The sequence below is a fragment of the Xenorhabdus szentirmaii DSM 16338 genome, from assembly GCF_002632585.1.
In the GTDB taxonomy this organism is placed as follows: Bacteria; Pseudomonadota; Gammaproteobacteria; order Enterobacterales; family Enterobacteriaceae; genus Xenorhabdus; species Xenorhabdus szentirmaii.
Window position 1 is genome coordinate 1,861,246 of sequence record NZ_NIBV01000002.1, and the last position, 115,343, is coordinate 1,976,588.

Genomic DNA, 115,343 nt, shown 5'->3' on the forward strand with positions numbered 1-115,343 from the left:
GGGTTCAAAATATACAAGAATCACATTAATACTTCAACTACACAAAAAAAACAGGAAAATTATTACTTATTCATTTAAATTCAACAAATTACAATGTAATTTATTCACTTTTAACTTAAATGGACATTACCCGCAGATAACTGATAATATAAAATAACAAAATAAAATTATTATTTTCAAGAAATTAGAATAAAGATCATCGTTTTGAAATTTAAGATACATCCTAAAAAAAAATCCAAAAAACTCCCGGAGGCAACATTTAGACAAAAATAAAAACAATGAATGCCAACATGACATATTATTATTTTAATGAATGAGATATTGGGAAATAATCCAATATAAAAATTAACTATTTATTACCCTGGTAATATATTAAATATTAATTAAAACCTTAACTAATGACTTTGCTATAAGGTCATCAGTTAAGGTTAGATACGATTCTCTATATTAATGAATAAAGTATCAATAAAGGACAACTTATTGTCATTAAATTACCCTCAGCTCTTCATAAGAAATCATGACATGCTCTTTAAACGCAGGCCTTTCAGTTAATTCGTTATAATATTTAATTAATGCTGAATGTTTCGGATGGTTAATTTTTAGATCGAAATATCGATACAGTGTATGACCAAACTGTATATCAGCTAACGTGAAGTGATCACCAGCAATAAATTGATGTTTCCTGAGCTGAGTTTCAGCAATATCTAATATATTATTTAAGTTATTTATTGCCTTTTCTATTTCAAGTTGATTTTGGTGTTGCGGCACAGTGCGCACCATTTGCCAAAATATAGGTACGGTAAAATTAAGCGCAACGTTTATTTTAGACCATTCAGCCCATTTATCTATATGCGTTCTGGTTTCTAAATCTTCCGGCCAAAAAGGCGATGATTTTGCATATCGGTTAGCAAGATAACGTAAAGTCGCCCCCGTCTCCCAAATGGGTTCACCATCGCCATCTTTGATTACGGGAACTTTCCCATTCGGGTTCATAGATAAAAATTCAGAAGTATCATTGCCTCCGTATTTATGCCCAATATCATAACGAGTAAAAGGAAGGCTTAATTCACCAATACACCACATCAAGGCTTGAACATTAGATGATGTTTTTCTTCCCCACACAGTGATCATTTAATTTCTCCTTTCTATAATGATTAAAGATAAATAATGATTAAAAATAAATTATTTCCGTAACTATGGCGAAATATCAGTTTTTTTTAATTTTCCATTTATCATTTCATCATAAATATAAAACTATAAAAAATGAAATACTGATAATAATTAATTTAATATTATTCAGGAAAATATTTTTCAACTAATGCTTGTAAAATAGAAACGGTTTCTATATCAAGAATGCCATCATAGCATTTCTGGCGAAAGTGCATTTGAAATGCTTTAACTAATAACTGGAAATTCTCCTCTTCCTCAGCGCCTGAAATATCATATCCATAACGTTTGAATTTTTCTAAAATTTTGGTACGTTCAGGTATTTGCTGATCAATATATTTTATTTTTGTTTCTTCGTCATACCATGCGCCAACACCAGCATCATAGAGCTCTTTCCATGGAAAAGCCGGACCCGGATCTGTTTTCCTTTGCCAAGCAATATCTGAATGGCCAACAACATGAGTTGGTGCAATATCGGGATAACGTTGTAATATATTGATTGCTAATGCTTTAACGGCATTAATTTGTTCAGGATGGTAAGGAGGGAAACTAAGAGTCCCCTGATTATCAGTTGCTTCATTGACAATTTCAATGCCAATGGAGCTGTCATTTAAACTATTCCTCCCCGACCAACCACTGACTCCTGCATGCCAAGCCCTTTCCAGCTCATCCACTAAATTAAATATCCGAACCTCACTAAATCCCGCATCTTGATATGTAGGATCATCTGGATTCGGAACCAAATAATGGGCACTAACATAATCACCGGTCAAAGCCTGAATGGATTTTTCAAAATTCAGGGCGGTATAATGCATAACTAAAAAACGTGAACGTCGATTAAAGCTTTTAATTGAGCGGTAAGAATTATAATCAACCTTATACATTACTTTTCTCCTTAATAAACCTTGTCATATCTCGGATAAAAAACAATCTACTGGAAAATAATGACTTTTATATTACTTTAATTTCAAGATAGTGTGTTATGGAAAGAAGATGTGAAATGATAAGTAACATATCTATTGCAGTAAGATTACAGTAAGAATAGAAATGTTGCCTGAATAGTCCAGACTAACTGCTGTCACAAACAGAAGGGACAGCAATTACTGAACGTCATGCAAGAATACTTTAACGAACAAAAAAAGTTTTAAATTTCAATTTCTATGTCCGTAAGCGGACGACAGCTGCAAGGTAAGATTTCCCCTGAATTAACAAAGGCTAACGGTTTATTCATATAACCCACTTTTCCTTTTACCAGACGGACACGACAAGAACCGCAATATCCTTGCCTGCATTGGTATTCAAGCTGAACCTTGCCATGTTCCAGAGCTTCCAGCAAGTTATTGTGAAGAGTAGATGAGTAGTAAGCGTATAAACCCTGCCTTAACGGCAGGGTAACTTTATAATCAGCCATATCAGAGTTCGAAACCGCTGAGATCCTCAGTATTGACTTCCGAATCAATCTGACCAACCAGATAAGAACTGACTTCGACTTCCTGTGGAGCCACCTGAACGTTATCAGAAACCAACCACGCATTGATCCATGGAATTGGATTAGAGCGAGTTTCAAACGGTAACTTCAAGCCAACTGCCTGCATGCGAATATTAGTAATATATTCAACATATTGACACAGAATATCTTTATTCAAACCAATCATGGAGCCGTCTTTAAATAGATAATCAGCCCACTCTTTTTCCTGCTCTGCCGCCTGAACGAACAAGTCATAACACTGCTGTTCACACTCTTTGGCAATTTCCGCCATTTCAGGATCATCCTGACCCGAACGCAACAGATTCAGCATGTGTTGAGTTCCTGTCAGATGCAGGGCTTCATCACGAGCAATCAATTTGATGATTTTAGCGTTTCCTTCCATTAGCTCACGTTCAGCAAAAGCAAATGAACATGCAAAACTAACGTAAAAACGGATCGCTTCCAGCGCGTTCACGCTCATCAAACACAGGTAAAGTTGTTTTTTCAGCCCGCGCAGGTCAACATTGACTGTTTTTCCTGCAACCTCGTGCGTCCCTTCACCCAACAGATGATAGTAGTTGGTCATTTCGATCAGATCGTCATAATACGCGGAGATATCTTTAGCGCGTTTCAGTATCTGTTCGTTCTCCACGATATCATCAAACACCACAGCAGGATCATTGACGATATTGCGGATAATATGTGTGTAAGAACGTGAGTGGATCGTTTCAGAGAACGACCACGTTTCAACCCATGTTTCCAATTCTGGAATGGAAATCAGCGGCAGTAACGCCACATTCGGGCTACGGCCTTGGATAGAATCCAACAGCGTCTGATATTTCAGGTTGCTGATGAAAATATGTTTTTCGTGATCTGGCAATGCATTGTAGTCAATGCGATCACGAGAAACGTCTACTTCTTCTGGGCGCCAGAAAAAGGAAAGTTGTTTTTCAATCAGTTTTTCAAAAATAGGGTATTTTTGCTGATCGAAACGAGCCACGTTAACAGATTGACCAAAAAACATTGGCTCTTGCAACTGATCATTTTTTACTTGCGAAAAAGTGGTATAGGACATAGTTTCCTCTAATTAAATCTTACACGCGCCGCCTTCACAATCGGAGTCAGCAGACTCAACGACTTCTTCCAAATCACCCTGAACATCTTCTGCCCCATCACGGGTGTTGTGGTAATACAGTGTCTTCACGCCATATTTGTAAGCAAGCAGTAAATCTTTCAGCAATTGGTTCATTGGAACCTTGCCATTAGGGAAACGTGCCGGATCATAATTGGTATTGGCAGAAATTGATTGATCGATGAATTTCTGCATGATCCCTACCAGCTGTAGATACCCATCATTGCTTGGCATTTGCCACAACAACTCATAAGCACCTTTCAGTAAATCATAATCAGGTACAACTTGGCGCAGGATACCGTCTTTTGATGCTTTCACACTGATATAACCACGTGGTGGCTCAATACCATTCGTCGCGTTTGAGATCTGCGAAGATGTCTCTGACGGCATCAGTGCAGACAACGTTGAGTTACGCAGGCCATATTGTTTAATGTCACGGCGCAAAGTTTCCCAATCCATATGCAGAGGTTCACTGGTCAGCGTATCCAATGTCTTTTTATAAGTGTCAATTGGCAGAAGACCTTGTGAATAAGTCGTTTCGCTAAACCACGGACAAGCTCCCTGCTCTTTCGCCAATTTATTTGAAGCTTTCAGCAGGTAATACTGGATGGCTTCGAATGTCTTGTGAGTCAGGTTATTGGCGCTTCCATCAGAATAACGCACACCATGTCTCGCCAGATAATAGGCAAAATTAATGACACCGATACCCAAAGTACGACGCCCCATTGAACCCTGTTTTGCCGCAATAATCGGGTAATCCTGGTAATCCAACAAAGAATCCAGCGCACGAACAGCCAAATCTGCCAATTCTTCTAATTCAGTCAGGTTTTCAATCGCACCTAAATTGAACGCAGACAGTGTACACAGCGCAATTTCACCATTTTCATCGTTAATATTGTTCAGTGGCTTCGTTGGCAGTGCAATTTCCAGACAAAGGTTCGATTGGCGAACAGGCGCAATAGCAGGATCAAACGGGCTATGAGTATTACAGTGGTCAACATTTTGAATGTAAATACGGCCCGTTGAAGCTCGTTCCTGCATCATCAATGAAAACAGTTCAACAGCTTTAATTCGTTCTTTACGAATATTGTTGTCATTTTCATACCGAGTGTACAAACGCTCAAATTCATCCTGATCTGCAAAGAATGCATCATACAGTCCGGGAACGTCAGATGGGCTGAAAAGAGAGATCTCTTCGCCTTTGATCAAGCGCTCATACATCAATTTGTTAATTTGTACGCCGTAATCCATGTGACGAACGCGGTTGCCTTCAACACCACGGTTATTTTTCAGTACCAACAGGCTCTCAACTTCCAAATGCCACAATGGATAGAACAATGTTGCAGCACCTCCACGAACCCCTCCCTGAGAGCAAGATTTCACCGCTGTCTGGAAATGTTTGTAGAATGGAATACAACCTGTATGGAACGCTTCCCCACCACGGATCGGGCTACCCAATGCACGGATGCGGCCTGCATTTACACCAATGCCAGCGCGTTGAGAAACATATTTCACAATGGCACTGGATGTTGCATTGATAGAATCCAGGCTATCACCACATTCAATCAGTACACAGGAACTGAATTGACGGGTTGGCGTACGCACCCCCGCCATGATTGGCGTTGGCAATGAAATTTTGAAGGTGGAAACCGCATCATAGAAACGACGGATGTAATCCAGACGTGTTGCTTTCGGATAAGTGGAAAACAAGCACGCAGCAACCAACATATAGAGAAATTGGGCACTTTCGTAAATTTTACCAGTAACACGGTTTTGTACCAAATATTTCCCTTCCAGCTGCTTAACCGCTGCATAGGAAAAATCCATATCGCGCAAGTGGTTAATAAAACTGTCCATTTGCTCGAATTCTTCTTTGGAATAGTCTTCCAGCAAATGTTTGTCGTATTTACCTAAATCGACCATCTTCGCAACATGATCATAAAGGGCAGGTGGCTCAAACTGACCATAAGCTTTTTTACGCAGGTTGAAGATCGCCAGACGTGCTGCCAGATATTGATAATCAGGCGCATCTCCGGAGATGAGATCTGCGGCGGCTTTGATCATGGTTTCATGAATATCGGATGTTTTGATGCCATCATAAAATTGAATCTGGGAACGCAGTTCTACTTGTGATACAGAGACATTTTTCAGACCTTCAGCAGCCCAAGTGACAACTCGGTGAATTTTATCAAGATCAATTTGTTCTTTATGTCCATCACGTTTGGTAACTAGCAGACTCTGGTTCATGGGGAAATACACCTTCTCTCTTTTCGTATCCCGCCTATAATATTTTTTTCTTGGCCTCTTGACAGCACAATACTCCCACCATGGCTCAAGTCCTGTTGGGAACTCCATTGCTATTCATCACTACATTTCGTTATTACGTTGTTACTACAGGATGACAAGAAACACAATATATAGGGGGTAATTAAAACGGTAATAACAAGATAATGTTAATTTCGCGTTTTATCAAGTGTACAAATCAGGGTAGTTTTGTGGATAACTTGAGGATTAATTTTGCCAAAAAGCCGATAACCTGCGTAGTTACTTGATGTTAGTTTCACGAGGCTATCGACAAAACAGGAAAATAAAATCTTAAAAATAATATCTAGTTGCCGCTTTATTAATCCTTTAGTGACGACTTTCAGGCTGAGTGAGTATGTAACATGTAGTTCACGTCTACATTGTGTCCAAGCCGGAATTTATCTGTTAACGGATTGTAATGTAACCCTATAATATGTTGCTCTTTTAACGGAGTTTGATCAATCCAGTTAATCAATTCAGAAGGACGAATAAATTTTTTCGCGTCATGTGTTCCCTTCGGCACCATCTTCAGGATGTATTCCGCACCAACCACTGCCATCAACCACGCTTTCCGGTTACGGTTAATCGTTGAAAAGAAAACATGCCCCCCGGGTTTGACTAATTTTGCACAAGCGCGCACCACCGATTCAGGGTCCGGCACATGTTCAAGCATCTCCATGCAGGTCACGACATCATAGGCGTGCGGGTTCTGCTCAGCATGGCTTTCTACCGTTTCCTGAACATAAGAAACAGAAATGCCTGACTCAAGGGCATGCAAGCGAGCAACTTGCAAAGGCTCAAAGCCCATATCCAACCCTGTCACATCTGCGCCTTCATTCGCCATACTTTCTGACAGGATGCCTCCTCCACACCCGACATCCAGCACTTTTTTGCCAAAAAGGCCATCTGCACGTTGCAGAATGTAATTCAAACGCAGCGGATTAATGCGGTGCAGTGGTTTAAATTCACCGTCCAGATCCCACCAACGGGAAGCGACGGCTTCAAATTTTTCGATTTCCTGCTGATCCACATTGGCGTGGGAAGAAATGTTTGAGTCGGGCGTTTTGACGTTCATCAGCGATATTGCTCCTAGGAACTGTTTCACAGAAAACTGCTTCAAAGAAAATGCAACAGTATTATGAGGATGTGTGATAGAAAACTATTATACATGCCTTAATCTTGAAATACCCGCATCGAGTTTTTATAAAACTGTCAATTTGTGGTATAATTCTAAGCCTTTGAATTCGGAGTATGAGGGACAGTGGCTCCATGAGCGACATTGCCAGAGAAATCACACCGGTCAATATCGAAGAAGAGCTGAAAAGCTCGTATCTGGATTATGCGATGTCCGTTATTGTTGGACGCGCACTGCCAGATGTTCGAGATGGACTGAAGCCAGTACACCGCCGAGTACTTTTCGCGATGAATGTATTGGGAAATGATTGGAATAAACCCTATAAAAAATCTGCCCGTGTTGTCGGGGATGTTATCGGTAAATACCATCCGCACGGCGACAGCGCTGTTTATGATACGATTGTTCGTCTGGCGCAGCCATTTTCCATGCGCTATATGCTGGTTGACGGTCAGGGGAACTTTGGGTCAGTAGATGGCGATTCAGCAGCTGCCATGCGTTATACCGAAGTACGCATGTCAAAGATTGCCCATGAATTGCTGGCAGACTTGGAAAAAGAAACTGTTGACTTTGTACCTAACTATGATGGTACAGAGCAAATTCCTGAGGTCATGCCGACCCGCATCCCTAATTTACTGGTGAATGGTTCATCAGGGATCGCGGTAGGTATGGCAACCAACATCCCGCCTCATAACTTGTCTGAGGTGATTGATGGTTGTCTGGCTTATATTGATGATGAAAACATCAGTATTGAAGGCTTGATGGAATATATCCCTGGCCCTGATTTTCCTACGGCTGCCATCATCAATGGTCGTCGTGGTATTCAAGAAGCTTATCGTACTGGCCGTGGTAAAATTTATATCCGGGCACGTGCGGAAGTTGAAACTGACGAAAAAAATGGCCGGGAAACCATTATCGTCAATGAAATCCCTTATCAGGTTAACAAAGCCCGCCTGATCGAAAAAATCGCTGAGCTGGTAAAAGAAAAACGCATTGAAGGGATCAGTGCATTGAGGGATGAATCCGATAAAGATGGAATGCGCATCGTTATCGAAATTAAACGTGATGCCGTCGGCGAAGTAGTCCTGAATAACTTGTATTCATTGACTCAATTACAGGTTTCATTTGGCATCAATATGGTTGCCCTCCATCAAGGACAACCTAAGTTACTTAATCTGAAAGATATTCTGTCTGCGTTTGTTTGTCATCGCCGCGAAGTTGTCACGCGCCGGACGATCTTTGAACTGCGCAAAGCCCGCGAACGTGCCCATATTCTTGAAGCACTGGCGGTTGCGTTGGCAAATATCGATCCTGTCATTGAATTGATCCGCCGCGCTTCCACGCCTGCTGAAGCTAAAGCAGGGCTGATTTCCCAGCCATGGGAACTGGGTAATGTTGCCGCCATGCTGGAACAAGCTGGTGACAATGCCGCTCGCCCTGAATGGCTTGAACCAGAATTTGGTATTCGTGACGGTAAATATTACCTGACTGAACAACAGGCACAAGCGATCCTGGATCTGCGCCTGCAAAAATTGACAGGCCTGGAACATGAAAAGCTGCTCGATGAATATCGTGAGTTGCTCAAAGTTATTGCCGAGTTACTGTTCATTCTGGAAAGCCCGGAACGTTTGATGGAAGTTATTCGAGAAGAATTGCAGGCCATCAAAGAACAATATAATGATGCGCGTCGGACTGAGCTGACCGAAAATTCAGCAGACATCAATATTGAAGATCTGATCAATCAGGAAGACGTCGTGGTGACGCTATCCCATCAGGGGTATGTCAAATACCAGCCATTGTCTGACTACGAAGCGCAGCGCCGTGGCGGCAAAGGGAAATCAGCCGCACGTACCAAGGAAGAAGACTTTATTGAGCGTCTGTTGGTAGCCAATACCCACGATACCATTCTTTGTTTCTCCAATAAGGGCAAGATGTACTGGATGAAAGTATATCAATTGCCGGAAGCAAGCCGTGGTGCCCGTGGTCGTCCAATTGTCAATTTATTGCCATTGGATCAGAGCGAACGAATTACCGCCATTCTGCCTGTACGTGAATATGAAGATGGGTTAAACATTTTCATGGCAACAGCAAGTGGTATCGTCAAGAAAACTAAACTCAGCGAGTTCAGCCGTCCACGCAGTGCCGGTATTATCGCCGTCAATCTGAATGATGGCGATGAGCTGATTGGTGTTGACCTGACTGATGGCAGCAATGAAGTCATGCTGTTTTCTGCACAGGGTAAAGTTGTTCGCTTCCTTGAAGAAGAGGAAGAAACACTGGAAGATGGTACTGTTCGTGTGAAAGGTGTTCGCGCGATGGGACGTACCGCAACAGGTGTCCGCGGTATCAAACTCAATGAAGGCGATAAAGTTGTTTCTCTGATCATTCCCCGTGGCAAAGGAGAGATTCTGACAGTCACCGAAAATGGTTATGGCAAACGTACTGCCGAAGATGAATACCCAAGAAAATCTCGTGCAACTCAAGGCGTCATCTCCATTAAAGTCAGTGAGCGTAACGGCAACGTCATTGGTGCAATTCAAGTAGAAACAACTGATCAGATCATGATGATCACTGATGCAGGAACCTTGGTAAGAACCCGAGTTTCCGAAGTCAGTGTTGTTGGTCGTAATACTCAGGGTGTCACTCTGATACGCACAGCTGAAGATGAAAAAGTTGTTGGTTTGCAGCGAGTGGCAGAACCTGATGACGACGAAGATGACAATACAGAAGTTCCTTCTGTAGAAGGAAACGATAATTCAGAAAATTAAGGGGCATTCATTTTCCTTAATGTTTTAAGATAAATGAGATTTATCCTTATTTACAACAAAGCAGGCATTAAAGTGCCTGCTTTTTTTGGACGATTTATTGACGAAGAATTTGTAATAAACAAATGCCACTTTGTATTCCTGCTACACTAGTATATGCTGTCAATAGTTATTATTAATCACGTTTTTCATCAGGCGATCTCTTGAGATATCTATCTTCTTTCCGAACGTCATTAAAGATATCCCGTTACCTTTTTCGGGTGCTTGGTTTTATGATATGGGCACTCGGCGCCTTACTAACCAGTTTTTATCTATATAATCTTTTTAATACAACCAAAGCAAATATTAGTGATGAATATAATTTAGACTATAATGTAGCAAATGATTTTATGAGAAATATGCTCGCCTCTCTCCGGGATATTAAGTATATAACAGAGAAATATTTATCGCCGGGATATGAAAAAGAGATAATAATTGCCAAAAAATACAATAACCCCCCTTTCTCATATATCCCTCTGAACTCAAATTCAAATTGTGAACTTTTGCGTGAAAACTCTCATCATAATTTAGATTCACTTGATCAATTAGTTTCGTTCTGGAAGAACAATATTGTTGCTGTAACCGAAATAAACAAAACATTCTTTGTTGATATACAAAGCATGTGCATGATGTATTTTTCCTCCAATAACACAGCAGTGGAGCCAAATGTTTTACGAAAATCGATTTACGTAAACATTCGAAAGTTGCTTAGCATGAAAGACCAGGGAGGAGCACAGACTGTATATTGGCTCTTACCCAACCTCAAAGCAAAAGCTGAATCAGGCTGGTTTTATTCCTTCATGCCCATCATCGTTAACGGAAAAATGATAGGGGCAATTGGGGTAGAAAAACCTATTCGAATGGACCTTCTACTGAAAAGAAAGAATATGCCTATGACAGTCATGTTATTAAACGAACATCAACAGATTGAACTACAATACCCAGCAATAACGGATGATAAACCTGCATTTACAAATTCCAGCTTAAAACTCATTGAGTTTGGTTATGACGAAAACTTTACCTCTATAGTAGCGGTACGACGTATGGTGCCGTCTGATGTGTACATTGCCCTCTCGGTACCACTTAGATATGTTTATGAATCAATCAGAGTTGATATTATTTACAGTGCCATATTGAATACTCTTTCTGCGATTTTTATTATCTTTTTTGTTTGGCTTTTTGAACGAAGAATGTTTTCTCCCGCAGAAGATAATGCAGTGCAATTGGAAGAGCATGAACAGTTTAATCATAAGATTGTTGCCTCTGCCCCCGTAGGGATCTGTATTCTAAGGGTCAGTGATGGTGTTAATATTCTTAGTAATGAATTAGCCCATAATTATATCCGAATGCTGTCATATGATGACCAAAAACGTATCATTGACATCATTTGTGATAAGACAAGTAGTTATATCGATGTCGTTACCAGTAATAACAACCACTTGCAAATCAGTTTTGTACACTCGCGATATCGCAATGAAGAAGTTGCAATCTGTGTATTAATTGATGTCAGCACTCGTGTAAAAATGGAAACATCGTTACAAGAAATGGCATCAGCAGCAGAACAAGCCAATCAGGCAAAATCAATGTTTCTTGCAACAGTCAGCCATGAGCTGAGAACACCACTATATGGCATTATTGGCAATCTGGAGCTAATGCAATCTCATCCATTACCACCGAACTCCATGCGATTGTTGTCAACAATGAACAATTCATCATCGCTATTGCTGAAAATCATCAGTGATATTCTCGATTTTTCTAAAATAGAATCCAATCAGTTAAAAATCGAACCCAAAGATTTTAATTGCAAGGAAGTCATTTCCCATGTTATTTCAAATTATCTTCCGCTGATGACTAAAAAAGGCCTGTATTTATACTGCTATATTGATCCCGATATTCCCGATATCATTTACAATGATCCGATCAGATTGCAGCAGATTGTCTCTAACTTACTCAACAATGCAATCAAGTTTACCTCATCAGGCTGTATCATCATTGAAATGACATTAAGACACGGCTATTTGTATACCAGCATCAAAGATACAGGCGTTGGAATTGAAGAAAAATTACAACTTCAGTTATTTGAACCATTTTTTCAAATCAGTGCTAACAAACAATTCTCTTCACAAGGCACAGGGCTAGGCCTGGCGATTTGTGAGAAACTCACCAATCTGATGGATGGTGATATTGAATTTATTTCACAAAATAATATCGGTAGTATCTTTTCTATTCGCCTGCCACTGTATGGCGTGAAATTTCATGAGGAATCTATTCCTGAACAGCGAGCTCAAAAAAAGGTTCTTCTGGCTATCCGCAATGGTTTTCTGGAAAAATATTTATATCACTTTTTGTCACAAAAACAGTTTCAGGTCGCCCTCTATAATGGAGAAGAAACAGATGATGTTGAATTATTAATCACAAATCAATCAGATGAATTGAATATTGTTGCTCATCACTGCATAGAAATATCAGAAAAACATATAGGCCCACCAATAAAAATCAAAGAAAATTATTGGTTGTATAATACCTATGAATTAAGTGAACTGTATGGTTTATTGGATAACCTGCTCACAGAGCATAATTTATTGCCAGCAGTTCCCGTTTCAAACCAAACCGCACAAGCGGATACCCGGCTGAGTGCAGTGAAAGTATTAGTCGTTGACGATCACCCCATTAATCGACACTTGCTAGTTGAACAATTAAACGCTATCGGATTCACAACATCTATGGTGAATGATGGCTTTGATGCTATAGAGCACCTGAAAAATAATTCGATTGATATTATTCTTACAGACGTCAATATGCCCAATATGGACGGTTATGAGTTAACTCAATATCTGAGAAACCAAGGTTGCACCAAACCCATTATCGGCATTACTGCCAATGCATTGGCAGAAGAAAAGCAACGTTGTACCAGTGCAGGAATGAATAGCTGTTTATCAAAACCAGTCTCACTGGCTGTATTAAAAGAAGAATTAATACAGTATATCAATGTCTGACAATGATTAAATTCAAAATAATGATAATAAAATCGGCAACTCATGCTACCGATTTTTTATTAAGCAAGATGTCCAATAGCTCTTTTCAAATTTCTTTATCAATAGTGACAGAAGATAAATAATTAAGCAGTGCAATATCGTTATCTACTCCCAGCTTTAACATGGCTGATTTTTTTTGGCTACTAATAGTCTTAATGCTGCGATTAAGTTTCTTGGCAATATCTGTCACAAGAAGACCTTCGGCGAATAAGCGTAAAACCTCACTCTCCTTCGGAGATAATCTTTTATCTCCATAACCATTGGCATTCATTTTTTCTAGTAACTTGGAAACACTTTCTGGTGTGAATTGTTTACCTTTCTGCAAAGCAGAAAGTGCTTTAGGTAAATCAGTTGGTGCTCCTTGTTTTAAAACAACTCCCTCAATATCAAGTTCAAGTATTGCGCTTAAAATAGCTGGATTATTGTTCATTGTCAGAACAATAATTGCCAATGACGGATAATGCCGCTTAATATATTTAATTAAGGTGATCCCATCTCCATATTTATCCCCCGGCATTGATAAATCCGTTATAAGAACATCTGCTTCTATATGTGGCAAACTATTAATGAGTGTAGTTGAATTCTCAAACTCACCGACTACATTCACCCACTCAATTTGTTCGAGAGATTTGCGGATGCCAAACAAAACGATGGGATGGTCATCGGCAATAATGACATTAAGGTTATTCATATTATTGGTTACCTTGCTGCAACAGCTTTGTGACAAAGGAATCAATGAGGCTGATGCTATTTTCGATTTCTACTTCATTATTGTCTGCTATGTGTTTTTCCAACGCCTCACATGATGATCTGAGAAATTTTAAATCTAACATAGCAAACGCACCCTTAAGGCGGTGTACCGTTTGCGAAAGTAATAAAAAATCATGTCGTTCCATATCAGTATACAGTTTAGTTATATCCATAGGTACTGTCTCTATGAATAATTTTCTATAATCACTGTCTACCAGCTGATTATGATAATTTTTGATAATATCGCAGATATTATTACTATCAGTATCATAAATAAGATCAGTGTCCTTTATTGACGTACTTTCTGGTTCAGATATTTCAGTAACCTCTCCGGGTTCCTCTAAACTGAAATTTTCTTCAATCAGAAGTGATATTGCATTGATAACAGCATGAACAAAGTTGTAATTACATTGAACCAAACCCGGTTTTACCTTTTTGAATCCTGGTAAATGATCCACTAATAACAGTGTTGGCTTTTCCTCTTTGCTTTGTTTATCCGTAAGGATAATATCGTATTCACCTGTAACGTTATCTTTACTTTTATCAAAACATGCCGCTCCATAATTATTGAGACAAGTATAAATGATTTTTCTGACCTCGGGATTATTGATATCCATTAAGACAGTAATCCCTTCCAGTAGCTGAGGTGTTTCATCAATGCCATCACTGACCTGCGACAAAGGCAGGTTGATGCTATAATGTGTACCTAATCCCAATTTACTTTTGATTTTAAGGCTTCCTCCCATTTTTTTACATAACTGATTACATAAATAAAATGTCATATCAGAATGGGTAGAATATTTATCTTCTACCACCTTATTCAAAAATGGGTAATTCAAACTGTTCAAATCTCTTTCGCTTAAGCCTGAACCACTATCCATCAGATCTATCTTAATCTGGCTATCATATTTACCGGAACTATTAATTATCAGCGATATTTTCCCATAACTGGTGGTTGTCATCGCATAATTAAATAGCAATTTAACTATTTTACTTAACGCGGCACCATCACCAATGAATAAAGACTCATGAGAAATATTGAAATGGTAATAAAGCCGCAATCCCTTTGCATTTAACGTTGGTAAAGAATCATTCAAAATATCTTCCAACCGTGAGGATAGTGAAAAAGCCTCATTCACAGGTTGCCAAACATCTGACTCTAATTCATTGAGCAAGGAAATATTTTTTACCCATTCAATAACAAAACCTGATTGAGACAATAATTTATCCAATAGTTTATGCTCATTTTCGTCTTGTGATATCTGCTTTAACTGAATAGCAACCTCATTTAGTCCTTCAATAGGATATTTGATTTCCTCGTTAATATTTGACAGCATTGAGCGTCTGGCTTGAATATTCTTATCATATTCCCGATGGGCAAGTTGCAGTCTCTTATTAGCCATAACCTCCTGATCTTTGTCTTGCAACAAAAATAGATAAGTTTCCGGTAAGAAACTGTTGCTATGCATTTTCACTTCATAAATCACATCATCAATAGATGTCTGAATGATCCCATGATGTTGTTTCGCCATTGCCTTGACTTTATTTAAATCCAGATAGGGTATCAACTGTTCTGCAATTTTGTTGCTCATTATCATTTGGTTTGATTCAAAATCATAGACCAGCAAACCGATAGGTATATTCGATATTATGTCACTATTCAGAGAATCCTTTATTTTCATATCATGATCCATGGATTCATTTGGTGCAATATATCGCCGGCGAATATAGAATAATCCACTTAAAGAAAACAAACAGAACAGTAATATTGACAGAAGAAGCCAGACATTTCTGAATAATAAATCAACAATAAGGGCTTTCAGAGGAACCTGATATGTCAATTTATACGGTAGGATATTAAGTGGCTGAGAGAATTCCAGCCAAAAACCATTCAATGAAACCTCAACTTTATTCGAATCATCAATATCGTATAAGCTGGCTGGATTCAGACGGAAATTTGCAGGTAACATATCAACTGATAAAAGATTATTGATAGGTAGATCAAACGCAATAATCGTGGTTACTTGCCCTGTTGCATAAAATGCGGCTTTGTAGCTATAGAAATAAATATTTTCTCCACGTAACATATGAATGCGTGAAAGGCTTTCCTTCTCCTCTAATGTAATTGATTGTTCCAACATTTCAGTACGCTTAGCCTCAGGTGTTAACGTTAGGTAACTTTCCTTGAGCCTCATTTCCGGTTTTAAAAACGGGTGAGTCGTTACCAATAATAAATTATTGTCCCGCCCATTGAGATAATATATGGATAAGTATTCACTGCTCGCTCCCCAGAGAATTTCCATATAATTGGAAAGGCTTTTAGCAAGTTGCAAACTGGTGTCGTTATACTGCCCCAAAATAATAGTATCGATAGTTTGATTGTGATTTTCCAGCCAGTAGACATCAGAGCGTATTTTCAGCAATGATGTTGTCTCCTGAGAGGAGATTGGCAAAGTATTAGATTGCTCAAAGATACGATTTGCATGATACCGATACTCATTAATCTGCAATCTCATTTTTGCTGTTACACTACTGATAGCATATTTTTTCTCCATCAGCCAAATATCAAAATAGTTATACCCGAATAAAAATAGAGACATAAAAAGCAAAGTGACAAATAACGTGTAAAAACGAGGAATGGCGGATGGCTTGATAGGTGGTTGTTTATACATTATTTGGATAGTAACCTTTAGTAGGAATATATCTTGATTAATATAACATCACTGTGTAGATAAATAAGCCAGTGTATCTGCTTAATACTAGCAGGTTAGATAATAAAAAGGCCACAATAGTTCGAAGAATGAGCAAACAGTAAAAAAACACAATTTTTTTCACTAAAGGGCTAGACACATCAAAGCGATATAGGCATAATCTCGCGCCATGGAAGGATGGCCGAGCGGTCGAAGGCAGCGGTCTTGAAAACCGCCGATGGGAAACCATCCTAGAGTTCGAATCTCTATCCTTCCGCCAAATTTCGCCGGCTTAGCTCAGTTGGTAGAGCAACTGACTTGTAATCAGTAGGTCACCAGTTCGATTCCGGTAGCCGGCACCATATAAGAACCCGTTATCTCTCAAAAAGATAACGGGTTTTTTCTTTTTGCATTTCCACGATACCAAACGGTCTGTGTGACATATTTGTGACACCATCTTAAAATGGAACATCATTTGCTGTGCATGCTCCGGCAGATTTCTCCTTTGAAACGCAGCAAACGTATCGTCAGCACTCCCCATGATGCCTTCCTTGATTTAGTTTGTTCTGGGCGTATTGATGACGCTAATTCAGTACGGTTGGCAATTGCAGACCAATATATCGTCAGTGCCAACCAGATCATCCTTCGATAAGCCTTTAAAGATGGCTTATTGGCCTGCTTATTGGCCTGCCTTTTACCTTATCAATTACATGATGCCACTGACTACCTTGTTTAAACGGTATTGAAAAAGACCGGGAAACCAAACAGCCAGCATACCTGTGCCATTAAATATTTTCGTCCGTAGATTGAAACACAGATAAATAAACAACCAAGAAAATAGTAAAGTTTGATTTACACCTGATGTATTACAGATTTGACAGCTATAAATCAATCATTTAACCTGCTGTTCATATAACTATTTTTCAACATAATTAAAAACGAGGATCGCGTGAAAAATCGCACTATTGGCAGTATTTTTATTGTCGCTGGAACGACGATCGGAGCAGGAATGCTGGCAATGCCATTGGCGTCAGTCGGAGTCGGTTTTAGCACAACCATAACTATGTTGATTTTCTTATGGGGATTGATGAGCTATACCGCCCTTTTGTTGGTAGAAGTATATCAACATAACCAAACCGATTCCGGGCTTGGAACGATTGCGAAACGTTATCTTGGTAATCCGGGGCAATGGTTAACAAGTTTTGGTATGTTATTTCTGCTGTATGCACTAACTACCGCTTATATCAGTGGATTAGGTGAATTATTATCCATAAACCTTTCTTCATGGTTTAATAGGCCGGTTTCCCTTTCTTCATCGATTATTGCTTTCACCATATTTGTCGGCGGGATTGTCTGTATCAGTACCCGTTCTGTTGATTTAATCAATCGGTTCTTATTTACCGCAAAAATTATTTTTCTGGCGATCATGCTGAACGTTATGATCCCGCATGTAGATAAAGTCAACCTGATGACAATGCCTGTGGAACAGGGGCTGATTTTATCCGCCATCCCTGTCATTTTTACTTCGTTTGGCTTCCATGGAAGTATACCCAGCATTATTCGCTACATGGGAGGAGAGACAAAAAAACTACGTAAGGTGTTTGTTATTGGGAGTGCTATCCCACTTGTTGTCTATATTTTGTGGCAAACCGCCACTCTCGGTGCGGCATCTTCCTCCAATAGTTTTATCAATATAATTTCCCAGAATCCTGGCCTTAACGGCTTATTATTGGCGATAAGGGAAGTTGTGACTGTACCCGGTGTAGAATTCACTGTTCACCTTGCGATAGCCACTTCATTTCTTGGCGTTTCTTTAGGGTTATTTGATTACCTTGCTGACCTTTTAAAACGCAGCAACAATGCCAAAGGGCGTTTACAGACAGGATTAATGACTTTCGTTCCGCCATTACTTTGCTCCCTGTATTACCCTAATTTTGTCATGGCCCTGACATTTGCCGCTGTTGCCCTTTCCATTCTGGCACTCTTGTTACCTTGTCTTCTTGTTTGGCGCTGCCGCGCAGAAAATAAGGGAGGGTATCGTGTCAAAGGAGGGAAACCTGCCTTAATCTTTGTCTTCCTATGCGGAATTGCAGTTATCGCCATTCAGATCTGCATCGTGACAGGTATCTTGCCGAAAGTAGGATAATTGATATTTGTTTAAGATTATCCGCACCAGCATGAGTGCGGATAATCTTGGTCAATCCGTTATTAAAAACTCACACCCGCACCAACATAAAAACCATCGGAAACTTTATTGCTCTGGTGATCGCCCTTCCCTTTTATATCAATGATGCGATAACCCGCGTTGATATTCAGGGGCTTGAAAAATGTATAACGAACTCCCCCTGCCGCCTCAGTATAAGAATCTACTCTTGTTGTTAACCCTGATGGAGCGCCATAAGCCTCACCATACAGGGACAGGGAGGGTGTTACCGCCCAGCTAAGACCGGCACCGGCAGCGAGTGCTGCACCATCTTTTCCCTCTTTGGGAGACAGATAAAGTGCTTTGCCACCAATCATTGCCGTTAATGGCCCGATGGGAACACCAAACGACGTACCCAGACTGCCGGTTTGACCATGATGATCACTACGGGTCCAATTCCCACTGAAGGATAACCCCGCGTCTTTATCACCAATTCCCACGGATGTGCTTGTATTGTGCTTGCCTACTTGCGCGTCGACAGAAATCGCATTTGCTGTGCCCGTTACAAAGAGCAAACTGGCTACGCTGACAGCAATAAAACCTTTCATACTCTTATCCCTTTCAAATGGGTGAATATCACTATGATCTCAAATCATGACGAACCTAAAATCATTACGGTCTGAGTTATTGTACTGCAAACCCTATGGCGACACAGGTAACAGATGCAATGAAACATCTATATTTATCAAGATATGTAAATACGTTGATTACTCACTCAATTCTGATACCCATTGCTTAACCTGCCGGCGTGAAACTTTTATCCCGCCATTTTTTAGCCGCTGAGGTAAAAGATAGCAGGCAATCGGGCGTTGAAAAGGTGCAAGTTTATCTGAAAGCCAATCAATAAGCGTTTCTAGCAATTTTGGGTTTTGTGTATCAATGACGGCAACTGGCCGATGACCGAATTCAGCATCAGGAACGGGAATAACAAAACTTTGCTCTATTAAAGGATGTTGGTTAATAACTCGCTCGATATCTTCGGGCTGAATGCCTTCTCCGCCACTGAAAAACTGGTTATCCAGTCGCCCCAGGAGCCGCAACTCTCCCAGCTCAAACACCCCTCGGTCACGCGTCGGAAACCATCCTTCTTTATTGGTCAGAGAAAGCAATTTTCCATCAAACCAATAACCGCTGGCAATACTGTCAGCACGGATCTGAATCTCTTCATCCACTAACCGAATGGATTTTCCGGGAAGTGAATTACCCACGCCAGAACGTTCATCCGCACGCTTGGCACAAACCGTTGATGCCATTTCTGTCAGGCCATAACCGCACCAACAACGAATGCCCAACCGTTCAGCTTCTTGGGTCAATGCCGTTGGTATTGTGTCCCCCCCCAGCAATACCTCTTTTAAGGTTAATGGATACTGGCGAGGCTGCCCCAGCAATCGCCAGAGCTGGGTCGGCACCAGTGACGCATGGGTACAGCCAGATAGTGCCCGATCCAATGGCTGTAAACCTCTCAACACCAATTTCGCGCCTGTTTGTAACCAGCGCCAGAGTATTCCCTGACCGGAAACATGAAATAACGGCAACGAAAGCAGCCAGCTGTCATCAGGTCCAAAATCCATGCAGGAAAGAACTCCCTGAGCACTGGCAAGATGGGCACGAACAGAGTGTACGGCAGCCTTGGGCAATCCAGATGAGCCTGACGTTAAGATCACACTGGCAGGACGATAATTATCCCATGATCCCCCTTGCTCTGGCATCACAGCTGCTTCCTGAAGCCAATCAATTTTTCTTGCCTGAATCGCAGATGACGGAGAATCAGTGAAATCAATGCCGTAATCCATATTGAGATGAGGCAACAATTCTGACAATAACGTGTCGGGTAACAGGGGATTGAGGGGCAATACTCTTGCCCCGCATTGTAAGGCGGCTAAATAGCACAATAATATTCCCGAACCATTCTTTCCCCTAAGAAGGATGCCGCATCCTTCAGCAAGCCCTTGTTGACGGAAATTAGCCGCAATCCGGTTAATTTTATTTGTTAATTGCAGCCAGGTTAATTCATCACCATATAATTGTATGGCCGGCTTCTCAGGATAAACTGCCGCCCAATGCTGCCATGGCCATTCCGTCCATTCAGTCATTGTCTGGTTTGTTACAGACATTCATCGCTCCACACGGTTTCCAGCTGCTCCTGTGTGACACACGGAATAGTGCTATTTGGCCAGCAACGAATGAGTTGTGACTGAATAAGATCCAGCGTATCCAAGCCGGGAACCGAATCCGGCGTCAGCCAGTGCGCCAAACGGGCCAATTGTGTCAAACCAAAACTCGTTTCGATACTGGAACTAATCACGGCTTCCAGCCCTGACTGATGTGCTTCAGAAATCAATTGGCGGCAACGGGCAAGACTTCCCACCAACGTCGGTTTGATAATAATGGCAGAAACCCCGTCCTGAGCTTCTACTGTAAAACCAGCTTCACGCACACTTTCGTCCCAAGCAATGGCAATACCGGTTTCACGGCCAAATGCCAACGATTCTTCACGGGTTTTGCATGGTTCCTCGAGGAAAGCGATCCTCTGCCGATAATCCGGATTAACATATTTGGCAAACCCCCCAGCTTTCAAACGTGTCCAACTACGGTTAGCATCCAATCGCAGTTGAAGATCGGGAACGGCTTCCAGCATTACATTCACAACCATGCCATCACGGACCGCTTCATATAAGCCAACCTTCATTTTTGCAATTTTATGATCGGACAGACTTCCCAAACGCAAGATCACATCATCAGGATCTCCGGTACACAGGGGGGCTTTACGATAATCAGCGCCCTCAGGCAACTCACCGTTCAGTTCAGCTAATGCACAGCTGACACCAAATGCCACAGAAGGAAGAGCGCTATCTTCCGGTTGCATCGTATCTTGCACAGGGTTATGACACCACTGCTGAAGCCATTCCAGCGTTGATTCTTTAGCCTGATCCAGCGTTTCATGGCTGAATTCAGGTAACGGGGAAATCTCCCCCCAGCCATCCCGCCCATTTTCCCGCAAATGAACTAAAAGGCCATCCCGGGTTTTCAGGCGCTGATAACGCAAGATCACGCCTGCTTCCATTGGCAAACTGAATTGATATAACGTTGCTTTGCGCATTATGGGTTACGCTTGAATTTACTGAAATCAGGGTGACGTTTTTCATTAAATGCATTGCGTCCTTCCTGCCCTTCCTCCGTCATATAGAACAGCATCGTGGCATTCCCCGCCAGCTCCTGCAAACCGGCCTGACCGTCACAATCTGCGTTTAATGCCGCTTTCAGGCAACGTAACGCCATCGGGCTGTTTTCCAGCATTTCACGACACCAGCGAACTGTTTCTCTTTCCAGTTCAACATAAGGTACGACGGTATTGATCAATCCCATATTCAACGCTTCTTCTGCATTGTATTGACGACACAAGAACCAGATTTCGCGCGCTTTCTTTTGCCCTACGATCCGCGCCATATAAGAAGCTCCCCAACCTCCGTCAAAAGAGCCGACTTTCGGGCCTGTCTGACCAAAAATAGCGTTATCTGCCGCAATCGTCAGGTCACACATTAAATGCAATACGTGCCCTCCCCCAATGGCATATCCGGCAACCATTGCAACAACAGGTTTCGGGCAAGTGCGTATCTGGCGCTGAAAATCCAATACATTCAGGTGATGTACCCCGCTGTCATCTTTATAACCGCCATAATCCCCACGGATTTTCTGATCTCCTCCGGCACAAAATGCTTTTTCACCCATTCCGGTCAGGATAATAGCGCCAACAGAATCATCATAACGAGCTTCGGCCAGTGCCTGAATCATCTCTTTGACGGTTTGAGGGCGGAACGCATTGCGTACTTGTGGACGATTGATCGTGATCTTGGCAATCCCCTCTGAAGACTTATGATAAAGAATATCTTCATACTGTTGAGAGCAATCCTGCCACTCAACAGGGGCATACAGTTTTTCTTCGCTTGGGTAATACATGACTGGGTTTCCTTAACCACAAAGTGATAAAAAATGGTTCACTGCGGCAGAAAAAGCCACAGGAGCGCCATAATGAGCATTATGTCCAACTTTCGGGATGGTTTTTAACGGTAATGCATACTGTTTCGCTATTTCCTGAAATTTAGTATCTTTTTCCCCACACAGGTAAGCGAAAGGTATCGTCAGTTGCAATAAATCAGGAACCAGCCAGGGTTGGCATCCTAACGAGGTATTTTCCAACATATCAGCAATGCAATTTCCCTTGTTCTGGCTGCGGAGGTGAACCAGTTGCTCACACTGCCTGACAGTCAAGCCATCAAATACCGGCTGCTGATACCAATCATCCAGCACGGATGCTATCTTTTCATGCCGGAAACGATGTGCCCAATGGTGATCTTTCTGCAACCTCGCCTTGCGATCACCTTGGGAGAACAGGCCGGGATTCCCGCCTTCCACCAGCAATCCCTTCAGGCCATCATGCTGACCGTAAACGGCATGGTACATGGCAATCCGCCCGCCCAATGAATATCCGATCAACCAATAATCATTGATTTGATATTCCGATAAGGCCATCCCCAGCAACTCATCCATTTCCGCAAAACCGCCGGTTATCGTTATATCGGTTGAACCACCATGTCCGGGTAAATCAATAATCAAAGACGGATATTGATCGCAGGTATGCACCAGAGGAAGCCAATCTTCGCCTGTTCCCAACAATCCATGCAGATAAACCAGCCACGGTCCCTGATGATGTGAATGGAATGTTTGACTGTGCAGTTTCACAACATTCGCTTTCACAATATCGTTACCTGTTCTAATAATTCTTTCAGGCACATTGCACCGTCACTACCAGCGACTTTTATCTCAATCAATGTTGCCTCTTTACACGTCCATGCACGTTCAGCCTGTTGCCGGAGTTCCGGCCAATTTTTTGGGGCAGCATAATTCAGGCCGAACATGGCTGAAGCGTGGGAAAAACTGACATCCTGCGGCATGCAATAAAAACGCTGCCGCACTTTCTGCGGTGTCGGTAACAGTGAAAAAATTTGTCCGCCATTATTGTTCACCACAATCAATACCAAAGGCGCAGAAAGATGGCGCAATAAAGCCAGACTGTTCAGATCATAAAGGGCAGAAATATCGCCGATAATGGCCAGTGTTGGTTTACCGGCAGCACGTTGTACACCGGCAGCAGTCGCGATTAACCCATCAATGCCACTGGCACCACGATTACTGTAAACGGGATACCCGGCAGGCAACTGCCCCAATGCATCAATTAAACGGACAATCAAGCTGTTGCCGACAAACAATTGCCCCTGTTCCGGCAACAATTGGTGCAACTGATGGGCAATGGCCGCCTCACTGAATTTTCCCGCCAATTTTGCGTCAACGCATTTAAATGCGTTATTTGACCACAGCGCTAATTCATCAGCCCAAGACAATGACTCGGGCGACGTATAGGCAGGATGCTCCCGCAACCAATCAGACACACAACAGGTAAATTTACGGCCCTGATGGTTTGCCGGATCAAGTCTTCCCGCAATTTTATCCACAATCCAGTACTGCTCAGGCCGGCATTTGGCTTGCCATTGCAACAACCTTTTTCCGGTCAGGCTGGCACCAAATTGGATAACCAGCTGCCCCTGAGCCAGAATCTCCTGAGCGCGGGGATGATTCAGCCATAAATCAGCACAGGGCAAAGGCTGGCCGGTTTGGGACAATACATCGCCAATCAATGGCCAACCCATCTCTTTGGCCCACAGTGCAACCTGTTTTCCCTCTTCTGCACTGATCCTTCCCGCCAATACAATTCCCTTTTTTTGCCGCCAGAAATCCCAGTCATCCATCTTGATGCCAGCACAGCTCTCTGATTGCACCAGCCAGGGCATGTTCCCTTGCCACCATTCTCCCAACGTTTGCTGCCAATCCTGATACTTCTCCCTCTCATTGCCATACAAGGGTTCAGCAAACGGACAATTAACATGCAGAGCGCCCTGTTTCAGATTTGACATCTCATTATCAATTGCAGAAACCAGCCAGCTGGCAGGTATTTCGATGGTCGGGCGTGGCAATGCAAGTGCTCTGGCTGGATGGGAGGCAAAAATGCCTATCTGGCGAATGGCTTGATTCGCTCCACAATCAATCAGTTCTGGCGGCCTGTCTGCGGTGAGAAAAACCAACCGTTCTCCTGTCAGCCCCGCTTCAATCAGGGAAGGATATAAATTAGCGACCGCCGTTCCCGATGTCACAATCACCGCCACAGGCTCTTTGCTTGCCTTTGCCAGCCCCAGAGCCAGATGCCCCAACCCGCGTTCATCAAAATGTGTATGGCAGATTAATTTATGATTTTCAGCAGCAGCCAATGTCAACGGTGTAGAACGGGAGCCGGGAGCAATACAGACATGGCGCAATCCATAGCGGGTCAAAGCCTCTAATAACAGTTCCGCCCAACGACGGTTTAATGCGCTGTTTGACATATGATGCCCAAGGAGTTTTTTTCAAAAGCAAAATTCAAAAAATAAAAAGATATTATATAAGGCATTCATACTCTCAATGCAGATAAAAACCATTTCTTTATCCTACTTCAAGGAATTGCCATTTAATTGCGAAAATACCCGCCATAAAATAAATTATGCCGGGTAGTAAGGTGGGAAGAGATTTAAGGATAAGCAATATTCAGGGTTGCCGTTGCCACTGCCTTGCCCGCAGTAATGTGGTCTTGGGTCTGAATATAGCGTGCAGTGAAGGGAATGGAGTAATCACCTTCCCTGCTCATGCCAAGTTTGATGGGGGATTTAAATGCAATGGGCTGCCCCTGATGCAAAATTTGGAAACCCACCCCATTGGCGGAATGGGCATTTTGATCAAGATGCAACACATCATCAGAATGATTTGTTCCCATGGAATCCAGAACGATTTCGATGGGCATTCGGGTATTGCATACCAAATTAATCTCGAAATTTTTTTCCCCTACCGTACTGTTTACCCCTGAAAAAGACGCAACGCCAACCTGACCCATTGGCACAGAAATATTTTCTTTTTTCAGCGAACAGCTAGGTGCAATAAATCTCATTTCATTGATATATAAAGCATATATCATTTTCCCTTCTAATTTAGCCGTGATGATCCCCGTCGGCATCACGCCTGAGCCTGTCAGGGGTTTCGTTTTCACAAATTCAACTTTCGTTTCCCCCGACTGAGAATTAACCCGTATCCCCACTCCCGATATACCGGAATCATGAACATCATCGCTTCTGATATCCTGGGTCAAAGGGTAACCGCTGAATTCCCACTCTATTTTATTCAGAACATCACAAGCATATTGATTCATATCAATGGTCGCTACCGGATAAGAACCAATGACCTCTCCCACGCTGGCATCCTTGTGCACAAGGAATGTTCTGGATGAGAGCGATATCTTTTGCTCAACCACTCCAGGGCCAAAACGGCAAGATCCTGCCTGACTGTAGGCGCTAATCGCCAATCCCATAACTATCCCGGTCGCAGCCGACAATAATCGGTATTTTCCATAAACGATAAACATATCCGCCTGCTCCTATTCGCAATTCAGATTCAGCGTGTAAACACCAGATTGAGGTTTTTTTGGCGGCAGAATGTAATTGACCGTGCAGGTTTTCGTCTCCGACGAACCCCATTTGGCGTTTAGCCTTCCCTTGTCCGGTAGCGCCGTGAGATAAACCTGCCCTTCATTACTGACAATCGCGTCAGCTTTTTTATCAATCCCATTCAGTTGCTCTGGTGTCACTTTCGCGCCAAACGGCACCGGCTTACCCTGATGAGTCAGATACATCAACACCCTGTTTCCTTTTCGGGCCTGAAAATCAGCCAAAACAAGCGCCCCCTTTGTTGGTATAACAGACCGTGTATTCACATCAATATCAATATCATCAGAGAATGAATGTGGCTCTAATGCCACTCGGTTTTTACGATAATGACTGACATATGGCACAACCGCATGACCACTTCCGTCAGTCGCAATAGCCGCATTATTTGCAATCTTGATCCCTTCCGCTCCTTTTGCCCGTACCAACACCGCCGTTTCCCCCAATTCCTGAGATAACGTCACGCCATAAGGGTGAATAACCGCACTTCCGCTAATACCGTAATTTAATTGCCTGCTTTGATGTTGCTTACTGTGGAATTGATCGTTATAACTGACATAAATCTGACCATACGAACCTTTATATTCTCCCCGGATATTACTGCTCATGCCTTGACCTTGGTTGCCGTATCCCTGCTGTACAAAGTAAAAGAGGTTATTGTCCTCCAATGCCGTCCCCGCAAGACTGACCTGCTGTACAACCCGATTGTTTCTATTGATATTGATGCCATAACTTGCCCAGCTTTTTTTCAGCCAGCGATCAAGTGGAATATGAACCTTGAATGCAAACATTTGTTCATGTCCGGCAGAATGGGGGCGCAAATTATAGGAATAGTCCACCCCATAATTGATACCTTGGTGGCTAATGTTATAAGTGGCATTAATTGAGCGGTTATAACCTTTCTGAATCCAGTGATTTTGCTGTGATGCGATAATAGAAAGCTGTCCGAAATCCCCCAGGGTCTGGCTGACTTGCAATTGCAATTTGCTTTTTTCATTAGAATGTTCAAAAAGCTGGCCGGTGTATCCTATGCGGTTGGCTTCAGCAAAGTCATGAAAACCTTCTGTCAGATAACGATAATTCGTCAACAAGAAATAAGTGCCTGTCAGTGAAAAATTTTTCGCATATCGTATTCGATAGGCCTGCCCTGATGATTTTTGGTTTAATGGCAGATCTGTTCTGGCATAAGTCGCATCAAAAGAAACCGAACCTAAGTTGCCCAAATCCACGCCAGAACCCAACAAAGCAGAATAATAATCATGGGATAAGATTGTGCCGCCATAGGCTGTAAGCCGATTGTGCAAACCATATATTAACGTTCCCTGTGAAAAATAGGGCTTGCGGGTATTGCGGCTGATCGAACGGTAACGCCCCAGGGCGAGTGAATATCTGAGGCTTCCCTCACGTAACATTGTCGGTTCAACAGAAAATGGCTGAGTAAATTTTCTCTCGCGCCCATCGGCTTCTTTGATAACAATCTCTAAATCACCACTGGATATGGTGGGATAAAGATCTTTAATTTCAAATGCGCCCGGAGGAACATAAGTTTGGTAAATCACATAGCCATTCTGTTTTATTGTCACTTGTGCATTACTTTGGGCAATGCCACGTACAATCGGTGCAAACCCTTTCTGACTATCCGGCAGCATATTCTCATCAGATGCCAGTTGAACTCCACGGAACTCAATGCCATCAAATAAAGTACCGGATGTAAAATTATCCCCTAAAACTAACTGCCCCTTGAGAGAATGGATATCACGCTGCAAATAGGTGCTGATACTTTTCCATTGATGGCCTTGATCAGAATAAATGGCGTTATTGCGTAAACGCCAGGCCTGCCAGTTCGCTCCAGATTTCAGATTCAAATAATTATTCCGTGTCGTTTTCTGGTTATCAGACCAATTTGTTGCACCGTTATAGATGTAATTAAGCAAAAATGCATTGACTCCGTAATCCCATAATTCAGGAGAAACATAATCTTTAGGCTGATAAGACAAATCAGCCTGCGGAATACTGATATTCAACCGTTGCTGATTAAAATCAAAATCGGTACTGGCAGACGGAATATATTGACTGATATCCGTGATCACTGTTTCTGAAGGTAACGCTGCCAATGAAGGAATAGAATCAACCCTGACGCCCATTTCGCGCCACTGCCTGATGGTTATCTCTGGTTGTAACCGGCCATTTTTTAAAATAAAAACAATATTTTTTTTGTCTGTATTCCTTGTGTTTAAATAGATATCCACCCAGTATTTTCCGGGTAACTGATGACCCTCATTAAACGCTGAGAGATCAATATCCTCAGGCAGAATACCGCCGATTTTCAACGCATGGATATTGAACTTATTTTCTGCATTTGCTGTTAAATGATAAAAAAAATGCCCCGCAACAACGAATGCAAAAAATAAGAACCGACAACATCTACCACGATATACCCATTCGATAGATTTATACCTGATATGTTTTGACATATTTAAACTTATAAAAATAGAATTAAGTAAACCTATAAAAAAGACAAATGCCCTTATTAGACGTTAGACACCAATCTGGATATTTGCAGTCTCTGCCTGTGTTGTACCACCATAATCATTGATGACTTTCCAACTCACTTTTTTGGCATTTTTCAGTGGCAAAGGCCAGCTCATTTGACCAAAAGGTTTTATCATTCCTGCCTGTTTAATATCATGATCATCAACATTGAGAGAGGAAAATGAAATAAAATAAGGTGTCGGGTTTTCTGCTATCAATAACCCATTATTTTGCTTGAACTTAAGTAGCTTATGCGCAATGTCAGCATCCTTTTTAAGTTGATCTGGACGATAGAATAATTTCAGCTTTGAATTGACGACAATATACAACTGATTGGTATTTTCATTTAAATCAAATGACCCCGGAATTGTCTTGATATTGAGCCAAAGCAATGATTCCCTGTCCAAAGGCAAGTCATTGCCCACTCTCACAATACGTAGAATATTTTCGTTGTTAGCTGACAGTTTAAATAAAGGCGGTGTAACAATAAAAGGTGTTTTTGTTTTATTATTATCATCCTGAATCCAACTCTGAATTAAATAATCCACGTCTTTTTCAGGATTGCTGATCGAAATCGACACTTCTTTTTTGTTACTCAAATAGATAACTCGGGTTCCGCCAATAACAACACCGGCAATAGAAAAATTGCAACATAAAAAATATAAAAAAACAAAAGATAATATACGGTAACGAGACACGACTGTTTCTCCGCCAAAGATCATTGGCCATATTAAGTTGAATAACCTGAGCATCCCTGCTAGGTTTTTCTGATTTAAAAAATACTGAAAGATTAGTTATAAACCACAGTAAAATTAGTTACGGCATTTGCAGAGCCCGGTCCAACTTTATCTTTTGTTGCGACATATTTGGCAACAAATCTCAACTCTTGCTCCGCTCCCAGGTGAAGTGGGCTTTTGCTTGAATCTCCCGCGACAGAAACCCGGGTCTGAGTATCTTCTTCATAAATTCCAATGGCAACTCCCGTTGCGGCATTACTTACTTTAGTTAACGCCAAAAGCTCTCTGTTATGAGAATCACTCGGACCATCAAATCTAATTGTCACATTCTTTTCTTTCATCTCTGCTGGGCAATCAACCAATTTTATTTGGAATCTTCTTGGTGATGCAGTGTCATTTACCTTTTTAAATGCTCCCACACTAACCGCTTCCATATCCACAGTTTGATCAGCAGAGTCTCCATGAACCTTACAAGCATTCTGTATTACTTCTCCTTCAAATCTAATTACTCCATCCGCCGAATTTGCAGTGGCAGCAAATAAAGACGTTACAAAAAGAGAAGAAATAAGCAGCTTAGATTTCATTAAATTAAACCCCATTAGTCAATATATATAAAACATCCCTTCGCCTAATGACAGACGATAAGGAAAGCTAGTTAATTAATCGATAGACCGTTTCAACGTCAAATATCACGCATCTACAGCAGTTGCCTTTAAATTTAAAAAAACAAGTTTACGTCCCCTACGTGGCATGTAATGGGGTCGTTCTCGTTTCTTAAATAAGGCAAGATCATAATAGCGATAATATCGTATAGATCAACATAATGGTTTGTGTATTTTTCATATTCGGAACTTTATACTATTATTTTCCTAAATGTTTACTAAATGACATTATATGATGATGTAATTGATAGATATCATGCTAAAAAATCATAAATAAAAAAATAATATATAATTAGCATGCTAATAATTAGTGTCAATCATGACTTTTACTTTTGTTTTTTTAACCCAACTAAATGATCAATATAGTTATTTCATTGTCGCCATCAAATTTTAAAAGTAATTTTTTCCACAGGAATTCAGTGAAATAAGAATGGAATAAGCACAATGTAAATCGAGGTAATTAAATTGAATCAAAAAGGAAATGAGCAGAAATAACATTAATTGAGGATTAAATAGACAATATGACTGTCTATTAAAATTAAGAATAAGATTATAGTAATTATAAAAAAATTATTTTTCACATAAATAACGTATTCATATGCAATGCACTCTTTATTCATTCAAACTTTCAGGACAAGATTTCAGGCTGCATCTTTACCAAAAAATTGCAGCCTGAAAATCACTCATTCATCAATCCTGTTCGTGAGTAATGTTCGCAAACCTGCTGCCTTATTTTCTATTTCAATCCACTCTTGTTCCGGATCAGAACCAGAAACAATCCCCGCCCCTGCATATAGTGATAACAAGTCATTATTAATATGCGCACAACGCAGTGAAACCGCGAACTCACTCTCTTCCAGACATAAATATCCTGCCGAACCCGCATACCATTCACGGTTAAAAGGTTCATGTTCTGCCAAAAATTGCCGGGCAGCATCGCGGGGCAAACCCGCAACCGCCGCGGTTGGCTGCAAGCGACGCAGGCAATCACTATCACAGGCCTGTGTCAATACCCCATGAATGGGTCTGCGCAAATGCTGAACTTTCCTCAGGCGGATCACATCAGGAGGAGAAACATCCACGCGAGACACTCCTCCCTGCAAACGCTGACAAATATCATCCACAACAATCAAATTTTCATGCTGGTTCTTTTTATCTTCCAATAACCATTTCGCCAACGCTTCTGCCTGATGATCATCTTCAGAATTGACGACAGTACCGGCCAGCGCTTCAGTATAAAACTGCAATTTTTTCCGGTGATAAAGCCGCTCTGGTGTGGAAGCAACAAAAGCATGGTAAGGGCCAAAGGCAAGCATGAAATGATAACAACGATGATTGACCTGACGGCTGGTCGCCATAAATTGTGCGGCCTGCAAGGGTGAGTTTAATCTCAGCTCACTCTTCCTTGCCATGACAACTTTCTCCATTTTGTTCTGCTCAATAGCATCCAATGCGGTTTTCAACAGAATATTCCACTGTGCAGATTCCGGTATATGAGTGGCCTTCAAGATAGCTGTCTGCAAGGGTAAAAAAGAGTCGGGGGGCAAAAGCTGGTTGAGAAATTGGCAAGCGTTTTCAATGTCTGCTTTTCCATCAATATTAATGTATAAACGATTTTCCCCCTGATGGCGACGCATTTCCAATCTTGGCAAAAACAGATAACTTTCCCCGCCAATCACGTCTCCGTGCTGCGCCATGACAACTTTGTCCCATGCATTTAACCCCCACATACGCATTTGCGGAAATTGGCCATGTTGCCGCAGAAACTGCTCTGCATCAGTAACATTGCTGAATAACCGAATTTTTCCACAAGCAACGACTTCTTCATGGCCATCTCTATGCTGCCAATAAAATTGTGGGTAGTGCTGCTGGGTCGCGAGCCATTCTAACCAATGAGCATTGTTGCCCGCCGGTAATGCAAAGGAAAATGATTGGATGCCAACTTCGCTAATATTTTCTCGATTAAGATATTCGCATACATTAGCGATGATACCGGCAATGTGGTTCACTTCTTTCCCCATTAACAACTTGATAAAAAAACAGAATTATACGAGCCATTGAGAATTATGAAAGCACTTATGCCGTTCGCCTTTCAAGTTTGCGGCATTACTGCCTGTACTCCCTACGGTCAGCGTTTTCATTAACATACGCAATCTACACTCCCAGAAATATGTTCCCTCACTGCTGCACTGCACCTTGAGATCCAATGGGTATAAGAACCGATCCCAAGAAGCGGGGATCGTGGTCTGCAACAATACCCGCAATCGTTTTTCAAAAATGCTTTATCTCCGTTTTCTTCCGGGTAGGTAAGAGAAATTCCGCCTTAAGTTGTTCTGGGGTTATCATGAGAGGCTCATCAGGAATAATGAGATGACCCATCTTGCTTTTATTTGTTTTTATTTTCTTTTATTATTATCACCCTGTATTAATGTGATTAGAATATTCCCTACCGTATTTTCTGATAAAGAGACAGATGTCATCATCTATTCTCATCACCTTTCAAGTTGCTACTTTTTGTTGGCTGCATTTTTAAATCCATAGGACATGATTGTAAATCACCTTATATAACATTTTATTCAGTAAGATATAAAGGTCATTCACAAGATGATGGTCTGATTTAGCCTTCCTGAAATTAAACCGGCTCTGGGCAATATAAACAAATTATTCCATATATATTATTATGGGCGTTATTTAGGCTTATACCTTGTCATATTGAAAAATAGCAGCCCCCCATTTTAGCCCAGTAGAAATGGTACTCATAATAATATCATCACCGAGTTGAATATCGCCCTTATCAATCAGCATTTTCAATGAAATAAGCAAATCAGGGCATCCAATATGCCCCAACTCAGGGACCAAACTCAAATTACTTCTTTCTGGTACAATACCCATTTTTCTGCAAAGACTCTTAATACTTTGTTCACCTTCCAATGTTTGTAATAAGAATGGTGAGTTCAGAGGGCGATCAACTTGGGCCATAACTCTTTTAATAATTTTGATCGTGTTATCCTCGCGTAAGGCCAGAAATGCCTTTAGATCATCAGAGGTAAACTTATAAATATCCATGACTCGTTCACGGCCTAATTTGTCATGACGAACATCATATCCTTCTGGTCGCACAGGTTGGCAACCACCACCATACTCGATTCGCATCATATCAACATAGCGGCAATCGGACATGTCATCTCCGGCAAGGTAATGCAATGTCGGTGAAGATGTTTGCCAGTCATCAGAAGCAACAACAGCAACAGCAGCACCATCACTCAAAGCCGCATTCATCATACCAAATCTGTCTTGGTGCACCTCACTAACACGCTGAGCAACAACGACTAACCCCACTTTTCCGGGAGGCAGCCTTTTGGCCTGCGATGCGGCGTGGAACCAAACGCTGATGCTGCTCCCACATCCTTCAACCAAATTCACAGTACGAATGTCAGAACATTGCAGTTCTGCACCAACCTGACAGGAGAAGTCAATACCAATGTAATCTGGCACACCAGAATGCCCTGCTATAATAAAATGAATATCTTTAGTCTGAATCCCCGTACCGGAAAGTGCCTTATGTGCAGCTGCTGACGCCATTTCCCGAATACTGCTGGGATCAATCCAAAATTGGTTATAACCCGCATACTTTATGGTTTCTATCTGTACTTTATTAGGGTGTTCAACCTCGTTAATACATGCAGGCCGGGGTAAGTGATAACCTATATTTAAAATTTTCATTTTTGTTTTCAATTTCCTTAAATTACTCGCATTAATTCAATAATCGGTCCGGAACATAGGATGGATATTTAATCACTTTTGCATTTTATTAATCCAAATCGCCTGAGCTACGCTAATTGTAAATATTGTTGTGTCATCATAGATTCGAATTCCTCTTATCTCTAATACGAGCATGTTTCCAGGAAATATAGGCTCCAGTCTCTGTTCTTGGATCTAACTGTTCCACTAAATGTAGCCTGACTGGAACATTAAAATGTTCTTCCATCTGCTTTTGAATTTGAATAACTGAACGACCCCCAATATGAGCAATCATCGATATTTCCATCTCATCAGCACCTTTACTTGTTTCCAAAACTGTAACCTGATATCCCCAAACCCTTTCAGCAGCCATTAAAATAGTAGATTCGATTGATGAAGGCAGAATCAAGCGGCCACCAAGAGCCATGACATCATTAATTCGACCAAATACTTTCAAGCAACGGGACGGGCTACCACATCCGCAAGTTTCTGGTGATTGAAGGCGAGCTAAGTCACCTGTACGAAACCGAATTAATGGCTTAGCACCAGGTACTAGCATTGTTAGGCACAATTCTCCAACATCATCATCCAATCCGGAAACTGGGAGAATTTCTGCAAGATAATTTGTCTCTGAAAGATGTAGATTACCTTTTGAACAACCTGTCGCGATTGCATGTGCTTCTTGTGAACCATACAGGCCATGGGTACAGTGTGCATTCCAGATACGGGAAATATTCAAAAGCATTTCGGGCGTGCATAATTCTCCAAGAACAAAAATCTGCTCCACTGACGTTTTTTGAGGATCAATCCCAAGGCTGATATAAAGGCGGGCTAACGCAAGTGCGATTGCCGGAGAGCATATTAGTGAACGAACCCCAAGATCAGTAATCAGTCTGGACGCTTTATCCAAGCCAACTCGTGGGCTTTCTGGCCACAATCGTACAAAAGGAATGCCCAAATTCCTGCAAATCTCACCATAGGTATCCCCAAATGCATACAACTCTGATGGCCCCATAATAGCAGTAAGAGCGTGCATCGCACCGAACGTTGATTGATATATATCTGCGGTAGCTTTTTGAACATAGGCGCCACTCGTTTCAACATCAATTGATGCTCGCGGGCACGGTGTTGGCTGCCCAGTGGTTCCTGTCGTTTCATAATACATCGCTATTTCGTTGAACGGGACGCAGCAAACGGCCGTTCCTGCAGAACGAAGGTTATCTTTAGTCGTAAAAGGAATACCGTTAAGGCTCTTGAATAAACTCAAAGAACCTTTCCCGGTATCTAGATGCTTGCGATAAAATGATGAGTGTTCCGCGACGTACCTCAGTATTTCTTGTGCTCGTACCTCATTTTGTTGATGTAGGCACTGGGGTTTTATGTGCCCATTCAGGTATGCAGTAACATATTCAAGCCATTCCCGGTGTAATTGCTTATGAGTCATGGAAGACTCCTTTCTGCAATTTGTTCTGCACATTCACGGATAGACCCAGTCAGCATAATGCGCTCGAGTGGAATTGAGAGTTCAGGCCAGCACCCTAATTCTATTTTCATATGAATCAATGAATTACCTCCATTCCCTATAAATTTCAGCAAGTTGGGCTGAGCGTAAAAGTTTGTTGCCGTTCATCATCGGACAGATGCTAACACGTTGGCAAATTGCTATCGTGTGAAGTGCTGCCCAAACGTATAAGATTCCGCAATACAGGGTTTTCAAGAAACGAGTTCATCTCTATATGGATGCCATATTTATCAGCAAGATCGCCTACCATTATCATGGCCCGCAAGGAATCCCCACCCGTGCTGAAAAAATTAGATTCAAGAGTTGCGTTATCGCATCCAGTCCAACTCAGCCAGCAGGAATACAGCGTACTTTCAATTTCCGTACTTGGAGAGAAAATGGAATGTGCCATATCTGTCTCAACCGGAGATATCTTCAACGCACGGTAATCCACTTTACCATTTCGTCCTATTGGCAACACATCAACAATGATTTGATTTGGTTGAGCGGCGGGCTTTAGCCTCTTACCAAGATGCCTACGTACTGCATTTACAACGTCCATTCTTGACGCAATATCTGAGACAGGTTCAATAAATAGTACCAGGCTTGTTCCTGTATCGTTGGTGAAGCAAGTTGCCGCAGCTTTCGCCACGCCAGCGACTTCAAGCGCAGAGATCTCTATTTCTATTAGATCTACCCTATGCCCACGAATTTTCACTAATGAATCCGACCGTCCCAATATTTCGACAGTACCCTCCAAACTCATCCGTGCTCTATCCCCTGTGATGTATTGCAATGGTGAAGTTTTATCGAGTACGTTCGGATGGAAAGATTTCCTTGTATCTTCAATATTGAGGTAGCCTATAGAGAGAGTTTCTCCGGTAATCACTAATTCACCCACACAGTTGGCCGGAAGTTCTTGGCCTGTGCTATCAACTACATACATGTTTGCTCCCGCTACGGCTTTCCCTACAGAAGGCAACAATGTATGGCGTTGAACAGATGACAAATTTTCAATTGAAACCACCGCAGCTTCCGCAGAACCATAAACATTTAGGACTTGGTAGCTTAGATTGGCAGGGGGCCATTGCTTACACCTCTCACCAGCAATCAGCATTGTGTGCAGGTTTGTTTGCCATTCCCCCCTAAAGAACGCTTCAGCAATAGATGTCATGACTAGTGTATGTGTAACATTGTTCTTTATAAGCCAAAGCGCTAGCAGCCTTATATCCTGTAAGGTTTCAGGGGGAGGGATATATACTGTTCCACCTGCATGCAGTACTGGGAGAGGGTCAACTTCAACCATTCCATACCCCGGTGATGTCAGCCATGTTCCTCGTGAACTTTCCCCCAGCCCAGCATATTTGGTTATTGCCTCAAGTGTGGCAGCCATCCCGCGATAAGATAAACAAGCCGCTTTAGGTTGACCTGTCGTCCCTGAGGTACCAGCAATGAAGCATTCCGCATTGGTTGTTTCCATCCAATGACCATATTCCCAATCAACCTGCGGTACTTGTATATCTTCTCTACCTATTTCCAATATAGGGCGGCTTGTAAGATCGCGTACCCTGTCTGTCATGCCGCCAATAGTCAGCACAGCGTCGGGGCAACATTCCTGAAGAAAGTGATAGATCAAATCATCAGGGTTGGCAGGATCGATCAGCACACAAGTTCCCCCCATCCTCTGGACAGCGACAATTGAAACCAGATGTTGCCAACCTCGCTCCAGAAAAAGCGCAAGCCGCGGATGTAAACATTGAGGAGATACCTGCTCGCGTATCTGTTGCATCAGCACACTGGAATGATCCCAAAGTCCGGCATAGCTCAAATTCTTACCATTATTATCATCGACGATTGCCAGAGCTAATGGCCTCACCTGAACATGGAGGAATATATTTTTTATTAATGAGTTACGTTCATTGAATTCACATTTCAGATGCTTAGGCAGTGTTTCAGGCATAGGAAGAGCCGTAGGGTTCAAGATCCGCGCACCTACAAAAAGTATAATTTTTCGTAAATGTTCACGGGCAGCTTGATCAATACAATCTTTCCTCACAGACAATATGCACCTATCTCTCTTTGCCACAATCCAAACCAATGATTCCAAAGGCGGAGAATTTTGACCATCAGTTACCTCAATATCAGCATGAGGCGGAACATTGGGTTGTGTTAGCCCTGCTATTTCACGCAACTGGGCAATATGGGTATGAATATCATCAACTTCACAGAGTTCTTTCGTATCAATATCAAGATAATTTACTGAAACACCAGAGTATATCCCTATCGTTATTTTTCCTTCAGTACTCAGTAAAGAACCCATCATTGCAGCAATAACGATAAGGTTATCGACAGATGCAGTGAGTCCATCAGGTAAAATAATTTCCTCTTCTATTCGTTCAACCGATGTTGGCTGCTCTGTGGAATGACATTCAAAAGCATCCCATATTGTCCGGGCAGTATATGGAAATCGCCCAAATTGATTTTTACCTAACTGTTTATTATTCCCAGGTGCAGCCAACATCGTCTGATTCTTCATATCACCCAACCTTATACTTTATTATTATCTAGCGCATATCGAGCTTTGATGGGACGTAGAATTCACCCTTCTCATCCATACGATGGCGCTCTCCAGGTTCGAGAACCTGAAGCGCTTTTTGTCCTGTCAGATGTTCGTATTCACGTATAAGACGAGTCATCGATACCATACGGTCAAGCATCCGACGTAGCATCTCCATGCCTTCTTGATCTCTAAGCACTTCCCCTTTTTTGTCACCCATCAAGATAGCGGGAAAACCATACCCAACTAAAATCATTCGATTTAAAAGCGCGCATTGGAGCATCTGGTTGTATACTTCAACATGTCCCATTCTCCGCCCTGTAACCATTACCCCCGCTACCTTGTTGGTGAGTGTTCGGTTATGCCGCAAAAAACCCGTACCAACCCGCTCCAGAAAAGCTGACATTAAAGGTGTTGCCCCAAATCCATGTACTGCACAGGCGAAAATCACGCCGTCACTGGCTTCCATGAGGTGGATTGCACGTGCTGCATCATCATTCTGGATGCATGGTTCATTACGAAAATTACAATCTCCGCACGCTCCACATGGTTCAATCTTAAATTTAGCTAAAGAGAAAATATCCAGAATAACGTCTTGCTTTTCCAGATAATACTTTGACCATTCCAAAGCGTGTGCATTGTTTCCATCTACACGCTCTGATCCATTAATAGCGACATATCTGATTTTATTTGTCATATTTTTCCCAAAATGTCTAATTAACCCAAATCAGAATCGATATAACATTTCCTCAGTCGGCATCAATTAGTCAGTTATTTAACATTCCACCCCGAAAAAATAAAGTAATGAAAGCCACCAAGATTAAGAGAACATGATTATTAAAAATGTATTGTTCAGCGATTGGCTTGCATTCTTTATTGCTATTAAAATAAAAAATAATTTCTTATATGCTGAAAGCCCGCACATAAAATCTGATGTTTATTAGAATCTTATTTTTTAAACTTTTGAAATTGTCAACATATGGGAAAATAATCACCCTTCAATATGTTAAACTACACCTGCGACACAGTACGTGATGCATAATTACCACCACACTATTGTAAATTTATTTGGTTTATCGGGAGGCATTACTCTGAAGGATATAAATATTACAACTAAAAAATTTTTACAAGTATAATTTTACAAAAGTTTGAGAACTCACTAACTCCATCAATAGTAGTCATTTTTCACATCCAGTGCTTACTTTCCCCACGAGATGCACGGGTAAGCAATATCTCCATCATTTTTAACAAGCATTTATAATCATTCAATTAAATATCTATATCAAAGTGATAATAACAATATAAAATAACCACAAAAAAGTGACACCTCCTAATTAAGTTTATTTTATAAAAATAAATGCGATTATAATTATCATGATATATACCCATCATTTTAATAACGTGAATTACAAGTAACTTACTAGTTATTATCTCATAGTTACAAACATCACCTCATTATATTATAACCCATAATATTATTTCCACTTTAAAACAGATTTTATTATTCATCAGGATATACATTTCTGCAAAATTCCAAATTAATAATTAAGGTTCATGGCTCCAACGCCCGGGAGAAAACGGGCCAGTGGCTTATTTAGGCACGAGTTTTTTAAATACCTCATCAAGTGTTCAATCGAATTTTTGACAATAACTTACGTAGCTCCGCTACACTCAGGACTACCTGCCCCTCCGGCGTACTTCGTAATGAGCTAAACCGCATTCCCCTTTCGTTTCCTCAAAACCACTTTCAATTAAAACACAGATACTTAAATTAATTAAATTAGTTCGATCACGTTAGTTTATTTTCCAGCAGAATATAAAACAGCAACAACATCTATAAACGAAAGCAACTCAGCTTCCAATTATAAGTTCGGGTAAATCAAAAGGCCCATTAATTATGGGCCATTATGGCAATGAAAAACATTTACACTCAGCTTAAATATTTTTTATTGAAAATAGTGCAGATGCAAATATCTGGTTTTTTATTTTTTCATAAAAATGGAACAAAAACATAAAACACATTGATTTATATAGACAAAATATAAAACCAGATCAAAAAAATCATCATTTGAAATTATTATAAATAATCATAATGACAATTATGAATCAAATAAAGGCAATGACTCTCAAAAAATTACCCATTGATATAAATTCACGTAATACGTATTATTCCGCCTCTTCAAAAATGAATAAATTAAAAATTTTCCTTAATTTAAATTTAAGGTAATTCCATCTGGTTTAGCTGCTTGTAAAATTAATCAGTAGTATAAAAAGGGGATGCCGTGCCATATCTTTATTTCCGGCCGATGCGCTATCATAGATATCGGTATAAATTGTTATCGTTATTTATATCATTAAGTTGTTTAGTGACCACAGAAGCCGCACAGGCAAATTATGATGAACTCATTCAACAAGCCAGAAACGGTAATGTGGTTCCCATGCTTGAATACATCCGCAAGGAAGAGAAACAGCGTCATCTTTCTTCCCCGCAAATTGCCGATTGGCTACAAGTGGCAAGCTGGGCCGGACATGATGATGAAGTGATTTCCCTCTGGCAGCGTTACCATTCAGCAGCCTTACCCGCGAGAGGAATTACGGCGGTGGCTCGCGCCTATCGTAACCAGCTTCAATGGCCTGAGGCCATTCAATTGTGGCGCACCGCCCTGGCGCTCGAAAAACAAAACGATGATATACAAGCCGGCCTCATCATGACTCTCGCGGATGCAAGGCAAGACAGGGAAGCACAGCGTCTGGCAAAGCATTTATTGGCCCAGGAACCCAATGCCGCGAATTACCGGCTGATGGCCTATGTGGATCAGGAAGCTGGGCGTACATGGGATGCGGTGCAAATTCTCTCAACCGCCCACAAGCGATTCCCCGATGACAAAAAAGTGGCGCAGGATTATTTGCTTATCCTGAGAAAAAATCGTCTCAATGGCCCGGCATGGCATTTGGCGCAACAAATCATCTTGTCGGATAAGGAGCTGTTATCCCCTGAGCAATTGCGCGCTCTGGAAGTTGATGCCGCAGCAGAATTGGTCCGCCTGTCAATGATCCCGAATCGCAGCGAAAAAGAACGGTTTGATATTGCTGACAAGGCACTGGCACGTTATGGGAACATGCTCAGTCAATGGCGTTCACGTCCCGATGCCCTGCAAGATTACCAACGAGCACGCATTGATCGCCTCGGTGCTTTACTCTCCCGCTATCACATGCAGGCAGTTATTGATGAGTATCATCTCCTGCAACATGAAGCTAACCTGAATATTCCTGCGTATGCGCAAAAGTGGGCAGCATCAGCTTACCTGTATCTGCAACAGCCCGATAAAGCACGTGATATCTTGCGCTCCCTGAATTATTCCGGCGGGTATCCCGATAAAAAAGCAGCTTCAGACCATATTCCGCCCGAAGATGATATGGTTCTTTTCTATGCTGATGTGGAGAGTGAACATCTGGACGAAGCGCTGGATTTTGCGACCCACCTCAAACAACGCCATCCCTACATGCTCAATATTTTTGGCTCCCCTGTTCCTGAGCCTAATGATAGTTGGTTGCAAGCACAGCAATTTTTAGCTGAAGCCATGCAATTGCGCGAAGATCTTCCTGAAGCCGAAAAGCATTTCACCCATATGGCCCGCACGGCTCCCGGCCATCTGAACTCACGCATTGACCTCGCCGCGCTCTGGTTAGATCGCGGCTGGTTACGCCGGTCAGAAAGCGAACTAAAACAGATAGAAAGTTTAGATCCCCGCAATATTTCATTGGAAGTTCAACAAGGTCATACCGCCCTCGCACTGCAAGAATGGCATCAAATGGATTTGCTGGCTGGTGATGTCATTACCCGAGCGCCTGAAAATAAACTCGCCGAACGCTTTAACCGTCTGCGCAATGTTCATCATATGTCCGAATTGCGTATTAAGGCTAATCAGGGCATTGATTCTGACAGCCCCCAAAGCGGTAAGCGCAGTTCAGATATTGATGTCGTGATCTATAGCCCGCCTATTGATAATAATTGGCGCTTATTTGCGGGAGGAACTTACAACCGCGGACAATTTGCAGAAGGTCAGGGACTGAACCGTGCCCTGCGCGGAGGGATAGAGTGGCGTTCACGCGATTTCTGGCTGGAAGGAGAGGTTTCAGCTCATGATTATCGTTACGGTGGAAAAGTCGGTCTGCGGGTTGCCGGATGGCATGATTTCAATGATCAATGGCGTCTGGGCGGCTCGGCAGAACGTCTCACCCGTAATACGCCCCTGCGGGCACTGACCAACAATATCCATGCCAATGGCGGACAAATTTATGCTCGCTGGCGACAGAGCGAACGCAGCCAATGGACAGCCCATTTCTCCCCCACATTTTTTTCCGATGGCAACCACCGGTTTGAGTATGGCATTGATGGGATGCAACGCCTGTATACCAGCCCGTACCTGAAACTTGATGCAACACTGGAGCTGGGCACAAGCCACAATAACAAGCAGACGAATATACCTTATTTCAATCCCGAAAAAGAGTTTACGTTTCTGCCAAAACTAGAAGCTGATCACATTATGTACCGGCATTATCAAACTGTCTGGAGCCAGCAATTTTTGGCGGGAGCCGGACAATATTGGCAGCATGGTTATGGCAGCGGTTTGATCACATTGCTGGGATATGGTCAACGCATTAAATGGAATGATGTCATTGATGCCGGCGTTCAAATTACGCTGGATAAACGTCCTTATGATGGTAAGCGGGAAAGTAATCTGCAAGCTGCCTTTGACTTAACTTATCGATTCTAAAGGTTTTTTATGACGTGCACTATTTTTCGCCATAGGTTGATGATGCCTGCATTACTGATTAATCTACTTATTCTCCAACTGGTTATTGCGGGGCTGGGTGTAACGGCACACGCAGGAAAACCTGAATTTATTCCGCCGGCACAGCGCCCTCTTGCCATGAATGAGCGCCCTTGGCCACACAATGGTTATGTGGTTCTGGCTTACCATGATGTGGAAGATGATGGGGCAGACCAACGTTTTATGTCTGTCCGCACCAGCGCATTGAACGATCAATTTGCATGGTTGCGGGAAAATGGTTATCAGCCTGTCACCGTTGATCAAATCCTCACCGCCAATCAGGGCGGGCTCCCTTTGCCCCCCAAAGCCGTGTTGCTGACTTTCGATGATGGTTATAGCAGTTTTTACCACCGTGTATTTCCCTTGCTCAAAGCCTACGACTGGCCTGCCATTCTGGCACCTGTGGGCATTTGGGTCGATGAGCCTGCCGGAAAGCCCGTCAATTTTGGTGGCTTGATGGTATCACGGGAGCGTTTCACTACTTGGGAACAGATTGCTGAAATGTCCCGCTCCGGTTTAGTGGAAATTGCCTCCCATACTTATCAGCATCATTATGGTGCCATTGGCAATCCACAGGGAAATACAGAGCCTGCCGCCGCAATTCGCATTTATGATCCGAAGACAGGTAACTATGAAAGTGATCAGGCGTTTCGTCAGCGGATGGAAAAAGACATCGCCACAATCACCCAAAGGATAGTCACTGCGACAGGCAAGCAACCACGCGTCTGGATTTGGCCTTATGGAATAGACAGTGGTGTTACGCTGGAAATAGCCAAACGTTACGGCTACAAAATGGCGCTGACACTGGATGATGGGCTGGCAAATGCCGGCAATCTGGACAATGTTCCCCGTATTCTGCTCACCAATAACCCCTCTCTGAAAAAGTTTGCCGAGCAGGTCACTCAGGTACAGAATAAAAATATTCTGCGGGTTGTGCATGTTGATCTCGACTATGTTTATGACCCCGATCCTGTCCAACAGGCCCGCAATCTCGACAAACTCGTCCAACGCATCGCCGATCTCAGGGTCAATGCTGTTTTCCTCCAGGCTTTTGCTGATCCAAAAGGTGACGGAAATATCCATGAACTTTACTTTCCCAACCGCTGGCTGCCAATGCGGGCCGATTTATTTAATCGCGTCTCTTGGCAACTGCACAGCCGATTGAATATTGATATTTATGCATGGATGCCGGTTCTGGCCTTTGAATTGGATCCGTCACACCCACGGGTGATGAGCTATGACATGGGCAGTGGTAAGCCATTTATCAACCCGACCCAATACCGCCGTCTTTCTCCTTACAACGCCGGGAACCGGCAAAAAATAAAAGAGATCTATCAAGATCTCGCTGCTCATGCCATTTTTCAGGGCATTCTGTATCACGATGATGCCGTTATGTCAGATTTTGAAGATGCCGGCCCGGATGCCATAAAAGCCTATCAGGCGGCGGGGTTATCATCTTCCATTGCGGCCATCCGTCAGGACCCGGAACAATTTGCCCGTTGGACACGTTTCAAGAGCCTGTTTTTGATAGATTTCACCCACGAATTAACTCAAGAACTCAAATCAGTACGCGGTTATCAAATCAAAACCGCACGCAATATTTTTGCCATGCCGATCCTGGAGCCATACAGCGAAGAGTGGTTTGCCCAAAATTTGGATGATTTCCTGACCCATTACGACTGGGTTGCACCCATGGCGATGCCTTTAATGGAAAATGTTCCTCTCTCAAAAAGCAATCAATGGCTGTCTCATTTAGTCAAAACCGTTGCTCAACGCCCACAGGCTTTGGAGAAAACTGTCTTTGAGCTTCAGAGTGTAGACTGGCGCAAGCCGGTTAATAAAAGAGCAATGGCAGGGAATCAGATAGCCGAATGGATGCGCCAGTTACAACTTAACGGCGCCCAAAATTTTGGTTACTACCCTGATGATTTTTTGAATAACCAACCAGAAATGAACGAAATTCGCCCTGTTCTTTCCCCAGAATGGTATCCGCTCAATGATTAATCGTATTCTCGCATTTGCTGTGCTCTGCCTTGTACTGAGTATTCCTCTCAGCATCGCTGTGATTTTTACCGGTGAGGTCATGCTGAACTTTGTTTTTTTCTGGCCTTTGTTCATGTCAGCCATCTGGATTTCAGGAGGGATTTATTTTTGGTTTTATCGGGAAAGACACTGGAAAATCAACGAGGCAGAAACGCCACAACTTGACGGCAACCCTCTGATTTCTATTTTGGTGCCCTGTTATAACGAAGGGCCAAACGTGCGTGAAACATTGCAGGCGGCATTGAGCCAACGCTACCCCAATATCGAGGTTATCGCTATCAACGATGGTTCGACGGACAGCACCGGGAATGAACTGAATGCCATGGCAACGCAGCATCAGAATTTGCGGGTCATTCATCTGAAACAAAATCAGGGTAAGGCCATGGCTCTCCAAGCGGGTGCAGCAGCGGCCAACAGTGATTATCTGGTCTGTATTGATGGTGACGCCTTACTTGATCCTGATGCTGCCGTCTGGTTGGTCAAGCCTATGCTTGATCATCCGCGAGTGGGTGCTGTGACAGGCAATCCCCGCATTCGCACGCGTTCCACTTTAATTGGTCGAATTCAGGTAGGCGAATTTTCCTCCATTATTGGTCTTATTAAACGCACTCAACGGGTTTATGGCCAGGTGTTTACTGTCTCCGGCGTGGTTGCTGCTTTCAATCGCAGAGCACTTGCCGATGTCGGATACTGGAGCAACGATATGATCACAGAAGATATCGATGTGAGTTGGAAACTCCAGTTGCATCACTGGTCTATCTTCTTCGAACCCCGTGCCGTTTGCTGGATACTCATGCCGGAAACATTGCGGGGGCTTTGGAAACAAAGGCTGCGATGGGCACAAGGCGGTGCTGAAGTTTTCCTGAAAAATCTGCGCAAGATATGGTCATGGCGATATCGCCGCATGTGGGTACTGTTTGCGGAGTTTTGCTGCTCGGTTATCTGGTCATTCACGTTTGCCCTTTCCATCATTTTATTTTTTCTGAACATGTTGATCACATTACCGGAGAGCATACGTATTTATACATTATTTCCCCCCGGATATACCGGATTGGTGTTGGCTATTACCTGCCTGCTTCAATTTACCACGAGCCTGATCATTGAACGGCGCTATGAAAAACAGGTTGCCTCATCACTTTTCTGGGTGATTTGGTATCCAATGGTGTACTGGATGCTGAATCTATTTACGACATTGGTTTCTTTTCCCAAAGTCATGCTCCGGGTACGTAAAAAACGCGCTCGCTGGGAAAGCCCGGACAGAGGAATAGAAAGAATAGAGAAGATAGAGAAAACAGAATGAACAGAGAGAATAGAATGATGAAAGAACCGTTGATTTTCACTGAGCAAAGACGTATCCCCCGCCTGATTGATATCGTACTGACCCTCCTGATCTGGAGTGGTTTTATCTATTTATTCGCGGCAGGATTGGCCAATCATCCCCATATTGGCCCTAAATTTCTACCTTCAGATTTCACAGCAGAGATGAACGCCATCACGCTTTATATTGCAATCGCAGCATTTAATGCGCTCCTATTGATTGGCTGGGCCAAATATAATCAGTACCGGTTTCAAGTTGAACGCCGTCGACACCGCCCTGCTTTAACTCATGCTGAAGTGGCTAAAAGTTTTATCCTGAAACAAGATTTATTAGATGTCTTAAGACAAAGTAAAGTTTCCAGTATCACTTATGACAATCATGGACATATAATAGATATCAATGAAAGCAAGCCTGAATATAGATAATAATCTATTTATTACCTATGATTAACATATCATAAAGAGATTACTTAATTTAAAATTATTAAATTTGTTATAATTTAATTCCATAACCTATCCTGTCATTTCCGTCATGATAAGGTAGGTTCTATACACTATTGCCTACTTTAATATGACAGGAAAATACAGGGACTCGTTATGCAAATGATTGAACGGATTCATCATATTTGTAAACGTAGTATTTATGAACACAGCGCTTATGAACACACTATTCATAAGTGCAGTATTTGTGAGCGCAATATTTGTAAACGTAAGATTTTCAGACATTGTATATCCAGATTATTTCTATGGGTATTGGTAACCTTCTGCTTGAGCATCGTGATATGCAATTCAGTCGCCATGGCGATACCTGATGCCAATAAAACACAAAAGCCCAATGAAAATGTTATACGAGTTGTATCCGGGATTATCAGCTATACACACTGGCCTGTTACACGTACTACCTTGCGTTTATGTCTGGTTCCGCCATCCGATTACATTAACGTTTTAACGCATCTAAATATGATTTCTGATCACACCGAATTACAAATAGAAACCTTGGATTTCAACATAGAGCAATTAATAGAAAAGTGTGACGTTATTTACTATGGTCAAGTTGATCCACAACTCCAACAACAGGTCATCAGCCAAAAAAATAATAAGCCACTGCTCACGATTGCGGAAAATAATCCACGTTGCGAAATAGGCAGTGCATTTTGCCTCAATATTGATAGCACTCAGGCAACATTCAGCTTAAATTTTGATATTCTGGCGCGCAGTGGTGTGCGGGTACATCCGAATGTGCTTCAACTGGCTCGAAAGGTGGAATAATCGTATGAAAAAGCGTTATTCACTGATGCCAACACGCCCTACGTTACGCCAGGCTTTTCATCGGATCCATTTGATTATCACATTCATCATATTATCTGTGGTGGGGTTATTTTTATCTCTGCTGGCCCTATTTGCCATGCAAAAATACGCTGAAAATAACCTGAAATTAATTTCTACAACCATCGCCCATACAGCGCAGGCAGCCGTTGTTTTTCAGGACAAAACAGCCACCACTGAAATATTGGAAATGATTGCCGTTCATGATGGTTTCACTGAAGCCAAAATTTTTGATGCCAAAAATCAGATCTTGGCGAGTTGGCAGGCTAGTCAAGAACCCCGGACAGGTAATTTTAAGAGATTGGTTGAGCACTGGCTTTTCCCTGAACCTCTGATCTTGCCCATTTACCATCACCAACAAAAAGTAGGCTCAGTCTGGTTAGTAGGCAACAGCGATCACATTATCAAATTTATTTATCAGGCTCTGTTGGTACTGTTCATTTGCCTATTGCTCAGTGCTGTTATTTCACTTTATCTTTCCCTTCGCATGCATGACGGGATAGTCAGGGCATTGCAAAACATAACCGTCGTTGCCCATGACGTCCGGCAGCGTCGTGCATTTTCACGTCGTGTTCCCTCCGCCCATATCTCAGAACTGCACGAATTAAGTCAGGTTTTTAATCACCTCCTCGAAGAGCTGGAAGAGTGGCAACGCCACTTGCAGACAGAAAAAGCAGTTTTAACCTGGCAGGCACAACATGATTCTCTAACGGGTTTACCCAACCGGGCAACATTTGAGCGGGTTCTTTCAACTGTCATGGGTGATAAGTTCATGCGTGAAAGTGCGGCGATATTATTTATCGACGGGAACAGACTGAAATATGTCAATGATGTGTACGGGCATGCTGCGGGCGATCACGTTCTTGTTACCATTGCCGCCACCTTAAAAAGGAGAGTCAGAAAAACTGATACTGTTGCCCGGCTTGGCGGGGATGAATTTGCCATCTTGCTGCCTTCAGCCAATCTGGAAGACGCGGAACGCGTTGCTAAAAATATTATCCATGCAATGGATACCCCTATCCTGCTTCCCAACGGCCAGCATTTGCGGATTACTCTCAGTATTGGCATTGCCCTGTCCAACGGTGATTTAACGGCGGAACAACTGTTATCTGAAGCTGACTCAGCCATGTACCACATTAAGCAACGGGGTGGAGGCTGGTACTCAGCGAATACAACAAAACTAAACTATTGATTAAGGAATTCACCATGCGTAAAAACCGTTCTTTTATATTCATTATTTGTGCGTTCATTGGCGCCCTTTTTCTCAGTGCCTGCCAGAATAAAAACAGCCTGAGCGCGGCACAAATCGCAGTTCTGAAACAACAGGGGTTCAAACAAACTGATGAAGGCTGGCTATTTGGCATGTCAGAAAAAGTCCTGTTTGGCAATAATCAATCACATTTACGCCCGGAAGGCGAAGTTAAACTGAAAGAACTGGCAAATGTACTGACCAAAGCAGGCATCCATCACGCACGCCTTGATGGTCATACTGACAACTATGGTGAAGTGGGTTACAACAATCAGCTATCTCTCAAACGCGCCAATACCGTTGCAGATGCCCTGACACAAGGTGGAATGCAGCACCGGGGCCTGACAACGCGAGGGTTGGGGCCAAGCCAGCCGATCGCCGATAACAAAAGCTCAAAAGGACGGGCAGAAAACCGTCGGGTTGCTATTGTGATAACAGCCCCCTAAAGCAATGAAGCAGCTTAAAAGCCAATAACCCAAATTGAATGTCACGTTATTCATTACACACCATTTGATAATATATTGATATAAATAGAAATAATAATTTATTCTCCTCGCCAGGGATGGCTGCCATATTTTTTTTATTTCATACCTTTCACTCATCGCAAAATTTTTGCTCAAATCTTACGATATCATCATATAGTTATTTCCTGTCTCCAATGTCTTCCTGTAATATAGCCAAGTTGCTCTATCAAAAAAGCATCATTTTTTGTAACCGAAAAGTTAATAGATATTTGCATGCTTGCGCAACAAGCGACTATTATTAAGTAAATAAGCTTTATCAAAAAGGAGAAATGATGGGGCCGGATCTAAAATTATCCCGATCCCTGTATCGGATGTTTGTGATGCTATTCCTTGCCATCACTGCGAGCGCAGCTTTTATATTCTGGAGATTATTTTCCAATTATCAGAAGAATATCCAGCTTGATGTAGAATTAGAGAGCTTATTTATTTTCCTGTCCCTGCTGGCCCTCTTATCTGTTGTGTTTTTATATGGTTATACGAAAAATATTATAATTCCGGAATACCGTTTAAAAAAAGCGATTAAAAATAAGCAATTCATTCCCTATATACAACCTATTATCAGCAGCAAAAACAATAAGATCATTGGCTGTGAAATCCTTGTCCGCTGGCAACATCCCACTCAGGGGTTACTGACACCAAATAAATTTATTGCACAAATTGAAAAATCTGACCTCATCATTCCTTTAACTCAGAATTTAATCAGCCAAGTACAAGAATACTTTTCACCACTTGCTCATCAATTACCTGAGCATTTCCATTTTAATTTTAATATCAGTGCAAGGCATTATAAAGATGCCCGTTTAGTCGACGATTGCCAAACATTCCTTCAGGCCTTTCCGGAAGATTCCATTAAATTAATTTTAGAAATTACGGAACGAGAGTTATTAGATCCGGATGAAAAAACGATTAGCTTATTCAATAAACTGGATGAATTAGGTATATTAATTGCCTTAGATGACTTTGGTACAGGTTATTCCAGCCACAACTACTTACAAAAATTTAATGTTAATTTAATAAAAATTGGACATAATTTTGTCAGTAAAATGAATACCGATATGATTTCCAAGCATATTGTCGAAAACATTATTGACCTTGCCCTGCGTTTACACTTAGAAATTGTAGCAGAAGGTATTGAAGATCAAAGGCAAGCCAATCAATTGAAAAACTATTCTGTTGACTATTTACAAGGATATTATTTTGATCGCCCTGTGGCATTAGAGGAATTTATGAAAAAATGGTTATGATTGGTTGGGGTTTTTCAAAAGGGCTGTCCTAGATAATGGTTAAAATTTACCTTTAACCATTTGTTTTAAAATAGTTAATTGCTGCTTTGTATTTGGTGTGTTAAATCTCCATTCACATTCCTTCAAATACAGCTCAAAATGCCCCTTCGGAATACCGTTAAATTTACGCATATGACGCTTTGCCTGATCCCAGAAATTCTCAATTCCATTGATGTGATTTTGGCGAGCTTTCTTATCGACAAATTGGGTGCTGTGGTTGATTCTGTAATGCTTAAAATCACTCACCTCTAACACATCATAGCTCGCAAAATTATCGGTGTAGACGATACTATCAGGGCAAATTTTTGATCCGATTATCGGCAGTAATGTACGAGATTTGGCATCAGGTATTACCTTCGTATAAACCTTACCACCACGCTTTAAAAGCCCGAAAACAGGGATCTTACCCGCAGCGCCTCGACCTCGTTAGCCTTTACGATAACCACCAAAATAACTTTCATCTATTTCTATTTCCCCCCTCAAACCAAGAATGCTTATCGATATGCTCGTCAATCAATATCCTGATACGATGAAAATAGTAGGCTGCGGTGTTCCTGTGAACACCAACTAACTCCGCTGCAATACGTGCCGTAGAGCCTGCAATAAACAGTTCAAGTAACCATTCCTGCTTGTACTGGCTAAGTCTACTTTTTCCCATGGAACTATCCTAGATGATATTAGTTATCTAGGACAGCCCCTAATAAAATAACGTTGAACTACAAAAATAGAAGCTTTTCGGTTTTAAAGGTTAAAACTCAATAAAAGCATCATCTTGAAAATAAAAAAGAAAAGCATTAAATAGTTCATTAATGGAAGGATTTCCTAATTGTATCCGGGCATTTTCTATAATTTCTTCTATTGAAGCATTATCTAATGTTTCAATCCATCCGCCTTCTTTTGCTTGAACAGGTAAAAATTCATCAGAATCATAATGAAAATCAACACTATCCAAAGAAAAAACGCCTTCTGTTTTCAAGTTCCAACGGCTATCATCAGGAGGTAAGTAAAACCATCCTTCAGGGTTATCTTCTGGAAATAACAAAACTTTACTGATGGAAACTAAATTCATGGTATTATCCTATTTATCATCTCTTGTTCTTTGTTTTTTATGCTGTTTTTTGGTTAATATAAAAGTGTTAGCATGTCATCGACGATAAGTATTATAAACTCATTGCGCTTAAGTTTTTCATAACAGCTTTATATATACCCGTTGCTTTAGGGTTCAATTCCTCTATCTTTTCAGAGAACTTTTCTGCATATTCACTCATTGAAATTAAAAATTCTTTTTTATCAACGGAAGTTTGAAACTCCACATGACAATTTATGCTTATAGTGACCCTGCCACCCTTCGACGGTATAAATTTAATTTCTATTGGTTGATCAAGAAAATAGCATTTAAATTCTTTTCCTTGATGAATTAATAATAAGCCTTCGGATATAAGGCACCAAAGGTCATCAATGTAATCATACATTAATAAATGTTATTCAGTAAATGAATCATTTTTTCACCAATGCAATACCTTCAATATTTTCCGGATGAAGGCTTCTTTCTAGCAAATAAAAAGCTTCATTAATATCATTGATGTTATATATTTTATCGAATTGGTCATAATCTATTAAGATCAATATAATCCAATTGGTTATCTTTGCTATAAACTCATTGAAAAATAAACAGATACCATGGTTTGCCAGATCCCGCTCTTCGCAAATCAATGCTTGAAACTGGTTCAATGCATTGCCTTGCAAGGTATAGCAACGAGACTCTTCGAGTATAATATCATTCCCGATGATATTATGGTAACCGGCTGTATCTTTATATTCTTCAAATATAAGAGAATCATTCCATTGGAACTTCTTTGGTTCCTGAGAATATCTTTCACCAGCCCACTCAACAAAAACTTCTTTCAAACCCAATGATTCTATATTTATTTCTTTTGGAAGAAAAAGCTCAAACAAAATATCCATGACTATTCCTTTTTTATTTTACCTCTTGGAGAGATATCCCACAAAATAGTGAATAAATGATATCATGACTCAGGGCCATTCCATTCTAGTTTTTCTCTCAGATGCTCAGGAACAATGCTGAATAATGTTTTTATATCATTTTTATGAGAGGAATAATTCCGGAATTTTATCTCATCAGCATTATCCAGATACAGTCTGGCTTGGTTATTTAAGAAAAAAATATCATGTTTCGTCATCTCTTCTTCCGTAAGCGATAAAACAATACCATGCAATAGTTCAGCTTCTAAATTACAAGATTTATCAAATCCCTTTCTAACAAAAGATAATGTTTGCACACATCTTATATGGGTTAAGGTTTTCCATAGCATATTAGAATATATTTCATGCTTTTTCACTTTTAAAACCCCAATTAATTAAACAACAAAAGCATCTTATAACGAATGTTTATCCTGAAGAGTCTACCTCAACTTATACTGTCCTCGTTGAGGCAGTTTGGGTATATGAAATTACCTACGCCAAATTGAACATAAGCTGATAAAAAAATGACATTAAAACCAGATGATTAAATTTATTTTTCAAAATATTGCTTACAAAACCAGATCATCAAAATTATTATTGACACCGACGACATCAATGATTGAATTGAACAGCGCTACCATTTTATCTGCCTCAAAATAGAGATTTTCCGTTTGAATGGTATACTCACCACTCCAATTAATAAAGCCATTGCCACTTGTATCTACGGAGTCATTTTCTATATAAGTCACACTCATTTCCGGGAGAGTGAACTCATCTAAGACATACATACCGATATTATCGGTAAGGTTCTCTTTGGTCGTATCTCGCCATAAATCGAATAATTCCAATGCACCCTCATTTTGCCCGGAAAATGCTTCATCAGCCTCAAAGATGAGCACGTTATTTTCAGCGAAATAGATAATATCATCACCAATAAAATCAAAAGGCGCTGCCGGTTTCATTTCTTTAAATGCCTGAACTTGACATTCAAAGCTTTCGATTATCAAATCGGGAGAAATCCCCATTAAATCAGGGATCGCATCTACATTATCTGAATCATCGCTTTCACGGGTAATCGCCAGAATCGAGTTAACAAATTTAATGCAGTTATTATCAATGAGATGATAATCTTTGGAAAATGAACCAAATTCACCATCAAAAAAACCATTGATAATATCAGCAAGATAATTTTCAATATTTTTAATTACCTGATCTGTATAGAGTGGATAGGTGATACTTGTCACTTTTTGTTTATCGTAAGCAACAGAGTCTTTAAAAGTGATATTATCCGCCCCACCGACCTCCTTACTTTCCCCCGTTCCCCAACCAATAGATTCCCCCTGAAATTCAACCCAAGCGTGTCCAAACCTTGAATGACTCACTTCACCAAATTCATTGCTATATAATGTCCCTGCCGGAGCAATTTTTACAGTGATGGTATCTAAGTGTGTTCCTGAAAGAGGGAAATTACTATTTTTATCAACTAATCCATAATCCTTACCGGCCATGGGCATTATTTCCTTACCTGAATTTTAAAGAGCGTCTAACCTACTTAAAACCATGAGCTTGATCAATATCATCATTAAGGCTCTATATACAAAAAATATAATACATATTATTTTATATATTAATCATAGAAAAACGAACTTCTCTATACCCTATGTATTCAATTAAGGAAATTAATTAAGAGAGTCATAATAATGCTGTCATCTTTCACAAATACATTGAAGCGTATTTTAAATCAACCTGACACGACAAACGAAGAAGCAAATCAATGGACACCTGAACAATTCCTTTCCTGGGCGCTTGAAGGATTGCTTGATGAATTCTACGGAGCCTATATAGAATGCCAACGGCATAAGCGTCCGGGTGGTATGACTGAATGTACTGTAACGCATAAATTTAAGCACAATGCTGAATCAGAATACGAAACATTTTCACCAACGGATGAACTTTACCCTGCCCAATGCATCGAAATGACTTTGAATGACGAAGATTGGCAATCAGCCCATGGAAACGCCTTACTCTTCACACTGAAGGGTAAGGAAATGATTTGGCATTTTTGATACCTATCTATACCCTTCGCCTTTATTTGTTATGAATTTATTCATCGTTTTAAAAGCGCCGGAAAAATATTTAATTAATCGATTCCATTGTAAATGATTAGATTTACACTTTACGTTTACACTTTAAGATAACTAAATAACACGGACTATTAAACAAAAAATAATATAGACTAAAATCCTAATAACACTCTATATTGCAGCCAAAATAATGGTCTACAGGAGAAAATAAGAAAAATCAACAACCAATACAGAACATTAAAAATACAATAAACGATACAGAATTGTTATCCCAAAAATGAAATGGTTTGCTCACTAAATTAAACAACCTTTAACTATTTTTATAAGGGAGAATGCTGCAAGGTTGCAAAGTTAATCCTATTAATACAACGGTAGGTTATTTTAAGTACTAAAATCAACCCGACCCAATCTGTTAAAAATTTGTGGCCTATTTGTTTGTATTATGATTCAAAAATAACTTGTGAACGGAATGCATTCATATAATGAATTATGATAAAATCTGAATACATAATAAATTCGAATTTTTATAATCTTCACCCTGCTCAAGAAGATGTATTTTATGAACAAAACCTCTATCAGGACAGCCCCCTGCATAATATAGGCTGGTATACCTTAATGGAGGAAGAAGTTGATATCGTTATTTTACAGCAGGCATGGAACTTACTATATCAGCATATTGATGCATTGAGATTGCATATTTCGATTAATTCAGATCATAAGGCTGTACAATATATTAAAAATAAAAGTGATGCCGGATTGATCACGTTTCAAGATTTTTCAATGCAATCTTCACCTGAAGAAAAAGCAATCCATTGGATACAACAACATGTAGACATTCCCATCAACCTTCACAAAGACCCTCTTTATCAGGCTTCATTGATATTAATTACCGATAAAAAATATTATTTCCTCACTAAATTCCATCATATTATTATTGATGGATTAGGTTTATTCCTCCTGCATCAATATGTTCATCAATTATACTCATGCCTTAAAACGGGGGCGTCAACAGACTGGTTATCTGAAATACCACAATATTTAGATTCTGTCACCCAGGCAAGCGCGTATTTAACTTCCTATAATTACGAGCAAGACAATAACTATTGGTGTAATTTCTTAAAAGAACATGAGCCACACCAATTAAAACCTTATTATCAGAATACCGGCACCAATAACAAAACAATAACATTGCCGCTTTCAGTCAAAGAATCTCTATACGCTTTTTGTGAGGAAAACAAAAGTAATCTGAGTTCCGTTTTTTCATGCCTTGTCGGTATTATGATGTCAGCGTTGACAGGGCAACAAGAATTAACTTTTAACACCGTCACACACGGAAGAAAGACAAAATCAGAGAAATATACCATCGGCATGCATGCAAATGTCTATCCGGTATATTGCCATATCTCAGGCACCGCCAGTGTGGCAGAACAAATTAAACAGATAGAATCAGCAATAAAACGCAGTTATCAGCATTGCTCATTCCCTCAATCTCACCTTGCCAGAATTGCCAATAGCCAAGGTTTTTTTTTACCTAATATCCTTATCGCCTATGAAAAATTCTCAGATCCCGCGGCTGAAATGTCTCATGTCCATCATTATCATATGCATCCCACAATACAGACTCACCCTGTCACTTTCCGCCTAAAAGATTATGGACGAGATCAGGAATTAAAAATCACGATCAATTACTTGCAGCAATACTTTAGTGAGTCAGATGTCGATAATATGTTGGCACGGCTTGAGAATTTATTGATGGCCCTGATTGACAGGCCGTCATCTCCCGTCAATGAACTCCCTATCTTATTAGAACAAGAACGCCAGACGCTGCTGGGCATTTGGAATCAAACCACTCCCCTTGAATATCAGGCCTCGCAGCCTAACACCCTGCAAAAACAGTTCGAAGCACAGGCGGCAATCACGCCAGATAACATCGCGTTGATATTTGAGGGAGAAACGCTGACCTATCGCCAGCTCAATGAACGGGCGAACCAGTTGGCTTGTGTTATCCGCGAGCAATGTCAGCCACAAGGCCAACCGAAAAACAATGCACCACTGCAAGCCGATACCTTGATTGCTCTCTATCTTGACCGCAGTCTGGAGATGGTTGTCAGTATCCTTGCAGTATTGAAAGCCGGGGGCGCTTATGTGCCTGTCTCACCAGAATACCCCGCCGAACGGGTGCAATTTATTCTGGAAGATACACGTTCTCCCTGTGTGATAACGCAGCAACACCATTTGCAGTCCCTGCGCGAGAGCACGAAATCACTGGCTTTCCAGCCCAAATTGATCGCTGCGGATGATCATTCATTAACGGAAAGCCAGCCAACAGACAATCTGGCACAGATAAATACGCCTTCCGATCTGGCTTATATCATCTATACCTCAGGAACAACCGGACAACCCAAAGGTGTACTGCAAACCCACCAAAATGTTTCACGGTTATTTGCGGCTACCCACAGGCAATTCCAATTTAACCAAAAAGATACTTGGGTTCTTTACCATACTTATACCTTTGATTTCAGTGTCTGGGAGCTGTGGGGAGCGCTGCTCTATGGCGGGCGCCTGATTATTCCGACGGTTGAATGTACAAAAGATTTCGTTCAATTCAGCCAGCTGTGCGCAGAGCAAAAAGTCACTGTTCTGAACCAAACGCCGGGGGCATTTTATGCCTTTATTGATGCCTCATTAAATATGGAGGCTGAGTTTCCTGAGCTTCGCTATGTGATTTTCGGCGGGGATAAACTCAATCCGATGCAATTGCAACCTTGGTGGGCGCATTATGGCGACCAGTCACCCAGTTTAATCAATATGTATGGGATAACAGAAACCACGGTTCATGTTACCCATAAGAAATTGACCCCAAACGATCCCACTGCTTCATCCGTTATTGGTCAGCCATTATGCGACCTGCATGCCTATATATTGAATAGCGCCGGTCATCTTGTCCCTATCGGCACGCCGGGTGAACTGTATATCGGTGGTGCCGGACTGGCCCGGGGTTATTTAAACCGTCCCGAACTGACAGCAGAACGTTTTGTGGAAAACCCGTTTGCGACCGCAGAAGACAAAGCCCTCGGTTACACCCGCCTGTACAAAACCGGTGATCTGGTGCGCTGGATGCCAAACGGTGAACTGGAATATCTGGGGCGCAATGACTTTCAGGTCAAGATCCGCGGTTACCGCATTGAGTTGGGGGAAATCGAAAGTGCGCTGGCCTCACATCCACAAATCAAACAAGCGGTAGTCATTGATCACGAACATAAAGGGAACAAAGTCCTGGCAGCCTATTTGGTGGCAGAAGGCACTGACGGCGAGCTATCCGATGACACATTAATCAGGCACTTATCTGACCGCCTGCCGGATTATATGATCCCGGCCAGCTTTACCCACATGGGTTCCATTCCCTTAACCCTGAACGGCAAGCTGGATCGCCGCGCTCTGCCTGAGCCTGTCTGGGGAAATCAAGACGGTTACATGGCTCCCCGCAATGAACTGGAAACCCAGCTTTGCACTATCTGGCTGGATGTCTTGGGTCTGGAGCGCATCGGCATTGACGATAATTTCTTCCGCACCGGCGGTAATTCTCTGATGGCTATCCAGCTCATTGCAGCCATTCACCGGCAATTGGCGCGGGAAGTGTCACTGGCCCAGATATTCGAGTTGAAAACTATCGCCAGACTGGCTGATCATATGGGTGTGCAGACACAGTCACTTATTCCTTATCTTGGATTGGAGCGCTATCCCCTGTCATTTGCTCAAGAGCGGATGCTGTTTATTGAGCGTTTTGAACAGGGTGCCAATATGTACCATGTTCCTTATCTGGTACAGCTCCATGACAATGCCAGCCTGCCGTTGTTGGAAAAAGCCATTAATCAGGTGATTGAACGCCATCCCGTGATGAAAACGGTATACCGCATCCACGATGATGGCCATGAATATCAACATGTATTGGAAAATAACCTTGCGTTCAGGGAACAGCCTTGCAATGACATTGATGCACTGATGGAAACCGTGCGCGCTGAACTGCTCAAGCCGTTTGATCTGGCCAATGAGCCGGGTTTTCGCCTGCATAGCTATATCACCCCGATTAACCCGGCCAATCAACACTACATTTTGTTCTTGTGGCATCACATTGCCATTGATGGCTGGTCTGTTGACATTTTTATGAATGAACTGTCGGAGACTTATCAGGCCTTACAAGAAGGTCGTGACAGCCGGCTTCCTCCTCTGGATATCACCTACGGCGACTATGCAGTATGGCAACGGAATTATTTGCAGGGGGAAGTTCGGGAGCGGCAACTGACATACTGGCAGAAGGCTTTGGCCGGTCATGAACCTCTGGCTCTGCCGACCGACCGGCCCCGGCCAAACCATGTCGATTATCAGGGCCGCGATTTCAGCTTTGCGCTGGACAGTACACTCTCCAACCAATTGAGGGCGCTGGCAAAGACACAGGAAACAACCCTGTATACTGTGCTGCTCAGTGCGTTTTATGTCACGCTGGCAAAGCTGTCCGGACAGAATGACATTGTGCTGGGCACGCCTACAGACAACCGCCATCTCGTCCAAACCCACGCCCTGATTGGGATGTTTGTCAACTCGCTGGTCTTGAGGACTCAATTGCCGCAAACCGCCAGTGTGGGAACGCTGATCAAGCAAGTTCACTCAATCATCATCGAAGCCAAGATGCATCAAGATATTCCCTTTGAGCAATTGGTGGATGCCTTAAAAATTGAGCGAGATACCTCTCGTCACCCTATTTTCCAGGTCATGTTTGGATTGCAGAACTTTGGCGAAAGTTTGCCGGACAGCCACCTGCCATTCAGCCTCGTTCAAACCGATGTTCCACTGTACAGCCCGGCCAAGTTTGACTTGAGCCTGTTTATTTCCGATGGGCAAACCAACCTGACCGGCAATCTCAATTGCGCCACCAGCCTGTTTGATCAAACCACCATCACCCGGATGGCCGATATCTATCAACATGTGCTGGCCGCTTTTGCCGCCGATCAGAAACAGGCACTTTTTGAACTCGATCCCCTATCGGCACAGGAGCGCCATACCCTGCTGCATACGTGGAACCAAACCGATGTGCCCTGCCCGCAGGATAAAACCCTGCAACAACAGCTTGAAGCTCAGGTCGAAGAGACTCCCGATAACGTGGCACTGGTATTTGAGGGAAAAACGCTCACCTATCATCAACTTAACGAACGGGCGAACCAACTGGCGTGGGCGATACGTACACACCACCAGCAACGATTTGATGCACCCATGCCAGCCGATACCCCCATCGCCCTTTATCTTGATCGCAGTCTGGAAATGGTCATCAGTATTCTGGCGGTGCTGAAAGCCGGCGGTGCCTACGTGCCCATTTTGCCGTCATATCCGCCAGAGCGGGTCAATTTTATTCTGCAAGATACCCGGACACGGTGTGTTATCTCCCAACAGCATCACCTGACAACACTGGCAGAATACACCCAATCATTTGCTGAACAACCCACGCTGATAGCCGCAGATGATCAAACCACCACGGCAAGCCAGCCTGTCGGAAATCCGCCACAAATCAATAAACCCACCGATCTGGCCTATATCATTTATACCTCCGGAACGACAGGCCAGCCAAAAGGCGTGATGACTGAGCACAGAAACGTCATTCATATGGCGGCTGCGCAGGAAAAATTCTTCAATGCGCCGGGAAGAAGCAAGGCATTGATGTTTGCCAATTACATCTTTGATGGTTCTGTTTTTGAGTTATTCCCCAGTTTATTTAATGGGCTGACGATTTACATTTGCAATGAAGAAGAGCGTCACCTTCCTGCGCTTGCGGAACTCATCCAGCAGGAAGGCATTGAAATAGCCGCATTGCCGCCGGCTCTCCTGAAATTACTGACTGATACGGAATTGCCCTCGTTGCAGCTATTGGTGACAGCGGGAGAATCCCCTTCTTTGGATTTTCTGGAACACTTTAGCCGCCACAGCCAGATACTGAATTCTTATGGCCCGACCGAAGTCACCGTTTGTGCAACTGAAAAGCGGTATCAACGCGGGGACACCACAACAAATATTGGCACAGCGATTAATAACGCCCGTCTCTACGTTTTGGACAGTTACGGCAACCTGTCCCCGATAGGCACGCCGGGAGAGCTGCATGTTGGTGGCGCGGGACTGGCACGGGGGTATTTAAACCAGCCTGAACTGACCGCGGCGCGTTTTATCGAAAATCCGTTTGCCAGTGCCGCAGATAAAGCCCTTGGTTACACCCGCCTGTACAAAACCGGTGATTTGGTGCGCTGGCTGCCGAACGGTGAACTGGAATATCTGGGGCGCAATGATTTTCAGGTCAAGATCCGCGGTTACCGCATTGAACTGGGGGAAATTGAGAACGCGCTGGCTGCCCATCCTCAAGTGGAACAAGCTGTCGTGATTGCCCATAAGCGCCAAGGCCACGATGTACTGGCTGCCTATCTGGTGGCAGACAGTGTCCTGTCCGATGAAAGCCTGATTGCGTATCTTTCCGTTCATTTGCCGGAATACATGATCCCGGCCAGCTTTACCCGCCTTGCATCCATTCCATTGACGCTGAACGGCAAGCTGGATCGCCGTGCCTTGCCGGAACCCGCGAGGGAAATCCAAAACAGCTATGTCGCCCCCCGCAATGCGCTGGAATCACAACTTTGTACTATCTGGCAGGATATTTTGGGGCTGGAGCGTGTCGGCATTGATGATAATTTCTTCCGCATTGGCGGCAACTCGTTGATGGCTATCAAGCTGACCGCCGCCATCCGCGAACATTTGTCAACGGACATCACGCTGGCCCAATTGTTCGAGCGGAAAACTGCCGCAGGCCTGGCAACGGAGATAATGCACTCCCGAGCATCGGAACAACAAACCTGTACGGTCATTCCTCGCCTGACATCAGCGCATTATCCCCTGTCATTTGCCCAAGAGCGGATGCTGTTTATTGAACAGTTTGAGCAGGGTACTGACGCTTACCATATTCCTTATCTGGTTCAGTTGGAAAACGAAACTTGCCTGCCCTTGTTAGAAACCGCCATCAATCAATTGGCTGAACGCCACCCTGTGCTGAAAATGGTGTACCTCCATCATGATGACGGGCAAATCCATCAAAAGATGCTGGACACCGATCTGTCCATCCGGTCACTTCCACCCAGTGAAGATGCTGACAAACTGTTAGATGCCGTGCGCGCAGAAATCGCCACACCGTTTGATCTGTCCACAGAACCCAGCCTGCGCCTGCTCCACTACCCGATCCATGATACAAAAACCAGCGAGAAACATTACTTGTTGATGTTGTGGCATCACATCGCTTTTGATGGCTGGTCAGTTGATATCTTCATGAATGAACTGGCAGAGATTTATCATGCCCTGTCAGCAGGCCGCAACAGCCAATTGCCCCCGCTGGATATTTCCTATGGTGATTATGCCGCCTGGCAGCGGGATTATTTGCAGGGAGATATCAGTGAACGCCAGCTGGCCTATTGGCAACAGGCACTGGCGGGTTATGAACCCTTGGCTTTACCTACAGATCATTCCCGGCCTGCCAACGTCAATTATCAAGGCCGTGACTTTAATTTCACGCTGGAGAAGGCCTTATCAAACCCGCTGAGGGCATTGGCAAAAGCGCAGGAAACTACCCTGTACACCGTGCTGCTCAGTGCGTTCTATGTCACGCTGGCAAAACTGTCCGGACAGAATGACATTGTGCTGGGCACCCCTGCAAACAGTCGCCACCATGCCCAAACCCAGCCCCTGATTGGCATGTTTGTCAATACACTGACATTAAGGGTGCAGCTGCAACAAACCGCCAGTGTGGAAACACTGATCGAACAGACCCATCGATTGGTAACGGATGCCAAATCCCATCAGGACATGCCGTTTGAACAACTGGTTGAAGCATTGGGCATCGAGCGGGACACCTCCCGCCACCCGATTTTTCAGGTTGTATTCACCCTGGATGATGTTGATGAAAATCAGCCGGACAGGCTCAATTTGCCCTTCAGCCCGGTTGAGCTGGCAGAGCCTCTGTACAGCCCGGCCAAGTTTGACCTGAGCCTGATTGTGTCCGACAGACACGCCAATATCAGCGGATGCCTGAACTATGCCGTCAGCCTGTTCAATGAGGCCACGATTGTCAGGCTGGCCGATACCTACCAGCGTGTACTGGCCGCCTTTGTGGCAGATCAAAAACAGGCGCTGTTTGAACTTGATGTTCTCTCCCCACAGGAGCGTCACACACTGCTGCACACATGGAATCCGCTTGCCATTGCGCCATATTCCCAAGACCAGACCCTGCAACAGCGGTTCGAAGCACAAGTTGCCGCCATGCCGGATAATGTGGCACTGGTATTTGAAGGAGAAACGCTGACTTACCGTGAGCTTAACGCACGGGCAAACCAGCTGGCTTGGGTGCTGCGTAAAAGTTATCAGCAGCAGCACCAAAAACCGATGCCGGTCAACACACTGATCGCCCTGTACCTTGACCGCGGTCTGGAAATGGTCATCAGTATTCTGGCGGTGCTGAAAGCCGGCGGCGCTTATGTCCCCATTTCACCGGAATACCCCTCAGATCGGGTCAGTTTTATTCTGCAAGATACCCAGACCCCATGCGTATTGACTCAGCAACAGTATTTGCCTGTTTTGGCTGAATACGCCCGATCACAGCCTGACAGCCTCGTGATGATTGCTGCGGATGATCCGGCGCTGTCCCGCTCTCCATCCGGGGAAAATCCGGTTCCCATCAGCGGCGCAGATGATCTGGCTTACGTTATCTACACTTCAGGGACAACCGGAAAACCCAAAGGCGTATTGCAGACCCACCATAATGTGGCGCGGTTATTCACCGCCACCCAAGAAAAATATCACTTCAGTCACCGTGACACTTGGGTGCTGTACCATGCTTACACCTTTGATTTCAGCGTGTGGGAACTGTGGGGTGCCTTGCTTTATGGCGGGCGCCTGATTATTCCGACGGTTGAATGCACAAAAGATTTCATTCAGTTCAGCCAGCTGTGCGCAGAGCAAAAAGTCACTGTTCTGAACCAAACGCCGGGGGCATTTTATGCCTTTGTTGATACCTCATTAAATACCGATGCGGCATATCCCCAGCTTCGTCTGGTTATTTTCGGCGGTGACAAGCTGAATCCGGTGCAATTGCACCCGTGGTGGAACAAATACGGGGAGCACTCGCCTGCGTTGGTCAACATGTACGGGATCACTGAAACCACGGTTCACGTGACCTATAAAAAGCTGACCCAAAACGACACCGTGGCCGCTTCCAATATTGGCCGGCCATTAAACGATCTCTCCGCCTATGTGCTGGATGATTCCGGCGGTCTGGTTCCGATTGGCGCTCCCGGTGAATTGTATGTCGGGGGGGCAGGATTGGCTCCGGGCTATCTGAACCGACCGGAACTGACCGCAGAACGTTTTATCGAAAATCCGTTTGCCCGTGCCGAAGAAAAAGGTCGGCTGTACAAAACCGGTGATTTGGTGCGCTGGCTGCCGAACGGTGAACTGGAATATCTGGGACGCAATGACTTTCAGGTCAAAATCCGCGGTTACCGCATTGAGCTGGGGGAAATTGAAAGCGTTCTGGCTGCCCATCCGCAGGTGAAACAAACAGCGGTGATTGCCCGCAAACACCAAAACCACGATGTGCTGGTGGCTTATCTGGTTACCGAGCCAGCAGGCGATGCCCTGTCTGTTGAGCTGTCTGATGCAAGTCTGGTTGAATACCTTTCCGCCCGTTTGCCGGAATACATGATCCCTGCCAGCTTTACCCGCCTTGCATCCATTCCGTTGACGCTGAACGGCAAGCTGGATCGCCGTGCTTTGCCGGAACCCGTATGGGAAAGCCAAGACCATTATGCCGCGCCCCGCAATACGCTGGAAACGCAGCTTTGTGCCATTTGGCAGGATGTTTTGGGATTGGAACAGGTCGGCATTCATGACAATTTCTTCCGCATTGGCGGCAACTCCCTGATGGCTATCAAGCTGACCGCCGCCATCCGTCAACGTCTGGCAACCGACGTTACACTGGCCCAATTGTTCGAGCGTAAAACTGTCGCAGGTCTGGCAACCGGCATAGAACACTCATCAGGATCAGGGCAACCAGCCTGTACGGTCATTCCTCGCCTGAACTCAACGCATTATCCCCTGTCATTTGCCCAAGAGCGGATGTTGTTTATTGAGCAGTTTGAACAAGGCACCGACGCTTACCATATTCCTTATCTGGTTCAACTGGATAACGAGGCTTGCCTGCCCTTGTTAGAAACCGCCATCAATCAATTGGCTGAACGCCATTCAGTCATCAAGATGGTGTACCTCCATCACGAGAACGGGCAAATCCACCCGCAGCAATGGGATAAGCCGCTGGTTATTCAGCCGACACAAGTTTGCGAAGATGCTGACGGGCTTCTGGATTTGGTGCGCGCGGAAATCGCCACGCCGTTCGAGCTGTCCACAGAACCCAGCCTGCGCCTGAGTCACTATCAGATCCATGGCAAGCCCATCACCGATGACCGGAGCAACGATAAACATTACTTGCTGATGTTGTGGCATCACATTGCGTTTGATGGCTGGTCAGCCGATATTTTCATGGATGAGCTGGCAGAGATTTACTCCGCCCTGTCAGCAGGCCGCGACAGCCAACTGCCTGCTCTGGATATTTCCTATGGCGACTATGCTGCATGGCAGCGGGATTATTTACAGGGAGAAGTGGGTGAACGCCAGCTGGCCTACTGGCAACAAACACTGGCGGGTTATGAACCCTTGGCTTTGCCTACAGATCATTCCCGGCCTGCCAACGTCAATTATCAAGGCCGTGACTTTAATTTCACGCTGGAGAAGTCCTTATCAAACCCGCTGAGGGCACTGGCAAAAGCGCAGGAAACCACCCTGTATACCGTGTTGCTCAGTGCGTTTTATGTCACGCTGGCAAAACTGTCCGGACAGGATGACATTGTGCTGGGCACGCCCACGGATAACCGGCACCATGCCCAAACCCAGCCCCTGATTGGCATGTTTGTCAACTCAATGGCCTTAAGGGCGCAACTGCAACAAACTGCCAGTGTGGAAACGCTGATTGGACAGATCCATCAGTTGGTTGCGGGAGCCAAAGCCCATCAGGACATGCCGTTTGAGCAACTGGTCGAAGCATTGGGCATTGAACGGGACACCTCCCGCCACCCGATTTTTCAAGTGATGTTCACCTTGCACCGTTTTGCTGAAAGTCAGCCGGACAATCTCAATCTGCCCTTCAGTCCGGTGGCATTGCCGGAAACGTTATACAGCCCGGCCAAATTTGATCTGAGCCTGTTTCTGTCCGACGGACAGAGCAATATCAGCGGGTGCCTGAACTATGCCGTCAGCCTGTTCAATGAAGCCACAATTGTCGGGCTGGCCGATACCTACCAGCGTGTATTGGCAGCTTTTGTGGCCGATCAGAAACAGCCACTATTTGGGATTGATATCCTGTCGGCACAAGAGCGACATCTGCTGGATCGCTGGAACCAGACTGAGGCCCCCTATCCCCAGGACAAAACCCTGCAACAACTGTTTGAAGCTCTGGCATCCCAACGCCCTGATGCCATTGCCATCGTATTTGAAAACCAAAAGATCTGCTATGGCGAACTCAACCAACGTGCCAACCGTCTGGCTCATCATCTGATTGCGTTGGGTGTGCAGCCGGATGACCGGGTCGCCATTTGCCTCGAACGCAGTCCGGAGATGGTGGTGGGAATTCTCGCCATCCTCAAGGCCGGTGGAGCTTACGTACCGCTTGACCCGACTTATCCGGCAGAGCGGCTGGCGTACATGCTGGAAGATTCTGCCCCTGTGGTTTTATTGACCCAAACAGCGCAGGCCGGGAAACTGAGCGGCTCCATACCATCAAGGCTGCATGATAAAAAGGTATTGCTCGATGCTCACGCGCCACGCTTTGAAACCCTGCCGGACACTAATCCGGATGCACACACATTGGGGCTGACAGCACGCCATCTGGCCTATGTCATTTACACTTCCGGCTCTACCGGGCAACCCAAAGGCGTTATGGTTGAGCACCGCAATATCTTGCGTCTGATCATCAATAATGGCTTTGCTGACATCGGCCCTGATGATTGCATTGCCCACTGTGCCAATACTTCATTCGATGCCGCCACTTGGGAAATTTGGTCGGCCCTGCTCAGTGGCGGACGGATGTATATTGTTTCATCAACGGCATTGCTCGAACCAATGCGTTTCCGTCAGGCATTAATGGACGGAAACGTCACGGCTTTATGGCTGACTGTCGGCTTGTTTAACGAATACCTTGAGACATTGCTCCCGGTCTTCGGGCAACTGCGTTATCTGCTCGTCGGCGGGGATGTCCTCAATCCGCAGAAAATCAGACAAGTACAATCAGCAGAAACCCAACCAGCCTGTCTGCTCAACGGCTATGGCCCGACAGAAACCACAACGTTTGCCGCGACTTATGCGATGACTTCCCCTGTCGATGTCAATCAGTCCATCCCGATTGGCCGCCCCATTGCCAATACCCGCATTTATTTGCTCGATCCTTATGGGCAAGCGGTTTCAATCGGTGCCATCGGCGAAATTCATATTGGCGGCGATGGTGTTGCCCGGGGTTATCTGAATCGCCCTGAGCTGACAGCGGAACGTTTCCTCCCCGATCCCTTCTCCCCAGAAACCGGGGCCCGCATGTACAAAACCGGCGATCTCGGCCGTTGGTTGCCTGACGGAAACATCGAATACCTCGGCCGCAATGACGGTCAGGTCAAGCTGCGTGGTTTCCGCATTGAGCTGGGGGAAATCGAAAATACCCTGACGTCCCACCCGCAAGTCCGGCAGGCGGTGGTCATTGACCGTCAGCATCAGGGGAACCAAGGAAATAAAGTGCTGGCAGCCTATCTGGTCACCACAGGTGGGTTGTCTGATGACACACTGATCAAATATCTCTCTTCGCGCCTGCCGGAATACATGGTGCCCGCCAGCTTTACCCGACTTGAATTCATTCCCCTGACCCGAAACGGCAAAGTGGATCGCCGCGCCCTGCCGGAACCTGCCCGGGGAAACAAGGATAACTATATTGCCCCGCGCAATGCACTGGAAACGCAGTTATGTGCCATCTGGCAGGAGGTCCTGAAGCTGGAACACATCAGCATTGACGATAACTTTTTCCGCATTGGCGGGGATTCGATTGTCAGTATCCAATTGGTTTCCAAACTGCGGCAGGCGGGCTTTTCCCTACAGGTCAAATCGATTTTTGAGGCACCAACCGTGGCACAATTGGCGCAATGGCTGTCACAATCATCCTCCGCCGAAAAAATCATGGCTGAACAAGGGGTATTGAGCGGGGAATTTGATTTATTGCCTGTCCAGCAAACCTTCTTCAACTGGAACTTAGCAGAACCACACCATTGGAATCAGGCTTTCATGATCCAGCTCCCCGGTGGTATCAGTTCCGCCCAGATTGAACAAGCCCTAATCAGCCTGACTGAACGACATGATATGCTGCATGCCCGTTTTACAGAAACGGAAAGCGGATACCGTCAATGCTATTCCGGGGCTGAAACAGTGCCGTCTTTGCATTCCCTCTTGCTGCACAGTGATATCCGGGAATTAAGTCAGGAAGCGCTGCATCAACAATTGACCCAATGGCAAAGCGGGTTCAATTACAACAATGGGCCGCTGTGGCAAGCCGGTCACTTGACCGGATGCGCCGACGGCAGCGCCCGGTTATTCTTCGCATTCCATCATCTGATCATTGATGCAGTCTCTTGGCGGATCATTGCTGAAGATATGCGTTTGCTGTTGCAGGGCATGAGTTTACCCCCAAAAACCAGCAGTTACCGGCAATGGGTGGCCGCAGTTCACCGTTATGCGCAACAACACCAAAATGAGGCCTCTTATTGGAAACAAGTTGTCGCCGGCAACAATATGACACCAACACTGAATGAGAATATTCAGCACAGGTTAAGCATTTCTGCGGAAATGACCGACATCCTGCTGCATGAAGCAAATTCAGGCTATCACACAGAAATTAACGATTTATTGCTGAGTGCCCTGACAATTGCCTTGCAAGAAACGTTCTCCCACGCCGTGAATTACATTCTTCTGGAAGGCCATGGCCGAGAACCCATTGACAACGCATTGGATCTTTCCGAAACCGTTGGCTGGTTCACCATCATGTATCCCGTTCGTCTGGAAATGCAGGCGGATATGGAAAAAACCATCATTCATACCAAAGAAATGCTGCGCGCCATACCAAACAAAGGCATCGGTTACAGTGCATTGCATCAGGCCAGATACCTGACGGGTGAACTGCCGGCCATCAGTTTCAATTATCTCGGACAGTTAGGGGGTGCCAGCCACCAGGACTGGACCATAACCAATGACAATTGTGGGAATGCTGTCGCCAAAGGAAATGGCAGCCATCTTCTGCTGGGCATCAATGGTGCAGTTCAGGCAGGAAAATTGCAATTCAGCGTGGATTCCCGCTTACCACAAACCCAAACCGACATGTTTATCAAAGCATTTGAACAATCACTCAATGACATCGTCCTGACGAGCCAAAACCAGGCGCAATCCGGAGGAATGAAAACCCCCAGTGATTATGGAATCGAAGGTATTTCGATGGAGCGACTTAATCAGCTTACGCATCGTTTTGATCATACAGAAAATAAAACTATTTTGGACGTGTAAAAAATGTTGATGCTATTTAAAGAACTTAACAAAAATCATGTATCACTCTGGGTCTGTGAAAATAAGTTAAAACTGGCATATACAGGGGATACTCCCCCTGTTCAGCTGATTGATGAAGTTAAGCAGAAAAAAGACAATATATTAGCTTTTCTAAATGAAAAACGAGTTTTTTCTGAAGAAGCATTCAAGGATTTTATTTTCCGCAAGAATATTGCCAGTGAGCATCACACTAATTCGGGGGTTTCTGCCCCCACCGCCAAAAATGCAATTGAAGCGATATTCCCGGCTACCAGCTTGCAACAGGGATTTGTTTATCACTATCTGGCTCAACCGCAGGATGATGCTTATCGTGTGCAATTGCTGCTGGATTATCATGCCAATGTTGATTCAGCCATTTATCAGCAAGCATGGTTGCTGGCTTCACTGCGATTTCCCATCCTGAGAACTGCCTTTGATTGGGAAGGGGAAATATTGCAGGTAGTCACCGCGAATCACAGTATTGATTCGAAAAACTTTACCACCAAAGATATCAGCCAGTTAGCAGAAAAAGACCGAAACGAAGCGATTGAGGCGATCCAACAACATGATCGCGCCCAGCCTTTTGATTTAAGTCGGCCCGGTTTAGTCCGTTTCACTTTTATCAAACAGGAAGAACAGCTCATCACCGTGCTGATCACACTGCATCATTGCATCATTGATGGTTGGAGTTACCCCATTTTGTTGCAGGCAGTCCATAAGTATTACAACGAACTGGCACAGGGATGTTCGCCAAATATCGTGGCAGATAAAGCCTATCTGGCAACCCAACAATATTATCTGGATCATAAAGCAGAAACCGAAGCTTACTGGCGTGAACGCAAATCACAATTCCACTCAATGCATGTCCACGGAACGAATGACTTATCACCCTTGTTAAGTCATCGCGTTGATTTAGCAAAAATAAAAACCGTTGAGAAGCCTGCCGGTCAGATCCTCACGATACAAGGAAGTCCTTACGAGCAACTCAAGGATACCTGCCGGGAACAAGGCATTACCCTGAATGTGGCACTGCAATTTGCCTGGAATAAACTCCTGCACAGTTACACCGGCGATGGGCACACCATTGTCGGCACGACCGTTTCCGGACGCGATGTGCCGGTGGAAGGCATTGAATCCAGCGTTGGCCTGTATATCAATACCTTGCCGTTGATGGTGCAATGGGAGCAAACAGACAGCATCGCGGCGGTGTTGCAAAACATCCAACAAGATATCGCCGCCCTCAACAGCCACAGCACAGTTTCGCTATCCAGCCTGCAATCCAATGGCGAACGCTTGTTCCACAGTTTGCTGGTCTTTGAAAACTACCCGCTCCCCGAAGCGAGCGAAAATAAGGAAGGCATCGGGCATACTCTGACATTCCGTCGTGCCATCGAAAAAGTGGATTATCCGGTATTGCTGATGGCTTACACGCACGATAACCGTTTGGTCATAAAATTCAGCTATGGTGAAGACTGGCTGACGGAAAAACAGGCCCAACGTTTGCTGTGCCAGCTTGAACGCATTTTGCACGCAGTGGCATACACCCCGAACCTGCAGCACTCATCAATAACCCTCCTCAGTGAAGAAGAGCGCCATGCCCTGCTGGACAACTGGAACCAGACCGCAGTGCCTTATCCGCAGGACAAGACCCTGCAACAACAGTTTGAAGCTCAGGCAGCCCAGCGCCCCGATGCCATTGCCGTTATATTTGAAGAGCAAAGGATCAGCTATGGCGAACTCAACCGGCGCGCCAACCGTCTTGCTCACCATCTGATTGCGCTGGGCGTGCGACCGGATGACCGGGTCGCCATTTGCCTCGAACGCAGCCCGGAAATGGTGGTGGGGATACTCGCCATCCTCAAGGCCGGCGGAGCTTACGTACCGCTTGATCCGACCTATCCGGCGGAGCGACTGGCCTATATGCTCGAAGATTCCGCCCCCGTGGTTTTTCTGACCCAGACAGCACAGGCCGGGAAACTGAGCAGCACCGTTCCTTCGATGCTGCATGATAAAATGGTATTGCTTGATGCTCACGCACCACGCTTTGAAACTCTGCCGGACACGAATCCGGATACACAGGCCTTGGGGCTGACGTCACGCCATCTGGCCTACGTGATTTACACTTCCGGCTCTACCGGGCAGCCCAAAGGCGTTATGGTGGAACACCGCAGTGTCCTTCGTCTCACCAGCAATAATGGCTTTGCTGACATAGGCCCCGATGATTGCATTGCCCATTGCGCCAATATTTCATTTGATGCCGCGACATGGGAAGTCTGGTCCGGATTAGTCCATGGTGCCCGTATCCTGCTGATCCCGGAAAAAACCCTGTTGCATCCCGCTGAATTTGGTCAGTGCCTGTCATCGGAAGGTGTCAGCGCGCTGTTTCTGACCACCGCCCTGTTTAACCAATATGCAGGCTTGATTGCCCCGTCGTTGTCCGGACTGCGCTATGTCCTGTTCGGCGGTGAACAGGCGGATAACCGATCCGCCATTCGCCTCAGGGCAGAACATGCACCAAAGCATCTGCTGCATGTTTACGGGCCGACAGAAACGACCACATTTGCCACCGCTTATGAGATCCCATTGATTGAAAGTGAAGACAAAAAACTTCCCATCGGGCGGCCAATCGGCAATACCCGCATCTATATTCTGGACAAACAAGGCCAACCCGTTCCTGTCGGCGCGGCCGGTGAGATCCACATTGGCGGTGCTGGCGTTGCCCGGGGTTATCTGAATCGCCCTGATCTGACCGCAGAGCGTTTTCTCCCTGATCCGTTCTCACCGCAACCGGACGCCAGAATGTACAAAACCGGCGATCTCGCCCGCTGGTTGCCTGACGGCAATATAGAATACCTGAGCCGCAATGATTTTCAGGTCAAGCTGCGCGGTTTCCGCATTGAACTGGGAGAAATCGAAAATGTGCTGACAGCTCACCCACAAGTCCGGCAGGCGGTCGTGATTGACTGTGACTATAACGGCCATAAAGGGCTGGCCGCTTATCTGATCTCAGAAGGGGCATTGTCAGATGACATGCTGATCCAGCATTTATCTGATCGGCTGCCGGAATACATGATACCCGCCAGCTTTACCCGTCTCGAAAACCTGCCCCTGACCCGAAACGGCAAAGTGGATCGCCACGCCCTGCCCAAACCCGCCCTTGGGGATCACGATAATTATGTTGCCCCGCGCAATGCACTGGAAACGCAGTTATGTGCCATCTGGCAGGAGGTCCTGAAGCTGGAACACATCAGCATTGACGATAACTTTTTCCGCATTGGCGGGGATTCGATTGTCAGTATCCAGCTGGTTTCCAAACTGCGGCAGGCGGGCTTTGCCCTTCAGGTGAAATCGATTTTTGAAGCGCCCACTGTGGCTCAATTATCACAATTGTTGCTCCAGACTTCCGCCACGGACAAAATCGTTGCAGAACAAGGCCTGTTGAATGGAGAGTTTGACCTGTTGCCTATCCAGCAGGACTTCTTCAACTGGCATTTGCCAAGCCCACACCATTGGAATCAGGCGTTCATGATCCGTCTGCCCGGCAATATCCACTATGCCGCGATTGAACAGGCGCTGACCACCCTGACCGGGCGGCATGACATGCTGCGTGTCAGCTTCAGCACGCCCAAGCCTGACACAATAAATCCTGCCGGAACAATCCAGAAGCATCGCCAATGTTATTCCGCCAACATGCCGCCTTTGCTTCCCGCGTTACTGCATTGTGATGTCAGCACATTGAATGATGTGGAGAAACAGCAGCGATTAACCCAATGGCAAAGTGGCTTTGATTATTGTACCGGGCCATTGTGGCAGGCAGGCCACCTGACCGGATATGCGGATGGCAGCGCCCGTCTCTTCTTCGCCTTCCATCATTTGATTATTGATGTCGTGTCATGGCGGATCATTGCTGAAGATATACGCAGGCTATTGCAAGGTGAAACGCTGCCGGCGAAAACCAGCAGCTACCGGCAATGGGTCAATGCCGTTCACTGCTATGCCCACAATACTTACAATGCCCATAAGGCCCACAAGGCTCATAATGCAAAAAGCCAGCAACAGGAAATCGCCTACTGGCAGCAAGTTGTTGCAGGAAACACCGCCCATCCGGTTTCAGGCAAAGCCAGCCACCACATGCTGGATATTTCCGCGGAACTGACTGACATCCTGCTGCGTGAGGCCAATTCGGGTTATCAGACTGAAATTAATGATTTGCTGCTCAGTGCGCTCACACTGGCATTGCAAGCCGTTTTCTCAAGCCCCGTCAATCACATCACACTTGAAGGCCACGGTCGGGAAGCCATTGATGACACATTGGATGTTTCAGAAACCGTGGGCTGGTTTACTACCATGTACCCTGTTCGTCTGGCTATGCAGGATGAGATTGCTGAGACGATTATTCACACCAAAGAAATGCTCCGGGCAGTGCCAAACAAAGGCATTGGCTATGGCGCATTGCGTCAGGTCGGATATTTGACCGGAAATTTACCGGCGATCAGTTTCAACTATCTCGGTCAGTTGGGCGGTGAAACCGGACAAGATTGGTTACTCACCAGCGATGAGTGCGGAATTGCAGTGGCTGACGATAATCATAGCCATTTGTTGCTGAATATTAACGGCCTGATCCAAGCAGGTACTTTGCAATTCAACGTCAGTTCCCGTTTGCCGGAAGCACAGACAACCACATTTATCACCGCATTTGAGCAGGCACTCCATTCGGTCATTACCGCGGGCCAAAAGCAGGCTCAACTGGGCGGGATAAGAACACCAAGCGACTATGGCATTGAAGGGGTTTCAACCCGGCTTTTGCGTCATCTTCAGCAGAAATACCCGATTGAAGCGCTGTATCCTGCCACCAGCTTGCAACAGGGATTTATCTATCATCATCTCACCCAGCCGCAAGATGATGCCTACCGCGTACAATTGCTGCTGGATTACCACACTGATTTGAACATTACCGCTTATCAGAAAGCATGGTCGCTGGCCTCACTGCGTTTTCCCATTCTCAGAACGGCATTTAACTGGGACGAAGAGGTGCTGCAAATTGCAACCGAAGGGGCAAGTATTCGTGCGGAAAATTTCGGGATCAACGATATCAGCCAATTGTCCGAAGAAGAACGGAACAGCGCAATTAATGCGATCCAACAACATGACCGTGCCCTGCCGTTTGATTTCAGCCAGCCCGGATTAATTCGCTTTACCGTCATCAAACAGCATGAACAGTTGGTCACTGTCCTGATCACAAAGCACCACGCGATTATCGATGGCTGGAGCAATCCGATTTTACTGCAAACCGTGCATGAGTATTACAACGAACTGGCACAAGGCCGTACTCCGCAAATTGTGGCAGATCATGCCTATCTGGCAACCCAGCATTACTACCTGCACCATAAAGCAGAAATTGAAGCCTATTGGGCTGAACGCAAGGCACAATTCCACGGCATCAATGATCTCTCGGCTTTGTTAAGCCATCATGTTGATTTGGCACAGGTAAAATCGATAGAACGCCCGATGGAACAAACTGTCACCCTGCAAGGGGATGCTTATCAACAGCTGAAAAAAATGTCCCGGGAACACGGCATTACATTAAATGCCATGTTGCAATTTGCCTGGCATAAACTGCTGCACAGCTACACCGGTGATGAACAAACCATTGTCGGCACCACAGTCTCCGGCCGCGATGTACCGGTAGCGGGGATTGAATCCAGCGTTGGCCTGTATATCAATACCTTGCCGCTGATGGTTCAGTGGGACAAAGCCAACAACATTATCAGTGTGCTGCAGGAAATACAGAAAGATATCGCTTCACTCAACAGCTACAGCGCCGTATCACTCACCAATTTACAATCTGGCGGAGAACGGCTATTCCACTCCTTACTGGTTTTTGAAAATTACCCCGCCCCTGTTATCGGGGATAATTCGGCCGATGGAAGCGATAACGGGAACAACACTCGTATTGAGAACAGATTAACGTTCCGCAATGCCATCGAAAAAACCGATTATCCCTTGTCACTGATGGCTTATGAGCCGGACAACAGCCTGAAAGTCATATTGAGTTATGGCGAAGAGTGGATAACCGATAAACAAGCGCAGCGCTTGCTTGGTCAGATTGAACGTATCCTGTGTGCCGTCGCCAGCGATCCATACCAGCCACACACATCAGTCACGTTCCTCAGCGAAGAAGAGCGCCATACCTTGCTGCATACTTGGAATCAAACTGACGCTGCTTATCCGCAGGACAAGACCCTGCAACAATTGTTTGAAGCTCAGGCAGAAAAAACACCGGATAACTTGGCACTGGAATTTGCGGGAGAAACGCTCACCTACCGTCAGCTCAATGAGCGGGCAAATCAACTTGCCCATGTCATCCGTAACCATTACCAACAACGATTTAATGCCCCCATGCAGGCAGATACCCCCATTGCCCTTTATCTTGACCGCAGTCTGGAAATGGTGGTCAGTATTCTGGCAGTGCTGAAAGCAGGCGGGACTTATGTGCCCATTTCACCGGAATATCCGGCGGAGAGAGTGCAATTTATTCTGTCTGACATTATTGCACCTTGTATCATTACCCAACAGCAATATAGGGCGACATTGGCAAACTACAGCCAAATTCTTTCAGAACACCCTATATTAATTCCTGCGGATGAGCAGACAGCCACAACCGCGCTGCCAGTGGAAAACCTGACACCGATAAATAAATCTACCGATCTGGCGTATATCATCTATACCTCAGGAACTACAGGTCAACCCAAAGGGGCCATGATTGAGCATTCCAGCGTCAGTAATCTGGCTCAATTTATTGCCCGGACACATTCACTGAATCCGCAAACCAGAACGTTGTTTTTCTCCAATTATGTCTTTGATGCTTCTGTTTTTGAGATCTTCCCTGCCCTGCTGGCAGGCAGTTCCCTGTTTATTGCCCCGATAGCGGTGACAAAAGACAGTAATCAACTACTGACATTCATCAATATGCATGAAATTACCAAAGCGTTTATTCCAACCGCTTTGATGAACCATTTTTCCGCGCCATTACTCCGGTCGACTTTGCAGACTATCCACACCGGCGGCGAAACGCTGAATGCGCTGGATCTGCATTCGGGTGTGACCGTATTCAATCAGTATGGCCCTACTGAAATTACCGTTTGCGCCACTCAATGTTTATTGCAGGGCCGGGAGCGGCCCATCGGTAAAGGCATCGACAATACCCGTTTGTATGTTCTTGATGATGAAGGCCATCCCGTTCCTATCGGTGCGGCGGGAGAACTGTATATCGGCGGAGCCGGTCTGGCCCGGGGATACTGGAATCGGCCCGAACTGACCGCTGAGTATTTTGTAGCAAACCCATTTGCGACAGCGGAAGATACAATCAAAGGCTACACCCGTCTGTATAAAACCGGAGATGTTGTACGATGGTCGCCAAATGGCAACCTTGAATATCTGGGACGCAACGATTCTCAGGTCAAAATCCGCGGTTATCGCATTGAATTGGGGGAAATTGAAACGGCTTTATCCACACATCCACAAGTCAAACAGGCCGTCGTGATTGACCATGAACATAAAGGAAACCGTATACTTGCTGCCTATCTGGTCACAGAAGTTGCAGATGGCGAATTGTCTGATGAGAGCCTGATTAAGCACCTTTCCGCCCGTTTGCCGGAATATATGGTACCCGCCAGCTTTACCTGCATTGAAGCGGTGCCATTAACACTGAATGGCAAATTGGATCGCCGTGCCCTGCCAGAACCTGTCAGGGGAAACCGGGACAGTTATGTTGCACCGCGCAATGAACTGGAAACCCAGCTTTGCGCTATTTGGCAGGATGTTGTGGGATTGGAACAGGTCGGCATTGAAGATAATTTCTTCCGCATTGGCGGTAACTCCCTGATGGCAATCAAACTGACCACAGTCATGCGCAATCAACTGGAAGTGGACATTCCCTTAAATATCCTGTTTAGCCATAAATCGATTGCCTTATTATCGGAATGGCTAGGATCGGGTCATTTAACATCCGGTTTACTGAATGAGTTAACCCCACAATCGACGGCAAAAAATAAGTTATTTATGATCCATGCCGCCAACTGCGGCAGTGAAGTCTATGAACCTCTGGCAAATGCCTTATCTGATAGCTATAACTGTATCGGCATCGATAATTATAATCTTTGTGCAGAGGATAAAATCGACTCATTGCAACAGATAGCGCAAATCTACATGAAGTTAATGTTAACCGAAACGTCCATTGATGAGCCTATCCGTATTTTAGGCTGGTCATTGGGGGGGCAGTTGGCGATGGAGATGGCTTTTCAATTTGAGCAACTCGGTGCAAAAGACATTGAGTTATTTTTATTGGACACCATCATGAACAATGATGAGATAAAAGAAATTAGAAATAATCTGGATATGTCATCTATAGACAAACAAATTACAAACATTTTGCATGAAAAAGGAGCAAGCGATACTTATATCCATAAAGTGCTGGAAACGGTTCCTATTGAAAGCAGAATGGCCAATTGTGATTTAAGCGGGAAATTGGCACACTCAAAAGTCACTTTATTTAAGGCAGGTAAAATCAACCCATCCCATCAAGAAAGCGTTGAATTATTGATATACCAATTAATAGAAAAAACTCCGGACAATAATGTTTCACAATGGGTAAATACGCCATTGGAGATGGTATTGCTGGAAGATTGCCATCATGAAAACATTATTAATGCCATTGAGTTAATCAGAAAAGAAATACTGAAAACACCGCATTAACAGATAAAATACATTAAATTTTGACTAATGAAGCCAGTAATGCTGGCTTCATATTTTCTTGCGATATAAGAACTTTTAAGCGAAAAAGAGAGCAATATATCCTCAATAGACTCATTTATTATCATTTTTTCTAGTGGCCGCATATTTTATCTCTCTATTTTTATTGGGTTTCGTCAAAATATTTACCTCCTACGAAGGCTAATATCAATCAATTTTTCCAAAAAAATGAGTTTAATCGTTTTATTTTTTGTTAGAGAAAAATCAGCTTATTGGCAATTTATTCTATCAGAATTCTGTTGATACTTTATATTCCACCAAAAATAGAGAAAAATTGGACTTAATTGGTTAATTAATTTTATAAATTGACGTGTAAAATAAATAACCTTAACTAGCCAAGTGCCCTTTTCATTCAGCATAATACCGAACTCTGGTGGATAAGATATAAGTAAAACTCAATGAAAAACAATGACAAAACGGAGATATAAAGATGGCAGGTAAAGCAGTTATTCTCTTAAACGACACCACAGATCATGGTGGTAAAGTGATAACCGCCATTGGCGGTTATACCTACCAAGGTGTACCTGTTGCAGGCGTAGGCGATATGGTTGCTTGCCCAACATGCTTGGGGACATATCCAATTGTTGAGGGAACTGAATTGTTGAAGTCTCAAGGCAAACTTATTGCGCTGGAAGGAATGAAAACAGCTTGTGGCGCTAAACTCATTGCTAGCCAAAAAGATTTTCTCGCTTAATTAAATGCATATCCGCCTTATTTTATCAGGCGGATAAACTCAAAATCAGACGAAAACCAGATTTAGTTGATTAATTAAATTGCAGACAGATCTATGAAGTTAATCAGTTAACAAAAGGAGCAGTTCCTTATGATGGCGCTGGTATAAAAGCTTTTATTAATGGCGCAGAAAAACCTAAAGAGATGAAAGAGTTTTTAAATATTATCGACTATAGACCATTCGACATGCTTCTCTCCCGAATGCCATACTCATGTCAATGAATACAGTATCATTATCATAACCGATGGAGACAATTCCCCCTTTTTGTAGCGTAATATAAAACTCGTCAAGTAATGTCACTGATAATGACGTATGTTCTCCATACTTTTTCTCTACGGCTTTACTTACTGCCTTAATATGGTCATCACCAACACTAATTTCTAACCTGCTAAACTTTCCATTAAAAAAAATGCCACTGCTCTACGCTTTGTGTTAGCAAACGAAAAGTCAGGGCATGAATAAAGTGATATTCCTTTTGATTGAGAGAAATCGACTGGTTTTCCTTCTTCAAAATGGCATAATTTTTTCGCAAAGAACTCTTTTTCTGTCATACCGAATTTTGCATCTTTGTACCCATCAACCGCCATTGCATTAAAACTAATCATTCCCAATGCAAATATCATTGCCAATTTTTCATGTTATCTCCTTTTATCTTAGGCAATGATAACGATAAAGTTTGGTATCCCCAACTTTTGGTATCCCCAACTTTTGTTATCCCCAACTTAAAGTTTTATCAATCCCTTGAACGTGAAAGAGAATGGGAATAAGTAAAAATCACCTATCTGATAATGATCATTAATCATCTTGACAGACAATTTCAACCGGTAAACACAGAAACGACTTTTCCCTTTAAATCAGAAGCGAGCCAACATTCCCAATAAAATCCCGACCACACCATAATCCGCATCACTGAATGTGGTATTGGCAATCCCCATATCGCCCAAAACAGGCAGTAAAAATGCAGGAAGAAAGGTAATCAGCATTCCCTGTGCAAACGAACCCAATATTGCCCCCCTTCTTCCTCCCGTTGCGTTGCCGAACACTCCCGCGGTTGCACCAACAAAGAAATGTGCCACCACGCTGGGAATAATGACACTCAGGTTGAATATATACTGGTCAAATATATAAAGAAGGAACATGCCAACCACGCCTGCGGCAAAACTACTCAGAAAGCCAACCAAAACAGCATTGGGGGCATAAGGAAAAACGACCGGACAATCCAGCGCAGGTTTGGCGTTTGGCACTAATTTATCGGAAATGCCTTTAAAGGCCGGAACTATCTCGGCAATCACCATCCTGACACCTTGCAGGATAATATAAACGCCCGCCGCAAAAGTGATGGATTGCATCACGGCAAACATAACGCTATTTTTTCCGCCGCTGACCTGCCTGACAAAATCATCCCCCGCAAATAGGCAGGTAATGATAAAAATAATCGCCATAGTAAAAGAAATGGCAACCGGTGTATCACGCATAAATAATAAACTTTTCGGTACGTTCATTTCCTCTGTGGAATAGGCTTTATTGCCCAATCGACTGCCGATAAATCCCGACAAGACGTAAGAAAGCGTTGAAAAATGCCCGAGCGCCACGTCATCTGAGCCTGTTATCTTTTTCATGAAGGGATGGGCGATGGCAGGGAAGAATACCATTGATCCCCCCACAACCAATGAACCAATCGTAACCAACTTGATGCCGTTAATGCCTGCCGCTGACAGGATAACCGCCACCAGCATTGACATAAATAAGGTATGGTGCCCTGTCAGGAAAATAAATTTCCATGGCGTGAAACGGGCAATCAGAATATTGATAATCATCGCAAAAAACATGATCAATGCCATCTCTTTGCCAAGACTCTTCTGTGCGATGGAAACAATGGCTTCATTGCTCGGAACAACGCCATGAACGCCAAAAGCATGTTGGAAGATAATAGAAAACCCGCTCAATGCATGGATGATGACACCTGAGCCAGCCCCCAGAATAACAAAACCCAGAATGGTTTTTATTGTCCCGGTTATGCACTCAATCACCGGTTTTTTCTGAAGAATTAATCCGAGTAAGGCAATTAAACCGACTAAAATAGCCGGCTCTGACAGAATATCGTTCATCAGGAAGTGAAAGAAATCCATATTCATCTCCGATTACAATTTAATTATTTCAAACAGTACCGCAGATAATCGGGCTTTCATCGCGGATTTATCCAACATATTTTCCAATGCAATAATTTTCCCATCGACATTTTGTGTGATGAGCTGTTCGGCAATGTCTTTTGTGCCAATAAAAATATCACTGGCAGTGCCTTTGGCTGAGCCTAAATCAATATGTTCGACATTCGCTTCCACACCTAACTCTTTCAGAATGTTCTTGATACTCATTTCCATTATCAAACTTGTACCTAAACCATTACCGCAAACAATTGTGATTACCATGATATTTTCCGCCATGTCATAAAATGTGGGTCAATAGTCCTGAATAATAGAAAAAATCTCATCCTGACTACCGGAGTACATGAGTTGACTGATTTCTTTTGAATCATCAAAGAGTTCAGCCAGCTCGGCGAGTACTTCAATGTGACTATTGCTGTCTGTTGTGGCAAATACGATCAATAACTTAATCGGGTCATTATGCCCGGAACCAAACACCACACCTTCATGGAATACCGTTAAACTCAAAGCAAGTCGATTGGCGCCTTGTTCTGGCCTGGTATGCGGGAGGGCAATACCCGGACCAATCACATAATAAGGGCCGATTTCTTCATGGGAACGATAAATGGCATCCACATAACGTGATTCAATCGAACCATTGTCAATGAGTGGCTGGCAGGCTATTGCAATCGCCTCACGCCAGTCTTTCGCAGCGGGGACCCATTGAATGACATCGTAGGTCAATAGTGTTTTCAGCATCACATTTCCCTCGGGCAGGAAGATAGAAGAATGAGTAAAAGAATAGTCACTGCAAACTCAACATATCGACGGAAAAGAATAAAAAGCACAATAATTCGGGGTCAGTCACACTATTAATCACACGTTCAATAAATACAAGATAAAAAAATCCCCGGAGGGTAAGCCCGGGGATTGATGGTTTTTGTTGATGATGGTTTATTTGTGTATTATCAACGAACTAAATGCAAAAAGTGAATATGCTTCTCGTATTGATCCAAAATATCATGGATGATTTGCTCTTGTGTCCATCCCATCAAATCGTAATCCTGCCCGCCTTCTTTCAGGTAAACTTCCGCACGGTAGTATTTTTGTTCCTCGTTTTTTTCCTCGTCTTCCAGACCAGCCAAGGCAAATGCAGGCTGAATATAGCCTCGTAGACGAACTTCATATACGAAATTGAAGTTGTCACCAAAATCCACTTCAAAATGAATGCGATCCTCAACCTCATCATTGATCACAACGATTTTGTTTTGCTTTTCCAGCTCTTCTGCCACCATTCCCATGGCCTGCTGGATTATTTCGCTCATAAAGCGTTTCACCTGCGAGCGCTTGGGGTAATAGACAATATTTCTCAACCTTCGCTGCCAGGGGATCGGGTTGCGACTGGCAGGAGGGGCAATCGTCGTCATTTGCTGACTGTCTTTTTTGTAGGCATCGACCCGCAATGCTTTAAGCAGGCCATAGATCGAAATCAGCAAGACGATTGAGAACGGCAATGCGCTGGCAATGGTGACAGTTTGCAAGGCAGACAGACCACCTGCCATTAATAATGCAATGGCGACAACCCCCATCAACCCAGCCCAGAAGATCCGCTGCCAGACCGGCGTATGCTTCACGCCGCCAGATGCCAGTGTATCTACCACCATAGCACCGGAATCCGCTGAGGTGACAAAGAACATGACAACCATCGTCATCGCAATAAACGACAGCACAGTAGGGAACGGGAAATATTCCAAAAAGTTAAACAAGGCCAGAGAGACATCTGTCTGTACAACGTGCGCTAATTCTTTTGCGCCTTTATTGGAAATCAGCTCAATCGCGCTATTACCAAAAGCCGTCATCCACATCAGGGTAAAACCACTCGGAACGAACAGGACACCTGTCACAAACTCTCTGATTGTCCGGCCGCGGGAAACCCGCGCGATAAACATACCCACGAATGGGGACCATGAAAGCCACCATCCCCAGTACAGCAATGTCCATCCTCCCAGCCAGTCACTGGATTTGGGTTCATAGGCATATAAATTAAAGGTTTTACTGACAATTTCTGAAAGGTAACCGCCGGTGTTTTCCACAAAGGATTTCAGCAACAAAACGGTCGGCCCCAACGCCATGACCAAAACCAACAATAAAACGGCCAGGCCCAAATTCAATTCGGACAGAATGCGAATGCCTTTATCCAGACCAGAAACAACGGAGAGAGTCGCTAATGCGGTGATGATGACAATCAATAAAACCTGCACAGGGCCATTGATAGGCAAACCGAATAAGTGGTTGAGGCCCGCGTTGACCTGAAGAACGCCATAACCCAACGAGGTAGCGACACCAAATACGGTACCTATAACAGCGAAAATATCCACGGCATGACCAATCGGCCCATAAATTTTATCGCCAATAATCGGATACAGCGCCGAACGCAGTGTTAAAGGCAAACCGTGTCGATAACAGAAAAATGCCAGAATCAACGCTACAATGGCATAAATTGCCCACGCATGAAGCCCCCAATGGAAGAAAGTTAGTTTCATCGCTTGCTTTGCAGCTTCGATACTTTCGGGCGTTCCCACCGGAGGAGAAAGGTAATGCATGACAGGTTCAGCCACGCCAAAAAACATAAGCCCAATTCCCATACCCGCAGAAAAGAGCATAGCAAACCAGGAAAAATAACTGAAATCTGGTTCAGCGTGGTCGGGGCCCAGTTTTATATTGCCGTACCGGGACAAGCCCAGATAGGTCACCGAAAGCAAAATCAAAGCAACAGCCAGAATATAAAACCAACTGGCATTCAGAAAAATGTCCTGCTGCAAGGCTTTGAACCAACGGTCGGCAAGTTCGGGTTTCAAACCAGCGAATGTCACCAGTGCAATGACTAAAAACGCCGAGAAGAAAAAAACTGGTGGGTTAATGGAAGTTTTAGTCTTTACCTGACCAGTATTATCTTGACTCATAATTATCCTTCAAAATTAGTGTTCGACACTATCTCCTGTTTACTCCTAATAAGCAATTTTTGCAGAGATCCCAAATAAATAAGTGCAACCATAACAATTGGTTACACACCTCGCAGACCTATTGTGAGTATAAATCACGCAATCCACATTAAAGGCAACCTTAACATAAAAGTTGACATAACTGTACTTAGATAGAGGTAATTGGGATAGAGGTAATTGGCAAATCGGGTTTTGGACGTTTTGGACTTCGTTGAGAAGGTATTCACATGACGTACAAAACGAAACCCATTGAATATATCCACCTGTCCATTCGCCTGCACGCTACGCTGTCAGTGCGGGTGGAGCAACACCATTTCAGGCCTGCTATGCCATTTCATATCTGGCACAATTAAATAAGTGCCATATTAATTTCCAATCGGAAAAATAAACGGTATTGAATCGAGTGCTGAAACTTTTGGTACTGTTTTTTAAATATACCCAACATTTTTCAATATCCCAGTTAATGGCTTGAAACCAGTCATTGGCAAAGTTGGGGTATTTCTCCAAAAGAGATCTTAGTTTCACTATGAATGCACGTATTTCAACTAACGGTTATTCTCCACAGTAATCTTAAATAAATTACATAACTGGCATAATAAAAAACAGTGTCTGACTGAAATTTTGTATATTTTACTACCCACTGTAAGCAGGCAATTAAGCGCCTAAAAGAAAAACCCCAGTCAATAATGGCTGGGGTTTTAACATGATTGAGTAATTTATTACCTTACAGCACGCTCTTCGCCTGCTGAACAATCTCAATCAGGGGTTGTGGCCAAACACCAAGGATCAATACCAACAACCCGGTGAGCAACACAACAATCCCGCCCGCAGTAAATGCCCAGTTATGTGGCGTATCACGGTTCAGTGCCTTTGGTGCCGGCAGATACAAACTCACCATGACACGCAGGTAGTAATAAAGACCGATGGCACTGCCCAGCACAACCGCGCCAGTCAGCCACCACAATTGAGCTTCAACACCCGTTGCGATAACGTAGAATTTACCGATGAAACCGAAGGTTAATGGTATTCCCGCCAGTGACAGCATCATGATGGTCATAACGGCGGACAGGATCGGTTTATGCCAGAACAGGCCGCGGTATGAGAACAGCGAATCTGCATCCGGCCCTCTGTATGGGCTGGACATCAGGCTGACGATACCAAATGCGCCGATACTGGCAAGCAGATAACCAACCAAATAAACGCCTGCGGTTTCTTCCGCCAGAGTATGATCTTTGATGGCAACTAATACCACCAGCAAATACCCAAGATGCGAAATGGATGAGTAACCCAGCAGACGCTTGATGTTGCTTTGAGTCAGGGCCAGCAGGTTGCCAAACAAGATGGAAGCGATGGCAATGACAGTCAGCACAATGCGCAAGGTTTCACTGTCGGTCACAGGTGCTGCAATGAATAAACGCATAACGACGGCAAAGATAGCCACTTTACTCGCTGTCGCCAGAAAAGTAGATACCGGTGCGGGTGCACCCTGGTAAACATCCGGTGTCCACAATTGGAAAGGCACGAGGGAAAGTTTGAAGCCCAATCCCACCAGCATCATGCCCAATCCCGCCAGAACCAACGGTTCATGCAGTTTGCTGTCGCTCAGGCTTTTACCCAGTGATGCAAAGGATAAGTCGCCGGATTCAGCATACAGCAGCGCAATACCGAATAGCAGGAATGACGATGCCGCAGCCGATAACAACATGTATTTGATACTGGCTTCCAGTGAACGTTTCTGACGATAGGCATAACCTACCAAGCCAAATAATGGCAGTGTGATCAGTTCAATCCCGATAAACAACGCTGCCATATGGTTGGCGGAAGAGAGTAAGATCCCCCCCACTGCGGCTATCAGCACCAGAAGATAAAACTCTTCTTTGTTGTCGGGATAGTTCTCCAGCCATGAATAGGCAAATGTTGTCGTTGCAAGGCTCGCAATCAGTACAAGGGCCGTATAGAACATCGCAAAGCGATCAACATGGAGCAGTGGCGTAACATCCATCGGCTCTTGTTGCCCGACAAAATAGAGAGAAAAAAGGGCCAGATTAAGCCCGATGACCGTCAGGGTGACATTGGTGAAATGATCGCGTCGCCACGCAATGGACAGCATCACAACCACCACCGTCAATCCGACGATCAATAGCGGCAACAGTGCGATCAATTGTTCAGTAGTTATTGTCATGGCGAATTACAGCCCTGTAGTTGAAAGTGAAGCTGAGTACCAATTCTGGATGTTACTCATCGCGGCGGCTGAGGTATCAAGGATTGGTTGTGGGTAAACCCCCAAAAGCACCAATAAGACGACCAGCAGCAGCAGAATTGAGATTTCTCGGGCATCCATCTGTGGCAAGGGTTTATCCGTCTTTGGTGTTCCATAGTAAGCCTTCTGCATCAGGTACAGTGCATAGACAGACGCAAAAACCAGACCAAATACGGAGACGGTGGTAATCAGGGTAAATTTACTGAAGCTGCCGAACAGGATCATGAATTCACCGACAAAGTTACCGGTTCCCGGCATCCCCAGTGTCGCGGCCGCGAAAAACAGAGAGATCGCTGGCAACAGTTGAATTCTGCTCCACAAACCACCCATCTGGCGCATATCACGAGTATGCAGGCGTTCATATAACTGACCACACAGAATGAACAGACCCGCAGCGGACAGGCCATGCGCAATCATTTGGATCACTGCGCCCTGATAAGCCAATTGGCTTCCTGTGTAAATGGCGATAAGAACGAAGCCCATGTGGGAAATACTGGTATAAGCAATCAGGCGTTTGATGTCGGTCTGGCTGAACGCCATCCACGCACCATAGAAAATGCCAATCACACCCAGCCACATAGCAATCGGCGCGAAATTCGCAGAGGCTTCCGGAAAGAGTGGCAAACTGAAACGAAGTAAACCGTATGCCGCTGTTTTCAACAAGATCCCCGCAAGGTCAACGGAACCCGCCGTTGGTGCCTGGCTATGGGCATCCGGCAGCCAGCCATGCAGGGGAACAACCGGCATTTTCACCGCGAATGCAATGAAGAAGCCCAGCATCAGCAGGTACTGAACGGTATAGGACATTGGTGTATTCAACAGATCTTGATAGTTGAATGACCATTCTCCCGTTGCATCATGGTGAACAAAAGCCAGTGCCAGAATCGCAATCAACATCACCAAACCACTGGCCTGGGTATAGATGAAGAATTTCGTTGCCGCCGTAATACGGGTTTTGCCTTCTGAACCTCTGTGACCCCACAGGGCTATCAAGAAGTACATCGGAACCAGCATCACTTCCCAGAAGAAGAAGAACAGGAACAGGTCGATAGCAAGGAAAACCCCCATCACACCGCCAAGTATCCACAGCAGGTTCAGGTGGAAAAACCCTTGGTATGGCTGGTTTTCATTCCACGAACAGAGGATAGCCATCAGACCCAGCAGCGCCGTCAGCACGACCATCAGCAAGGAAAGACCATCCAGTGCCAGATGAATGCTGATACCGAAACGAGGTATCCACGGCAAAACAAACTCCAGTTGCCATTGTGGAATACCCTCTGGGTTGGTAAGTGTATAATGACCCTGCAACCACAGATACAGAGAGAGTAACAGCGTCAGCCCCATCGCGAGAAGCGCTATCCAACGCGGCATACGGGTGCCGAAGCGCTCCGCCTGCCAGCACAGCAGGCCTCCAATGAAGGGCAGAAGAATTAGCCAAGTTAATAGCATGGCGCAATGTGTCCCTTAATTAAACCAAAAGCAGCAGAGCTAAAACCAGCACTGCACCCAACCCCATAGAGGTAGCGTACCAACGAACCTGTCCGTTTTGACTCCAACGTAACCCTTTATTGCCCCAACGTGACAATATGGCAGGTATGTTCATCAGTGAGTTCAAAGGATCATTTTGCAACAAACGGGTAATGCCTTTGAATGGTTTCACCAATACCCAATCGTACAGCGCATCAAATCCCCACGCATGGAACCACCATGTCGAGAAGAAACGACCCGGCGCACTGTTTGCAGTGGCATTAACCACACTGCGTTTACCAAGATACAACGCTGCCGCCAGCAAAATACCGACAACGGCAACCACACCAGAAATGATTTCCAGTGCCATTTTGCCATCGTGCCCTGAATGGCTTTCTGGCAGGACACCTGACAGTGGAAGCTTGATAAAGATACCGCCGATAAAGGTAGACAGCACCAGCAATACGGACAGTGGCAAAGTATGGGTAATGCCCTTGACAGGATGTGCATGGGTATTTTCTTCGCCGTGGAACACAATGAAAATCATGCGGAAGGTATACAAGGAGGTCATAAATGCCCCAACCAGCCCCGCCAGCATCAGGTTCATATGACCATTCGCCAGAGCGCCCCACAAGATTTCATCTTTACTGTAGAAACCGGCGGTCAATAATGGCAGAGCCGACAGTGCTGAACCACCCACGATGAAACAGAGGTAAACAAACGGAATGCGCTTGCGTAACCCACCCATTTTGAAGATGTTTTGTTCATGGTGACAAGCCAGGATCACTGAACCAGAAGCCAGGAATAACAGTGCCTTAAAGAATGCGTGGGTCATGAGATGGAAAATGGCCGCATCCCACGCCTGTACCCCCAATGCCAAAAACATGTAACCAATTTGGCTCATGGTTGAATAGGCCAGCACGCGTTTGATGTCGGTTTGTACCAGCGCGGCAAATCCTGCCAACAATAGGGTTACAGCACCAATGATCCCCACCAGATGCAGAATGTCTGGCGCCATCAGGAACAGTGCATGGCTGCGGGCAATCAGGTAGACACCCGCGGTTACCATGGTTGCGGCGTGGATCAAAGCAGAAACCGGTGTCGGGCCTGCCATCGCATCTGCCAACCATGTTTGCAATGGCAACTGCGCTGATTTACCCACTGCGCCACCCAGAATCATCAGGGTTGCCCAAGTGATTGCGGTTGAGCCAGCTTCAATGTGCTGCGGGGCCAATACCGCCAACTCGCGGAAACTCAGCGTGCCTAACTGGTCGTAGAGGATAAACATGCCGATGGCAAGGAACACGTCCCCCACGCGGGTAACAATGAACGCTTTCATTGCCGCCGCGCCATTGGCCGGGTTTTTGTAGTAGAAACCGATCAACAGGTAACTGCACAGGCCAACCCCTTCCCAACCGAGGTACATCAGCAGCATGTTATCTGCCAGCACCAATACCACCATGCTGGCGATAAACAGGTTGGTATAGGCGAAGAAGCGGGAATACCCCTCCTCGCCCCGCATATACCATGAAGCGTAAACGTGGATCAGGAAACCGACGCCGGTCACAACACCCAGCATGGTCATCGACAGGCCATCCAGTACCAGATTGACAGGAATGCTGAAATCTCCCGCATCCATCCAGTTCCATAATGTCTGCTCGAAAACCTGTCCCCCTGCTCCATTCTGGGTAACAAAATCAATCCCGACCCAGAGTGTGATTAATGCTGCCAGGCCAACCGAACCACTTCCAATGGTGGCTGACAAATTTTCAGACCAGCGGCCACGGGAAAATGCCAATAGCAGAAATCCCAACAGTGGCAGCAGAATAGTTAAATAGAGTAAGTTCATCCGCGCATCTCACTGACTGTATCAATATTCAGATTTTGGCGACGACGGTGCAACTGTAGTAACAGTGCCAAACCGATGCTCGCCTCGGCTGCTGCCAGCGTGATGGCCAGAATATACATCACCTGACCATCAGGTTGGACCCAGTAACTGCCGGCAACCACAAATGCCAGCGCTGAAGCATTGATCATAATTTCCAGCCCAATCAGCATGAATAACAGATTGCGGCGGATAATCAGGCAAGTGAAGCCCAATGTAAACAGAATGGCCGCCAGAATAAGGCCATGGTTTAACGCGATCATGATTGATCCTCCGCTCGGTTGCTGATGACTTCGCCCTGTCGGTTTTCACGGCCAATGTGGTAAGCCACCACCAACCCGGCCAGTAACAGCAAGGATGCCAGCTCGACGGCAAGCACATAAGGACCAAACAGGCTGATACCGACTTCTTTGGCACTCACGACGCCCCCTCTGATGACAACCGATGGCAGTGTATTGATGGCATAAACCAACACAATCAGCAGGACAACAGACAGAATGGACGGGCCAATCCAGGCCCTGGGTTGCAGCCATGAACGCTCTTGGTCAGCAACCGATTTCCCCAGATTCAGCATCATCACAACGAAGACGAACAACACCATGATCGCCCCGGCATAAACAATGATTTCCAGCGCACCGGCAAAATAGGCGCCGAGGGAGAAAAACACGATGGACAATGCCAGCAAGGACGTAATCAGGTACAAAAGCGCATGAACCGGATTCGTGTGGGTTATCACCCTAAGTGTTGCGAGGATGGCAACCAGCCCTGCGACATAAAATGTAAGCTCCATGAATATCGCTCCTTACGGCAACAGGCTTTTAACGTCGATAGGCTTGGCTTCGTTCTCGGCTTCGCCCTTATCTTTGCCGTCAATTGCCATGCCCGTCTTGCGGTAAAAGTTATAGTCAGGGTATTTTCCCGGCCCGGAAATCAGCAGATCTTCTTTTTCGTATACGAGATCTTGACGCTTGAATTCACCCAATTCGAAATCTGGCGTCAACTGAATGGCTGTCGTTGGACAGGCCTCTTCACACAAGCCGCAGAAAATGCAACGCGAGAAGTTGACGCGGAAAAATTCCGGATACCAGCGACCATCTTTATGCTCGGCTTTTTGCAGTGAGATACATCCCACCGGGCACACGGCTGCACACAGGTTACAGGCAACACAACGCTCTTCACCGTCAGGATCACGCGTCAGAACGATGCGCCCACGGTAACGGGGTGGCAGATAGACTGGTTCTTCCGGATACATTTGCGTTTCGCGTTTATGGAAGGCATGAAGCCCTATCATCCAAATACTGCGTACCTGGGTGGCGAAACCGACCACTAACTCTTTCAATGTCATGGTTCAATCACCCCTTTATTGAGCGTTGTATAAAATCACTGCGGCAGTTGCCAGCATATTGAGTAACGTTAACGGCAGGCAGACTTTCCAGCCAAACGCCATCACTTGGTCATAACGCGGGCGCGGTAATGAAGCACGGATCAAGATAAACATCATCATGAAAAATGCTGTTTTCAACGCAAACCAAATGAATGGGGGCAAGAGAGGCCCATTCCAGCCACCGAAAAATAACGTGACGATTAAAGCGGATACCGTCACGATAGCGATGTATTCCCCCACGAAGAACAAACCGAATTTCATGCCGGAATATTCGACGTGATAACCATCGGCCAATTCCTGCTCTGCTTCCGGTTGGTCAAAGGGATGACGGTGACATACTGCCACACCGGCAATCGCAAAAGTCAGGAAGCCAAAGAACTGGGGAATGATATTCCAGACATGTTGCTGTGAATTGACGATATCCACCATGTTAAAGGAGCCGGCCTGTGCCACAACCCCCATCATGGACAGGCCGAGGAAGACTTCATAACTCAGTGTCTGTGCTGATGCGCGCATCGCCCCCAACAGGGAATACTTGTTGTTACTTGCCCAGCCTGCAAACAACACGGCATAAACCGCCAGACCCGCCATCATCATGAAGAACAGGATACCGATGTTCAGGTCTGCCACCATCCATGTCGGACTCACCGGCACGATGGCAAAGGCCAGAAGCAACGAACAGAACGCAATGACCGGGGCCAGAGTAAAAATGGCCCGATCAGAAAAGCGTGGTGCCCAGTCTTCCTTGAAGAACATTTTGATCATGTCTGCAACAAGCTGCAATGAACCGCCCCAGCCCACACGGTTTGGCCCGTAACGGTTCTGGAACAACCCAAGGATACGGCGTTCAAAGAAACTCATGAATGCCCCGCAGATCACCACAACCAGAAGAATGGCCACCGCTTTCAGTACGGCAATCAGAATTTCAACCACGCCGGGAGTAAGCCAACTCATCATGCAACCTCCCGTAAGTTATTGACTGATTTGCCTGCCAGAACCGGAGGGATGCCCTGCATTCCGAGCGGCAAACCAACTTGTCCCTGAACCAGATTGCGACTCAGGCGTACAGTTAAACGCAGTTGCTGTCCTTCACATTCAAATTCCATGACAGCACCTTCTTTCACATTCAGGTTTTCCGCATCCCTATCGTTGATCATCACATAGGGTTCAGGCATGCGTTCCTGAATCACATCAGCACGCTGTGACAGTTCATCACTGCCGAACAGATGGAAATAAGGCGCGACGAACCATTGGTTATCCTGCGCGGTGAAAGCCGCCGGAATGCTGTCAAAGTAGTTCAACCCGCCATCAACCGTTTCAATCAGGCGCACTCCCGGATCACCGAAACGCAGTTTACCGCCTACTTCAGCCTGGAATTTATTCCACGCTTGTGGGGAGTTCCAACCCGGAGCCCATGCAAACGGGATTTGCTGACGCTGAGCAAATGGGCTGTTATTCCCTTCCATTGAGAAGGCAAAGGCGGTGTCGATATCTTGTGGCTGACGCTGCTCATGAACGCTGACATCTGCCAACATGGCAGTACGGCCGCTGTAACGATGAGGAGAACGCGCCAGTTTTTGCCCGCGGATGCGGAATGTGGCATCGGGTGCTGCATCAACGATGCCTTTGAACTGCGGCATGGCTTTGACACAGGCTTCGATGACATGGTCAAGTTGCGTCCAGTCAGTCTGGCATTGTGTATAGGTGGTGTAGAGAGAGTGCATCCAACGCCAACTTTCCAGCATCACGATGGATTTGTCATAGAATGACGGTTCGTAAACCTGGAAATAACGCTGGGCACGACCTTCCTGATTGACCAGTGTGCCATCACTTTCAGCAAAACTGGATGCTGAGAGAATCAAGTGCGCTTTATCCATAATGGCTGTGCGCTGATGATCAACAACAATCAGGTTTTTCAGGCTATCCAGTGCACAGTCAATTTTGTCCGCTGGCGCATGACGATAGAGATCGTTTTCCACCACAATGGCAGTATCTGAATCTCCCTTAGCAATACGCTGTAACGCCGCATCCAGTGGCTGCGCTTCCATCATCGCCAAACCAAGGCTATTGGCATACGCGGCGACATAAGTCAGGCCAACATTCGCCCCTTTGTCTTTCAGTGCCCACGCAATGTTTGCCGCAGCCTGAATCAACGTGTCGCTGCCCGGGTTGCTGCCACTGATAATCAGTGGTTTTTTCGCATCACGCAGAGCTTGTGTGATGATTTCGACTTTCGCCTTTAGTTCATCCGGCAAGTCGTTGACAGCAGGGGCAATGTTGTTCAGGGCATGGGCGATGGCAAAGCCAAAGCGCGCCTGATCATCAACTGGTGCGTGGTAACTCCATGCTGCTACATCATCCAATCGGGTATCATCGACGCTGGTCAGGAACAGCGGATATTTCGCACGCTGGCCGATGTTCATGATCGCCGCAATTTGCCAATCTGCCACTTTCTGGGCAGCAGCCATCTCACGTGCCTTGCCTTTCACCGCCTGACGCACAGACAGTGCCATGCGAGCCGCAGTCTGAGTCAGGTCTTCACCCAATACCAGTACCGCATCGTAATCTTCGATTTCACGCAGGGATGGCGTATAAACTCCGCCTTGCTGGAGAATTTCCAGCATCATATCAAGGCGGTGCTGCTCTTCCGCCGCAATGCCGCTGTAGAAGTTTTCCGCCCCGACCAATTCACGCAACGCAAAGTTGCTTTCAATGCTGGCACGCGGAGAGCCGATACCAATGGCGTTTTTTGCCTGACGCAAAATATCCGCACCACCCTGCATCACCTGATCCGCGTTCAGGGAAATCCACTGATCCCCACGCAATTGTTGTGGCTGGCGAGGACGATCATCACGATTGACATAACCGTAACCAAAGCGGCCGCGGTCACACATAAAATAATGGTTGATAGTGCCGTTGTAACGATTCTCTATCCGGCGCAATTCACCATAACGCTCTCCGGGGCTGGTATTGCAACCGATACTGCATTGCTGGCAGATACTGGGAGCAAACTGCATGTCCCACTTACGGTTATAGCGTTCTGAATGCGTTTTATCGGTGAACACCCCTGTAGGGCAAATTTCAACCAGATTACCGGAAAATTCGCTTTCCAGCGTTCCGTCCTCAGGACGGCCAAAATAGATATTGTCATGAGCCCCGTAAACGCCAAGATCGGTTCCATCCGCATAATCTTTGTAGTAACGGACACAACGGTAACAGGCGATGCAACGGTTCATTTCATGCGCAATAAATGGCCCCAGCTCCTGATTTTTATGGGTGCGCTTGGTAAAACGGTATTTGCGGAATGAATGCCCCGTCATGACGGTCATATCCTGCAAATGACAGTTTCCCCCTTCCTCACAAACAGGACAGTCATGAGGATGGTTGGTCATCAGCCATTCCACGACACTTGCGCGGAATTGCTTTGCTTCTTCGTCATCAATGGAAATATACGTGCCGTCTGCCGCAGGTGTCATACAAGACATCACCAGACGACCGCGTGTATCTTCCGCGTTCTGATATTGCTTCACCGCACACTGGCGGCAAGCGCCAACGCTTCCCAGCGCTGGATGCCAGCAAAAATAAGGTATATCAAGCCCCAATGAGAGGCAGGCTTGCAACAGGTTATCAGCCCCGTTTACATCATAATCTTTGCCGTCTACATGTATCGTAGCCATAGTCAGCATGCTTCCCAATGGCCTGCCGTGGCAGGCGTTAATCAAAATTTAACCAACTCTACCAACGCTGTTTAAGCAGATTCGGTTGAATGCCCGCGATCAGATTGGTATTGCCATAGTCTTTAGTCACAATGCCCGCTTCAAATTCTTCGCGAAAATATTTGATGGCACTCTGCAAAGGCTCTACAGCACCGGGAGCGTGGGCACAAAAAGTTTTACCCGGGCCAAGGAAACGGCAGAGTTGTTCCAGCGTTTCAATATCACCCGGCTGCCCCTTGCCACTTTCAATGGCACGAAGAATTTTGACGCTCCACGGCAAACCATCACGGCATGGCGTACACCAGCCACAAGATTCACGGGCAAAGAACTCTTCGAGATTACGGGTCAGAGAAACCATGTTGATCTCATGATCCACTGCCATCGCCAGTGCGGTCCCCAGACGGCTGCCCGCTTTGGCAATGCTTTCGAAATCCATTGGCAGATCGAGGTGTTCTTCTGTCAGAAAATCAGTACCCGCCCCACCCGGTTGCCATGCCTTGAATTTCAACCCGTCACGCATACCGCCTGCATAATCTTCGAGGATTTCACGGGCTGTCGTCCCGAAAGGCAATTCCCAAAGCCCCGGATTTTTGACCCGGCCAGAAAAACCCATCAATTTAGTGCCGGCATCTTTACTCTTGCCTTCACTCAAACCGATGTACCACTCTTTGCCATGGGCAAGAATTGCAGGAACGTTACACAACGTTTCTACGTTGTTTACACACGTTGGTTTGCCCCAAACACCGGATGTTGCAGGGAACGGAGGTTTTGAACGCGGGTTCGCGCGACGCCCTTCAAGGGAGTTAATCAGTGCAGTTTCTTCACCACAGATGTAACGTCCCGCGCCGGTATGAACGAACAGTTCAAAATCGAAACCGCTGCCCAAAATATTCTTGCCGAGCAATCCGGCAGCTTTGGCTTCTTCAATTGCCTTGCGTAAATGAACGGCAGCTTCAATATATTCGCCACGCAAAAAGATGTAGCCACGGTAAGCCTTCAGAGCAAAGGCGCTGATTAACATGCCTTCTACCAACAAATGCGGTAATTGCTCCATCAGCAACCGGTCTTTATAAGTACCCGGCTCCATTTCATCCGCGTTGCACAGCAAATAGCGGATGTTCATGCTTTCGTCTTTCGGCATCAGGCTCCATTTCAAGCCTGTGGAGAAACCCGCACCACCACGGCCTTTTAAGCCGGCATCTTTCACCAAAGCGGTAATTTCATCAGGAGCCATGCCCTTCAGTGCTTTTTCGGCCCCCCTGTAACCCTCTTTGCTCCGATATTCATCCAACCAGACAGGTTGCCGGTCATCACGCAACCGCCATGTCAGGGGATGAGTTTCCGCAGTGCGGATAATTTCTTTCACTCCTGAACGCGTTGTCATGGATACTGCTCCAGTAATCGTTCGATTTCTTCAGGTTTGACATAACTGTGGGTATCTTCGTCAACCATCATGGTCGGCCCCTTGTCACAGTTACCCAGACAGCAGGTTGGCAACAGCGTGAAACGCCCGTCTGCCGTGGTTTGCCCCGGACGAATGTTCAAGTGCGATTCTATCGCCGCCTGAACGCCCTGATAGCCCGTGATATGACATACAACGCTGTCACAATAACGAATAATGTGACGCCCTACCGGCTGGCGATAAATCTGACTATAAAACGTCGCCACACCTTCTACGTCACTGGCCGGAATGCCCAGTACCTCAGCAATGGCATAAATAGCGCCATCCGGCACCCAACCACGCTGTTTCTGCACAATTTTCAAGGCTTCAATTGACGCAGCACGCGGATCTTCGTAATGGTGTTTTTCGTGTTCAATGGCATCACGCTCTACTGCACTCAGGACAAACTTATCCGGTGTCTGAGCGTCCGTTACGTTAACCACATCAAGGCGTGCTTGCTTGTTTGCGTTAAATTCACTTTGCATCGTTAGCGATCCACATCAGACATAACAAAATCGATACTGCCCAGATAAACGATAAGGTCAGATACCAGACTGCCCCGGATCACCGATGGGATCTGCTGCAAGTGAGCAAAACTCGGGGTACGGATACGGGTGCGGTAACTCATGGTGCTACCGTCACTGGTCAGGTAATAACTGTTGATACCTTTCGTAGCTTCGATCATCTGGAATGATTCATTGGCAGGCATGACCGGCCCCCATGACACTTGCAGGAAGTGGTTAATCATGGTTTCGATGTGCTGCAAGGTGCGCTCTCTTGGAGGGGGCGTAGTCAGAGGATGATCAGCCTTGAATGGACCTTCTGGCATATTTTTGAGGCACTGCTCAAGGATGCGCATACTCTGGCGAATTTCTTCCACTTTCAGCATCACACGGTCATAACAATCACCGTTGTAACCTGTCGGAACTTCAAAATCGAAATTCTCATAGCCGGAATAAGGGCGCCATTTACGTACGTCAAAGCCAATGCCCGTCGCACGCAAGCCTGCCCCCGTCACACCCCAGTCCAGAGCCTGTTTTGCATTGTAGGCAGCCACTCCAACAGAGCGTCCTTTCAGGACCGTGTTTTTCAACGCCGCTTTCACATAAGAATTCAAACGTTTCGGCAGCCAGTCCAACAAATCACGCAGAAGCTTATCCCAGCCACGTGGCAAATCATGAGCAACGCCACCAATACGGAACCATGCCGGATGCATACGAAACCCAGTAATGGCTTCAACGACATCGTAAACTTTCTGCCGGTCGGTAAAGGCGAAGAAGACGGGGGTCATTGCACCAACGTCTTGGATAAATGTACTGATATAAAGCAGGTGGCTGTTGATGCGGAACAACTCAGACAGCATGACACGGATAGTCTTCACCCGATCCGGCACTTCAATGCCCGCCAGTTTCTCCACTGACAGCACATATGGCATTTCATTGACACATCCGCCTAAATATTCGATTCGATCGGTATAAGGGATATAACTGTGCCATGACTGACGCTCCCCCATTTTTTCGGCACCGCGATGGTGGTAGCCAATGTCGGGAACACAATCAACGATTTCTTCGCCATCAAGTTGCAGGATAATGCGGAATGCACCGTGAGCAGAAGGATGGTTTGGGCCAAGGTTGAGGAACATGAAATCCTCATTGTCAGTACCCCGTTTCATGCCCCACTCTTCTGGTTTGAAAGTCAGGGCTTCCATTTCCAGATCTTCTTTCTGCTTGGTTAACATGAAAGGATCGAATTCCGTGGCACGCGCAGAATATTCCTTGCGCAGCGGATGACCTTCCCATGTTGGCGGCATCAATATACGACGCAGGTTCGGATGCCCATTGAAGGTAATGCCGAACATTTCCCACGTTTCACGCTCATACCAATTGGCATTCGGAAAAATTGACGTGATAGTAGGGATATTCAGGTCTTGTTCAGCGAGCGCGACTTTCAACATGATGTCACGGTTACGCTCAATGGAAATCAAATGATAAAACACTGAAAAATCTGCCGCGGGCAACCCTTGCCGATGAGAACGTTGACGCTCATCAACGCCATGCAAGTCAAACAGCATGACATAAGGTTTCGGCAGTTTTTTCAGGAAAGTAATTACTTCCTGTAGCTGTTCCCGTTTAACCCAAACAACAGGCATACCAGTACGGGTGGGCTGAACGGTAAAGGCATCCGGGCCAAATTGACGCTGAAGCTCGTTCACAACAGGGTCATCAAGGTGATCCCGTGTTTCCCAAGCAGGCCGGGCGCTTTCTTGCGCTATCTGATCTGTCATCATTATTCACCACAACGCTTGATCAGGGTTTTTATGATCGCAACACATTGCTCTTGGTTACGCTATATGGCTATCCCCTCCGTCTCTCAAGTGGTCGCTTTGTTGGCTACGCTCACCCCAGTCACATAGTTATCTATGCTCCGGGAAATTCGCTCCCTTGCCGCCGTGCTACATCTTGAAATCCATTGGGTATAAAAGCCTTAAATTTCGTCTGGAGTTCGCAGGTTTTTCACTGCGATACGTTCACCGCGCTTCCGTTCTCTTTCTGATTGCATATTGGCACGGTAAACCCCCTGATCGCCGACAACCCATGACAATGGGCGGCGTTCTTTGCCTATGGACTCCTGCAAAAGCAGCAGCGCTTGCATATAGGCTTCTGGGCGGGGAGGACAACCCGGAATATAAACATCCACAGGGATAAACTTATCAACCCCCTGAACGACGGAGTAGATATCGTACATACCTCCGGAGTTTGCACAGGCCCCCATTGAAATAACCCACTTTGGTTCCAGCATTTGGTCATACAAACGTTGAATGACAGGTGCCATCTTGACGAAGCAGGTTCCGGAAATCACCATGAAATCGGCCTGACGCGGGGATGCACGCAATACTTCTGCCCCAAAGCGTGCTACGTCGTGAACAGCGGTAAACGACGTCACCATTTCCACATAACAACAAGAAAGGCCAAAGTTATAAGGCCACAGGGAGTTTTTTCTCCCCCAGTTCACCATGTCATGCAGGGCATTTTCTAATTTGCCCATATAGACGCTGCGATGAACGTGTTGCTCCAAGGGATCGCTAACAATTTCCTGTTTTTGCAGGGGATAACGGTCATTCTCACCGTTCGGATCTATGCGGGTGAGCGTATAATCCATCTTTATGCCTCGCTATTACTGCATGTGACTGTTGTTGGTATTGTTGGCACTGCCGATATAAGTATCAGCACTCGGTTTACTGACTTGGCGCTTTGAACGCGCAGGCGTCCAATCCAATGCACCTATGCGCGCCAGATAAACCAAGCCTACCAATAACACCAAAATGAAAATGCTTGCTTCTGCAAAGCCCAACCAACCACTCTCTTTGATAGAGACGGCCCATGCATATAAATAAAGGGCTTCAACATCGAAGATGACGAAAAACATGGCAACCAGATAAAACTTCGCCGACAAACGCAACCGTGCACTACCGACTGAATCAATACCTGACTCATAAGGGATGTGTTTTGCTCGGGCTTTCGCTCTGCCCCCCATGAAGTAGCCACCCAATAACATGAGCGCACACAAACCAAGGGCACCTATCAGGAAAACCGCAAATGCCCAGTTATGGGCTAAAATTCCAATGGAAGTTGACATACTCGTTGCTTACTCATCATAAGTGGTGTCAAGGAGTCTGCTTTTTTGCCGGCAGTGTTGCACCACATCGATTCATGGGAAGGGATAACAACCAAATCTGAAACAAGACTAATAAATCTTACCTATTACTTGGATCGTCTTGGTTTTTATTCCTCTCAACAATGTTTTGCCATACACGGCCAAAACACTCGCACATTTATTTACAAACAGCAAACCATTAATTAACAGAATGTGCTGACCTATCGCTAAAACGTGTCAGTCGTGTAAAAAGCCATCATCAAGACATTAATTGACTACCTGACAACTCGACTTTACTACACCATTATCGCAGGAAAAACCTGTCTTTCCACTGCGCGATTGAGAGTATTTTTATGATCAAGTGCACAGTTTCACTGAAAAACATTAAACAACCGAATGGAATTTATTCAATCCTTAATAAATTGTTTCTAAAAAGGACGATGAAAGTACATTAATACAGCTATTTATAATAATAGATTTATTTTATCAACTGACAGAATGAAATTTGTTAATAAAGCAACATTAATTTAACTAAAATTATAAGGTGACAGGAAAATGAATAGGGGAAATTTCTTGTAGAAAATGTCAGAAGTTGGAATGGAAACTTGAGAGAATTATTAACATTTAATTAAAAACAGGCTAATATCTCTACAGATAATATGGAAACATTAGCCTATAAATACGTAATACTTATTCGTCTATATTTTCAACTGATATTTCATCAAGTGATTCAGACGATTTGGTTGGTTCTATGGATTCGATAGATTCATCCGTTTCTCCTGATTCTTCATCAGATTCAACAGATCCAACAGATGTTACTGTATAAGGCGTTTTTTTATTTTCTATAGCATCAAAAACAGTTAGAACAGACTCATTTTGCTCATTACTATTCCGATATAAGAAGAATTGGATTTCCGGCAAGCGAGGCAAGCCTTCACTTTCACCTAAAATTCTCAGATCTGCATTATGCATTTCCAGAGGGCGGGCGGTAATTCCAACTTCTGCATTCACCGCTGAACGGACAGCAGACAAAGAAGCCGCTTCATAAGCAATGCGCCATGAAATACCCGCCATATCCAACGTATCCAGAGCTATCTGGCGGAAAGGATTGGTTTCATCCATAACAACCAGAGGAACAGGTTCGTTAGTCTGCAACTGGAAATCGGGCGCGCAATGCCATAAAACAGGCGAAGAACGTAAAATCGTTTTAGGGTGGTGTTTAACTTTTGCTGTGGTTAATGCCAAATCAATTTCATGGTTATCCAACATGCTTTCAATAAATTGAGCACGTTTAATCCGCACATCAACAGCGACACGTGGATAGACAGAGGCAATACGATTCAACAAGAAAGGAAGCAGCGTGTCCACTGCATCATCTGATACACCTATTCTTAATTCACCGTCTGCATCATTGTAGGTTAATGATGCGGTTGCATCGTCATTCGCGCGAAGAATCTGACGTGCATAACCAAGAAGTTGAAGCCCATGCTCGGTCAACAACTTATTGCGACCATGACGAGCAAAGAGTTCTCGTCCCACAAGATGCTCTAATCGCTGCATTTGCTGACTCACAGCTGACTGCGTTCTAGAAACAGCTGCTGCTGCTGCTGCAAAAGTATTTAAGTCAGCAACGGCAACGAAAGTTCTTAGCAGATCGAGATCGAGGTTTATTATCTGACGATTTGCATTTATCATTGTTTATTCATCACTTTTTTTTGATTTTAATTACTAACTAACCTGGTGTTTTTACTTCAGCAGTATCAAATAAAATAATACCGATTGTGACATTACTCTACTCTATTAAATAGGGCAAAGGTTTACTGCATTTTTTTTACTATTTAGAGCATCATGGGTTTTATTTTCTCCTTTCTTAACAAAATTTATGCAATCCCAAGAATAATTCTAAGATGAAACCCTATTTACATCACATAATCACCAATTTCCAGTACAAATATTCTTTTTCTGACTTGCTTCAAAGAATGACGTAACTAAATTAGAGAAACTTAATGTAATAAGACTATATTAGTATTTTTAATAGGTTAACTTTTCCACTGAATAGTCCTTGGAAATGTTATGGGTAAAATCCAAAAACATTCTCAAAGTATCATGTGATAAAAACCTAAATTAACTTTACGTTGGTAACGATAAATTATAAGAATACATTATACAAATCTTCTTACCTTTATTGACAATTCAAAATTTTCTGAACAAGTTGGCTGAAACACCATGTCCAAATGTCAACCCAATCACTCTTGCCAAACTAAAAACCTTCGATTACACAGAATTTAATTCTGACTTAAAATAGTAAACCAAAACAAAAAACCAACAAAAACCTGAATTTCAGAGAGCAAACTTATTCATTTATTCTTAACACAACCATTTTAACCAAAGATATCAAAGTCTCTTCAAAAGATAGGGAGAGAGGAGTACATTGATCACCATACTTTTTACGCCGGTAATATTTATTTCGCCAAGAGGTTAAGTTACTCAATGTTTTCCATCAATAAATCCAGCAAATTAGATAATGTCTGCTATGACATTCGGGGAAATACCCTAAAAGAAGCCAAACGACTCGAAGAAGAAGGCAATAAGGTACTGAAACTCAACATTGGTAATCCGGCACCATTCGGTTTTGAAGCCCCTGATGAAATTTTAGTTGATGTTATCCGTAACTTATCAACAGCCCAAGGCTATTCCGATTCAAAAGGGTTATATTCTGCACGCAAAGCTATCATGCAGCATTATCAAGCCAGGAATATGCTGGATATTACCGTTGAAGATATCTTTATTGGCAACGGTGTTTCTGAACTTATCGTTCAATCTATGCAAGCCCTGTTAAATACAGGGGATGAAATACTGGTGCCCGCACCTGACTATCCGCTTTGGACTGCGGCAGTATCACTTTCCAGCGGCAATGCCGTCCATTATCGGTGTGATGAACAACAAGGCTGGTTCCCCGATTTAGACGATATCCGCCGTAAAGTTACCCCGCGCACTCGTGGCATTGTTATTATTAACCCGAACAACCCAACCGGTGCGGTCTATAGTAAAGAACTGTTATTGGAAATAGTGGAAATTGCCCGTCAGCATAATCTGATCATTTTCGCCGACGAAATTTACGACAAAATTTTATACGATGATGCCCAGCATCATTCAATTGCAGCATTGGCTCCTGACCTCTTTACCGTCACCTTCAATGGGTTGTCAAAAACCTATCGTGTTGCTGGCTTCCGTCAAGGATGGATGGTGCTCAATGGCCCGAAAAAACTGGCAAAAGGCTATATTGAAGGATTAGAGATGCTGGCATCAATGCGCCTTTGTGCCAACGTCCCGATGCAGCATGCAATCCAGACCGCGTTGGGGGGCTACCAAAGTATCAGTGAATTTATTTTCCCGGGTGGCCGGCTTTATGAACAACGCAATCGTGCATGGGAACTCATCAACCAAATCCCGGGTGTTTCTTGTGTGAAACCAATGGGTGCACTCTATATGTTCCCTAAAATAGACGCCAAACGTTTCAATATTTATGATGACCAGAAAATGGTTTTGGATCTTTTACTACAGGAAAAAGTCCTGCTGGTACAAGGTACTGCCTTTAACTGGCCAGAGCCGGATCATGTTCGTATCGTTACACTGCCACACGTTACCGACTTACAAATGGCCATAGAAAAATTCGCCCGCTTTATCGGTAATTATCGTCAATAATTATAATATTCACCATATTGCGCCCACCTCAAAAAGTATTAATAACTTAATGAGGTGGTGCTCATGTAAACAAAAAATTTATTTTTGCATACTGTTATTTTTACCATTAATGAATTCGCTATCCATCATTCTTCACATACCACATCCGGATTAGGCTTTCTTAACTTATTCCAATCCTCTTTTCATTCATATGCCACCTTGTTCATTTATAAAATGAAGTTATTTCCTTTTCAGGCAAATAAAAAAACAAACGACATAAAACATTAAGAATAAAACTGCAAATATTAACAAAACACTCAAAATAATAACAAAACCGGTGGGTATTGTTTAAATATCACGCCACCATAGTTAAATCATTTTAATGATTTATTTTTGTTTATCTCGCTAACTAATATATTCACTTTTTAATAACAGAAAGGAAACAAATGAACAGGGTAATAGATATCATTAATCCATTGTTTGGTCGTTCAGGCTTATTCTTTGCACTCGTCACTTTTCTCTGCTTTCCAGCAGGCATCATTGTAGCCATTACCATGTCACTATACAGCCACTTTTATAGCGGGCTTCTTTACGGGTCAATAGCCGAATTTACCAAAATCAATCCTCTGTAGAGATTGTGGAAATTCTTCTAAAAGAAAATGGCGTGCACAATTTTTCCTTTGTACTGGGTTATAAACATCTTCCCCGGGAATTTTGTATTCAATATGATGAAAGTGATTTGACCTTTATCCAACGCTTACTCGCTGATGAGAGAGTTTTTTACTATTTCGTGTTCGACCAAGAGCGGCATGAGCGGCATATTGTTTTTCATGACTCTTACCTGTCCCTGAATCAGGTGATTACTGTTCCTTATCCTCCTCCCCTTAGATTTTTGGATAAAGAGGATAATGAAACACTTTTTATATCTCCAAAACTTCGTTTCGATGGCGATAAATTTATCATAACACGTTAAATAAAGTACCCAAAAACAGATGTACTCTGGGTTCACTTTATTAAAAAATGGAGGAAAACATCATGGGCAATGCCGTAAAAATGGGTGATATCGGTACAAACCATGGAGATTGTCCAGCAACTCCCATTATTTCTGGTGCCACTAGCGCCAAAGCAGATGGTGCTTATTTCGCCAGAACCGGAGATGCTGTCGATTGTAGTGGGGTTGTCATCGGTGGCGGCAGCGTGAATATTGGTTGATGCAGTCGATATTCTTTATTATCAAAAAACTGACTTATTAACTAAAGCACATTGACCATGGAGACTCATCTCGGTGCTTTCCCAAGATACAAAAATTGATACTCGATAGGTTTACTTCCCTTCCCTATCCGCCCACAATTAATCACTCCATTGTGCAGGAAGAAAAAAATTATGAGTCATTTTTTCGCCCAATTATCCCGACTGAAATTGATCAACCGCTGGCCTCTGATGCGGAATGTGCGCACAGAAAATGTTTCAGAGCACAGTTTGCAAGTCGCTTTTGTCGCACATGCACTGGCAATTATTAAAAACCGGAAATTCAATGGCAATGTCAATGCTGAACGGATCGCTTTGCTGGCGATGTATCACGATGCCAGCGAAGTTATCACCGGTGATTTACCTACTCCGATTAAGTACTACAACCCTCAAATTGCCCACGAATACAAAAAAATAGAAAAAATTGCCCAACAAAAGTTACTGGATATGCTACCCGCAGAATTGCAGGATGATTTTCGGTTTATATTAGATGAGCAATGCCACACGGAAGAAGAAACCCTCATTATCAAACAAGCTGATGCGCTGTGCGCTTATTTGAAATGCCTGGAAGAGCTTTCGGCAGGAAATACCGAATTCAATCAGGCGAAGAGCCGATTAGAAAAAACGTTGGCAAATCGTCATAGTGTAGAAATGGATTATTTTATCCGAGTATTTGTGCCAAGTTTTAGCCTTTCCCTTGATGAAATCAGTTTATAGTTATTCACTATAAATTTTCGTTGTTCAGCATAAATTTCAGGTTGCAGCACTGCGGGTTGCAACCTGAAAGCCCACACTCAGAACGGAAAAAGTACCGGAATAATCGCGACGCTGATCCCCATGACAATAAGCGTAAATGGTACGCCCAATTTCAGGAAATCCGCAAATTGATATCCACCCGGCCCCAATACCAGTGTATTAACCGGTGAGGAAACCGGTGTCATGAATGCTGCCGAAGCCGCTACACCAATAACCATCGCAAAAGGCAAAGGAGAAACAGACATCTGATTCGCCGCAGCAATGGCAATCGGCGCCATCAGCACAGCTGTCGCAGTATTAGAAATAAACAGGCCAATAACGGCACATAATACAAACAGGCACATTAACATCACTCTTGGCCCCATATCCCCGGCAACCCCCATCAATCCCCGAACAATTAAATCAATGCCTCCTGTTTTCTGCAAAGCCAATGCAAAAGGCATCATGCCGACAATCAAAATAATGCTCGGCCAGTGAATGGCGCGGTAAGCGCTTTCCATATCGATGCAGCGAAATTTTCCCATCAGCAAACAGGCAATCAATGCAGCGATAAAATTGGGAATTTCATTGGTCAGCATCATCGCAACCATCAATGCAAGACAAAATAACGCGTGGGGAGCCTGAGATGCGGCAGGCGCTGCATTTTCCTCTTCAACGGGCAAGTTCAGCACGATGAAATCAGGCGTTTTGGTTTTTAATGCACGGATCAATTTCCAGTCGCCAATCACCAACAACGTATCACCAAGCAATAAAGGCTCATCAACAAGTTTCCCCTCCAATGCCTTACCATTGCGCCGGACTCCGACCACATTGAGGCCATAGCGTGTACGGAATTTCATGTCCCGCAATGATTTTCCCAATAAATCAGATTCGGGGAGCACAGAAATTTCAGCCATTCCCACATCACGGGCTTGTTCCGAAAAATATTCTCCCCGTAATCTCATAGGCTCCAACTGTTGCTCACGGCAAAATTCCGGTAAATCGACTTCGCTGGCAGACATATCTACCAACAGGACATCCTTCCCTTTCAGCTCCCTATCTCCATTCGCAGCAATCATCACATGACGAAACTTTCGCCAACGTTCAATGCCAATCACATTTGCGCCGTAACAAGCCCGTAGCCCTATTTCGTCCAAGGTATGACCAACCAGGGGTGAGCCTTGGCGAATAGCAAAACGATGCGCCCGGCCTGCCAGTTTGTAATCACGGATCAGATCACGAAATGTTCGGTAATAGCGGGCATCAACTGCCTGATGTTTTCTTCCTCCCAGCCACCGACGGGCAATCAACATATAACCGATACCCGCCAGCAATACTAAAATACCTATCGGTGTGATGGAGAAAAAATCAAACCCCCTTAACCCTTCCCGCACCAGTTCACTGTTGACAACCATGTTGGGGGGTGTCGCTACCAACGTCATCATACCGCTGATCAAGCCGGCAAATCCCAACGGCATCATCAGCCGCCCTGATGAAATTCTCATTTTGGCTGCCACACTCAAAACGACCGGAATAAAAATTGCCACAACACCGGTTGAACTCATGAAAGCCCCCAATCCGGCAACAGACAGCATCAGCAATGCCAGCATTTTAGTCTCGCTGTTGCCCGCCACACGAACCAGCCAATCCCCCATCTGATAGGCAACACCTGTCCTTACCAGCCCTTCACCAATAACGAACAGAGCGGCAATCAATAACACATTGGGATCGCTAAAACCGACAGTGGCTTCACTTAACGTCAGTGTGCCACTCAAGACAAATGAAATGATCACCAATAAAGCCACTACATCCATTCGGACTTTATTGGTGCTGAAAAGTACAATAGCTATCAACAGCAGGGCCAAGACCCACAACAATTCACTATTCAATTTCCCCCCTATCAACGATACCAGAATAAAACGATACAAGCGTCAATAAGGAAGTAGAGCATTTTTTCCCGAGAAAATCCTACGTTAGGATCAATAGTTTCCTTGAATTGTAAGATATAAACATTGATTATTTTTATTCTTCTGAAAGGTAAACATTATGCTTAAATAACAAATATTACTATAAACATTGAAATAATTAATTTAGATTAATGGGTTGATTGAAAATAAATTCCATGAAATTAATAAGTCGTTATATAATAATCCACTCTAAATTCATGGAGATTCTGTACGCAAGGTATAACCCAATAATGGAACGCTCCGAGCTATACCATCAGCATAATGATAGTGCCAAACCGGATCTGGTTATCATTCACCATCACTTTTGAACGTTAATGAATAAGCTTCTGAGAGATTGTCAATATGACAGCTTGTTAAATCAGAGCAATACTCCTTATCTTTAATCATTTAATCGCCAGCCACACTAACACATTGAAATACTGATAAAATAATGAAAACCCAGTCAATAAATTTATTATTTTTCGTTTCGCCATAGCTTCCACGTTATCATCAAGATAATAAAATCAACATAACACCGGGATATTTTCGATGTTCTTTTTAATTAATTTAAAATAACATCTATAAAAAACAAGCTTAAACACATTTTATTATCATACCCGATTTTAAGATAAAAAATGGAATAACTGTCATTTGTTGCAAAGCATTAATACATAGTTACCATTAACAGAATGGTATGCTGCAAATATCCTTTCACAGCATAACCATAAATTATAATTACTCAATCAGATCTTTCGATACCCCGTGAATATAAACCACCAGAACAAAATACTTCAGGATGAACAATTAATAAAGAGAGCCAATTAATGGTTAAAGCTGCCAAGACATGCTTGTTGATGAAAATAGCGTAAGTATTGATACTAAAAATCTCAACAATCCGTTTTTACCAAGGTTCATAACGCTATATTATTCTCAGTGCAATAACGGCAAGCCCCATCGGAAGGTTGGTTATTCTGCGATGGAACAAATAACACTCCTGATTTAGATAGCAAACGCCAGCCTGCTGATACTTGGCGGTATATCATGAAAAAATAGTGAACATAATGTCATTATTAATACTCCCTATAAAGCCTAAAATAGTTTTTCAATAACCACTTTAGGCTGTATGAAATATACATAGCTTTATCATTCAGCGTTCACAAATGCATCACTTTAAGTATAAATTGATACATAACCGCCAGATTTAACAATTTCAATCTCTTCCAGATTTGTAATCGTTAAATGCGTTTCATCACGACGCGGAATATCCGGCAAATCATGGACGACGACAACCTGGCAACCCGCATCCAGGCCGGCATGAATACCCGCGATGGCATCTTCAAAAACCACGCATTCTTCTGGTAATAACCCCAGTTTTTGGGCGCCCAGCAAATAAGGTTCAGGGTTTGGTTTGCCCTGCTTGACAGATTCAGCCGTCACCCAATGAGCGGGTTCTGGCAATTCTGCAATTTTATGGCGTGCAGTGGCGAGAGGAACGGTTCCTGACGTCACAATGGCCCAGGGGATATCCAATGCATTTAACTTATCAATTAAAGCAATGGCGCCGGGTAAAGCCGTGATACCTTCCGTATCTTCTGTTTCAATTTTTTCTATCCATTTGAAAATGGAAGTAATTTCTTCTTCACTGGCGTCAGGCATAAAATGGCGCAGTGACAATATCGCCGGAGTACCATGAACATAGTGCAGGACTTCATCACGGTCGATGCCCACTTTATCGGCAAATTTAATCCATGCCCGCTCAACTGCCGGCAGTGAATCGATTAGAGTACCATCCAAATCGAATAAAAAACCTTTACATGTCAGTACCAAACCCGACTCCTTCAAATGCAGTTATAGGTAAATCAATAATTATGCATTAAGAGTAGTGCAAAACAACCCCTTGTTGATCTGAACGGAAGTTTAAAAATGGGTTGGTTCAACTATCACCAGAATAGGGTTTACAACGGGTTAAATGTCATCAAGGAAAGAGTCATCCAATTGTTTGAAAGCACGCCTGAGCAATTCAGCCAATGAGAAATAGGTTGGAGACTGTTCCACTGGCGCCATTGCAATGCCGGCTTCAGCAAATTTCTCCCGAATTTCATAAAACCATTTCAGCAGCCCTTCCGGTAAAGGGGTTGCCGCGCGTTTTCCCAACCACCACAATCCTTGCAGCGGCATGCTACACGCAAACAATGCCGTCGCGACGGCAGGACCCAATTGACCACCCAATGCGATTTGCCATGTCAGCGTGAAAATTGCCAGTGGCGGCATAAAACGAATCCCGAAGCGAGTTGCCTTAATTACACGGTTTTCAGGGAACACAGGAGCAAGCTGCTTTTCCAGTGGCCATGTTTTCAGATATTGCTGCCCTAACTGCATTCGTTTAAACCAACCTTGGTTGATAGGTGGTGTCGTATTCATCATGACCTCAATCAATTAAAGGTATAGTTTTTAAAAAATATCTACAAAAGATAAAATCTTTTTTGTAGTATTAATACTATTAAGTATATTTTGTCTTTATTGCTAGCAAACGGTATCCTACACAGACTTTTATGTCGTTGCAGCAGCAAAACAAAACTTTTGCTCTTTTTAGCAACAACTAGGTTCGTTTGTTAACAAATTTATTTCATTTTCTAACACTGTTCTTATTTTAAGATTAGATCACAACAAGATAATAGGTATTTCCATGTCAAGTAAGCTGGTACTGGTTCTTAACTGCGGTAGCTCCTCCCTGAAATTCGCTATCATCGATCCTGCTAATGGTGAAGAGTATCTTTCTGGTTTATCAGAATGCTTCAACCTGCCTGAAGCCCGTATTAAATGGAAAATAGATGGCGCGAAACATGAAGCTGCTTTAGGTGCCGGCGCAGCACACAGCGAAGCGCTGAACTTCATTGTTAATACTATTCTGGCAGAAAAACCAGAACTTTCTGAACAAATTTCAGCCATCGGCCATCGTATCGTTCATGGCGGTGAAAAATTCACATCTTCCGTCATCATCACTGATGAAGTGATCAAAGGCATTGAAGGGGCCATTCCATTTGCCCCATTGCACAACCCTGCTCACCTGATCGGTATTGCAGAAGCGAAAAAAGCCTTCCCTCATCTGGTTGAGAAAAACATTGCTGTTTTTGATACTGCATTCCACCAGACTATGCCTGAAGAAGCTTACCTGTACGCACTGCCATACAATCTGTACAAAGAGCACGGTATCCGTCGTTACGGCGCACATGGCACCAGCCATTTCTATGTTTCCCACGAAGCTGCCAAGGCATTGAACAAGCCTGTTGAAGAGCTGAACGTTATCACTTGCCATCTGGGCAACGGTGGCTCTGTTTCTGCAATCGTCAACGGCCAGTGCGTTGATACTTCCATGGGCCTGACCCCGCTGGAAGGTCTGGTGATGGGAACCCGCAGTGGTGACATCGATCCTGCTATCGTCTTCCACCTGCACGATGCAATGGGCATGTCTGTTGCCCAGATCAACACCCTGCTGACCAAAGAGTCCGGTTTCCTGGGCTTGACTGAAGTGACCAGTGACTGCCGTTATGTCGAAGACAATTACGAAACCAAAGCTGATGCCAAGCGTGCCATGGATGTTTACTGCCACCGTTTGGCTAAATACATCGGTGCTTACAGCGCACTGATGGAAGGTCGTCTGGATGCAATTATCTTTACGGGTGGCATCGGTGAAAACTCCTCACTGGTACGTGAACTGACCGTTAAGAAAATTGCGCTGCTGGGCTTCGAACTTGACAACGAGCGTAACCTTGCAGCACGCTTCGGCAAATCTGGCGTTATCACCACTGACAACAGCCGTCCTGCACTGGTTATCCCAACCAATGAAGAATTGGTCATCGCTCAGGATTCAGCACGCCTGACCGCATAAGTATCATGATGTTCAAGAACCGCCAGCCATGCTGGCGGTTCTTGATTCGTGAATGCATTGATTTATATTTCCTTAATAAATATTGCGTTGGCTCATGGTTCATATTCGGTCTATTCATATAGCATTGGACCTATCACATTGAGCTGCGTTTATTGACTGACGAGCAAGCGTCAAAGAGGTTTCCGTGTCCCGTATAATTATGCTAATCCCCACTGGCACCAGTGTTGGTTTAACCAGTGTCAGCCTGGGTGTCATCCGCTCCATGGAGCAAAAAGGCGTGCGCTTGAGTGTCTTCAAACCTATCGCACAACCTCGTCATGCAGGTTCTCAGGATCAAACCACGTCCATTATCCGTTCACATTCCAATATTCAAGCAGCAGAGCCTCTGGATATGGCACATGTGGAATCATTGCTGACAACCAATAAAAAAGACGTGCTGATGGAAGAAATCGTGGCACGTTACCACGAAAATACCAAAGATGCAGAAGTCGTTCTGATTGAAGGTCTGGTTCCGACACGCAAACACCCATTTGCCCAGTCTCTGAACTATGAAATCGCCAAGACCCTGAATGCTGAAATCGTGTTTGTCACTGCACTGGGCACTAATTCTCCGGAACAGCTGAAAGAACGCATTGAACTGAGCCGTGCAGAATACGGTGGTATCAAAAACCAAAACATCATCGGTGTGATTGTTAACAAACTGAATGCACCTGTTGATGATCAGGGGCGCACCCGTCCGGATTTGTCTGAAATCTTTGACGAATCCACCAAAGCCACTGTTGCACACGTTGATCCGAAAACCATTTTCAAAAACAGCCCGCTGCCAATTCTCGGCTGCATTCCATGGAGTTTTGACCTGATCGCTACCCGTGCGATTGATATGGCAAAACACCTGAAAGCAGACATCATCAACGCAGGTGCAATTGAGAGCCGTCGTATCAAATCCGTGACTTTCTGTGCCCGCAGCATCCCTAACATGCTGGAGTACTTCCGTCCGGGTTCTTTGCTGGTAACCTCTGCTGACCGTCCTGATGTCCTGATCACCGCCTGTCTGGCGGCCATGAACGGCATTGAAGTGGGTGCTGTGTTGCTGACAGGGGGTTATTCTATCGATGATTCCATTCGTGAACTGTGTGAGCGTGCATTCAACACCGGCCTGCCGGTTTTCACTGTCAAAACCAATACATGGCAGACTTCTCTGAATCTGCAAAGTTTCAGTCTGGAAGTTCCGGCAGATGACCGTGAGCGCATCGAAAAAGTACAAAATTACGTTGCACAGCATATCAGCAGTGAATGGATTGATTCTCTGGCAGCGACAGCAGAGCGTCCGAACCTGCTGTCTCCGCCAGCATTCCGTTATCAGCTGACTGAGCTGGCTCGTCAGGCTGGCAAGCGCATCGTCCTGCCAGAAGGTGATGAACCACGCACCGTTAAAGCCGCAGCTATCTGTGCTGAACGCGGCATTGCCGAATGTATTCTGTTGGGTGATCCGGATGAGATCCGCCGTGTGGCGGCAGCCCAAGGCGTTGAACTGGGCGCAGGCATTGAAATCGTCAGTCCGGCGGCAGTACGTGAACGTTACGTTCCACGTCTGGTTGAACTGCGTAAAAGCAAAGGCATGACCGAAGTGGTTGCCCGTGAACAATTGGAAGACAACGTGGTTCTGGGCACGCTGATGCTGGAGCAGAATGAGGTTGACGGTCTGGTTTCCGGTGCGGTTCACACCACCGCGAATACCATTCGTCCGCCATTGCAGTTAATTAAAACCGCACCAAACAGCTCACTGGTTTCTTCTGTCTTCTTCATGTTGCTGCCAGAACAAGTTCTGGTTTATGGTGACTGTGCAATCAACCCTGATCCAACCCCAGAGCAGCTGTCTGAAATTGCCATCCAGTCGGCAGATTCTGCAAAAGCATTTGGTATCGAGCCTCGCGTTGCGATGATCTCCTACTCAACCGGCAACTCCGGTGCTGGCAGCGATGTTGAGAAAGTCCGTGAAGCAACCCGCCTGGCACAGGAAAAACGCCCGGACCTGATCATCGATGGCCCATTGCAGTACGATGCCGCTATCATGGCAGACGTAGCGAAATCCAAGGCACCAAACTCACCTGTTGCTGGTCAGGCTACCGTGTTCATCTTCCCGGACCTGAACACCGGTAACACCACTTATAAAGCAGTACAGCGCTCTGCTGATCTGGTTTCTATCGGGCCAATGCTGCAAGGCATGCGTAAACCCGTTAACGACCTGTCCCGTGGTGCACTGGTTGACGACATCGTTTATACCGTTGCATTGACTGCAATTCAGGCAGCACAGCAGGATAATGCCTGATTTTCTGGCGATGTCCTTCTAGCAGTATCATTTTTTGAATTGCGCCAAATAGCCCTGTGATTTTATCTCACGGGGCTATTTTTCTTGAGTGCCCAAGTTGGCATTTTCTGGTTTCAGGCAGTGATCCGCTCAACCAAATCACTTCCCATCATATTTATCCCCCCTATTTCCTACTATCGGCCATTATCAGCCATACACTCAAACAGCCCGCCCTCCCCATTCAAACAATAACTAAAAGTAACTAATTTGCGTTATGGCAGAAGCTAAGTGGCATAAAAAAGCGAAATCAATAATAAGAAAACAATAATAATGACAATGGGGTTAGTTTCTTTTAATAAACACACGCCTATATTTCATTCAATATGAAATACATTCTGTAAACACGGATAAAATCAACAAAAAAAGTCGACATAGCCATATTATTTAGATAATTTGACTTTAAATATGGTTTTTTTGACTATTTTTCAGTTTAAAAAACCGCATCGTCATTTTCAAAAAAATGGAACAGGTTGCATCTTGATTACTGAAAAAGGTGAAATGGGTATGTCACACGATCACTACACTGCCTCAAAAGTTACTTCCTCCAAAACTCCCCCTTTAGTTGATGTTAATAATGATGACTTCTCTCTCTCACCAGCCTCTCCCCTAAGCTCTCCCCAACAAGTTATTTGGCTGGACCAAATTATTCATTCCGATCCATCCAATTATAATATCGGCCTTTTTTTCAGTATTAAGGGAGCATTGAACGAAACCTTGCTAGAGCGCGCGTTTAAAACCGTTGTTTATCGTCATGACACGCTCCGTTTGCGGATGATTAACACTCACAAACTTCCGGTCCAAAAAGTCACGAACCCTCTCTCTGTATCCATGGAACTTCATGACTTTTCACCGTATTCAGATGCAGAAACCAGAGTAAGACAATATATTGATGAAGAGTTCCAGAAACCGTTCCAATTGACTGACACGCTGTGGCGCGCCAAATTATTGCGGGTAAGTCGTGCACACTGGTACTGGCAATTTTCTTGCCACCATTTGATCATTGATGGTTCCGGTCTGATAATACTTTTCAATGATATTATCGATAGTTACAATCATCTGGTCCAGAATGACGCGCCGGATAAAACTGCCCCCTCCTATTTAGATTTCATTGCAGATGACCAAAATTACCTTGCTTCCCGGGATTATTCCCGTGATTTGCAATTCTGGCTAAAACGTTATGAACATCTGCCGCAACCATTGCTCTCCCCCATCAATGCCCACAAGGTTAAACAACCTGAACACACCCAATCTATTCATGGAAAAATGAATGAAAAAAACGCCGTTGAGCAGAAAAAAACCGCCAGCTGGCAACCCCCCGTTTGTTGGCAGATAGATAAAGCCCTTCTTCAACGCATTGAAGAGAAAGTCTCTCAACAAGGGTTATCCATTCTGCATTTCATGTATGCCGTTCTGGCCAGCTATTTCTCACGGGCGGCAGGGGTGGATGAAATTGTTTTCGGTATTCCCATACACAATCGAAAAGGCACTCAACAAAAAAACACCATGGGAATGTTCGCATCCGTTATGCCGATTGGCATCGCTATTTCGCCACAGGACACATTCCTTGATGTCATGCAAAACAGCGCGGCTGAATTACGGCG

73 protein-coding genes, 2 tRNA genes and 2 pseudogenes (1 of these 77 running past the window's edge) are annotated in these 115,343 nt (G+C 44.4%); 26 read left to right on the plus strand and 51 right to left on the minus strand.

Annotated elements, in window-relative coordinates:
* Positions 1-486 precede the first annotated feature (486 nt).
* From Xsze_RS17815 to ubiG, 6 genes are all read right to left on the minus strand, one after another.
* Positions 487-1,131 carry a glutathione S-transferase family protein gene (locus Xsze_RS17815; RefSeq protein WP_038235748.1) on the minus strand — a complete coding sequence of 215 codons (645 nt, stop codon included), beginning with the start codon at positions 1,129-1,131 and terminating at the stop codon, positions 487-489.
* Positions 1,132-1,292: 161 nt separating this feature from the next.
* Positions 1,293-2,051: an N-acetylmuramoyl-L-alanine amidase gene (locus Xsze_RS17820; RefSeq protein WP_038235746.1), complete on the minus strand. Its 759-nt coding sequence runs from the start codon at positions 2,049-2,051 to the stop codon at positions 1,293-1,295.
* Positions 2,052-2,311: 260 nt separating this feature from the next.
* Positions 2,312-2,578: a class I ribonucleotide reductase maintenance protein YfaE gene (gene yfaE / locus Xsze_RS17825; RefSeq protein ID WP_038235739.1), complete on the minus strand. Its 267-nt coding sequence runs from the start codon at positions 2,576-2,578 to the stop codon at positions 2,312-2,314.
* Between the two features lies 1 nt (position 2,579).
* Positions 2,580-3,710, minus strand: a complete 1,131-nt coding sequence (nrdB, locus tag Xsze_RS17830; RefSeq protein ID WP_038235737.1) for a class Ia ribonucleoside-diphosphate reductase subunit beta — start codon at positions 3,708-3,710, stop codon at positions 2,580-2,582.
* A 12-nt stretch (positions 3,711-3,722) separates the two neighbouring features.
* Positions 3,723-6,014, minus strand: coding sequence for a class 1a ribonucleoside-diphosphate reductase subunit alpha (gene nrdA, locus Xsze_RS17835; RefSeq protein ID WP_038235735.1), 2,292 nt, complete (start codon positions 6,012-6,014; stop codon positions 3,723-3,725).
* Between the two features lie 397 nt (positions 6,015-6,411).
* On the minus strand, positions 6,412-7,146 hold the full coding sequence (gene ubiG / locus Xsze_RS17840; RefSeq protein WP_038235733.1) for a bifunctional 2-polyprenyl-6-hydroxyphenol methylase/3-demethylubiquinol 3-O-methyltransferase UbiG: 735 nt from the start codon (positions 7,144-7,146) through the stop codon (positions 6,412-6,414).
* Positions 7,147-7,340: 194 nt separating this feature from the next.
* Between ubiG and gyrA the strand changes: the two genes are divergently transcribed.
* Both gyrA and rcsC read left to right on the plus strand, forming a co-directional pair.
* The gene (gene gyrA / locus Xsze_RS17845; RefSeq protein WP_038235731.1) at positions 7,341-9,971 is read left to right on the plus strand and encodes a DNA topoisomerase (ATP-hydrolyzing) subunit A; all 2,631 of its coding nucleotides are present in this window, start codon (positions 7,341-7,343) and stop codon (positions 9,969-9,971) included.
* Between the two features lie 200 nt (positions 9,972-10,171).
* A complete protein-coding gene (gene rcsC / locus Xsze_RS17850) occupies positions 10,172-13,003 on the plus strand; it encodes a two-component system sensor histidine kinase RcsC (protein WP_071991753.1) in 2,832 nt (943 codons plus the stop codon).
* An 85-nt stretch (positions 13,004-13,088) separates the two neighbouring features.
* Here rcsC and rcsB read toward each other — a convergent pair whose 3' ends face one another.
* Together rcsB and rcsD are read right to left on the minus strand one after the other, a co-directional pair.
* Positions 13,089-13,733 carry a response regulator transcription factor RcsB gene (gene rcsB / locus Xsze_RS17855; RefSeq protein ID WP_038235727.1) on the minus strand — a complete coding sequence of 215 codons (645 nt, stop codon included), beginning with the start codon at positions 13,731-13,733 and terminating at the stop codon, positions 13,089-13,091.
* Position 13,734: 1 nt separating this feature from the next.
* Complete coding sequence (rcsD, locus tag Xsze_RS17860; protein WP_038235726.1) at positions 13,735-16,464, minus strand: phosphotransferase RcsD; 2,730 nt, start codon at positions 16,462-16,464, stop codon at positions 13,735-13,737.
* Positions 16,465-16,674: 210 nt separating this feature from the next.
* On the opposite strand from rcsD, the gene Xsze_RS17865 reads away from it, so the two are divergent.
* The 4 genes from Xsze_RS17865 (at position 16,675) to tyrP (ending at position 18,628) form a co-directional block, all read left to right on the plus strand.
* Positions 16,675-16,762 (plus strand) — tRNA-Ser (locus Xsze_RS17865).
* Between the two features lie 6 nt (positions 16,763-16,768).
* Positions 16,769-16,844: transfer RNA gene (locus Xsze_RS17870), tRNA-Thr, on the plus strand.
* A gap of 113 nt (positions 16,845-16,957) precedes the next feature.
* Positions 16,958-17,134: a hypothetical protein gene (locus Xsze_RS22250; protein WP_156935868.1), complete on the plus strand. Its 177-nt coding sequence runs from the start codon at positions 16,958-16,960 to the stop codon at positions 17,132-17,134.
* A 297-nt stretch (positions 17,135-17,431) separates the two neighbouring features.
* Positions 17,432-18,628, plus strand: coding sequence for a tyrosine transporter TyrP (tyrP, locus tag Xsze_RS17875; protein ID WP_038235724.1), 1,197 nt, complete (start codon positions 17,432-17,434; stop codon positions 18,626-18,628).
* Positions 18,629-18,690: 62 nt separating this feature from the next.
* On the opposite strand, the gene Xsze_RS17880 is transcribed toward tyrP, so the two are convergent.
* The 15 genes from Xsze_RS17880 to Xsze_RS17950 all read right to left on the minus strand — a co-directional run bounded on the left by Xsze_RS17880 (position 18,691) and on the right by Xsze_RS17950 (position 38,692).
* Complete coding sequence (locus Xsze_RS17880; RefSeq protein WP_038235722.1) at positions 18,691-19,233, minus strand: YfaZ family outer membrane protein; 543 nt, start codon at positions 19,231-19,233, stop codon at positions 18,691-18,693.
* A gap of 159 nt (positions 19,234-19,392) precedes the next feature.
* Positions 19,393-20,799 (minus strand): o-succinylbenzoate--CoA ligase, encoded by a 1,407-nt coding sequence (gene menE / locus Xsze_RS17885; RefSeq protein WP_244431760.1) that lies wholly within the window; start codon positions 20,797-20,799, stop codon positions 19,393-19,395.
* Positions 20,790-21,785 (minus strand): o-succinylbenzoate synthase, encoded by a 996-nt coding sequence (gene menC, locus Xsze_RS17890; protein WP_038235721.1) that lies wholly within the window; start codon positions 21,783-21,785, stop codon positions 20,790-20,792. Before menC ends, menE begins: the two co-directional genes overlap by 10 nt.
* The gene (menB, locus tag Xsze_RS17895) at positions 21,785-22,642 is read right to left on the minus strand and encodes a 1,4-dihydroxy-2-naphthoyl-CoA synthase (protein ID WP_038235720.1); all 858 of its coding nucleotides are present in this window, start codon (positions 22,640-22,642) and stop codon (positions 21,785-21,787) included. The genes menC and menB overlap by 1 nt, the downstream gene beginning before the upstream one ends.
* A 12-nt stretch (positions 22,643-22,654) precedes the next feature.
* The gene (menH, locus tag Xsze_RS17900; protein ID WP_244431759.1) at positions 22,655-23,440 is read right to left on the minus strand and encodes a 2-succinyl-6-hydroxy-2,4-cyclohexadiene-1-carboxylate synthase; all 786 of its coding nucleotides are present in this window, start codon (positions 23,438-23,440) and stop codon (positions 22,655-22,657) included.
* Positions 23,437-25,119, minus strand: a complete 1,683-nt coding sequence (gene menD / locus Xsze_RS17905) for a 2-succinyl-5-enolpyruvyl-6-hydroxy-3-cyclohexene-1-carboxylic-acid synthase (RefSeq protein ID WP_038235719.1) — start codon at positions 25,117-25,119, stop codon at positions 23,437-23,439. The genes menH and menD overlap by 4 nt, the downstream gene beginning before the upstream one ends.
* 182 nt (positions 25,120-25,301) lie before the next feature.
* On the minus strand, positions 25,302-26,186 hold the full coding sequence (locus tag Xsze_RS17910; protein WP_038235717.1) for a fimbrial protein: 885 nt from the start codon (positions 26,184-26,186) through the stop codon (positions 25,302-25,304).
* Positions 26,187-26,198: 12 nt separating this feature from the next.
* Positions 26,199-28,739: a fimbria/pilus outer membrane usher protein gene (locus Xsze_RS17915; protein ID WP_038235715.1), complete on the minus strand. Its 2,541-nt coding sequence runs from the start codon at positions 28,737-28,739 to the stop codon at positions 26,199-26,201.
* Between the two features lie 63 nt (positions 28,740-28,802).
* Entirely contained in the window at positions 28,803-29,495 is a 693-nt protein-coding gene (locus Xsze_RS17920) for a fimbrial biogenesis chaperone (RefSeq protein WP_099139162.1), read from the minus strand.
* A gap of 92 nt (positions 29,496-29,587) precedes the next feature.
* On the minus strand, positions 29,588-30,118 hold the full coding sequence (locus tag Xsze_RS17925) for a fimbrial protein (protein ID WP_038235825.1): 531 nt from the start codon (positions 30,116-30,118) through the stop codon (positions 29,588-29,590).
* 761 nt (positions 30,119-30,879) lie between these two features.
* Positions 30,880-32,205 carry an isochorismate synthase MenF gene (menF, locus tag Xsze_RS17930; RefSeq protein ID WP_244431758.1) on the minus strand — a complete coding sequence of 442 codons (1,326 nt, stop codon included), beginning with the start codon at positions 32,203-32,205 and terminating at the stop codon, positions 30,880-30,882.
* Positions 32,206-32,893: 688 nt separating this feature from the next.
* Entirely contained in the window at positions 32,894-33,919 is a 1,026-nt protein-coding gene (locus Xsze_RS17935) for a 3-oxoacyl-[acyl-carrier-protein] synthase III C-terminal domain-containing protein (RefSeq protein ID WP_038235710.1), read from the minus strand.
* Positions 33,920-34,055: 136 nt separating this feature from the next.
* Positions 34,056-35,381 (minus strand): phenylacetate--CoA ligase family protein, encoded by a 1,326-nt coding sequence (locus Xsze_RS17940; RefSeq protein WP_038235707.1) that lies wholly within the window; start codon positions 35,379-35,381, stop codon positions 34,056-34,058.
* Positions 35,382-35,580: 199 nt separating this feature from the next.
* Positions 35,581-37,974 carry a non-ribosomal peptide synthetase gene (locus tag Xsze_RS17945; protein ID WP_051462320.1) on the minus strand — a complete coding sequence of 798 codons (2,394 nt, stop codon included), beginning with the start codon at positions 37,972-37,974 and terminating at the stop codon, positions 35,581-35,583.
* 28 nt (positions 37,975-38,002) lie between these two features.
* Entirely contained in the window at positions 38,003-38,692 is a 690-nt protein-coding gene (locus tag Xsze_RS17950; RefSeq protein ID WP_038235705.1) for a flavodoxin family protein, read from the minus strand.
* A gap of 1,609 nt (positions 38,693-40,301) precedes the next feature.
* Here Xsze_RS17950 and pgaA point away from each other — a divergent pair.
* From pgaA to Xsze_RS17990, 8 genes are all read left to right on the plus strand, one after another.
* Positions 40,302-42,773, plus strand: a complete 2,472-nt coding sequence (gene pgaA / locus Xsze_RS17955) for a poly-beta-1,6 N-acetyl-D-glucosamine export porin PgaA (RefSeq protein WP_099139153.1) — start codon at positions 40,302-40,304, stop codon at positions 42,771-42,773.
* Between the two features lie 9 nt (positions 42,774-42,782).
* Complete coding sequence (gene pgaB, locus Xsze_RS17960; RefSeq protein ID WP_038241187.1) at positions 42,783-44,834, plus strand: poly-beta-1,6-N-acetyl-D-glucosamine N-deacetylase PgaB; 2,052 nt, start codon at positions 42,783-42,785, stop codon at positions 44,832-44,834.
* Complete coding sequence (gene pgaC, locus Xsze_RS17965; protein WP_038241185.1) at positions 44,827-46,173, plus strand: poly-beta-1,6-N-acetyl-D-glucosamine synthase; 1,347 nt, start codon at positions 44,827-44,829, stop codon at positions 46,171-46,173. The genes pgaB and pgaC overlap by 8 nt, the downstream gene beginning before the upstream one ends.
* A gap of 17 nt (positions 46,174-46,190) precedes the next feature.
* A complete protein-coding gene (pgaD, locus tag Xsze_RS17970) occupies positions 46,191-46,616 on the plus strand; it encodes a poly-beta-1,6-N-acetyl-D-glucosamine biosynthesis protein PgaD (protein ID WP_038241196.1) in 426 nt (141 codons plus the stop codon).
* 351 nt (positions 46,617-46,967) lie between these two features.
* Entirely contained in the window at positions 46,968-47,459 is a 492-nt protein-coding gene (gene yfiR, locus Xsze_RS17975; protein WP_244431860.1) for a regulatory sequestration protein YfiR, read from the plus strand.
* Positions 47,460-47,463: 4 nt separating this feature from the next.
* The gene (gene dgcN, locus Xsze_RS17980) at positions 47,464-48,708 is read left to right on the plus strand and encodes a diguanylate cyclase DgcN/YfiN (RefSeq protein ID WP_038241181.1); all 1,245 of its coding nucleotides are present in this window, start codon (positions 47,464-47,466) and stop codon (positions 48,706-48,708) included.
* A 14-nt stretch (positions 48,709-48,722) separates the two neighbouring features.
* On the plus strand, positions 48,723-49,211 hold the full coding sequence (gene yfiB / locus Xsze_RS17985) for an outer membrane lipoprotein YfiB (protein WP_038241179.1): 489 nt from the start codon (positions 48,723-48,725) through the stop codon (positions 49,209-49,211).
* Between the two features lie 350 nt (positions 49,212-49,561).
* On the plus strand, positions 49,562-50,533 hold the full coding sequence (locus tag Xsze_RS17990; protein WP_038241177.1) for an EAL domain-containing protein: 972 nt from the start codon (positions 49,562-49,564) through the stop codon (positions 50,531-50,533).
* A gap of 39 nt (positions 50,534-50,572) precedes the next feature.
* Here the strand turns inward: Xsze_RS17990 and Xsze_RS17995 are convergent.
* The 6 genes and pseudogenes from Xsze_RS17995 to Xsze_RS18020 all read right to left on the minus strand — a co-directional run bounded on the left by Xsze_RS17995 (position 50,573) and on the right by Xsze_RS18020 (position 54,063).
* Positions 50,573-51,230: pseudogene (locus Xsze_RS17995) on the minus strand (IS1595 family transposase).
* Between the two features lie 90 nt (positions 51,231-51,320).
* Positions 51,321-51,641 (minus strand): DUF7716 domain-containing protein, encoded by a 321-nt coding sequence (locus Xsze_RS18000; RefSeq protein WP_038241173.1) that lies wholly within the window; start codon positions 51,639-51,641, stop codon positions 51,321-51,323.
* Between the two features lie 91 nt (positions 51,642-51,732).
* A complete protein-coding gene (locus tag Xsze_RS18005) occupies positions 51,733-52,044 on the minus strand; it encodes a hypothetical protein (protein ID WP_038241172.1) in 312 nt (103 codons plus the stop codon).
* A 25-nt stretch (positions 52,045-52,069) separates the two neighbouring features.
* Entirely contained in the window at positions 52,070-52,537 is a 468-nt protein-coding gene (locus tag Xsze_RS18010) for a hypothetical protein (RefSeq protein ID WP_038241171.1), read from the minus strand.
* 62 nt (positions 52,538-52,599) lie between these two features.
* Entirely contained in the window at positions 52,600-52,932 is a 333-nt protein-coding gene (locus Xsze_RS18015) for a hypothetical protein (protein WP_038241170.1), read from the minus strand.
* Positions 52,933-53,124: 192 nt separating this feature from the next.
* Complete coding sequence (locus tag Xsze_RS18020) at positions 53,125-54,063, minus strand: hypothetical protein (protein WP_038241169.1); 939 nt, start codon at positions 54,061-54,063, stop codon at positions 53,125-53,127.
* Between the two features lie 192 nt (positions 54,064-54,255).
* On the opposite strand from Xsze_RS18020, the gene Xsze_RS18025 reads away from it, so the two are divergent.
* The 4 genes from Xsze_RS18025 to Xsze_RS18040 all read left to right on the plus strand — a co-directional run bounded on the left by Xsze_RS18025 (position 54,256) and on the right by Xsze_RS18040 (position 78,880).
* Positions 54,256-54,621, plus strand: coding sequence for a hypothetical protein (locus tag Xsze_RS18025; protein ID WP_038241168.1), 366 nt, complete (start codon positions 54,256-54,258; stop codon positions 54,619-54,621).
* 507 nt (positions 54,622-55,128) lie between these two features.
* Positions 55,129-69,357, plus strand: a complete 14,229-nt coding sequence (locus Xsze_RS18030) for a non-ribosomal peptide synthetase (RefSeq protein WP_099139154.1) — start codon at positions 55,129-55,131, stop codon at positions 69,355-69,357.
* Positions 69,358-69,360: 3 nt separating this feature from the next.
* Positions 69,361-78,129: a non-ribosomal peptide synthetase gene (locus Xsze_RS18035; protein ID WP_051462365.1), complete on the plus strand. Its 8,769-nt coding sequence runs from the start codon at positions 69,361-69,363 to the stop codon at positions 78,127-78,129.
* Between the two features lie 487 nt (positions 78,130-78,616).
* Complete coding sequence (locus Xsze_RS18040) at positions 78,617-78,880, plus strand: PAAR domain-containing protein (RefSeq protein ID WP_038237070.1); 264 nt, start codon at positions 78,617-78,619, stop codon at positions 78,878-78,880.
* Between the two features lie 419 nt (positions 78,881-79,299).
* Here Xsze_RS18040 and Xsze_RS18045 read toward each other — a convergent pair whose 3' ends face one another.
* The 5 genes from Xsze_RS18045 to betT form a co-directional block, all read right to left on the minus strand.
* The gene (locus Xsze_RS18045; protein ID WP_141557189.1) at positions 79,300-79,548 is read right to left on the minus strand and encodes a hypothetical protein; all 249 of its coding nucleotides are present in this window, start codon (positions 79,546-79,548) and stop codon (positions 79,300-79,302) included.
* 225 nt (positions 79,549-79,773) lie between these two features.
* Positions 79,774-81,048, minus strand: a complete 1,275-nt coding sequence (locus tag Xsze_RS18050) for a PTS ascorbate transporter subunit IIC (RefSeq protein ID WP_038237075.1) — start codon at positions 81,046-81,048, stop codon at positions 79,774-79,776.
* Positions 81,049-81,060: 12 nt separating this feature from the next.
* A complete protein-coding gene (locus Xsze_RS18055) occupies positions 81,061-81,348 on the minus strand; it encodes a PTS sugar transporter subunit IIB (protein ID WP_038237078.1) in 288 nt (95 codons plus the stop codon).
* A gap of 30 nt (positions 81,349-81,378) precedes the next feature.
* On the minus strand, positions 81,379-81,822 hold the full coding sequence (locus Xsze_RS18060; RefSeq protein ID WP_038237081.1) for a PTS sugar transporter subunit IIA: 444 nt from the start codon (positions 81,820-81,822) through the stop codon (positions 81,379-81,381).
* A gap of 209 nt (positions 81,823-82,031) precedes the next feature.
* Complete coding sequence (gene betT / locus Xsze_RS18065; RefSeq protein WP_038237084.1) at positions 82,032-84,026, minus strand: choline BCCT transporter BetT; 1,995 nt, start codon at positions 84,024-84,026, stop codon at positions 82,032-82,034.
* A 266-nt stretch (positions 84,027-84,292) separates the two neighbouring features.
* Here betT and Xsze_RS23145 point away from each other — a divergent pair, with 266 nt between their 5' ends.
* Positions 84,293-84,418: a hypothetical protein gene (locus tag Xsze_RS23145; RefSeq protein ID WP_255296538.1), complete on the plus strand. Its 126-nt coding sequence runs from the start codon at positions 84,293-84,295 to the stop codon at positions 84,416-84,418.
* 371 nt (positions 84,419-84,789) lie between these two features.
* Here Xsze_RS23145 and nuoN read toward each other — a convergent pair whose 3' ends face one another.
* From nuoN to hexA, 14 genes are all read right to left on the minus strand, one after another.
* A complete protein-coding gene (gene nuoN, locus Xsze_RS18070; RefSeq protein ID WP_038237086.1) occupies positions 84,790-86,247 on the minus strand; it encodes an NADH-quinone oxidoreductase subunit NuoN in 1,458 nt (485 codons plus the stop codon).
* Positions 86,248-86,253: 6 nt separating this feature from the next.
* Positions 86,254-87,774 (minus strand): NADH-quinone oxidoreductase subunit M, encoded by a 1,521-nt coding sequence (gene nuoM, locus Xsze_RS18075; protein ID WP_099138027.1) that lies wholly within the window; start codon positions 87,772-87,774, stop codon positions 86,254-86,256.
* A gap of 19 nt (positions 87,775-87,793) precedes the next feature.
* Entirely contained in the window at positions 87,794-89,641 is a 1,848-nt protein-coding gene (gene nuoL, locus Xsze_RS18080; protein ID WP_038237089.1) for an NADH-quinone oxidoreductase subunit L, read from the minus strand.
* Positions 89,638-89,940: an NADH-quinone oxidoreductase subunit NuoK gene (nuoK, locus tag Xsze_RS18085; RefSeq protein ID WP_038237091.1), complete on the minus strand. Its 303-nt coding sequence runs from the start codon at positions 89,938-89,940 to the stop codon at positions 89,638-89,640. Before nuoK ends, nuoL begins: the two co-directional genes overlap by 4 nt.
* Entirely contained in the window at positions 89,937-90,467 is a 531-nt protein-coding gene (gene nuoJ / locus Xsze_RS18090; protein WP_038237095.1) for an NADH-quinone oxidoreductase subunit J, read from the minus strand. Before nuoJ ends, nuoK begins: the two co-directional genes overlap by 4 nt.
* A 12-nt stretch (positions 90,468-90,479) precedes the next feature.
* Positions 90,480-91,022 (minus strand): NADH-quinone oxidoreductase subunit NuoI, encoded by a 543-nt coding sequence (nuoI, locus tag Xsze_RS18095; protein ID WP_038237098.1) that lies wholly within the window; start codon positions 91,020-91,022, stop codon positions 90,480-90,482.
* 15 nt (positions 91,023-91,037) lie between these two features.
* Positions 91,038-92,015 carry an NADH-quinone oxidoreductase subunit NuoH gene (gene nuoH / locus Xsze_RS18100; RefSeq protein ID WP_038237172.1) on the minus strand — a complete coding sequence of 326 codons (978 nt, stop codon included), beginning with the start codon at positions 92,013-92,015 and terminating at the stop codon, positions 91,038-91,040.
* On the minus strand, positions 92,015-94,738 hold the full coding sequence (nuoG, locus tag Xsze_RS18105; RefSeq protein ID WP_099139023.1) for an NADH-quinone oxidoreductase subunit NuoG: 2,724 nt from the start codon (positions 94,736-94,738) through the stop codon (positions 92,015-92,017). The genes nuoH and nuoG overlap by 1 nt, the downstream gene beginning before the upstream one ends.
* Before the next feature lie 58 nt (positions 94,739-94,796).
* Positions 94,797-96,161, minus strand: coding sequence for an NADH-quinone oxidoreductase subunit NuoF (gene nuoF / locus Xsze_RS18110; RefSeq protein WP_038237105.1), 1,365 nt, complete (start codon positions 96,159-96,161; stop codon positions 94,797-94,799).
* A complete protein-coding gene (gene nuoE, locus Xsze_RS18115) occupies positions 96,158-96,703 on the minus strand; it encodes an NADH-quinone oxidoreductase subunit NuoE (protein ID WP_038237108.1) in 546 nt (181 codons plus the stop codon). The genes nuoF and nuoE overlap by 4 nt, the downstream gene beginning before the upstream one ends.
* Before the next feature lie 2 nt (positions 96,704-96,705).
* Positions 96,706-98,505 carry an NADH-quinone oxidoreductase subunit C/D gene (nuoC, locus tag Xsze_RS18120; protein ID WP_176553602.1) on the minus strand — a complete coding sequence of 600 codons (1,800 nt, stop codon included), beginning with the start codon at positions 98,503-98,505 and terminating at the stop codon, positions 96,706-96,708.
* Between the two features lie 197 nt (positions 98,506-98,702).
* Positions 98,703-99,377, minus strand: coding sequence for a NuoB/complex I 20 kDa subunit family protein (locus Xsze_RS18125; protein ID WP_010846751.1), 675 nt, complete (start codon positions 99,375-99,377; stop codon positions 98,703-98,705).
* A 15-nt stretch (positions 99,378-99,392) separates the two neighbouring features.
* The gene (locus Xsze_RS18130) at positions 99,393-99,854 is read right to left on the minus strand and encodes an NADH-quinone oxidoreductase subunit A (protein WP_038237113.1); all 462 of its coding nucleotides are present in this window, start codon (positions 99,852-99,854) and stop codon (positions 99,393-99,395) included.
* Positions 99,855-100,562: 708 nt separating this feature from the next.
* Complete coding sequence (gene hexA, locus Xsze_RS18135; protein WP_038237115.1) at positions 100,563-101,567, minus strand: transcriptional regulator HexA; 1,005 nt, start codon at positions 101,565-101,567, stop codon at positions 100,563-100,565.
* 795 nt (positions 101,568-102,362) lie between these two features.
* On the opposite strand from hexA, the gene Xsze_RS18140 reads away from it, so the two are divergent.
* The 4 genes and pseudogenes from Xsze_RS18140 to yfbR all read left to right on the plus strand — a co-directional run bounded on the left by Xsze_RS18140 (position 102,363) and on the right by yfbR (position 105,521).
* Positions 102,363-103,577, plus strand: a complete 1,215-nt coding sequence (locus tag Xsze_RS18140) for a pyridoxal phosphate-dependent aminotransferase (protein ID WP_038237117.1) — start codon at positions 102,363-102,365, stop codon at positions 103,575-103,577.
* A 574-nt stretch (positions 103,578-104,151) separates the two neighbouring features.
* Positions 104,152-104,529: pseudogene (locus tag Xsze_RS18145) on the plus strand (contractile injection system protein, VgrG/Pvc8 family); the annotation flags it as partial.
* A gap of 62 nt (positions 104,530-104,591) precedes the next feature.
* Positions 104,592-104,768, plus strand: a complete 177-nt coding sequence (locus Xsze_RS22255; RefSeq protein WP_167331005.1) for a PAAR domain-containing protein — start codon at positions 104,592-104,594, stop codon at positions 104,766-104,768.
* Positions 104,769-104,939: 171 nt separating this feature from the next.
* Positions 104,940-105,521 carry a 5'-deoxynucleotidase gene (gene yfbR / locus Xsze_RS18150; protein WP_038237121.1) on the plus strand — a complete coding sequence of 194 codons (582 nt, stop codon included), beginning with the start codon at positions 104,940-104,942 and terminating at the stop codon, positions 105,519-105,521.
* Between the two features lie 77 nt (positions 105,522-105,598).
* On the opposite strand, the gene Xsze_RS18155 is transcribed toward yfbR, so the two are convergent.
* From Xsze_RS18155 to yfbV, 3 genes are all read right to left on the minus strand, one after another.
* Complete coding sequence (locus tag Xsze_RS18155) at positions 105,599-107,428, minus strand: SLC13 family permease (RefSeq protein ID WP_038237123.1); 1,830 nt, start codon at positions 107,426-107,428, stop codon at positions 105,599-105,601.
* Between the two features lie 1,227 nt (positions 107,429-108,655).
* The gene (locus Xsze_RS18160; RefSeq protein WP_038237126.1) at positions 108,656-109,312 is read right to left on the minus strand and encodes a sugar phosphatase; all 657 of its coding nucleotides are present in this window, start codon (positions 109,310-109,312) and stop codon (positions 108,656-108,658) included.
* 138 nt (positions 109,313-109,450) lie between these two features.
* Positions 109,451-109,906 carry a terminus macrodomain insulation protein YfbV gene (yfbV, locus tag Xsze_RS18165; protein WP_038237129.1) on the minus strand — a complete coding sequence of 152 codons (456 nt, stop codon included), beginning with the start codon at positions 109,904-109,906 and terminating at the stop codon, positions 109,451-109,453.
* Between the two features lie 265 nt (positions 109,907-110,171).
* Here yfbV and ackA point away from each other — a divergent pair, with 265 nt between their 5' ends.
* The 3 genes from ackA to Xsze_RS18180 all read left to right on the plus strand — a co-directional run.
* Positions 110,172-111,374: an acetate kinase gene (gene ackA / locus Xsze_RS18170; protein WP_038237133.1), complete on the plus strand. Its 1,203-nt coding sequence runs from the start codon at positions 110,172-110,174 to the stop codon at positions 111,372-111,374.
* A 184-nt stretch (positions 111,375-111,558) separates the two neighbouring features.
* Complete coding sequence (gene pta, locus Xsze_RS18175; protein ID WP_038237136.1) at positions 111,559-113,703, plus strand: phosphate acetyltransferase; 2,145 nt, start codon at positions 111,559-111,561, stop codon at positions 113,701-113,703.
* A 543-nt stretch (positions 113,704-114,246) separates the two neighbouring features.
* Positions 114,247-115,343, plus strand: partial view of a non-ribosomal peptide synthetase gene (locus Xsze_RS18180; protein WP_084616209.1) — the start only. Its footprint extends 10,570 nt past the window's final position; the window shows 1,097 of its 11,667 coding nt (coding positions 1-1,097); the start codon lies at positions 114,247-114,249; its stop codon lies beyond the right edge, outside the window.

What these genes read in the sequence shown, in the direction of transcription:
- Xsze_RS17815 (WP_038235748.1), bottom strand. Translation starts at nt 1,131, where the DNA reads ATGATCACTGTGTGGGGAAGAAAAACATCATCTAATGTTCAAGCCTTG.
- Xsze_RS17820 (WP_038235746.1), bottom strand. Translation starts at nt 2,051, where the DNA reads ATGTATAAGGTTGATTATAATTCTTACCGCTCAATTAAAAGCTTTAAT.
- yfaE (WP_038235739.1), bottom strand. Translation starts at nt 2,578, where the DNA reads ATGGCTGATTATAAAGTTACCCTGCCGTTAAGGCAGGGTTTATACGCT.
- nrdB (WP_038235737.1), bottom strand. Translation starts at nt 3,710, where the DNA reads ATGTCCTATACCACTTTTTCGCAAGTAAAAAATGATCAGTTGCAAGAG.
- nrdA (WP_038235735.1), bottom strand. Translation starts at nt 6,014, where the DNA reads ATGAACCAGAGTCTGCTAGTTACCAAACGTGATGGACATAAAGAACAA.
- ubiG (WP_038235733.1), bottom strand. Translation starts at nt 7,146, where the DNA reads ATGAACGTCAAAACGCCCGACTCAAACATTTCTTCCCACGCCAATGTG.
- gyrA (WP_038235731.1), top strand. Translation starts at nt 7,341, where the DNA reads ATGAGCGACATTGCCAGAGAAATCACACCGGTCAATATCGAAGAAGAG.
- rcsB (WP_038235727.1), bottom strand. Translation starts at nt 13,733, where the DNA reads ATGAATAACCTTAATGTCATTATTGCCGATGACCATCCCATCGTTTTG.
- rcsD (WP_038235726.1), bottom strand. Translation starts at nt 16,464, where the DNA reads ATGTATAAACAACCACCTATCAAGCCATCCGCCATTCCTCGTTTTTAC.
- Xsze_RS17880 (WP_038235722.1), bottom strand. Translation starts at nt 19,233, where the DNA reads ATGAAAGGTTTTATTGCTGTCAGCGTAGCCAGTTTGCTCTTTGTAACG.
- menE (WP_244431760.1), bottom strand. Translation starts at nt 20,799, where the DNA reads ATGTCTGTAACAAACCAGACAATGACTGAATGGACGGAATGGCCATGG.
- menC (WP_038235721.1), bottom strand. Translation starts at nt 21,785, where the DNA reads ATGCGCAAAGCAACGTTATATCAATTCAGTTTGCCAATGGAAGCAGGC.
- menB (WP_038235720.1), bottom strand. Translation starts at nt 22,642, where the DNA reads ATGTATTACCCAAGCGAAGAAAAACTGTATGCCCCTGTTGAGTGGCAG.
- menD (WP_038235719.1), bottom strand. Translation starts at nt 25,119, where the DNA reads ATGTCAAACAGCGCATTAAACCGTCGTTGGGCGGAACTGTTATTAGAG.
- Xsze_RS17910 (WP_038235717.1), bottom strand. Translation starts at nt 26,186, where the DNA reads ATGTTTATCGTTTATGGAAAATACCGATTATTGTCGGCTGCGACCGGG.
- Xsze_RS17915 (WP_038235715.1), bottom strand. Translation starts at nt 28,739, where the DNA reads ATGTCAAAACATATCAGGTATAAATCTATCGAATGGGTATATCGTGGT.
- Xsze_RS17925 (WP_038235825.1), bottom strand. Translation starts at nt 30,118, where the DNA reads ATGAAATCTAAGCTGCTTATTTCTTCTCTTTTTGTAACGTCTTTATTT.
- Xsze_RS17935 (WP_038235710.1), bottom strand. Translation starts at nt 33,919, where the DNA reads ATGAAAATTTTAAATATAGGTTATCACTTACCCCGGCCTGCATGTATT.
- Xsze_RS17940 (WP_038235707.1), bottom strand. Translation starts at nt 35,381, where the DNA reads ATGACTCATAAGCAATTACACCGGGAATGGCTTGAATATGTTACTGCA.
- Xsze_RS17945 (WP_051462320.1), bottom strand. Translation starts at nt 37,974, where the DNA reads ATGAAGAATCAGACGATGTTGGCTGCACCTGGGAATAATAAACAGTTA.
- Xsze_RS17950 (WP_038235705.1), bottom strand. Translation starts at nt 38,692, where the DNA reads ATGACAAATAAAATCAGATATGTCGCTATTAATGGATCAGAGCGTGTA.
- pgaA (WP_099139153.1), top strand. Translation starts at nt 40,302, where the DNA reads ATGCGCTATCATAGATATCGGTATAAATTGTTATCGTTATTTATATCA.
- pgaB (WP_038241187.1), top strand. Translation starts at nt 42,783, where the DNA reads ATGACGTGCACTATTTTTCGCCATAGGTTGATGATGCCTGCATTACTG.
- pgaC (WP_038241185.1), top strand. Translation starts at nt 44,827, where the DNA reads ATGATTAATCGTATTCTCGCATTTGCTGTGCTCTGCCTTGTACTGAGT.
- pgaD (WP_038241196.1), top strand. Translation starts at nt 46,191, where the DNA reads ATGAAAGAACCGTTGATTTTCACTGAGCAAAGACGTATCCCCCGCCTG.
- dgcN (WP_038241181.1), top strand. Translation starts at nt 47,464, where the DNA reads ATGAAAAAGCGTTATTCACTGATGCCAACACGCCCTACGTTACGCCAG.
- yfiB (WP_038241179.1), top strand. Translation starts at nt 48,723, where the DNA reads ATGCGTAAAAACCGTTCTTTTATATTCATTATTTGTGCGTTCATTGGC.
- Xsze_RS17990 (WP_038241177.1), top strand. Translation starts at nt 49,562, where the DNA reads ATGGGGCCGGATCTAAAATTATCCCGATCCCTGTATCGGATGTTTGTG.
- Xsze_RS18000 (WP_038241173.1), bottom strand. Translation starts at nt 51,641, where the DNA reads ATGAATTTAGTTTCCATCAGTAAAGTTTTGTTATTTCCAGAAGATAAC.
- Xsze_RS18005 (WP_038241172.1), bottom strand. Translation starts at nt 52,044, where the DNA reads ATGTATGATTACATTGATGACCTTTGGTGCCTTATATCCGAAGGCTTA.
- Xsze_RS18010 (WP_038241171.1), bottom strand. Translation starts at nt 52,537, where the DNA reads ATGGATATTTTGTTTGAGCTTTTTCTTCCAAAAGAAATAAATATAGAA.
- Xsze_RS18020 (WP_038241169.1), bottom strand. Translation starts at nt 54,063, where the DNA reads ATGGCCGGTAAGGATTATGGATTAGTTGATAAAAATAGTAATTTCCCT.
- Xsze_RS18025 (WP_038241168.1), top strand. Translation starts at nt 54,256, where the DNA reads ATGCTGTCATCTTTCACAAATACATTGAAGCGTATTTTAAATCAACCT.
- Xsze_RS18030 (WP_099139154.1), top strand. Translation starts at nt 55,129, where the DNA reads ATGATAAAATCTGAATACATAATAAATTCGAATTTTTATAATCTTCAC.
- Xsze_RS18035 (WP_051462365.1), top strand. Translation starts at nt 69,361, where the DNA reads ATGTTGATGCTATTTAAAGAACTTAACAAAAATCATGTATCACTCTGG.
- Xsze_RS18040 (WP_038237070.1), top strand. Translation starts at nt 78,617, where the DNA reads ATGGCAGGTAAAGCAGTTATTCTCTTAAACGACACCACAGATCATGGT.
- Xsze_RS18050 (WP_038237075.1), bottom strand. Translation starts at nt 81,048, where the DNA reads ATGGATTTCTTTCACTTCCTGATGAACGATATTCTGTCAGAGCCGGCT.
- Xsze_RS18055 (WP_038237078.1), bottom strand. Translation starts at nt 81,348, where the DNA reads ATGGTAATCACAATTGTTTGCGGTAATGGTTTAGGTACAAGTTTGATA.
- Xsze_RS18060 (WP_038237081.1), bottom strand. Translation starts at nt 81,822, where the DNA reads ATGCTGAAAACACTATTGACCTACGATGTCATTCAATGGGTCCCCGCT.
- betT (WP_038237084.1), bottom strand. Translation starts at nt 84,026, where the DNA reads ATGAGTCAAGATAATACTGGTCAGGTAAAGACTAAAACTTCCATTAAC.
- Xsze_RS23145 (WP_255296538.1), top strand. Translation starts at nt 84,293, where the DNA reads ATGACGTACAAAACGAAACCCATTGAATATATCCACCTGTCCATTCGC.
- nuoN (WP_038237086.1), bottom strand. Translation starts at nt 86,247, where the DNA reads ATGACAATAACTACTGAACAATTGATCGCACTGTTGCCGCTATTGATC.
- nuoM (WP_099138027.1), bottom strand. Translation starts at nt 87,774, where the DNA reads ATGCTATTAACTTGGCTAATTCTTCTGCCCTTCATTGGAGGCCTGCTG.
- nuoL (WP_038237089.1), bottom strand. Translation starts at nt 89,641, where the DNA reads ATGAACTTACTCTATTTAACTATTCTGCTGCCACTGTTGGGATTTCTG.
- nuoK (WP_038237091.1), bottom strand. Translation starts at nt 89,940, where the DNA reads ATGATCGCGTTAAACCATGGCCTTATTCTGGCGGCCATTCTGTTTACA.
- nuoJ (WP_038237095.1), bottom strand. Translation starts at nt 90,467, where the DNA reads ATGGAGCTTACATTTTATGTCGCAGGGCTGGTTGCCATCCTCGCAACA.
- nuoI (WP_038237098.1), bottom strand. Translation starts at nt 91,022, where the DNA reads ATGACATTGAAAGAGTTAGTGGTCGGTTTCGCCACCCAGGTACGCAGT.
- nuoH (WP_038237172.1), bottom strand. Translation starts at nt 92,015, where the DNA reads ATGAGTTGGCTTACTCCCGGCGTGGTTGAAATTCTGATTGCCGTACTG.
- nuoG (WP_099139023.1), bottom strand. Translation starts at nt 94,738, where the DNA reads ATGGCTACGATACATGTAGACGGCAAAGATTATGATGTAAACGGGGCT.
- nuoF (WP_038237105.1), bottom strand. Translation starts at nt 96,161, where the DNA reads ATGACAACGCGTTCAGGAGTGAAAGAAATTATCCGCACTGCGGAAACT.
- nuoE (WP_038237108.1), bottom strand. Translation starts at nt 96,703, where the DNA reads ATGCAAAGTGAATTTAACGCAAACAAGCAAGCACGCCTTGATGTGGTT.
- nuoC (WP_176553602.1), bottom strand. Translation starts at nt 98,505, where the DNA reads ATGATGACAGATCAGATAGCGCAAGAAAGCGCCCGGCCTGCTTGGGAA.
- Xsze_RS18125 (WP_010846751.1), bottom strand. Translation starts at nt 99,377, where the DNA reads ATGGATTATACGCTCACCCGCATAGATCCGAACGGTGAGAATGACCGT.
- Xsze_RS18130 (WP_038237113.1), bottom strand. Translation starts at nt 99,854, where the DNA reads ATGTCAACTTCCATTGGAATTTTAGCCCATAACTGGGCATTTGCGGTT.
- hexA (WP_038237115.1), bottom strand. Translation starts at nt 101,567, where the DNA reads ATGATAAATGCAAATCGTCAGATAATAAACCTCGATCTCGATCTGCTA.
- Xsze_RS18140 (WP_038237117.1), top strand. Translation starts at nt 102,363, where the DNA reads ATGTTTTCCATCAATAAATCCAGCAAATTAGATAATGTCTGCTATGAC.
- Xsze_RS22255 (WP_167331005.1), top strand. Translation starts at nt 104,592, where the DNA reads ATGGGCAATGCCGTAAAAATGGGTGATATCGGTACAAACCATGGAGAT.
- yfbR (WP_038237121.1), top strand. Translation starts at nt 104,940, where the DNA reads ATGAGTCATTTTTTCGCCCAATTATCCCGACTGAAATTGATCAACCGC.
- yfbV (WP_038237129.1), bottom strand. Translation starts at nt 109,906, where the DNA reads ATGAATACGACACCACCTATCAACCAAGGTTGGTTTAAACGAATGCAG.
- ackA (WP_038237133.1), top strand. Translation starts at nt 110,172, where the DNA reads ATGTCAAGTAAGCTGGTACTGGTTCTTAACTGCGGTAGCTCCTCCCTG.